This window comes from Massilia sp. Se16.2.3, from assembly GCF_014171595.1.
GTDB lineage: Bacteria > Pseudomonadota > Gammaproteobacteria > Burkholderiales > Burkholderiaceae_D > Telluria.
Genome location: NZ_CP050451.1, coordinates 1,533,193 through 1,647,625 on the forward strand (window position 1 = coordinate 1,533,193; position 114,433 = coordinate 1,647,625).

Annotated in this window: 94 protein-coding genes, 4 tRNA genes, 9 rRNA genes, 9 pseudogenes and 1 riboswitch (2 of these 117 running past the window's edge); of the genes and pseudogenes, 53 read left to right on the forward strand and 63 right to left on the reverse strand. The window is 63.2% G+C overall.

Annotated elements, in window-relative coordinates; all coding sequences use genetic code 11:
- From G4G31_RS07065 to G4G31_RS07085, 5 genes are all read right to left on the reverse strand, one after another.
- A protein-coding gene (locus tag G4G31_RS07065; protein ID WP_182990836.1) for a hypothetical protein crosses the window boundary here: on the reverse strand, positions 1-173 show its 5' end (the start). Its footprint begins 322 nt before the window's first position; the window shows 173 of its 495 coding nt (coding positions 1-173); the start codon lies at positions 171-173; its stop codon lies off the left edge, out of view.
- Between the two features lie 662 nt (positions 174-835).
- On the reverse strand, positions 836-1,657 hold the full coding sequence (locus G4G31_RS07070; RefSeq protein WP_182990837.1) for a hypothetical protein: 822 nt from the start codon (positions 1,655-1,657) through the stop codon (positions 836-838).
- 157 nt (positions 1,658-1,814) lie between these two features.
- The gene (locus G4G31_RS07075) at positions 1,815-2,153 is read right to left on the reverse strand and encodes a zinc ribbon domain-containing protein YjdM (RefSeq protein WP_182990838.1); all 339 of its coding nucleotides are present in this window, start codon (positions 2,151-2,153) and stop codon (positions 1,815-1,817) included.
- 68 nt (positions 2,154-2,221) lie between these two features.
- Positions 2,222-3,157 carry a bestrophin family protein gene (locus G4G31_RS07080; protein WP_182990839.1) on the reverse strand — a complete coding sequence of 312 codons (936 nt, stop codon included), beginning with the start codon at positions 3,155-3,157 and terminating at the stop codon, positions 2,222-2,224.
- Between the two features lie 128 nt (positions 3,158-3,285).
- Positions 3,286-3,792, reverse strand: coding sequence for a host attachment protein (locus G4G31_RS07085; protein WP_182990840.1), 507 nt, complete (start codon positions 3,790-3,792; stop codon positions 3,286-3,288).
- A gap of 298 nt (positions 3,793-4,090) precedes the next feature.
- On the opposite strand from G4G31_RS07085, the gene G4G31_RS07090 reads away from it, so the two are divergent.
- The 9 genes and pseudogenes from G4G31_RS07090 (at position 4,091) to G4G31_RS07115 (ending at position 11,632) form a co-directional block, all read left to right on the forward strand.
- Positions 4,091-4,330 carry a hypothetical protein gene (locus G4G31_RS07090; RefSeq protein ID WP_182990841.1) on the forward strand — a complete coding sequence of 80 codons (240 nt, stop codon included), beginning with the start codon at positions 4,091-4,093 and terminating at the stop codon, positions 4,328-4,330.
- The gene (locus G4G31_RS07095; protein ID WP_182990842.1) at positions 4,311-4,607 is read left to right on the forward strand and encodes a hypothetical protein; all 297 of its coding nucleotides are present in this window, start codon (positions 4,311-4,313) and stop codon (positions 4,605-4,607) included. The genes G4G31_RS07090 and G4G31_RS07095 overlap by 20 nt, the downstream gene beginning before the upstream one ends.
- A gap of 37 nt (positions 4,608-4,644) precedes the next feature.
- Positions 4,645-4,845, forward strand: coding sequence for a DUF2905 domain-containing protein (locus tag G4G31_RS07100; RefSeq protein ID WP_182990843.1), 201 nt, complete (start codon positions 4,645-4,647; stop codon positions 4,843-4,845).
- A gap of 276 nt (positions 4,846-5,121) precedes the next feature.
- Positions 5,122-7,776: a TonB-dependent receptor gene (locus G4G31_RS07105; RefSeq protein ID WP_182990844.1), complete on the forward strand. Its 2,655-nt coding sequence runs from the start codon at positions 5,122-5,124 to the stop codon at positions 7,774-7,776.
- A 98-nt stretch (positions 7,777-7,874) separates the two neighbouring features.
- Positions 7,875-8,738 carry a carbohydate-binding domain-containing protein gene (locus G4G31_RS25430; RefSeq protein WP_229425432.1) on the forward strand — a complete coding sequence of 288 codons (864 nt, stop codon included), beginning with the start codon at positions 7,875-7,877 and terminating at the stop codon, positions 8,736-8,738.
- Positions 8,738-9,304: pseudogene (locus G4G31_RS27475) on the forward strand (family 20 glycosylhydrolase); the annotation flags it as partial. The gene G4G31_RS25430 and the pseudogene G4G31_RS27475, both read left to right, overlap by 1 nt.
- Positions 9,305-9,383: 79 nt before the next feature.
- Positions 9,384-9,986 (forward strand): family 20 glycosylhydrolase, encoded by a 603-nt coding sequence (locus G4G31_RS27480; protein ID WP_267873661.1) that lies wholly within the window; start codon positions 9,384-9,386, stop codon positions 9,984-9,986.
- Positions 9,940-10,359 carry a chitobiase/beta-hexosaminidase C-terminal domain-containing protein gene (locus G4G31_RS25440; RefSeq protein WP_229425433.1) on the forward strand — a complete coding sequence of 140 codons (420 nt, stop codon included), beginning with the start codon at positions 9,940-9,942 and terminating at the stop codon, positions 10,357-10,359. Before G4G31_RS27480 ends, G4G31_RS25440 begins: the two co-directional genes overlap by 47 nt.
- Positions 10,352-11,632, forward strand: a complete 1,281-nt coding sequence (locus G4G31_RS07115) for an MFS transporter (RefSeq protein ID WP_182990845.1) — start codon at positions 10,352-10,354, stop codon at positions 11,630-11,632. The genes G4G31_RS25440 and G4G31_RS07115 overlap by 8 nt, the downstream gene beginning before the upstream one ends.
- Before the next feature lie 95 nt (positions 11,633-11,727).
- On the opposite strand, the gene G4G31_RS07120 is transcribed toward G4G31_RS07115, so the two are convergent.
- Positions 11,728-12,630, reverse strand: coding sequence for a helix-turn-helix domain-containing protein (locus tag G4G31_RS07120; RefSeq protein WP_182990846.1), 903 nt, complete (start codon positions 12,628-12,630; stop codon positions 11,728-11,730).
- A 258-nt stretch (positions 12,631-12,888) separates the two neighbouring features.
- Between G4G31_RS07120 and G4G31_RS07125 the strand changes: the two genes are divergently transcribed.
- Positions 12,889-14,946, forward strand: coding sequence for a M13 family metallopeptidase (locus tag G4G31_RS07125; RefSeq protein WP_182990847.1), 2,058 nt, complete (start codon positions 12,889-12,891; stop codon positions 14,944-14,946).
- A 91-nt stretch (positions 14,947-15,037) separates the two neighbouring features.
- On the opposite strand, the gene G4G31_RS07130 is transcribed toward G4G31_RS07125, so the two are convergent.
- Positions 15,038-15,880 carry a CAP domain-containing protein gene (locus tag G4G31_RS07130; RefSeq protein WP_182990848.1) on the reverse strand — a complete coding sequence of 281 codons (843 nt, stop codon included), beginning with the start codon at positions 15,878-15,880 and terminating at the stop codon, positions 15,038-15,040.
- Positions 15,881-16,043: 163 nt separating this feature from the next.
- Entirely contained in the window at positions 16,044-17,024 is a 981-nt protein-coding gene (locus tag G4G31_RS07135; RefSeq protein ID WP_182990849.1) for a LysR family transcriptional regulator, read from the reverse strand.
- Between the two features lie 165 nt (positions 17,025-17,189).
- Between G4G31_RS07135 and G4G31_RS07140 the strand changes: the two genes are divergently transcribed.
- Both G4G31_RS07140 and G4G31_RS07145 read left to right on the forward strand, forming a co-directional pair.
- Entirely contained in the window at positions 17,190-18,281 is a 1,092-nt protein-coding gene (locus G4G31_RS07140; RefSeq protein ID WP_182990850.1) for an alkene reductase, read from the forward strand.
- Positions 18,282-18,629: 348 nt separating this feature from the next.
- Positions 18,630-19,766 (forward strand): sensor histidine kinase KdpD, encoded by a 1,137-nt coding sequence (locus G4G31_RS07145; protein ID WP_182990851.1) that lies wholly within the window; start codon positions 18,630-18,632, stop codon positions 19,764-19,766.
- 73 nt (positions 19,767-19,839) lie between these two features.
- Here G4G31_RS07145 and G4G31_RS07150 read toward each other — a convergent pair whose 3' ends face one another.
- On the reverse strand, positions 19,840-20,868 hold the full coding sequence (locus tag G4G31_RS07150) for a chemotaxis protein CheB (protein WP_182990852.1): 1,029 nt from the start codon (positions 20,866-20,868) through the stop codon (positions 19,840-19,842).
- Positions 20,869-21,014: 146 nt separating this feature from the next.
- Here G4G31_RS07150 and G4G31_RS07155 point away from each other — a divergent pair, with 146 nt between their 5' ends.
- Together G4G31_RS07155 and G4G31_RS07160 are read left to right on the forward strand one after the other, a co-directional pair.
- Positions 21,015-22,172 (forward strand): branched-chain amino acid ABC transporter substrate-binding protein, encoded by a 1,158-nt coding sequence (locus tag G4G31_RS07155; protein ID WP_182990853.1) that lies wholly within the window; start codon positions 21,015-21,017, stop codon positions 22,170-22,172.
- A 224-nt stretch (positions 22,173-22,396) separates the two neighbouring features.
- Positions 22,397-22,912 carry a YgjV family protein gene (locus G4G31_RS07160; RefSeq protein WP_202033712.1) on the forward strand — a complete coding sequence of 172 codons (516 nt, stop codon included), beginning with the start codon at positions 22,397-22,399 and terminating at the stop codon, positions 22,910-22,912.
- A 31-nt stretch (positions 22,913-22,943) separates the two neighbouring features.
- On the opposite strand, the gene G4G31_RS07165 is transcribed toward G4G31_RS07160, so the two are convergent.
- Together G4G31_RS07165 and G4G31_RS07170 are read right to left on the reverse strand one after the other, a co-directional pair.
- Positions 22,944-23,315, reverse strand: coding sequence for a VOC family protein (locus G4G31_RS07165; RefSeq protein WP_182990854.1), 372 nt, complete (start codon positions 23,313-23,315; stop codon positions 22,944-22,946).
- A 138-nt stretch (positions 23,316-23,453) separates the two neighbouring features.
- On the reverse strand, positions 23,454-24,446 hold the full coding sequence (locus tag G4G31_RS07170) for a HEAT repeat domain-containing protein (protein ID WP_182990855.1): 993 nt from the start codon (positions 24,444-24,446) through the stop codon (positions 23,454-23,456).
- A 605-nt stretch (positions 24,447-25,051) separates the two neighbouring features.
- Here G4G31_RS07170 and G4G31_RS27485 point away from each other — a divergent pair.
- The 5 genes and pseudogenes from G4G31_RS27485 to G4G31_RS07195 form a co-directional block, all read left to right on the forward strand.
- Positions 25,052-25,372, forward strand: a pseudogene (locus tag G4G31_RS27485) (toxic anion resistance protein); the annotation flags it as partial.
- 20 nt (positions 25,373-25,392) lie between these two features.
- Positions 25,393-25,959 (forward strand): toxic anion resistance protein, encoded by a 567-nt coding sequence (locus G4G31_RS27490; protein ID WP_267873670.1) that lies wholly within the window; start codon positions 25,393-25,395, stop codon positions 25,957-25,959.
- A 73-nt stretch (positions 25,960-26,032) separates the two neighbouring features.
- Positions 26,033-26,621 (forward strand): annotated as a pseudogene (locus G4G31_RS07185) (TerD family protein).
- 68 nt (positions 26,622-26,689) lie between these two features.
- The gene (locus tag G4G31_RS07190) at positions 26,690-26,890 is read left to right on the forward strand and encodes a hypothetical protein (protein WP_182990857.1); all 201 of its coding nucleotides are present in this window, start codon (positions 26,690-26,692) and stop codon (positions 26,888-26,890) included.
- The gene (locus tag G4G31_RS07195) at positions 26,887-27,645 is read left to right on the forward strand and encodes a hypothetical protein (RefSeq protein WP_182990858.1); all 759 of its coding nucleotides are present in this window, start codon (positions 26,887-26,889) and stop codon (positions 27,643-27,645) included. The genes G4G31_RS07190 and G4G31_RS07195 overlap by 4 nt, the downstream gene beginning before the upstream one ends.
- Here the strand turns inward: G4G31_RS07195 and G4G31_RS07200 are convergent.
- Together G4G31_RS07200 and G4G31_RS07205 are read right to left on the reverse strand one after the other, a co-directional pair.
- Positions 27,584-27,745, reverse strand: coding sequence for a DUF2256 domain-containing protein (locus tag G4G31_RS07200; protein ID WP_202033714.1), 162 nt, complete (start codon positions 27,743-27,745; stop codon positions 27,584-27,586). The genes G4G31_RS07195 and G4G31_RS07200 overlap by 62 nt on opposite strands.
- Positions 27,746-27,799: 54 nt before the next feature.
- Positions 27,800-28,159 (reverse strand): MmcQ/YjbR family DNA-binding protein, encoded by a 360-nt coding sequence (locus G4G31_RS07205; RefSeq protein ID WP_182990859.1) that lies wholly within the window; start codon positions 28,157-28,159, stop codon positions 27,800-27,802.
- A gap of 231 nt (positions 28,160-28,390) precedes the next feature.
- Here G4G31_RS07205 and G4G31_RS07210 point away from each other — a divergent pair, with 231 nt between their 5' ends.
- A complete protein-coding gene (locus G4G31_RS07210) occupies positions 28,391-28,861 on the forward strand; it encodes a hypothetical protein (RefSeq protein ID WP_182990860.1) in 471 nt (156 codons plus the stop codon).
- Positions 28,862-29,032: 171 nt separating this feature from the next.
- Here G4G31_RS07210 and G4G31_RS07215 read toward each other — a convergent pair whose 3' ends face one another.
- The 4 genes from G4G31_RS07215 to G4G31_RS07230 all read right to left on the reverse strand — a co-directional run bounded on the left by G4G31_RS07215 (position 29,033) and on the right by G4G31_RS07230 (position 34,729).
- Positions 29,033-29,875, reverse strand: a complete 843-nt coding sequence (locus tag G4G31_RS07215; RefSeq protein ID WP_182990861.1) for a surface-adhesin E family protein — start codon at positions 29,873-29,875, stop codon at positions 29,033-29,035.
- A gap of 456 nt (positions 29,876-30,331) precedes the next feature.
- A complete protein-coding gene (locus tag G4G31_RS07220; RefSeq protein ID WP_182990862.1) occupies positions 30,332-33,286 on the reverse strand; it encodes a PAS domain-containing protein in 2,955 nt (984 codons plus the stop codon).
- Between the two features lie 277 nt (positions 33,287-33,563).
- Positions 33,564-33,639: transfer RNA gene (locus tag G4G31_RS07225), tRNA-Phe, on the reverse strand.
- Positions 33,640-33,712: 73 nt separating this feature from the next.
- A complete protein-coding gene (locus G4G31_RS07230; protein WP_182990863.1) occupies positions 33,713-34,729 on the reverse strand; it encodes an AraC family transcriptional regulator in 1,017 nt (338 codons plus the stop codon).
- A 103-nt stretch (positions 34,730-34,832) separates the two neighbouring features.
- On the opposite strand from G4G31_RS07230, the gene G4G31_RS07235 reads away from it, so the two are divergent.
- Complete coding sequence (locus tag G4G31_RS07235; RefSeq protein ID WP_182990864.1) at positions 34,833-35,702, forward strand: class I SAM-dependent methyltransferase; 870 nt, start codon at positions 34,833-34,835, stop codon at positions 35,700-35,702.
- Between the two features lie 69 nt (positions 35,703-35,771).
- On the opposite strand, the gene uvsE is transcribed toward G4G31_RS07235, so the two are convergent.
- Complete coding sequence (uvsE, locus tag G4G31_RS07240; RefSeq protein ID WP_182990865.1) at positions 35,772-36,668, reverse strand: UV DNA damage repair endonuclease UvsE; 897 nt, start codon at positions 36,666-36,668, stop codon at positions 35,772-35,774.
- A gap of 399 nt (positions 36,669-37,067) precedes the next feature.
- On the opposite strand from uvsE, the gene G4G31_RS07245 reads away from it, so the two are divergent.
- The 4 genes from G4G31_RS07245 to G4G31_RS07260 all read left to right on the forward strand — a co-directional run bounded on the left by G4G31_RS07245 (position 37,068) and on the right by G4G31_RS07260 (position 40,262).
- The gene (locus tag G4G31_RS07245; RefSeq protein ID WP_182990866.1) at positions 37,068-37,592 is read left to right on the forward strand and encodes a CPBP family intramembrane glutamic endopeptidase; all 525 of its coding nucleotides are present in this window, start codon (positions 37,068-37,070) and stop codon (positions 37,590-37,592) included.
- A 40-nt stretch (positions 37,593-37,632) separates the two neighbouring features.
- Entirely contained in the window at positions 37,633-39,048 is a 1,416-nt protein-coding gene (locus tag G4G31_RS07250) for a hypothetical protein (RefSeq protein ID WP_182990867.1), read from the forward strand.
- Between the two features lie 129 nt (positions 39,049-39,177).
- Positions 39,178-39,714 carry a DUF2058 domain-containing protein gene (locus G4G31_RS07255; protein ID WP_182990868.1) on the forward strand — a complete coding sequence of 179 codons (537 nt, stop codon included), beginning with the start codon at positions 39,178-39,180 and terminating at the stop codon, positions 39,712-39,714.
- Positions 39,715-40,052: 338 nt separating this feature from the next.
- A complete protein-coding gene (locus tag G4G31_RS07260) occupies positions 40,053-40,262 on the forward strand; it encodes a DUF2945 domain-containing protein (protein ID WP_182990869.1) in 210 nt (69 codons plus the stop codon).
- A 51-nt stretch (positions 40,263-40,313) separates the two neighbouring features.
- Here the strand turns inward: G4G31_RS07260 and G4G31_RS07265 are convergent, their stop codons facing one another.
- The 8 genes from G4G31_RS07265 to G4G31_RS07300 form a co-directional block, all read right to left on the reverse strand.
- Positions 40,314-40,634 (reverse strand): hypothetical protein, encoded by a 321-nt coding sequence (locus G4G31_RS07265; RefSeq protein WP_182990870.1) that lies wholly within the window; start codon positions 40,632-40,634, stop codon positions 40,314-40,316.
- Complete coding sequence (locus G4G31_RS07270) at positions 40,544-42,193, reverse strand: DUF4105 domain-containing protein (RefSeq protein WP_182990871.1); 1,650 nt, start codon at positions 42,191-42,193, stop codon at positions 40,544-40,546. The genes G4G31_RS07265 and G4G31_RS07270 overlap by 91 nt, the downstream gene beginning before the upstream one ends.
- Positions 42,114-42,419: a hypothetical protein gene (locus G4G31_RS07275; protein ID WP_182990872.1), complete on the reverse strand. Its 306-nt coding sequence runs from the start codon at positions 42,417-42,419 to the stop codon at positions 42,114-42,116. Before G4G31_RS07275 ends, G4G31_RS07270 begins: the two co-directional genes overlap by 80 nt.
- Before the next feature lie 158 nt (positions 42,420-42,577).
- Positions 42,578-42,982, reverse strand: a complete 405-nt coding sequence (locus G4G31_RS07280; RefSeq protein WP_182990873.1) for a PEGA domain-containing protein — start codon at positions 42,980-42,982, stop codon at positions 42,578-42,580.
- 147 nt (positions 42,983-43,129) lie between these two features.
- The gene (locus tag G4G31_RS07285; RefSeq protein WP_182990874.1) at positions 43,130-43,912 is read right to left on the reverse strand and encodes a LytTR family DNA-binding domain-containing protein; all 783 of its coding nucleotides are present in this window, start codon (positions 43,910-43,912) and stop codon (positions 43,130-43,132) included.
- Between the two features lies 1 nt (position 43,913).
- Positions 43,914-45,128: a sensor histidine kinase gene (locus G4G31_RS07290; protein WP_182990875.1), complete on the reverse strand. Its 1,215-nt coding sequence runs from the start codon at positions 45,126-45,128 to the stop codon at positions 43,914-43,916.
- Positions 45,129-45,149: 21 nt separating this feature from the next.
- On the reverse strand, positions 45,150-46,535 hold the full coding sequence (locus tag G4G31_RS07295; RefSeq protein WP_182990876.1) for a S9 family peptidase: 1,386 nt from the start codon (positions 46,533-46,535) through the stop codon (positions 45,150-45,152).
- 204 nt (positions 46,536-46,739) lie between these two features.
- Positions 46,740-47,432 (reverse strand): glycoside hydrolase family 19 protein, encoded by a 693-nt coding sequence (locus tag G4G31_RS07300; RefSeq protein WP_182990877.1) that lies wholly within the window; start codon positions 47,430-47,432, stop codon positions 46,740-46,742.
- 423 nt (positions 47,433-47,855) lie between these two features.
- On the opposite strand from G4G31_RS07300, the gene G4G31_RS07305 reads away from it, so the two are divergent.
- Positions 47,856-48,830 (forward strand): MerR family transcriptional regulator, encoded by a 975-nt coding sequence (locus tag G4G31_RS07305; protein ID WP_182990878.1) that lies wholly within the window; start codon positions 47,856-47,858, stop codon positions 48,828-48,830.
- A 126-nt stretch (positions 48,831-48,956) separates the two neighbouring features.
- Here the strand turns inward: G4G31_RS07305 and G4G31_RS07310 are convergent.
- A tRNA-Phe gene (locus tag G4G31_RS07310) sits at positions 48,957-49,032 on the reverse strand.
- Between the two features lie 132 nt (positions 49,033-49,164).
- On the opposite strand from G4G31_RS07310, the gene G4G31_RS07315 reads away from it, so the two are divergent.
- The 6 genes from G4G31_RS07315 to G4G31_RS07340 all read left to right on the forward strand — a co-directional run bounded on the left by G4G31_RS07315 (position 49,165) and on the right by G4G31_RS07340 (position 55,493).
- Positions 49,165-50,385 (forward strand): FAD-dependent monooxygenase, encoded by a 1,221-nt coding sequence (locus tag G4G31_RS07315; protein ID WP_182990879.1) that lies wholly within the window; start codon positions 49,165-49,167, stop codon positions 50,383-50,385.
- Positions 50,386-50,404: 19 nt separating this feature from the next.
- On the forward strand, positions 50,405-51,127 hold the full coding sequence (locus G4G31_RS07320; protein ID WP_182991703.1) for a DsbC family protein: 723 nt from the start codon (positions 50,405-50,407) through the stop codon (positions 51,125-51,127).
- A 26-nt stretch (positions 51,128-51,153) separates the two neighbouring features.
- Positions 51,154-51,612 carry a (2Fe-2S)-binding protein gene (locus tag G4G31_RS07325; RefSeq protein ID WP_182990880.1) on the forward strand — a complete coding sequence of 153 codons (459 nt, stop codon included), beginning with the start codon at positions 51,154-51,156 and terminating at the stop codon, positions 51,610-51,612.
- Between the two features lie 16 nt (positions 51,613-51,628).
- Positions 51,629-52,198: an NTP transferase domain-containing protein gene (locus G4G31_RS07330; RefSeq protein WP_182990881.1), complete on the forward strand. Its 570-nt coding sequence runs from the start codon at positions 51,629-51,631 to the stop codon at positions 52,196-52,198.
- A 96-nt stretch (positions 52,199-52,294) separates the two neighbouring features.
- Positions 52,295-54,115 carry a M61 family metallopeptidase gene (locus tag G4G31_RS07335; RefSeq protein ID WP_182990882.1) on the forward strand — a complete coding sequence of 607 codons (1,821 nt, stop codon included), beginning with the start codon at positions 52,295-52,297 and terminating at the stop codon, positions 54,113-54,115.
- 70 nt (positions 54,116-54,185) lie between these two features.
- Positions 54,186-55,493 (forward strand): amidohydrolase, encoded by a 1,308-nt coding sequence (locus G4G31_RS07340; RefSeq protein ID WP_374011280.1) that lies wholly within the window; start codon positions 54,186-54,188, stop codon positions 55,491-55,493.
- Positions 55,494-56,515: 1,022 nt separating this feature from the next.
- On the opposite strand, the gene G4G31_RS07345 is transcribed toward G4G31_RS07340, so the two are convergent.
- From G4G31_RS07345 to rpe, 8 genes are all read right to left on the reverse strand, one after another.
- Positions 56,516-57,007 carry an energy transducer TonB gene (locus G4G31_RS07345; protein ID WP_182990883.1) on the reverse strand — a complete coding sequence of 164 codons (492 nt, stop codon included), beginning with the start codon at positions 57,005-57,007 and terminating at the stop codon, positions 56,516-56,518.
- Between the two features lies 1 nt (position 57,008).
- A complete protein-coding gene (gene trpC / locus G4G31_RS07350) occupies positions 57,009-57,809 on the reverse strand; it encodes an indole-3-glycerol phosphate synthase TrpC (protein WP_182990884.1) in 801 nt (266 codons plus the stop codon).
- 15 nt (positions 57,810-57,824) lie between these two features.
- On the reverse strand, positions 57,825-58,304 hold the full coding sequence (locus tag G4G31_RS07355; RefSeq protein WP_229425434.1) for a LysE family translocator: 480 nt from the start codon (positions 58,302-58,304) through the stop codon (positions 57,825-57,827).
- Between the two features lie 164 nt (positions 58,305-58,468).
- Entirely contained in the window at positions 58,469-59,503 is a 1,035-nt protein-coding gene (gene trpD / locus G4G31_RS07360; protein WP_182990885.1) for an anthranilate phosphoribosyltransferase, read from the reverse strand.
- Between the two features lie 67 nt (positions 59,504-59,570).
- The gene (locus G4G31_RS07365; RefSeq protein ID WP_182990886.1) at positions 59,571-60,134 is read right to left on the reverse strand and encodes an aminodeoxychorismate/anthranilate synthase component II; all 564 of its coding nucleotides are present in this window, start codon (positions 60,132-60,134) and stop codon (positions 59,571-59,573) included.
- 1 nt (position 60,135) lies between these two features.
- Positions 60,136-61,632, reverse strand: coding sequence for an anthranilate synthase component I (gene trpE / locus G4G31_RS07370; RefSeq protein ID WP_182990887.1), 1,497 nt, complete (start codon positions 61,630-61,632; stop codon positions 60,136-60,138).
- A gap of 199 nt (positions 61,633-61,831) precedes the next feature.
- The gene (locus G4G31_RS07375) at positions 61,832-62,476 is read right to left on the reverse strand and encodes an HAD-IA family hydrolase (protein WP_229425571.1); all 645 of its coding nucleotides are present in this window, start codon (positions 62,474-62,476) and stop codon (positions 61,832-61,834) included.
- Positions 62,477-62,538: 62 nt separating this feature from the next.
- Positions 62,539-63,210 (reverse strand): ribulose-phosphate 3-epimerase, encoded by a 672-nt coding sequence (gene rpe / locus G4G31_RS07380; RefSeq protein WP_182990888.1) that lies wholly within the window; start codon positions 63,208-63,210, stop codon positions 62,539-62,541.
- Between the two features lie 160 nt (positions 63,211-63,370).
- Between rpe and apaG the strand changes: the two genes are divergently transcribed.
- Positions 63,371-63,745 carry a Co2+/Mg2+ efflux protein ApaG gene (apaG, locus tag G4G31_RS07385; RefSeq protein ID WP_182990889.1) on the forward strand — a complete coding sequence of 125 codons (375 nt, stop codon included), beginning with the start codon at positions 63,371-63,373 and terminating at the stop codon, positions 63,743-63,745.
- Here the strand turns inward: apaG and G4G31_RS07390 are convergent, their stop codons facing one another.
- Complete coding sequence (locus tag G4G31_RS07390; RefSeq protein ID WP_182990890.1) at positions 63,746-63,907, reverse strand: hypothetical protein; 162 nt, start codon at positions 63,905-63,907, stop codon at positions 63,746-63,748.
- A gap of 11 nt (positions 63,908-63,918) precedes the next feature.
- Here G4G31_RS07390 and G4G31_RS07395 point away from each other — a divergent pair.
- From G4G31_RS07395 to G4G31_RS07415, 5 genes and pseudogenes are all read left to right on the forward strand, one after another.
- A pseudogene (locus G4G31_RS07395) lies at positions 63,919-65,150 on the forward strand (murein transglycosylase A).
- A 181-nt stretch (positions 65,151-65,331) separates the two neighbouring features.
- Positions 65,332-65,775: a hypothetical protein gene (locus G4G31_RS07400; RefSeq protein WP_182990891.1), complete on the forward strand. Its 444-nt coding sequence runs from the start codon at positions 65,332-65,334 to the stop codon at positions 65,773-65,775.
- A gap of 168 nt (positions 65,776-65,943) precedes the next feature.
- Positions 65,944-66,756 (forward strand): DUF2145 domain-containing protein, encoded by an 813-nt coding sequence (locus tag G4G31_RS07405; RefSeq protein ID WP_182990892.1) that lies wholly within the window; start codon positions 65,944-65,946, stop codon positions 66,754-66,756.
- Positions 66,757-66,881: 125 nt separating this feature from the next.
- On the forward strand, positions 66,882-67,316 hold the full coding sequence (locus G4G31_RS07410; RefSeq protein ID WP_182990893.1) for a hypothetical protein: 435 nt from the start codon (positions 66,882-66,884) through the stop codon (positions 67,314-67,316).
- Positions 67,313-68,128, forward strand: coding sequence for a DUF2145 domain-containing protein (locus G4G31_RS07415; RefSeq protein ID WP_182990894.1), 816 nt, complete (start codon positions 67,313-67,315; stop codon positions 68,126-68,128). The genes G4G31_RS07410 and G4G31_RS07415 overlap by 4 nt, the downstream gene beginning before the upstream one ends.
- A 39-nt stretch (positions 68,129-68,167) precedes the next feature.
- Here G4G31_RS07415 and G4G31_RS07420 read toward each other — a convergent pair whose 3' ends face one another.
- Positions 68,168-69,466: an MFS transporter gene (locus G4G31_RS07420; protein ID WP_229425435.1), complete on the reverse strand. Its 1,299-nt coding sequence runs from the start codon at positions 69,464-69,466 to the stop codon at positions 68,168-68,170.
- A 70-nt stretch (positions 69,467-69,536) separates the two neighbouring features.
- Here G4G31_RS07420 and G4G31_RS07425 point away from each other — a divergent pair, with 70 nt between their 5' ends.
- The 4 genes from G4G31_RS07425 to rrf (G4G31_RS07440) all read left to right on the forward strand — a co-directional run bounded on the left by G4G31_RS07425 (position 69,537) and on the right by rrf (G4G31_RS07440) (position 75,742).
- A complete protein-coding gene (locus G4G31_RS07425; protein ID WP_182990895.1) occupies positions 69,537-70,313 on the forward strand; it encodes an enoyl-CoA hydratase in 777 nt (258 codons plus the stop codon).
- Between the two features lie 500 nt (positions 70,314-70,813).
- Positions 70,814-72,344: ribosomal RNA gene (locus tag G4G31_RS07430) — 16S ribosomal RNA — on the forward strand.
- Positions 72,345-72,629: 285 nt separating this feature from the next.
- Positions 72,630-75,505: ribosomal RNA gene (locus G4G31_RS07435) — 23S ribosomal RNA — on the forward strand.
- A 124-nt stretch (positions 75,506-75,629) separates the two neighbouring features.
- Positions 75,630-75,742 (forward strand): 5S ribosomal RNA (gene rrf, locus G4G31_RS07440).
- The 16S, 23S and 5S rRNA genes sit together here, the layout of an rRNA operon.
- A 461-nt stretch (positions 75,743-76,203) precedes the next feature.
- Here rrf (G4G31_RS07440) and G4G31_RS07445 read toward each other — a convergent pair.
- Entirely contained in the window at positions 76,204-76,638 is a 435-nt protein-coding gene (locus G4G31_RS07445; RefSeq protein WP_229425436.1) for a DUF6328 family protein, read from the reverse strand.
- 129 nt (positions 76,639-76,767) lie between these two features.
- A complete protein-coding gene (rtcR, locus tag G4G31_RS07450; RefSeq protein ID WP_182990897.1) occupies positions 76,768-78,372 on the reverse strand; it encodes an RNA repair transcriptional activator RtcR in 1,605 nt (534 codons plus the stop codon).
- 226 nt (positions 78,373-78,598) lie between these two features.
- On the opposite strand from rtcR, the gene G4G31_RS07455 reads away from it, so the two are divergent.
- From G4G31_RS07455 to rrf (G4G31_RS07485), 7 genes are all read left to right on the forward strand, one after another.
- Positions 78,599-79,834 (forward strand): RtcB family protein, encoded by a 1,236-nt coding sequence (locus G4G31_RS07455; RefSeq protein ID WP_182990898.1) that lies wholly within the window; start codon positions 78,599-78,601, stop codon positions 79,832-79,834.
- A gap of 37 nt (positions 79,835-79,871) precedes the next feature.
- Positions 79,872-80,903, forward strand: a complete 1,032-nt coding sequence (rtcA, locus tag G4G31_RS07460) for an RNA 3'-terminal phosphate cyclase (RefSeq protein WP_182990899.1) — start codon at positions 79,872-79,874, stop codon at positions 80,901-80,903.
- Positions 80,904-81,290: 387 nt separating this feature from the next.
- Positions 81,291-82,821: ribosomal RNA gene (locus G4G31_RS07465) — 16S ribosomal RNA — on the forward strand.
- 88 nt (positions 82,822-82,909) lie between these two features.
- A tRNA-Ile gene (locus G4G31_RS07470) sits at positions 82,910-82,986 on the forward strand.
- 22 nt (positions 82,987-83,008) lie between these two features.
- Positions 83,009-83,084 (forward strand) — tRNA-Ala (locus G4G31_RS07475).
- A gap of 249 nt (positions 83,085-83,333) precedes the next feature.
- Positions 83,334-86,209: ribosomal RNA gene (locus G4G31_RS07480) — 23S ribosomal RNA — on the forward strand.
- A gap of 124 nt (positions 86,210-86,333) precedes the next feature.
- A 5S ribosomal RNA gene (gene rrf, locus G4G31_RS07485) occupies positions 86,334-86,446 on the forward strand.
- A 145-nt stretch (positions 86,447-86,591) separates the two neighbouring features.
- Here the strand turns inward: rrf (G4G31_RS07485) and G4G31_RS07490 are convergent.
- From G4G31_RS07490 to cobT, 14 genes and pseudogenes are all read right to left on the reverse strand, one after another.
- The gene (locus tag G4G31_RS07490) at positions 86,592-87,008 is read right to left on the reverse strand and encodes a DUF2061 domain-containing protein (protein ID WP_182990900.1); all 417 of its coding nucleotides are present in this window, start codon (positions 87,006-87,008) and stop codon (positions 86,592-86,594) included.
- Between the two features lie 94 nt (positions 87,009-87,102).
- On the reverse strand, positions 87,103-88,557 hold the full coding sequence (locus G4G31_RS07495; RefSeq protein ID WP_229425437.1) for a cobyric acid synthase: 1,455 nt from the start codon (positions 88,555-88,557) through the stop codon (positions 87,103-87,105).
- Entirely contained in the window at positions 88,554-89,420 is an 867-nt protein-coding gene (locus G4G31_RS07500) for a cobalamin-binding protein (RefSeq protein ID WP_182990901.1), read from the reverse strand. The genes G4G31_RS07495 and G4G31_RS07500 overlap by 4 nt, the downstream gene beginning before the upstream one ends.
- Positions 89,417-90,396, reverse strand: a pseudogene (cobD, locus tag G4G31_RS07505) (threonine-phosphate decarboxylase CobD). Before cobD ends, G4G31_RS07500 begins: the two are co-directional and overlap by 4 nt.
- 11 nt (positions 90,397-90,407) lie before the next feature.
- Positions 90,408-91,341: pseudogene (cbiB, locus tag G4G31_RS07510) on the reverse strand (adenosylcobinamide-phosphate synthase CbiB); the annotation flags it as partial.
- Positions 91,335-91,880, reverse strand: a pseudogene (gene cobU / locus G4G31_RS07515) (bifunctional adenosylcobinamide kinase/adenosylcobinamide-phosphate guanylyltransferase). The pseudogenes cbiB and cobU, both read right to left, overlap by 7 nt.
- 9 nt (positions 91,881-91,889) lie before the next feature.
- A pseudogene (locus tag G4G31_RS07520) lies at positions 91,890-93,186 on the reverse strand (cobyrinate a,c-diamide synthase).
- Entirely contained in the window at positions 93,180-93,806 is a 627-nt protein-coding gene (gene cobO, locus G4G31_RS07525) for a cob(I)yrinic acid a,c-diamide adenosyltransferase (protein ID WP_182990902.1), read from the reverse strand. Before cobO ends, G4G31_RS07520 begins: the two are co-directional and overlap by 7 nt.
- Positions 93,807-93,837: 31 nt before the next feature.
- The gene (locus G4G31_RS07530) at positions 93,838-94,866 is read right to left on the reverse strand and encodes an iron ABC transporter permease (RefSeq protein WP_182990903.1); all 1,029 of its coding nucleotides are present in this window, start codon (positions 94,864-94,866) and stop codon (positions 93,838-93,840) included.
- An 11-nt stretch (positions 94,867-94,877) separates the two neighbouring features.
- A complete protein-coding gene (locus tag G4G31_RS07535) occupies positions 94,878-96,305 on the reverse strand; it encodes a TonB-dependent receptor (protein ID WP_229425572.1) in 1,428 nt (475 codons plus the stop codon).
- Positions 96,262-96,789, reverse strand: coding sequence for a TonB-dependent receptor (locus G4G31_RS25450; RefSeq protein WP_229425438.1), 528 nt, complete (start codon positions 96,787-96,789; stop codon positions 96,262-96,264). Before G4G31_RS25450 ends, G4G31_RS07535 begins: the two co-directional genes overlap by 44 nt.
- A 63-nt stretch (positions 96,790-96,852) precedes the next feature.
- Positions 96,853-97,074: riboswitch (cobalamin riboswitch) on the reverse strand.
- An 18-nt stretch (positions 97,075-97,092) separates the two neighbouring features.
- The gene (locus G4G31_RS07540) at positions 97,093-97,599 is read right to left on the reverse strand and encodes a histidine phosphatase family protein (RefSeq protein WP_374011281.1); all 507 of its coding nucleotides are present in this window, start codon (positions 97,597-97,599) and stop codon (positions 97,093-97,095) included.
- Positions 97,600-97,636: 37 nt separating this feature from the next.
- Positions 97,637-98,416, reverse strand: a complete 780-nt coding sequence (locus tag G4G31_RS07545; RefSeq protein WP_182990905.1) for an adenosylcobinamide-GDP ribazoletransferase — start codon at positions 98,414-98,416, stop codon at positions 97,637-97,639.
- Positions 98,417-98,419: 3 nt separating this feature from the next.
- Positions 98,420-99,466, reverse strand: a complete 1,047-nt coding sequence (gene cobT / locus G4G31_RS07550) for a nicotinate-nucleotide--dimethylbenzimidazole phosphoribosyltransferase (RefSeq protein WP_182990906.1) — start codon at positions 99,464-99,466, stop codon at positions 98,420-98,422.
- Between the two features lie 473 nt (positions 99,467-99,939).
- On the opposite strand from cobT, the gene G4G31_RS07555 reads away from it, so the two are divergent.
- The 3 genes from G4G31_RS07555 (at position 99,940) to rrf (G4G31_RS07565) (ending at position 104,869) form a co-directional block, all read left to right on the forward strand.
- Positions 99,940-101,472, forward strand: a 16S ribosomal RNA gene (locus G4G31_RS07555).
- A 278-nt stretch (positions 101,473-101,750) separates the two neighbouring features.
- Positions 101,751-104,632, forward strand: a 23S ribosomal RNA gene (locus G4G31_RS07560).
- A gap of 124 nt (positions 104,633-104,756) precedes the next feature.
- Positions 104,757-104,869 (forward strand): 5S ribosomal RNA (rrf, locus tag G4G31_RS07565).
- A 359-nt stretch (positions 104,870-105,228) separates the two neighbouring features.
- On the opposite strand, the gene G4G31_RS07570 is transcribed toward rrf (G4G31_RS07565), so the two are convergent.
- The 9 genes and pseudogenes from G4G31_RS07570 to G4G31_RS07595 form a co-directional block, all read right to left on the reverse strand.
- A complete protein-coding gene (locus tag G4G31_RS07570; RefSeq protein ID WP_182990907.1) occupies positions 105,229-105,570 on the reverse strand; it encodes a DUF1840 domain-containing protein in 342 nt (113 codons plus the stop codon).
- A gap of 179 nt (positions 105,571-105,749) precedes the next feature.
- Entirely contained in the window at positions 105,750-106,079 is a 330-nt protein-coding gene (locus G4G31_RS25455; protein ID WP_229425439.1) for a hypothetical protein, read from the reverse strand.
- Entirely contained in the window at positions 106,052-106,408 is a 357-nt protein-coding gene (locus G4G31_RS25460; RefSeq protein WP_229425440.1) for a hypothetical protein, read from the reverse strand. Before G4G31_RS25460 ends, G4G31_RS25455 begins: the two co-directional genes overlap by 28 nt.
- 110 nt (positions 106,409-106,518) lie before the next feature.
- Positions 106,519-106,743 (reverse strand): hypothetical protein, encoded by a 225-nt coding sequence (locus G4G31_RS25465; RefSeq protein ID WP_229425441.1) that lies wholly within the window; start codon positions 106,741-106,743, stop codon positions 106,519-106,521.
- Positions 106,740-107,315: a hypothetical protein gene (locus G4G31_RS25470; protein WP_229425442.1), complete on the reverse strand. Its 576-nt coding sequence runs from the start codon at positions 107,313-107,315 to the stop codon at positions 106,740-106,742. Before G4G31_RS25470 ends, G4G31_RS25465 begins: the two co-directional genes overlap by 4 nt.
- Positions 107,312-108,043: an ABC transporter ATP-binding protein gene (locus tag G4G31_RS07580; protein WP_182990908.1), complete on the reverse strand. Its 732-nt coding sequence runs from the start codon at positions 108,041-108,043 to the stop codon at positions 107,312-107,314. Before G4G31_RS07580 ends, G4G31_RS25470 begins: the two co-directional genes overlap by 4 nt.
- A 73-nt stretch (positions 108,044-108,116) precedes the next feature.
- On the reverse strand, positions 108,117-108,569 hold the full coding sequence (locus tag G4G31_RS07585; protein ID WP_229425443.1) for a hypothetical protein: 453 nt from the start codon (positions 108,567-108,569) through the stop codon (positions 108,117-108,119).
- A 52-nt stretch (positions 108,570-108,621) separates the two neighbouring features.
- A pseudogene (locus G4G31_RS07590) lies at positions 108,622-110,138 on the reverse strand (YifB family Mg chelatase-like AAA ATPase).
- A gap of 373 nt (positions 110,139-110,511) precedes the next feature.
- Entirely contained in the window at positions 110,512-111,207 is a 696-nt protein-coding gene (locus G4G31_RS07595) for an adenine phosphoribosyltransferase (RefSeq protein WP_182990909.1), read from the reverse strand.
- A 132-nt stretch (positions 111,208-111,339) separates the two neighbouring features.
- Between G4G31_RS07595 and G4G31_RS07600 the strand changes: the two genes are divergently transcribed.
- On the forward strand, positions 111,340-114,156 hold the full coding sequence (locus G4G31_RS07600; protein ID WP_182990910.1) for a pitrilysin family protein: 2,817 nt from the start codon (positions 111,340-111,342) through the stop codon (positions 114,154-114,156).
- A gap of 130 nt (positions 114,157-114,286) precedes the next feature.
- Here the strand turns inward: G4G31_RS07600 and G4G31_RS07605 are convergent, their stop codons facing one another.
- Positions 114,287-114,433 carry the 3' portion of a DUF2239 family protein gene (locus G4G31_RS07605; protein ID WP_182990911.1) on the reverse strand. It continues 450 nt past the right edge of the window, so the window shows 147 of its 597 coding nt (coding positions 451-597); the start codon falls outside the window, past its right edge; the stop codon is at positions 114,287-114,289.

The following is a 114,433-nucleotide window of genomic DNA, read 5'->3' on the forward strand; positions in this document are numbered from 1 at the left end:
AGTTGGCGTAGAACGATACTACGAAAAAGCTCGTTCTTTATTCTCGCAAATGAATCAGATATCGCCCAATCTTGATTTATCTGGAACTTGGCCATAAAGGCTCGATTCCATAAACCACGACTGCAGTCACGATATTCGTTTAACTGATCAAGAACCGACACTGTAGATTCCACTATTGACCTCCTCTCTACTTCCAATCTTTTCCATCAGGTAGCAGCGCTACGCTCGCACTGCAGTCCGGTTCCAGGAACGGCTCCCGTCTTCCGATATAAAGGGAAACAGGTTGCGTCTTCCTACGCAGGATCTGCGACGGCATTCGTCGAAAACAGAGAAGCAGCTACGAGGACAGGAACCGTAAGGTTCAGGACAGACGGACATAAACGAATGCGCACGATGACCTCATCAGCAAAGGAGATCGTAAATTATAGGCATACTTACCTTTCCTCGAAGATATTATTTTTATAATTTACCCAAGATGAATAAATAGCGTTTTTTCATGCAAGTAGCATTAAATTTATAATGAAATAATTGCCCAGTTGAAATATTGGATATAAAAAGTAATGAATCTTGGTGCAGGTTAATGGTTTTCTCGTTTCAAATGGGCACAGCTCTTTATTGATATGACACTTTAGCGAAGCAGACTGTTCAAATTCGACCGTTTTTGGACAGGTCCGCCCGGTGCGGGCCGGGCTGTTTCGCGCCCGTGACGATGCCGCTTTAACTTTCCAAAAGGCTACCGCGCGCTGCATTCATGTCGACCTCTCTACACTTGGTTTCCTCCAATGACCTGACATAGGTCGTTGAAATTGCTGAGTTTTTTTTGCCCCCATGATATTTAGGAGAAAGACATGAAAATGCATAAACTGTTGAAGGGTCTGCTGAGCGCGTCGGTTGCCGCGGCGATGGTTGCTTCCTTCGGTGCGCAGGCGCAGTCGAGCAGCACCTCGGGCTCGAGCGGCTCGGGTTCGCAGGCTAGCAGCCAGAGCGGCAGCTCGGATACCGGCACCACGTCTTCCACCAAGAAGAAGCAGAAACGCAGCAAGAAGCAAGGCAGCAGCTCGCAGAGCGGCAGCTCCCAGAGCGGCAGCTCGGGCTCGGGTAGCGGCGCGTCCAGCACCGGTTCGATGGGCACCAGCGGCAGCGGCAGCGCCAGCGGCACCTCGGGCAGCGGCAGCACCGGCGGTACGTCGGGCACCAGCGGTACCGGCGGCACCTCGGGTACCAGCGGTACCTCGGGCACTTCCGGCACCTCGGGCACCAGTGGCTCGATGGGCACCGGCACCTCCGGCTCGAGCGGCACCAGCGGTTCGATGGGCACCGGCACCTCCGGCTCGAGCGGGTCGATGGGCAGCGGCAGCTCTGGCTCCAGCGGCTCCAGCGGCTCGATGGGCAGCGGCGCGTCGGGTACCAGCGGCAGCAGCGGCGCCATGGGTACCAGCGGCTCCATGGGCACCAGTGGCGGCACCGGCACGATGGACAGCAGCGGCCGCGCCGGCACCACCGGCACTACCGGCACTACCGGCACGTCGGGCAGCTCGGGCAGCTCGGGCACCAGCGGCACCTCAGGCACGTCCGGCACCTCGGGCACCTCGGGCACCTCTGGCACGTCCGGCACCTCCGGCACCTCCGGCACGAGCACCGGTACCGGTGGCGGCACCGGCGGTCGCGGCTACTGATCCGGTTCCAGGCCGCCCACCCGCGGCCAAGGTCTGGACATGAAGAAAAAACACCAGTCCCAGGGCTGGTGTTTTTTCATGCGTGCGGGTTCGGAACCGGCGCTGGGCCTGGAGCACGCACAGGCCGGTGCACGGCGCTCACACCTTGCGCACGAACTCCGACTTCAGGCTCATCGCGCCGAAACCCTCGATCTTGCAGTCGATATCGTGGTCGCTGTCGACCAGGCGGATATTCTTGACCTTCGTGCCCTGCTTGATGACGCCGCCCGAGCCCTTCGGTTTCAGGTCCTTGATGACGGTGACGGTGTCGCCGTCCTGCAGCAGGTTGCCGGCGGCATCTCGGTACTCGCGCACGGTCTCGGCTGCGGCTGCGCCGGCCGCCGGCGACCACTCATGGCCGCACTCGGGGCAAGTCAGGTGAGCGCCATCCTCGTAGGCGTACGCGGATTGGCAGACGGGGCAGGGAGGCAGGGACATGGCGGTACCGGAAAGGAAAGCCGCCAGTATAGCGCCGGCGCACCGCGGCGCGGCGTGCGCGTGCCAGGTCAGCGCAGCCAGTAGTTCACAGGGCTCAACGGTGGCGGCAGGTCCGGGTCGCCCAGGGCGTCGCGCAGGTCGATCTCGATGACGCGGCAGAGGGCATCGAGGGGCAGGTCGTTCGGCGACAGGCCGAAAGGCTCCTCGATTTCGTCGCCCAGCGCGTCGAGGCCGTAGAAGGTATAGGCGACGATGCCGACCACCAGCGGCGTCATGTAGCCGATGGCATCGACCAGGCCGAAGGGCAGCAGGAAGCAATACAGGTAGGCGGTGCGGTGCAGCAGCAGCGTGTACGAGAACGGCACCGGCGTATTCTTGATGCGTTCGCATGCGGCGGCGGTGGCGACCATTCCCGACAGGGTGGTGTCGAGTGTTGCCGCGCTGACGCTGTCGAGCAGGCCGGCGCGGCGGCAGCGCGCGATATCGGCGCCCATCTCGAGCATCAGCGCCTGGTGCAGGTTGACGCGTCCGCACAGTGACTGCCATTCGCCAGGGTCGAGATGCGGTGCCACATCGGGGGCCGGGTCGCTGCGGCGCAGGCCATGGCGCAGCGCATGGGCGAATGCCACCGCGCGGCGCAGCATGCGGCTGCGCAGGACGCCTCCGGGCGCGGGGTCGCCGGCCCCGTCGTCCACCAGGCTCAGGCATTGACGCGCGAGATTGCGGCTGCGCGTGACCAGTTCGCCCCACAGCTTGCGTCCTTCCCAGTAGCGGTCATAGGCCGAGTTGTTCCGAAAGCCCAGGAAGATTGCCAGCGGCAAGCCCATCAGCGTGAACGGGATGGTGGTCACGCGGATTTTCTGGTGCCAGAGTTCACCGTGGGTCGCGGTGACGACCACGGCCAGCACGACAGTGAAGAGCAGGCTCTTCCAGATGCTCGGCATGACCGAGCCGCGCATGGTGATGAACAGGCGCAGGCCGGTCGGCCGGTCGCGCACGATCATGTCGCTTCTCCCTGGCGCAAGGCTTGCCTCATGACCCCGGTCGGGCAATAAGGTGCCTGACCGCCGCGCGGACGGGCAAAAAAAACGCCAACCCGCAGGTTGGCGTGACGGTCATGCCGGGCGTGGCCTTACTCCGACTTCGCCTGTTGAGCCTGCAGCTGCTCGCGCAGCTGGTGCGGGGCGACGTGGGTGTAGTCCTTGTTGAACTCCTGCTTGATCGCCGCCTTCACGTGCGGGTCGAGGTTCAGGCGCAGCGTGCCGAGGAATTGCGGCGAGGCCGACAGCACGATGTTGTTGTAGCGGCCTTCCTGCTGGGCTTTCAGCAGGAATTGCGAGATCTCCTTCGCGAAGAGTTCGGTCTCGTGTTCGACCGGCGTCTGGTTCGGCTCGTACTGCTTGTTCGGTGCGCCGGCGCCATGGCCGTTGTGCGACATCGCCACCGCGTTGGTACCGATATTGTGGCTGCTCTTGCCGGCCGAGGTCGGCCCGAGCCTGTCGGTTTCGCTTTCGGCGGTGCGCAGGCGCGCGCCGTTGTTCACCATGTCCTCGAGTTCCTGCAGCGGCTCTGCCGGGTCCTGTTCGGAAAAGAAGCGTGCCCGGCCTGCATTGGCCGTCATGATCCAGGTTGTTGGCATGTTACCCCCTGTGAATTTTAGTCGTGAATGATGTGCGCACCCGCTATCCGTGACAGGTGCGGGAACGAGCGTGTAAGCGAACAACCCGTACGCATACGGAGGGGCTGTGGCCGGCGCTGCGCGTCCTGCGCGGTGCAGCTTGCAGCCCATGCATGCCGGTTGTCGCGTCGAGGCCAGTGTAGCACTGGGGTTTCGATCCGCGACGCACCGCTGCCGCCGCCTGCTGCGCGCCGGTCCGGCCACGACTTCGGCACAATCATCCGGTACGTTTTACGTCGCACTGAACAGGAGATCGACTATGGCAAACGAGCAACGAGATACGCAACAGGGCGCCGGCAGCGCACCCGGGCAACAGGTGAGCAATGCCGATACGCTGGCCGAAGGCGGCGCACGGCCCGTGCAGGGCCAGCAGCGCCCGGTTGGGGCCGACATCGTCGGCGCCGCCGGCGGCACCGATGCGGCAGCCGGCGCGAAGATGGCCGGCAGCAGCGGCCCCGGCGGTGCCAAACCTGCGCCACATGGACGACACCGCCGGTAACCCCGGTACCCCTGGCGGCACCCTTGCCGGGGAAGCCATCAGCCCGGCAGCAGGGGCGGGCGCGGCGGGCGGTACTGGCCTGGGCGAAGCGTCGGCCGGCGACGACACGCGCGAGAACGGCAGCGCCGGCGGTCAGGCCAGCTCGATGGCAGCGGGCGGTGATCCGAGCGGCGGCAATACGCTGGCGGGCAACCGCGGCGGCGCCGGCGGCGGCAGCCGCGGCACGGGCAGCCGGGGCAGCGGCAGTGGTGGCGGCAGCCAGGGTGGCCAGCCTTGAGCGGGCCCGCTCCGCACGGACGGCAGCCTGCACCACCATGCAGCGCACCCTGATCGTCCCGGGCCTGGCGATCGCCGCCATCGGCGTCGCCTGGCCCCGGCTGCGCCGGCTCCCCTTCGGCCGCCTGCCGGGCGACATCCATGTCGTGCGCGAAGGCTTCAGCTTCAGTTTTCCGGTCGTGACCTGCATCGTTATTTCAATCGTGGTGTCGGTCATTCTCTGGCTATTCAAACGCTGAGCCGCTCCGCAACCTGCATCCACGCAGCCAAGACGCCACCTCCGGGTGGCGTTTTTTTTGCCCACGCTGCTAGCACACCCCCATGTCCAAAATGTGACACCCCTGTACGCTCAGCAAGATTTGACAAACATGGCCACAAAAATAACAACACAATGCCGTCCATACGAAGAGGAGAGGCGCACAGCGTCCGCCACATTCGAAACGGGTTGGTACTGCAACTGAACGGCTGCACCGGCGTCACGCCGTGCCGGCCACCATGAATGTTTTGGAGACGACATGAACGAGTTGAAGGCACGGCATCACACCAAACATACCGCGATCGCGGCCGCAGTCATGCTACTGGTGGCGGGGAGCGCCTTCGAGGCCCACGCCCAGGAACAGGCGCCGGGCACGGGCGAACCGGTGCAGCAGGTCGTTGTCACCGGCGTGCGCGCGGCGCTGGAACAGTCGCTGCGCCAGAAGCGCGGCGCCGACTCGGTGGTCGAAGTCGTCACCGCCGAGGACATCGGCAAGATGCCCGATAAAAACGTGGCCGATGCCATCCAGCGCCTGCCCGGCGTGAACACCCAGTCCTCGGCCGGCGGCGAGGGCGGCTTCGGCGAGAACGACCGCGTCAGCCTGCGCGGCACCAGCCCCAGCCTGCAGCAGACCCTGTTCAACGGCCACGCCATCAGCACCGGCGACTGGTTCCTGCTGAACCAGATCGGCGGCAACGTCGGCCGCTCAAGCAGTTTTTCGCTGCTGCCGTCGGAACTGGTCGGCTCCATCGTCGTCCAAAAAAGTCCTACCGCCGACCTGGTGGAGGGGGGCGTTTCCGGCGCCATCAACGTCATCACGCGCCGTCCGCTCGACTTCCGCCAGCCGCTCACCGTCGAGGGCTCGATCCAGGCGAACTACAACGACCTGTCCGGCAAGACCGAGCCGCACATCTCCGGCCTGGTGTCCTGGAAGAACGCCGCGAACACCGCCGGCTTCCTGCTGCAGGGCTTCTCCGAAAAAGCCGCCGTACGCCGCGACGGCCAGGAGATCCTCGGCTACACCCCGATCGACCCGACCAGCGCCGCGGCCGTCGCCAATCCATCGCTGGCCGGCGTGGTGATGCCGACCTTTATCGGCGCCAGCCTGTTCGAGCAGACCAAGAAGCGCAGCGGCGGCGCCTTCGACTTCGAGCTGCGCCCGATGCGTGGCCTCAGCCTCGACGTCAACGGCTTCTATTCCGAACTCAAGGCCCCGCACCTGAACACCAACTGGCTGGCCGCGCCGGCCAATTCAATCAACCGGGACGGCCTGATTCCGCAAAATCCTGTCGTGCGCAACAATACCCTGGTCGGTGCCGGCTTTACCGCCAACAGCGGCGAAGTCGACAACATCTACCGCCCGAATGCGGGCGGCGAATCCTGGTACCTCGACTTCAACGGCAAGTTCAAGGTCAACGACGATCTCACCGTGTCGGGCAAGCTGGGCAAAACCCACGGCGTGGGCTACGACCGCGACGATGTCTTCTACCAGAACAACGTCGACGGCGGCATGGTGTATGCCCTCAATGGCCTGTCGCCGGCTTCGGTCAGCTACCCCGGCGGGAACACCGCGGTGCCCGGCTCCACCGCCTGGGCCGGCGGCGGCGAGGCACAATCGGTCGACCAGGAAAAGTATGCGCAGGTCGATGCCGACTGGCGCGTGCGCGACTCCATCGTCACCATGCTGCGCTTTGGTGCGCGCTTCACCGACCACCATCGCACGGCCGAGCACCCGTTGGAAACCCGTCCGGGACCGAACGGATTCTCGAACCCGGGCCCGGCCTGGAACGGCCAGATGTACCCGTCCGATTTCGCCAGGGACCTCGGTGGCAACCTGTCGTCGAACTACTTCAAATACGACGGCGCCGCGCTCGGCGCCTGGGGTGCGGTGCCCGGCAACCGCCTGCTCGACTACACGCTGCGCCACAACTGGACCGACGAATTCCAGGTCGGCGAAAAGACCTCGGCCCTATACGGCATGGCTGAATTCGGCGGCGACCGCTGGAGCGGCAACGCCGGCCTGCGCGCGGTGGAAACGCGCCAGAACACGGTGGTGAACCTGCCGGGCGGCCCGAACCCGGTCACCGGTTCAGCCTTCGGTCCCTACACGCCGACCACCTTCAAGCGTACCTACCGCGACTACCTGCCGAGCGTGAACGTCAAGTTCGATGCACGCGAGGACCTGGTGCTGCGCGCGGCGCTGGCGAAGACCATCGCCCGGCCGGATTACTCGGCGCTCGGAGGTTCGGTGTCGCTCAACGACGACGCCCTGAGCGGCAGCGGCGGCAACGTCAACCTGGACCCGGTCCGCTCGACCAACTTCGACCTCTCGGCCGAATGGTATTTCGCACCGAAAGCGCTGCTCTCGGCAGGCTTCTTCTACATGGACCTGCGTTCGATCGTCGCCCAGGGCACCAGCACCGGCACCTACTACAACAACAAGAGGAGCGCCCCGGCCGAGTACCAGATCACCTCGCCCTTCAACACCACCGGCACCAACAAGGGCATCGAGTTGAGCTGGCAGCAGCCCTTGTGGAACAACTTCGGCTTCCTCGCCAACTACACTTACGCCGATGGCGAACTCGATGATGGCGGCGAGCTGCTGAACTCCTCGAAGCGCACCTGGAACCTGACCGGCTTCTTCGAGAACGAACGCTTCAGCGCGCGCCTGGCCTACAACTTCCGCTCGGCCTACAAGGCCGGCGTGGACCGCGGCGCCAGCCAGCACGTGGACGACATGCCTTCGCTGGCGGCGTCCGTCAACGTCAAGCTGACCGAGCAGCTCACGCTGACCTTCGATGCGCTCAATCTCACCAACGAGACCATCAAGATGTATGCCGAGAACAAGGACCGTCCGCGGGCCTTCTACTCCAACGGCCGCACCTTCTACGTCGGCATTCGCGGCAAGTTGTAAACCTCTGTCCTGCGGTGCATCCGCCGGTTCCGTAGCCGGCGGTGATTCGGGCAAGGCCGCCTGCGGTCTTGCCCTTTTTTCTGGAACAAGGGAAAACGATGCCGACAAGGTCTCCAGTGTCCATCGAGTGGGAATGCCTGGCCAACGGCGTGCGCGAGAATACTTTCGCGGCGCGGCTGGCGCTGCGCAACGAAGGCGAGGCGCCGATCGCGGCGGGCTGGCAGCTGTACTTCAATACCTGCCGCAAGGTGCTGGCGGACACCGTCAGCCCCGCTTTCCTCATCGAGCATGTGAACGGCGACCTGTTTCGCCTGACGCTGCGCGAACGCGCACCCTGGCAGGCGGGCGAGGAGTTCGACATCCGCTACGAAGCGCGCTTCTGGGCCATCAGCATCACCGATGCGCCGCTCGGCTTCTACCTCGTCACCGGCGAGGGCGAGGCAATCGACCTGGGCGATCCGCACATTGTCCCTTTCACACGTGCGGCGCAGCGTGCACGCCATAGCGAAGACCGCGTGCCGACGAACGATGCCGCGCGCCGCTTCGACGACAATGCCGGCTTGCGCCTGCTACCCATCGAGGAGGTCGGACGCATCACGCCACAGCCGCTGGCGAGCCGTTTCACGGACGCATCCTGCCGCATCGGCAGCGACAGTCCGTTGCTGCACGAGGCGGCGCTGGCCGGCGAAGCGGCTTTCCTGCGCACGCTGCTGGCCGGGCTGGCGCCCGGAGGCGCCGGGGTGCGCATCACGCTCGAGACGGGGCCGGTGGACGTGGGGCAGGGCGTGCCGGAAGAAGCCTACCGGCTCGATATCGCGCTCGATCAAATCCGCCTGCGCGGCGCTTCGGCGCACGGCGTCTTCAACGGCCTGCAGACGCTGCGCCAGCTGATCGAAGCTGACGGCAGCGTGCCGCTCGGGGGGAGGTCGTCGACGCACCGCGCTTTGGCTACCGCGGCATGATGCTGGACGTGGCGCGCCATTTCGCCGGTGTCGACACGGTACTGCGCCTGCTGGACTGCATGGCCCGCTACAAACTGAACCGCTTTCATTTTCACCTCACAGACGACGAAGGCTGGCGCCTCGCAATCGCCGCGCTGCCCGAACTGACCGAAGTCGGGGCCCGGCGCGGCGTGGCCGCTGCCGGCAAGGCCCGCCTGCCGCCATCCTTCGGCTCGGGCGCGCAGGTGGATGGCTCGGCCGGCAGCGGTTACTACAACGCGGACGAATTCATCGCCATCCTGCGCTACGCACATGCGCGCCATATCGAGGTCATCCCCGAGTTCAACATGCCGGGCCATGCGCGCGCCGCCGTGCAGGCGATGCGTGTGCGCCACGACCGCCTGCTGGCGCAGGGAGATGTGGCCGGCGCAATGGCCTATCGCCTCGACGATCCGGACGACACGTCCCGCTACGAATCGGTGCAGCTGTGGCACGACAACGTGATCTGCATCGCGCTGCCTGCGGTGGACCGCTTCATCGATACGGTGGTGGCTGAAGTACGCGCCCTCTACCGCGAGGCCGGAGTGCCGCTACGCGCCATCCACACCGGCGGCGACGAGGTGCCACTCGGTGCCTGGCTCGGCTCCCCCAATCTGCCGCGCGCGCATGGCGGAACAGGGCTGGCAGGACGTGGCCGAGCTGCGTGCCGACTTCGTGGCACGCTGCCGCGCCATCCTGGCAGTCCACGGCCTGGCCTTTGCCGGCTGGGACGACACCGCACTGCTGCACCCGACGCCCGGCGGCGCCGAGGCTTCAAACAATCCGGGCGCCGAGCCCGACCCGCGCTTTGCCGGACCCGGCTTCCAGGTGTATGTGTGGAACAATGCCTGGGGCTCGGGCCAGGAAGACTGCGCCTTCAAGCTGGCCAATGCCGGCTATGAGGTGGTGCTGGCGAACGCCGCCAACCTCTACTTCGACCTGGCCTATGCGAAAGACCCGCAGGAGCCCGGCTATTACTGGGCCGGCTTCGTCGACACGCGCCAGGCCTTCCTTTTCAGCCCGCTCGACCTGACGCTGCTGCCCGGTGCCGACCAGATGGGACGGCCGCTGTCCCCGATGCGCTGGGGCGGCTGGTACCGCTGGCGGCGCCGGAGCGCGTGCTCGGCCTGCAGGGCCAGCTGTGGGGCGAGAACGCGCACTCGCGCGCGCGCATCGAATACCGGTGGCGCCCCGGCTGCTGGCATTGGCCGAGCGCGCCTGGAGTCTTGACCCCGGCTGGCAGCGGATTGCGGATCCGGCCCGGCGCGCCGAGCGGATCGCGGCCGACTGGAACGCATTCGCCAACCGCCTCGGCCAGCGCGAACTGCCGCGCCTGGACCGCGATCCGCCCGGCTACGGCTATCGGCTGCCGCCACCCGGTGTCGTGCGACGCGACGGCGTCATCCGGGCGAACGTCGCGCTGCCCGGACTGAGCTTGCGCTATGCATTCGATAACGGCGAGCTTGACGGCGCCAGTCCCCGCTACACTGGACCGTTGACGCCGCCGCCGGGTGCCGGCACATTGCGGATTGCCAGTTTCGACACGCGCGGCCGCGCCAGCCGCGTTGTCACCCTCGACCTGAAGGATGCTCCCGATGCGTAATGCTCCTCCTCTTGCCGTGCCGGTAGCGGCGCCGCGCCACCCGCTGGCCTGGGTGCCGACCCTGTACCTGGCCCAGGGCCTGCCGTTCTATGCGGTAGCCCTGGTGGCGGGCCTGATGTTCAAGAGCATGGGCGTGCCCAACGAGCAGATCGCCCGCTGGACGGGTTTGCTCGGCCTGGCCTGGGTGTTCAAGGCCCTGTGGAGTCCCTTCCTCGAGCTGGCGCGCAGCAAGAAGCGGCTGGTGGTCGCCTTCCAGCTGCTCGGTGCCGCGGCGCTGGCGGCGCTCGCGCTGGGCTTGCAGCTGCCGGCCTGGTTCGCCCTCGCGATCGCGGCGCTGGCCGTGGTGTCGCTGGCGTCGAGCACCCATGACATCGCTGCCGACGGCCTGTACATCATCAGCCTGTCGGCACGCCAGCAGGCGATGTACGCGGGCTGGCAGGGCGCCTTTTTCAATACCGGCAAATTCCTGTCGCTGGGCGGGCTGGTGATCCTGGCCGGCTACCTGGAAGGACGCATCGGTGTCGCGCCGGCATGGACCGTGGTGTTTGCACTGATGGCGGCGGCCATGGCGGGACTGGGCCTGTATCACGGCTGGGCCTTGCCCGGCACCCTGACGGTGCCGCCGGCCGATGCGTCGCTGCGCGGCGTCGCGCGCACGCTGGTCGAGGTGGTCAAGGATTTCTTCGCCAAGGACGGGATCTGGATGTACATCGTCTTCATCGTCGCCTTCCGCCTGGCGGAGGGGCAGATCCAGACCATCGGCCCGCTGTTCCTGCGCGATGCGCGTGCGCTCGGCGGCCTGGGCTTGAGCACCGGGGAAGTCGGCATCGTGTATGGCACTGCCGGCACGGTTGCCTTCCTGGTGGGCAGTATCGGCGGCGGCTATTTCACGGCCTGGCTGGGCCTGCGCCGTGCGCTGCCCTTCCTGATCCTGGCGATGAATTTGCCGAACCTGGTGTTCTGCTACCTGAGCGCGGCGCAGCCGGCCTCGCTCACGCTGATCGCCGCGGCGCTGTCGATCGAGATGTTCGGCTACGGCTTCGGCTTCGTCGGCATCATCCTGTTCATCATGCAGGTGGTGGCGCGCGGGCGCTTCCAGACCGCGCACTATGCGCTCGGCACCGGTTTCATGCAGCTTGGCCTGGTACTGTCGAAGATGGTCAGCGGGGATATCCAGGCGGCGCTGGGTTACCGCTCGTTTTTCCTGTGGGTGCTGGTGTGTGCGTTGCCGGGGCTGGTGTTGACGCGCTTCCTGCGTTTTGACGACAAGTAAGGTGGGCGGGGCCGCCGAGGCACGCTGTGCCCACGCGGTATTGCCAACAATGACCATGATTCGGCGTGGGCACGGGGTGCCCACGCTACGGACGATCAGCGCTTCTTGACCGGCAGCGCCAGCCAGCCCTGCCAGCCATCGTCCTGCCCGCGCTCGACCTTCTGGATATGCGGGCGCGTGCTGTCGAGGCGCCAGACGCTCTGGCGGTCGAGCCAGTCTTCGTACATCGAGCGAAAGCGCGGCCACTCGCCGGAAAAATCGAGGCAGGCGTAGCTGCCGGCCGGGAGCACGCGCGTGCCCAGCGACGGGTCCGGCCTGTCGCTGCCGGCAAAGCCGAAGTCGTAGCAGTACTCGCGCTCGCCCGTGAAACCGGGGTCTTCGTCGAACACGCCGTACCGGGCGTGGTGCGCCCGACGTCGCCGCGGCGTTCGCGCTCGCAGATGAAATCGTTGCAGGCGATCGACAGCGCAGCGCCCGACTGGCCGAAGAAGCGCTGGTAGCGCAGGGCGATCGGCGCCAGCGCCTGCACCCGGATGCGCGCGGACCACGCTGCCCGGCGCCGGCGGAGAATAGGGCGCCAGGATCACGTCCAGGTTGCCCGGTTCGGCGACAAAGAAGCTGACGTCGCTCTCGCGTCCGACCTGCTGGTCCATGTAGGTGCGCCAGCCACCTTCGCGCCAGGCCTTGGCCGACATCGCGAACTGCTGCTTGAAGGCCTTGGCGAAGGCGGCGTTGGACGGAAAACCGCAGTCCTGGGCGATGCGCAGGATGGAGACGTCGGGCTCGTGGCGCAACAGGTGTGCGGCGCGGCGCAGGCGGCGTTTTCTCTGGTATTCCACGGCGGAAAAGCCGGTCAGCTCGCGGAAGATGCGGTCGAAGTGGAAGGAGGAATAGCTGGCCGAGGCGGCCAGGTTCTTCAGCGCCAGCGGGTCGCCCACCGAGTCGAGCATCAGGTCCATGACCTCGTACAGGCGCGAGACGCGCGAGGTGGGCTTCATGGACGCAGCTCTCTGGCGATGGATGGGCGGGAATGCGGCATTGGAACGATCGTTGGCAAAGTTCTATTCATTATGGCTGAAGTCCGCGGTGCTGGCGACCATTCCCGTCAATACACGCCCGCCGTTTTCGATAGCGCCCGTACGTACGGGCGCCCTGCCATGCCGGCATGCGCCGGCAATCGCCCCTGCTTCCCTTGGCAGGGCCAGCCATTTGCTTTAGCATCGGCCGGTTGACCATGATTCGAAAGCGGAGAGACCATGAAGCCTACCCTGTGCAGCACCCTGATCGCGGGGCTGTTTGCCGCCGCCAGCCACGCTGGCGCCCACGATGCGGTACCGGCACCGGCACCGGCCGCGGCCGCGGTGTCCGGCGTCGACGTCGCTGCGATTGATCGGAGCGTGCGTGCACAGGACGACTTCTTCCGCTACAGCCAGGGCACATGGCTGAAGGACGTCGAGATTCCGTCGGACCGCTCGAGCTGGGGCGCCTTCAACGTCGCCCAGGACAAGGTCGAGGGCCAGGTGCGCGACATCGTCGAGGGCGCGGCCGGCGACAAGGACGCCCGTCCTGGTTCCGACATCCGGAAGATGGGCGACTACTACGCCAGCTACGTCGACGAGACCCGCCGCAATGCGCTGGGCCTGGCGCCCCTGAAGCAGGAGCTGGCACGTGTCCAGGCCCTGAAGGACAAGCGCGGCATCGCGGCACTGGCGGCGCGCTTTTCCCGCCTGGATGCCGGTGCGCCGCTCGACATGGTCGTTCATCAGGACAACCGCGATTCGACGCGCTACATCGTCGACATCAACCAGTCCGGCCTGGGCATGCCGAACCGCGACTACTACCTGCAGGACGAGGCGCGCCTGAAGGACATCCGCGCCCGGTACCAGGCCCACGTCGAGAAGATGCTGGCGCTGGCCGGACACGCGGACGCCGCTGCCAAAGCCGCGCAGATCCTCGCGCTGGAAACGGAGATCGCGCGCGTGCAGTGGAGCGCCGTGGAAAACCGCGATCCGGTCAAGGGTTACAACAAGCTCTCGTTCGCCCAGCTGAAAACCCTGACCCCGCACTTCGACTGGCAGGCCTACGCGAAGGGCACCGGCATTGCCGGCAAGGTCGATTCGCTCATCGTCAGCCAGCCGAGCTACCTCGAGAAGCTGGATAAACTCATCGTCGCCACGCCGCTCGATACCTGGAAATCCTATTTCGCCTTCCGCCTGCTGAGCAGCTACGCCCCTTACCTGTCGCAGCCCTTCGTGGACGAGAACTTCGCCTTCCGCGGCACCGTGCTGTCGGGTGCGAAGGTGAACCGTCCTTTGGAGAAGCGCGCGATTGCCCAGGTCAACCGCGACCTGTCCGAGATCGTCGGCAAGGTCTATGTCGAGAAGCACTTCCCGGCCGAGCGCCGCGCGCAGGTGGAAGCGATGGTGAAGAACTTCGTCACGGCCTTCGGCGAAGGCATCGAGAAGCTGGACTGGATGACCGAGGAGACCAGGAAGCAGGCGCAGTTGAAGCTCTCGAAGATGAAGGCGAAGATCGGCTACCCGGACAAGTGGCGCGATTACTCCAGCCTGGCGATCGAACGCGGCGACCTGGTGGGCAACGTGATGCGTGCGCGCGAATTCGCGCACGCGTATGGCATCGGCAAGCTGGGGAAACCGGTGGACCGCAGCGCCTGGAGCATGTCGCCGCAGACCGTCAACGCCTACTACAGCCCCGAGCTGAACGAGGTCGTGTTCCCGGCCGCGCGCCTGCAGTATCCGCTGTACGACGCCAACGCCGAGCCGGCGGTCAACTACGGCGCGGTCGGCATCTCGATCGGCCACGAGATCAGTCACGCTTTCGACGACCAGGGTTCGCAGTTCGATGGCGACGGCAACCTGCGCAACTGGTGGACGAAAGAGGACGCCGACAAGTTCGCGGCACGCGGCAAGGTGCTCGTTGCCCAGTACGGCGCCTACAGCCCGCTGCCGGGCTACCACGTGAACGGCGAATTGACGCTGGGCGAGAACATCGCCGACAACGCCGGCGCCATCATGGCCAGCCGCGCTTATAAAATCTACCTGGCCGGCAAGCCGGCGCCGGTCATCGACGGCTTCACCGCCGAGCAGCGCCTGTTCATGGGCCTGGCCCAGGTCCGGCGCGGCAAGGCGCGCGATGCGGCGTTGATCTCGCAGGTGAAGTCCGATCCGCACTCGCCGTCGGAATTCCGCGTCAACGGCAGCCTGCGCAACCATCCTGGTTTCTACGAAGCCTACGACGTCAAGCCGGGCGACAAGATGTATCTGGCGCCGGAAGAACGCGTCATCTTCTGGTAGGGCGGGGCGGCGCATCCGGCGCGATGCCGGGTCGCCGCAAGTCTCCTGCGCGAGCGCTCGCGCTGCAATCAGCCCCGCGGCCGCGCCAACCCTACCGGGGCACCGCGAATACCTGGGTCCAGTACACGAAGCCTGGCATGCGTGCGCGGCTGATGTCGTAGCCGGCGCCCATCTCGACAAAGGAGGGGTTCATCAGGTTGGCGCAGTGGCCGGGGCTGTCCAGCCAGCCCTCGACCGCTTCTTTCGGCGTGGTCTGGCCGGCGGCGATGTTTTCGCCGACCTGGCGCCAGTTGTAGCCGGCACGGCTGGAGCGCAGGCCCACTTCGCTGCCGTCGCTGCCCCGGTGGGCGAAATGGCGGTGCGTGGCCATGTCGCGGCTGTGCACCAGCGCGGCGGCGGCCAGTGCATCGTTCCAGCGCACCGGTGCGGCCGGGCCGAAGGAGCGCTCGCCACACATGCGCGGGCTGGCGCGCGCCGCGTTCACCAGGCCGAGGATCTCGCGGCCTACCTCCTGCTGGCCAGGCAGCGTTACCGGCGGCAGCGGCCGCGCCAGCACGATCGTCCATTCCTCGCCGCGGCGGCTGGTGCCGACTTCCGTGAAGCTCGCATCCAGCAGGGCGCGGCAATAGGGTTTGCGAATCGCCTCCATTGCCGCCGCCGCGTCGGCTGCGCCACGTACGCCGATCACCTCCACGCTGGCGGCATGGTAGCCCGCCTGCTCCAGCACCGATTCCGGAAAGGCACCGGGGCCGAAACGCACGCGCGCCAGCGTCGCTTGGGCGCGCAAGGGCGGTGCGGGCCTGCCGGCGCAGGCGTCGGGATGGGCGCGGTAGTCGTTGATCAGGGCGACCAGGCCCGGGTCGCCCTGGGCATGAGCGGCACCCGTTGCCAGCAAGGCAGTGGCGAGCAGGGAGGTGGAAACGAAATGTTGCATGTCACTATCGGAAAGCGGTATCCGGAACAGGATGCCCATGCACTGCACATGGGGACGCTCCTGCGATTGGCAAGTCGGCGCGGCTTGTGACTGCAGTCCGGCTTGCCTTCGCGGCACGGGCATCGGGAATCGCGTCCGATCGGCGTTGCCAAGCGGTAAATGGTCAGTGCTGCCTGGCGTCCCTGCCGCCGTAGTCGCCCAGCGTCGCCAGCGCATCGTCCTTCCCGTCCCGCGCCAGCATCGGCGAAATATCCGGGTCGCGTGCGAATTCCTCGGCAAAGAAAGACACGAAATGGCTGATCTTGAGTGAGGGCCGGCGCGCCGGCTGGAACACGACGTTCAATGGCAGCGGCGGCAGCCGGTAGTTCGTCAGGATCGGTTTCACGCGGCCGGCGCGGATGTCGTCGCCGTACACCCACTGCGGCGTGTAGCAGATGCCGAGGCCCTCGACCACGGCCTGGCGGATCGCTTCGGAGCTGTTCGACTGCAGGTGGCCATTCACCCGCACCGTGTGGTGAGCGCCGTCCTCGTCCTGGAAGTTCCATTCGTTGAGGTTGGTGAGGCCCGTGTAGACGATGCACTGGTGGCGGGCCAGGTCCTCCGGGTGCTGCGGCTCGCCATGCCGCGCAAGATAAGCCGGGGAAGCGAGGGCGGCGCGGTGGGCGGTGCCGATGCGGCGCGCGATCAGGCGGCTGTCCTTGAGTTCACCGACGCGGAAGGCGACGTCGATGCCGCCAACGACCAGGTCGACGAAACTGTCGTCGAGCTGCAGGTCGATCTTCAGCTGCGGATAGCGCGCAAAGAAGGCCGCCAGGCGCGGTACGATGTGCAGGCGCCCGAAGGAGACCGGCGCGGCCACGCGCAGCACGCCGGTGATCTCGTTCTCGGTGCGCTGGACTTCGACGCGCGCTTCCTCCAGCGTGTCGAGTACCTGGCGGCAGCGCTCGTAGTAGCGCTTGCCTGCTTCGGTCAACGCGTGGCTGCGCGTGGAGCGCACCAGCAGCCTGGCGCCGAGCAGGGTTTCCAGCGCCTGCACCTGTTTGCTGATGGCCGACTGGGTACTGCGCTCCTCGCGCGCGACGGCCGAGAAGTTGCCGGTCTCGACGACGCGGACAAAGGTTTCCATCAGGCGCAAGCGGTCCATCTTGTCTCCATCCATTCCGGTCAGGAATAGATCATATCATTCGTGCGGCCTACCCAATGCTTATGGGAATACGCATACTGTTCATTGTCGTGGCCGCCGGCGACCGCCTCCCATGGCGTAGCGACCGGCGGCCCAATCATCCAACTTCTAGAAACGGAACGGACAATGACCCAGAAACTGTTTCAAGCTACCCGCATCGGCGACATCGACGTCGCCAACCGTGTCGTGATGGCCCCGCTGACCCGCAGCCGCGCCGACGAGGCCGCCGGCGACATCCCGGGCAGCCCGATGAACATCGAATACTATCGCCAGCGCAGCAACGCCGGCCTGATCATCAGCGAAGGCACCCAGGTCTCGCCGGTCGGCAAGGGCTACATGGCCACGCCGGGCATCTATTCGGATGCCCAGGTCGAAGGCTGGAAGCCGATCACCCAGGCCGTGCACGAAGCCGGCTCGAAGATCGTCGCCCAGATCTGGCATGTGGGCCGCGTGACGCACCCGATTCTCACCGGCGGCGTGCAGCCGATCGCCCCGTCGGCGGTGGCGCCGAAAGTGGTGGCCTACACCCACGCCGGCAAGGTCGACGCACCGGTGCCGCGTGAACTGGCCCTCGACGAGATCAAGCAGATCGTCGACGAGTACCGCCGCGGCGCCGCCAACGCGATCCGCGCCGGTTTCGACGGCATCGAACTGCATGGCGCCAACGGCTACCTGATCGACCAGTTCCTGCGCGATGGCGCAAATAAACGTACCGACGCCTACGGCGGTTCGATCGAGAACCGTGCCCGCTTCGCGCTGGAAGTCGTCGACGCCGTGGTGGCCGAGATCGGCGCCGGCCGCGTCGGCATCCGCCTCTCGCCCGTCACCCCGGCCAACGACCTGTCCGATACCAATCCACAAGCCGTGTTCGGTTACCTGGTCGAAGAGCTGGACAAGCGCGGCATCGCCTTCATCCACTTCGTCGAAGGCGCCACCGGCGGCCCGCGCGACATCCCCGGCTTCGATTTCGCCTGGGCGCGCAAGGCCTTCAAGGGTACCTATATCGCCAACAACGGCTATACCCGCGACATGGCGATCGAGGCGGTGGAATCGGGCCGCGCCGATGCGGTGGCTTTCGGCCGTGCGTATATCGCCAATCCGGACCTGGTGCAGCGCCTGAAACTGAACGCGCCGCTCAACACGCCGGACCCGAAGACTTTCTATGTGCCGGGCGAAGCCGGGTATATCGATTACCCGACGCTGGACCAGGCGGCCTGAGCGGCTGGGAAGTCGCCAGGACCAGTGAGAACGCCAACCTGAGGGTTGGCGTTTTTGTTCGCGCGATGCGCGCCCAGAGAAATCATGCAGTACAGAAATGTAGCCGTATAGGGAATATGCGCTTACACTGCCGTCACAGGTACTCACCCAGACTACATGTGTTTTTGGCTGCCGGAACCGGCGCGTTGCTGCCTTGGCGCGCCTGCAGTGCCCGCACTGCGGCGCACCGCATCCGGTTCTGTTTGCCTAATGCGCATCGAGTTCTGGCCGCGTACCTGGATCAGCTTATTCTCGACGGTCCGATTCCGTGGATCGCCACTCGCGCGACAGCACTAACCGGAGAGGTCGATGCACTCGAGCGACATCAGTGGCCAGATTGCGCCCACGAATGATGTTGTACCTTCGTTTGCCGCTTGCCGCGACGAGGTACTCGATCTTTGGAGAAAACGTGTCGCTGCCGAGGTGCCGGCGGCCGCGAAACTCGGCAGCCCGATACTGACGGATACACTCCCTATCCTGTACGAGAATATTGTCGAAGCGCTTTCCGTCAGCGATAGGCGTCACACCGCGACTGCAGGTACCAACCTGGGCAATGTTCATGGCCGCGAGCGCGCCAACATGACCGAGTATGGCCCGCAAGACTTGATTCACGAACTGCAGTTATTTCGCGAGGTCTTGTTCTCGGTCGCCAAAACGAAAGGGCTGCGTTTAAGCCAGGCCAATGCCGACGTGATCGGCCACGCGATCGAGCACGCGACACGCGAGTCCATCAGCGGTTACAGCGCCGTTAACAAGGAGGTCAACGAAGCCTTCATCATGAGCCTGTCGCACGACCTGAGGAATCCGCTCCACGTAGCGAACGCGTCTGCCCAGCTCATTTCGCTCAAGACATCCGATCCCGGCATCCTCCGCCTGGCCGGAAGCATCGTCCAGAAGATCCGGGAGACGGATGAAATGATCCAGACCTTGCTCGATGCGGCGCAGCTGAGGGGGCGAATGAAGCTCAAGCTCCACTTGACTGCGTTCGACATCATGCCCCTGGTGGAAGAGGTGTGCGCCGACATGCCGCTCGTCGGGCAGTCTGTCCAGGTTGCTGGAGAGAATCTGGTTGGGCAGTGGTGCCGCGTTTCCATGAAGCGTGTGCTGGAGAACCTGGCCTCGAATGCACATAAGTATGGCGATCCGTCCAAGCCGATCACGGTGACTGTGAGCAAAGCCGATGACAGGATGCTGCTGTCTGTTCATAACGAAGGCCGGCCCATTCCCGAGACCGACATCTCGCGTCTTTTCAACACGTTTCAACGTCTTGAAGATGTCGACATAAAGGGCTGGGGCCTCGGTCTGCCTTTCGTCCAGAACGTCATCGAAAGCCACGGCGGCAGTGTCGTCGTCGACAGTGCCGAGGGCAGAGGCACGACGTTTACGGTAAGCGTCCCCATCGACGCGCGCCCGTACGTCATGCCCCAGGACGTTCGAAGCGCGTGACAAATCGCCAGGGTTGTTTTGCGGCTTCTCGGCGTGCGGGGGAGCGTACGCGACGCCCGTTCTGAAGCGACGTTCAGGAGGCTTCCTCCACAGCGAGGAAATCCGCATCGAGAACCAGTTCGCGCAAGGGCGCGCATTTTTCCTCCGCTTCGGCTGCCTTGGCACGTAGCCGCGAGGCATCAGTCGTGCGTCCCGCCTCCTCAGCGATTTCTGCCAATTGCTTCAAAACCAGGATTCGCTCTTCGATTGCACGTACCGTCGACCACAAACTGGAATCGATGGCCTCGTTCACCTCGACAAGCAGCGACTTGAACGAATACGCATGACCCGTATGGCAGCGAAAGCGCACAAGCTTGCCTTCCTCGATCTGCACCAGGACACCATGGCATTCGGGACAGGTGTATTGCGAGACTTTTCCAAGGTTCATTACGCCAGCGTACATTCCCTTCCCCTCCAGTGCGACTGCATTCTCGACCTGCTGGGCATGACGTGGCTGGCCGACCTGTGGCAGTTCCGGCTCCCTGGTTGTTTCCTGCGCGATTTCCGCGCTCAGGCGCTCGATCGAACCGAGGCAGTCGACTTCGACGTGTTCGATCGCGCTATCCGGCATCGATCTGTGCGCGGCCTGGTCGGGTTCCTGTACGAAGACCAGGCCTTTGCGGTCCTTGATCTGCCACAGTCCGGCAGTCCCGTCATCGAGGCTCCCGGTCAGGATGACACCAATCACGCGTGGCCCGAAGGCCAGCGCGGCAGAGCGGAACAGGACGTCGACTGCCGGCCTGGAGCGGCATTCCCTGGGGCCGCGCGTCACGCGCACCTGGTCGCCTTCGATCATCAGGTGGCGATCCGGCGGCGCAATATAGACGGTGTTGGGCACGATCGGCTGCCGGTCGCGCGCGAAGGCCACGTGCATGGACGTAGTCTTTTGCAAGATGCGATCCAGTTGGCTTGGCGAATGCGGGCTCAGGTGCAGCACCACAAAAAAACTTGCGGATAAATCTGTGGGCAAACCGGCAAACAGCGTCCGTAGCGCCTCGACACCGCCTGCGGAGGCCCCGATGACAACAATGTTTCGTCTGTCGCAGTTCAGGCGTGCATCCATTCAAGCTCCTCAGCCATTAAAGTCCGATTGTAGTCCTCATCAGGAGCTCGGGCGCTTTCTTCATGATCCGGGCATCGCACGCTTGTTTTCAGGCGGGCTGCCGTAGCGCATTACAATCGACAGCACTGTCCTTTGGAAAGCCATCCATGCGCATCGCCCATTCCCTGATTACCTGCCTGCTGGGGCTGTCGGCCATCTCGTCCGCCCACGCCCAGCCCGCCGCGCCGATGTTGAAAGTGAAAATCGGCACGGCGTCTCCCTTGTCCGGCACCGGTGCCCACCAGGGCAAGGACATCGAGAACGGCGCGCGCATGGCGATCGACGAGCTCAACGCCGCAGGCATCGTGCTGGGCGGGAAAAAAGTGCAGTGGATCCTGCAGCCGGAAGACGACGCCGCCGATCCGAAAACCGGCACGGCGGTCGCGCAAAAGCTGGTCGATGCCAGGGTGGCGGCCGTGGTGGGCCACCTCAATTCGGGCACGACGGTGCCGGCGTCGAAAATCTATGCCAATGCCGGCATCCCGCAGATTTCGCCGGCCGCGACCACGCCGTTGTATACGAACCAGGGTTTCAGGACCGCGTTCCGGGTGGTCGCCAACGACAACCTGGTCGGGCGCACGCTGGCAACCTATGCCATCGGCACCCTGAAGGCGAAAAAGATTGCCGTGATTGACGACCGCACCGCCTTCGGCCAGGGCCTGGCCGACGAATTCGTCAAGGGCGTGCGCCGCGCCGGTCCGGCGGCCACCGTCGTCAGCCGCCAGTTCACCAACGACAAGGCGAGCGACTTCAATGCCATCCTGACCCAGATCCGCGCCAGGGATCCGGACGTGATTTTTTATGGCGGCATGGATGCGGTGGCCGGCCCCATGCTCAAGCAGATGAAGGCGCTTGGCCTGCGTGCGAAGCTGGTGTCGGGTGATGGCGTCTGCTCCGAAAAAATGCCGCTGCTCGCGGGCGACGCGCTGGTCGACGACAAGGTGTTCTGCGTGGTGGCGGGCGGGGTCAGCGGGGCGCAGGAAGCCGGCTTCAATGCGTTTACCGAGCGCTACCGCCAGCGCTACAGGATCCCGCTGCAAACCTATGCGCCCTATGCCTACGATGCAGTGATGGTGTTTGCCAGGGCGATGCAGACGGCGAACTCCGCCGAGCCGGCCAAATTCCTGCCGGCGCTGGCCGGCATCCGCTACGAAGGCGTCACCGGCAGCATCGCGTTCGACGCCAAGGGCGACCTGAACAATGCCGCGCTGACCCTGTACACCTACCGCAAGGGGCAGAAGACCAAACTGCAGGTATTGCGCTAAGTACTCACCCAAAAATAAATATGTTTTTGGCTTCCATAACCGGCGCGTTGCTGCGTTGGCTCGCGTCCGCTTGCGGGGCAGTGCTCGCACTGCGGCGCGCCGCCTTGGCGCGCTCGCCGCCTTGCACCGCATCCGAACCGGCACGTCCGGTTCTGTGTGCCAAAATTCACATTTATTTCTGGTCGAGTACTTACCGCAGCCTTGCTCCGACTCTTTTGTATTCGATGACGATAGACTGGTTTTCCCCGGCGCAGTACGTCGGCTATGTTGCATTCGTGCTCGGCGTCGCCTCCTTCATGCAGAAGGACGACCGCCGTTTCAAGCTGTTCATGGCAGCCGAATGCCTGGCCTACATCATCCATTTCACCTTGCTCGGCCGGCCCACCGCGGTCGCCAGTTCGACCATGTCGCTGCTGCGCTCGGTGCTGGCGCTCTACACCCGTTCCAGGTGGATTGCCTTCATCGTCATCGTTGCGAACCTGGCGCTTGGCATGGCGCTGGCGACGCGGGCCGCCGACTGGCTGCCGCTGGCCGCGTCCTGCATCGGCACGCTGGCACTGTTCCTGCTGGAAGGGATTCGCATGCGCCTGGCCATGCTGTGCGGGACCGCGCTGTGGATCGTCAACAATGTACTGGCCGGCTCGGTCGGCGGCACGGCGCTCGAGCTGGTGATTGCCGTGGTTAACCTGGTGACGATTCGGCGCATGGCGCGCGACGCAAGTACCGCGCAGGCCATCTAGCCCGGCCGTTTTGGGCGCGCATGCCGGCAGCTCAGCGCGGCGCCGCCTCGATCAGTTCGATGCGGTTGCCAAATGGATCTTCGATACCGGCGCGGCGCCGTCCGGCCACCTGCACTTCCTCGCGCACGTCGACGCCGCGTTCGCGCAGCAGCGCGCAGTAGTCGTCGAAGTCTTCGACGATAAAGGCTGGATGCGCCTTCTTTGCGGGCACGAAGCCGACCTGGCCGCCAATGTGCAACTGGGTGGCGCCGGTCATGAACCAGGCGCCGCCGGACGCGTTCAGCGGGGCCGGTTTCGGCGTTTCGGGCAGGCCCAGCACGCCGCCGTAGAAGGCGCGCGCGGCGTCGTCGCTGCCGGGCGGAATCGCAACCTGGACGTGGTCGATACCGGCGATATGGGGCATGGGCTTCTCCGCAGTGATTGGCAATGGTCCCGTCATTATCGCATCGCCACCCGCGCCGGTACTGTCCGCCAGCGTGCACGTCCGAAAACGACAATGCCACCGCGAGGGTGGCATCATCAGCTTAAGACGCGTGACCGATTACAGGTAGAGACCGATGATTTCCTTGGTCCACATCGCTTCCTTGTCGGTGCCCGCGCTGAATTTGGACAGCTGCTTTTCCAGGTAGGCGCGGCTTTCCGGGGTGTCCAGGTCGCCGATGGCCTTCAGGGCCATGGCACGGTCCTGCCAGATGCCGGCCGGCGCTTCGAAGCGGCCGATCAGGAAACCGAGCTGTCCCTGCGCTTTCAGGATGCCCAGCGAGGACAGGGCGGCCAGGCGCACGTACTCGCTCGAGTGCGAGCTCAGCCTCACGAGATGCGGGATCGCGGCCGGGTTGTTGCTGAAGCCCAGCTGGTAGACGTCGAGATAGGCATCGCCGCGGGTGGCCGCGTCGCGGTCGATCTTCGCGGCCAGGCTTTCCACCTGGTCGGTGCCGACCACCTGCTGGAAGAACTGCTGGTTCAGCTTTGCCGCCAGTTCCTTGGTCAGCAGCGACAGCGGCTCGTTGAAGGTCGGGTCGATGACTTCATTGAACGACCAGACCGGCACCTTGGCGCGTTTCACGTAGGCCGTCACGCGGCGCATGCCCTGCGGCGTTTCGACGTCGGCCCGTGCCGAGGTAAACGTGACGAAGGGAGAAAAGCCGCTGGCGCGATAGTTTTCGATGTGCACACGCTTCACCGACACCCTGGTCGCCTCGCTGCCGTCCTGCGCCAGCGTGACCGGCAGGCCGCGTGCCACCATTTCCCTGACCGTCTGCTCGGCAATCCAGTTGACGCTCTCGAGCGGCTTGTCCTTGTACATCGGGTTCATCGGAATGGTGCCGGTCATGAAGGCCGCCTTGTCCGCATCCGACTGGTCGTTCCTGAACGCCAGGTTCAAGGGCTTGAGCGCACTGCCCTTGGTGTAGGCGACGGTGGAGGCGGCGGGCTCGGTGATCGGCACCGGCATGTTGACCGCGCAACCGCTCAGTACCGCCAGCGCAAGGCTTGCTGCCGCCGCGCGCGTGAAAGACGTGTTCCAGCTCTTCATGACTTCCCCTTATGTAATTGTATTGATAGTGCTGCAATACATTATTGCATAGGGAAAATACTAGCGAAACAAGGATGTGTTGTTCGAATGGCAGTCCTGGCGAGGTGTGGACGTGGCGCGACAATGCGCTGGACGGCGACGGCCTTGCATGCAAAAAGAGGCGCGCGGCCAGGATGCGGGCGTATCCTCCCGCCAGGCACGATTGACGCTGTGCCGATTGGTTATACTGAATGAAGCCCTGCGGCACAGGAGCCTTCCATCTGCGCTACTCACGGCGATGCCGACGCCAGGACCTGCCGCAAGTGAAACGTACTCAGCAGGGTTGCTCGATGGTAAGCTATTCATATTGTCACTTCACACCTGAAGGAATGCTATGAAACCGCTGTTCTCCTCCGACGACGAAGCGAAAGCCGCACCCACGGCGCCGGCGACGCCCGCGCCGACGCTGGCGCCCCTGTTTGAGCCCCTGCGCACGTCCGACGCGCTGCCGGCGCTGCGTCCCGAGAACCAGCGTGGCGCCGCAAGTAGCGCCGCAGGTGCGTGTCGATATCTCCGGCATCGACGACAAGGCCATCGAGACCCCGGGCGGCTCGGCCGGCCCCGGCGTGGCCAAGGTATCGGCCAAGCTGCTCGGCACCGTGCGCGCCTCCGATGCGGATGTGTTCGGCACGCAGCTGAACGAACTGATTGCCACTTCGAAGGGACTGGACCCGGCCAAGCTGCGCTCGGGCGGCCTGCTGTCGCGCGTGACGAACATGTTCGGCTCGGTGAAGGAGAAGATGCTGTCGCAGTACCAGGTCGTCGAGTCGCGCATGGATACGCTGGTGGCCGAGATGACGCGCCATGCCAACCTGCACCGCTCGCGCATCCGGGACTTCGACGAGATGTACAAGGGCCCGGAAATCTACTACCGGGGCCTGGATGCCGACGTGAAGAAGGGCGAAGCCTGGGCCGAGCGGCTGCGCCAGGCGCTTGCGCAGCAGGGGGGGCGGCGGCGAACGCCTTCGAGGCGCAGCAGGCGACCGAACTCAAGCGTCGTCTCGAGCGCCCGGAAAAGCGCATCGACGACCTCAAGCGCGCCATGCTGATGGCCACGCAGATGGTGCCGCAGATCCGCCTGTCGCAGGACAATGCCCGTGCCCTGACCGACACCTTCACCGACATCGTCAACGTGTCGATCCCGGCCTGGCGCAACGTGTTCTCGCTCTATCTGCTGCAACTGGAAGCCAAGCAGAGCGCGGCCGTCGCCAACGCCGCCTACGACGCCACCGACGCCGCCTTCCGCGCCCAGGCCGACATGCTGCTGGAAAACACCGAGACTGTCGCCCGCGCCAAGCAGCGTTCCCCGGTCAGCCTGGAAACGGCCCAGCACGTGCAGACCCAGCTGATTACCGCTTTCGACAAGCTCGAGCAGATTTCGAACGAAGGCCAGCAGCGCCGCCGCGACGAACTGCCGAAGCTGCAGGCACTGGAACGCGAACTGATCGAACGGTTCTCGCCGTCGGGCACCTGATTCCCGGGGCCACCCATTGCCGAGGGTGGCCATTCGGGCGAAAAATAGTATTTTTACCATTCAAGGAAAGTCCATGGCGACGACGCTCGAAACCGGCCACCGCATCAACCTCGAAAAAAACCGCCCCGGGCTTGAAACGTGTTCGCATCGGCCTCGGCTGGAAGGTCAACGCAACCGCCGGCCAGGCCTTCGACCTCGATTCGTCGGTGTTCCTGTGCGGGAAAAACGCGAACGACGATCCGGTCATGCTCAGCAACGCCCATTTCGTCTACTACAACCACACGACCTCGCCCGATGGCGCCGTCGTGCACTCGGGCGACAACCGCACCGGCGACAAGGATGGCGACGACGAAGTCATCACGGTCGACCTGGCCAGGGTCGACCCGGCCGTGGTGGAAATGCCGATCGTGGTCACCATCCACGAGGCCGAGGCCCGCCGGCAGACCTTCGGCGCCGTCAACGACGCCTATATCAAGGTGTACAACGACGACACCGGTGAAGTAATCGCCGAGTACGACCTGGACGCGGACTATTCGGACAAGACCGCGCTGCAGTTCGGCTCGCTGTACCGCAGGGATGGCGAATGGCGCTTCCAGGCCGTCGGCGCCGGCTTCAAGCTCAATCTCGCTACCTTCATCCGCAAGCTCGGCGGCACCGTCTGAGGACCGTCGCGCGCCTGCCGCAGCCGCCGTTCGTCGAAGTGCGCATCAGTCCCGCCGCAGAGTAGCCGATGACCGAGCAGACGCCCAAGCCATTCGATTTCGGCGAGGAGGCGGCGCCACCGCCCGCTGCTCCCGCGCCGCCTCCGGCCGCACCGCGCGCATTCGACTTCGGCGACGAGGAGGGCAGCGCCGCGTCGTCCGCCGCCAGCAGCGCGCCCAGGCCGCTGTCCTTCGACGACCTTCCCCGGCGCCGGCATCCACAGGGATGACCGCGAAAGGCGCGGCCAGGGCGCTGTTCGACAGCGAAGACCATCCGGCCGTACGCGATGCGCTGGCAATGGCCAGCGTCGATTATCCGACCCTGTTCGCGCACGCGCAGGCGCGCCTGGCGGCGCTGTTTCGCCGCATCCTGCCCGTAAAACTGTCACTGGTGACGGACTGGGCGGAGGCACCCTTGATGGAGCAGGCCGCGCTGCTTCAGCCCATCACCGAGCAGGTCGTGACATTTTCGCAGATGGGCGTGCCGGCGCTGCTGGAGAGTGCGCTCGAGAGTACCCGGGCGCCAACGGGCATGTTCGACAAGCTGTTTCGCCGCGGCCAGTCGCCCTTTCAATACAAACCGGCGCTGAGCGCCAGCCGTGCGCAACTGCTGCAGCTGATGGCCGACAGCGAGGCCGCCATGCGCGCGCTGGAGGAATCGGCGCAGAACCTGAGCCTGCACGGGGCGGTGCTTGCCGTGGTGGCCAAACTGGCCGCCAGCGCGCCCGACCCGGTTCCTGCTCGACGCGTTCACGCAGCGCCGCACGCTGATCCAGCAGGCCGTGCGCCAGGCGGAACTGTCGATGCTGCAGATGGGGCAGATGCGCCAGCAGGCCGCCGACCTGATCGCGCAGATATCGGCTTTCCTGACGGTGACCTTGCCGGCACTGGAGATGGCGCAGGCGCAAGAGAATCGATAGCGGCTAGTCCCGCTCTTTCGCGGCCGCGGGCGCGGCACGGCGGCAGCGTTCCGAGCAATACTTGACCTGCTCCCAGTCGCGTTCCCACTTCTTGCGCCAGGTAAAAGGCAGCTGGCAGTGCGCGCAGAGTTTGGTGGGCAGGTCGGATTTTCGGCGCATCTTCATGCCGGCGATTGTACGCCGCGGCGTGAATCATCGAATGCAGCGAGGAGCTCGGTTTTACCGAGCGAGGATGGCATGCCGCTTGGCCTTGCTGAGCGAGTCGAGCGCTGTGCGATACGACCACTCCACCAATTCGGTCAAATATGCCGGCGGAAAGCGGTCGACGTGGACGATGGTCACCCAATGAAAGCGCCCCATGTACCGGGCCGGCTTTACGCCAGGAATACCGGTCAGCTCCACGAAGCGGTCGGGCGAGACTCTCGTGCTGAAACGCCACTTCTCCGGCTCACTCGTCTTGAAGTACGCGAACTTTTTGTCGCCGACGGAATAGACGAGCATGTTCGGTGGGGCCGCATAGCGTGTTTCAGTGACACCAGGGAATCCCTGGCAAAATAACTTCAGCTCTTCAACGTTCATGGCGGGCAGGTATTGGATGTGGTGGCATGCCGCCCGATTGTAGACGACGCTTCAACCTGAACAGCAACATGACTCGCCAGCCGATACGACGCCTGGAATCACGCACCCCACCCATGCAGTGCCTTGCCCGGCAGTGATGGGAAAGCGATGCCATCGGAGACTGCTGTTAGAATTTACGGCAGCCATCCGATGCCCACTTGCAGGAGTACGCAAATCCTACGTTATTTAGTCATGGCGGCGATAGGCAAGCCGAAGCTGGCGATCGCCCTTGTGTTGGTGTTGCTGGCAGCCCTGGCCAGCACGATGACCTATACCGGTTACCTTGTCATCGGCGAATTGGCCGCTCAGCTGGGCACGGGCCGGGCAACGGCAGGCTTGCTGCTTGGCGCGCTGTTCGCACGGTTCCCCTGGATCAGCAAGGGCAAGCTGCGCATCGTCGGGCTGTTACCCAAACCTGTGCGACGGCCACTCATCGTGAGCCTGCTCGCACTCTCTCTGCTGAGCTTCCTGTCGCGCAGCGACTACGTGCCCGCACTGTTCACCGGTTTCGCTACGCTGTTTCTGCTGACCTACCCCTGGATGAGAAAAGCGGTCTTCGCTCGCATGGTATCGTCCGGCGTCAAATTCGCAGCTGGCCGCAGTCCGCGCCAACGCACCGACGACACGGTGATTGAGGGTGAATTCAGGGAAAAGAAGGAATAAGGACTCGCACACAAAAAAGCCACCGGAAGGTGGCGTTTTCTATGCGCGCCGCCTGATGGCCCTGGGCGCAAGCAACGCATCGACACATGGACTGCCAAGTCGAACGCCTACCAGTGCTCGTCCGAAACCGGCTCTTGCATCAAAGCTCCGTTCAAGGTCAGGGTGAAGCGTTTATTTGCAAACGATCTTCTTTAAACCGTTGTCGTCGGAGGTCCAGGATTCCTTGCTCGATTCCGAAGGCGTGTTGTCAAAAACGTTGACCCGGTTTCCAGTTCCCATCTCTCCGCTGTACGATTCCGTCCCCTTGATGAAGACACTTTCTTCATCCTTGGCCTTGCAGGAAACCAGAAGCAGATAGATCTGTGAACGAAAACGGTAGGTCGCATAACCGGCACCCTGGTCGACAGGGTAGCTCATCATTTGTCGAACCATGACATTGTTACCATTTTTCACAGGGTGGGTATCGTAATAGGTCTTGCTTGCCGACGTCCACTTGTTACCGGCAAAAGAATTAAGCAATTTCCATTCGGGTTTTGGCAGACTGGACATGGCGATCCGCTTCACCACCGGCTTTGGAGCCTCCTCTGCTTGTGGCTTGCTACCCGGTTTGGGAATGCAGTTCACATTAGGGTATTCACTGGCATCCTGGCCAAGGGCGCCCGTTTGTGGGGTGCCGTCCATTCGCTGGCAATATGGGTTCGTGTACAACGCGGGCGCGGTCACCTGCCATTTCCCGGTCTGGCGATTCTGGTAGAAGCTGACGATGATCGAGAGTGGGTAGACGAAAATGCGCTGGGTAGACGACACCGGTTGCTCGCGATAGGGCCGTCCCATAATGGCAAGCACTTCGTCCACGGACATGTCCGTCTTCAAGGAATTCATTTTCCTCACGTACTCGCGCACTTCCGATTCCGAGTACTTCAAGGTTTTCACACCGCCGATCGTGACAGTTTCAGAGGCATTGGCGAGACTGGCGCAAAGCGCAAGAAGGGCAGGCAGGAGAAGGTTTTTCATCGAGGAGGCTGTTCGAAAAATGGGATGATGGATGAGGCGGGTATGGGGCATGGCGCATTCGGATTCCCAGGGAATATCTTGCCGCCATGTTCTTCGTCTTGTTGGGGAAAAGGACGTCGCCCGATACACAAGAATGCGCTGAAATGCCGTACGGCAACATATTACAGTAAGAAGTGTTTGCGCGCCGGGGTTCAAGGAGGGCCATCGCTGGATGTCGACACGCCGGAGTCCATGTGACCGCGTAGCACAGCGGGAAATAGAAAAAGGCCCCGATCCACGCCGCGGGTGTGTGGACGAGCCAGTTTGCAGGTGGCCAGTAGCGATTCGTGCCGGATAACGGAAACTTGGCCGAATAGCGGCTGCAAAAACAAAAACGCCACCCGGAGGTAGCGTTTTTGTTTTACTGCTGAATTCCTGGTGGTCCGGGGCGGAATCGAACCACCGATACCAGGATTTTCAATTCTCGTCCCTGGCAACCGTCAACGACGACCCACATGCTTCATCAAGCAAGGAAATGAGCCTCGCCGAATCCACCGGTTTGACCAAATAGTGGTCGAAACCAGCGTCGAGCGAGCTGCGCCGGTCCTGGTCGTGACCATAGCCGGTAGCGGCGATAAGCAGCATGTGCGCTGTCTCGGGTTGGCTGCGCAGGTGCCGCGCCAGCTCGTTGCCATTCATTTCCGGCAGGCCGATATCGAGGATCGCGACGGCCGGCCGGGTATGGAGCGCTTGCTCGAGCGCGGGGCCGGGCCGATGCTCGACGCTCACTGCGTAGCCGGACGCTTCCAGCACCAGCGATAGCATGTGCGCGGCGTCGACGTTGTCGTCGACAATCAGGATACGCGGGCGCTCGCGCACCGGCCGGGCCGCCGGGGCCGCCGTTACTCGCTCCGGGGCGCTCAGCGCCGGCACCGCCAAACGCGGCAGGCATACGGTAAAGCAGCTGCCTTGGCCCGGCCCCGTGCTCTCGCACCGGACGGTTCCGTCGTGCAGTTCTGCAAGGCTCTTAACCAAGGCCAAGCCAAGGCCGAGTCCGCCTTGCGCCCGGTCGGCAGTCCGTTCCGCCTGCGCAAACAAATCGAAGGCATGCTTCTGCAACTCCGCTGTCATGCCGACGCCATTGTCGAGCACGTGCACGAGCACGCGCTCGTCCTCCAACGCAATGCTTAGCCGGACGTGCCCGCCCGGCGGCGTGTACTTGGCCGCGTTGTTCAGCAGGTTGGTGAGAATCTGGACCAGCCGCTTATCGTCTCCGCAAACGTAGGCAGGGTCGAAAGGCAGGTCGACGGACAGGCGGTGCCGGTGCCCCTCGATCAGCGGACGGACCTGTTCGACCGCATTCGATACGACCTGCTTCATATCCTGTGGTGATTTATTGAGGGCTACCAGGCCGCGCGTAACACGCGACACGTCGAGCAGGTCGTCCACCAGTCCTGTCATGTGACCCACCTGGCGGCTGATGATCTCGCTGGTCTTGCGCAAGCGCGCTTCGTCCAGGCGCGCGATCGCCATCAGCTCGGCCGCCGCGCGGATCGGGGCCAGCGGATTGCGCAGCTCGTGCGCCAGCATGGCCAGGAATTCGTCCTTGCGCTGGTTGGCTTCGCGCAGCATTTCCTCGGCCTGCTTGCGCTCGGTAATATCACGGAAAAAGGCGGCAAGTCCACCGTCGAGGGTGGGATAGGCGCTGATTTCGGACCACATGACGTGGCCATTGGCAAACGTTTGCCGATACACGCGCGTGTCGGGGATGCCGGTTTCCTTCACGCGGCGGTACAGCTGGCCGCCCTCCGAGTCGATGGTCTCCGGCCATACTTCCCAGTGGTTGTGGCCGATCGCCTGTTCCGCAGTACGGTGGCAGATCCGCAATCCAGCGGCATTCATCTGCAATACGGTCCAGTCACGGTCGATCAGCACGAACCCTTCGGTCATGTTGTCGAAAATCGCCTTGTTACGCGCGTGCTCGGTCCGCAGTTGCGCGTGGATCCGGGCCTGCTCGACAGCCAGCCAGGTGCGCGCCGCCACATCGCTTGCCGCTTCGATGTCGGCGTCGCTCCAGTGCCGCGGCGTCGATTGGTGCAGCGTGAGCACGCTGAGGAGCCGGCCCTCGCCGACCACCGGAACGGCGAGATTGGCGTGCACCCCAATCTTTTCGTAGGCAAGGCCGTGCGGCGCGGTCCGTGGATCGAGCATGACATCCGGCACGGCGACCAGCTGGCCGGCGCGTAGCGCGGCGATGATTTCTGAACCGAAATCGTCCAGCCGCCTGGCGTCGCCGGCCAAGCTGGGCAGGCCTGGACTGGTCCAGTCGTTGCGGACAACAAACGTTCCCTTTGCGTCGTCCACTTCGCAAAACGCGACGCGCGACAGGTCGAGGTGACGGCCCAGTAGCGCGCAAGCCGTCTGGACGATATTTTCGGGGGCGACCAGTGTCCGCAAGCGGTCGGCCAATGCGAGCTGGAAAGACTGTAGCGCGGCGGTGCGCTGCAGTTCGGCTTCGATGCGCCGCTTTTCCGTGATGTCGGCGCCCTGTCCGCAAATGCCGGTCACGGTGCCGATCGCGTCCGTGATTGGCTGCAGGACAAGATCCACGTAGCGTACGGTCGTTGACCCGTCGGGTGCTGCCTGCAGCACGATGCGCTGCGCATGTGCGATGTAGGGCTGTCCGGTGCGCCAGACCTCGTCATGCAGTTCGTGGAATTTGCGTCCTGCCAGTTCGGGTAATGCGGCCGTGACGGCTTTGCCGATGACTTCCTTTTGGCCGATCAGTTCTTGATACGCATTGTTGGCCTGTTCGATGACATGGTCCTCGCCTTTGGTGAAATAGACAAAACCCGGGGCGTGCTCGAACAACATTTGCAAGCGGGTCCGCTCGGCCTGCAGGGCAGTGTTGACCTCGTGGACGCTTTTCGCACGCACGAACGTACTGGCCTCGAGGTGCGCCAGCTTGTCGGTGGCGATCTGGTGATCTTCGCGCAGGGCGACCATCTCGGTGACGTCCATCGTGCTGTGCGATATGCACTCCAGGCTGCCGTCATCGCCGAATATCGGCGTGCTGACGGCGCTCCAGTAGCGTTCCTCGAAACGGGTAATGCCATCGGCTCCGGTGACGCTGATCGGGTAGCGTTGCAGCGCAAGCGTATCCGGTTTACCGCTTGCGATGACCCGCATGAGGGATAGTCGCAGCGCTGCCACGCCGGTATCGGCCGGGTCGTCGGGGTTTTCCGGAAAGGCGACAAACAGGCTGGTGCCGACCAGCTCTTCCCGCGTGCGTGAAGACGCTTTGAGAAACGCGTCGTTGACCGCCAGGATGATCGCTTCCGGCGTGGGCGACAGCAGGTATTCGCCAACCGGCGAGGAGTTGAAAGCAGCCTGGTACACCGACGAGGGAAGTGTGGATCCGGTTGTGGCCATTGTGAGGTAACCCGAACCCGTGGGGCGGCGGTGCGTAGTCGATGGAATCATTACATCATACCGTGCATGGCCTGCCAGCCGCGCCACGCATGCCGGCGCCTCGCACGGCTGTCGTCGCTTGCAGGCGTGTGGGGCCAGAACGACTGGGTGACCGGGCGGTCTGGCAGTTCGTGTGGAAGAGTGAAAGGCGACCGGTAATGGACCGGACACGAGGACTTCTTGCGCAGGAAAAGAAAACGCCGATCTGCGTGGATCGGCGTTTCGTCAAGGATGTTCTTGGTGGCCCGGGGCGGAATCGAACCACCGACACAAGGATTTTCAATCCTCTGCTCTACCAACTGAGCTACCAGGCCAAGGCGGCGCATTTTAGCACGAAGTGGCGCCGCGTCCAGCATTTCTTGCGTTGGCGCCAACACCCGCAGGTCCTCAAGCGCTGTGCTGCGCGTGCTGCATCCGCCGCCAGCGCGCGGGCGAGGTGCCGATTTCGCGCTTGAAGGCGCGGGCGAAAGCGGCTTCCGATTCGTAGCCGACGTCGAGCGCGACCGAGGCCACTGGCGCGCGGCTGCCGCGCAGCAGGCCGGCGGCCGCTTCCATGCGCCAGCGCGCCAGGTACTGCATCGGCGGCTGGCCCAGCAGGCGCAGAAAACGGGCGCAGAACACCGAGCGCGACAGGCCGGCGGCGCGCGCCAGGTCGTCGATCGTCCATGGCCGCGCCGGGGTGCGATGGATCAGCGCCAGTGCGCGTCCCAGTTGCGGGTCGCGCAGGCCGGCCAGCCAGCCCGTGCTGCCCGCCGGCAGGCATTCGAGGTAGCGCCGCAGGGCATCGATGAACATGGTTTCGCTGGCGCGCTCGAGCAGCGCGGCCGCGCCCGGCTGGCCACGGTCGGCGCGCAGCGCCAGTTGTCCGAGGCTCATTGGCGAGCGGGGATCGGTCGCGGCAGCCGTGCCGGCCGGCAGGTGCAGCAGGCGCGGCAGGGCGTCGAGCAGCGGATTGAAGGGGTGGCGGTCGCAGCTGAGAAAGCCACAGACGACTTCGTTGTCCGCCGGCGTCGCGTGTTCGCCCGGGGAAAATTCGTACTGCGAATGGAACACCACCGGGATCGGTTTCGGGGCATCGCGCGTGGCGGCGACCCAGGCCGGGTCGATGCGGGTCGGCAGCAAGGACTGGTCGCTCGAGAGCACGTGGGCGTCGCCGTGGGGAACGATGACGACATCGCCCTCGCGTAGCCGTACCGGCGCCAGTCCTGCCATCGTGGCCCAGCCGCTGCCCTTGGCCAGCACGTGGTATTCCATGACGTGCTCGGCGTCGGGAAACAGCAGGCGGCCGAGCTCGCTCATCGGCGGCGCTTCCACTGCCCAGACCGCGGGGAAGCCGATCTGGTAGAAGACCGCGCCGCGCAAGCGCACCGAACGCAGCACATCGGACAGGGTATCGGTCTGCATGGCGTCAGGACGCGCGGGCAAACCGGCGCGACGCCCGGACAAGCGGCCGGCGCCCGCACCCGCGATACTGAAAATTTTAATGTCGAAAAGGGAGCATGACATCATGGACCACACAACGCAATCGTCCCCGGCTGCGGGGCAGGGGATGCAGGCGGCGGCGCCGGATTTCGCCGCCATCAAACAACGCCAGCAGGCCACCTGGGCCAGCGGTGACTTCGCCGTTGTCGGCGTGACCTTGCAGATCGTCGGCGAATCGCTGGCGGAAATGGCCGACATCCGCGCCGGCGAGAACGTGCTCGACGTGGCAGCGGGCAACGGCAACGCGACTTTGGCCGCGGCGCGCCGCTTTGCACGCGTCACCTCGACCGACTACGTGCCGGCGCTGCTCGAGAAAGGCCGCCAGCGGGCCGCGGCCGAAGGGCTCGATGTCCAGTTCCAGGTGGCCGATGCCGAGAACCTGCCGTTCGCCGACGACAGCTTCGATGCCGTGCTGTCGACGTTTGGCGTCATGTTTGCGCCCGACCAGATGCGCTGTGCCAGTGAACTGATGCGCGTGGTGCGGCCGGGCGGACGTGTCGCCGTCGCGAACTGGACGCCGGACAGCACCATCGGCCAGCTCTTCAAGATCATCGGCAAGATGGTGCCGCCGCCGGCGGGCCTGATGTCGCCCTTGCTGTGGGGCACGGAGGCCTACCTGGGCGAGCTGTTCGGCGATGCGGCAGCGGACATCCGTAGCGCGCGCCGCCACTTCAACATGCGCTATGCCTCGCCGGCGCACTGGCTGCAGGTCTTCCGCGATTTCTATGGTCCGGTAAACAAAGCCTTCGGCGCCCTCGACGCCTTTGGCCAGGCTGCGCTGGAACGCGACATCCTGGCGCTGCTCGAGCGCGAAAATATCGCAGGCAGCTCGTCGCTGGTGGTGCCGGTCGAGTATTTGGAGGCGGTGATCTCGAAACGCATGACGACGCACTGACAGCGCGCCGCAGCGAAGAGGCTGGGCAGTTTGCGCTGCCAGCCTGTTTCGGTGCGCCCCTGCGCCGGCTCAGCCGACCGTCGCGCCCACTGAGCTCAACCAGGATTGCAGGCCGCCGATCGCATCTTCCTTCATCTTCGCCTCGATCTCGATCCAGGGCGCAGTGGCATACGAGGCGGGCATGGTATCGATCAGGTCGGCATGCTGGCGATCGTTGAAACCGCTGCGCCCGTTCGAGATATGCACCAGCTGGTGGGCGGGGTCGGCCCAGGTCGCGCGCGCCTTGAGCAGCATTTCCTCCACGCTCGGATGATCGTAGCTGGGCAGGTCTTCATGCACGATGTGGTGGTGGGCATCGAACACCATCGGCACGCCGCTGCGCATGCAGATCTCGTAGATTTCCTGCGCGCTATATGAGTACTCGTCATTCTCCAATCCGAGCCGGCAGCGGATCGCGTCCGGCAGCGCGGCGATGGCGGAGACCAGGGCATCGCTGCGGTTCGATTTACCGCCATGGATTTCCAGCAGGGCCCAGGACGAACGGGGTTGCTCCAGCAAATCCATGATGTCGGCGTGCATCTGCAGGATCGTGATGCTGTTCTTTACCACGTCGGGCGAATCGGAACTGAGCACGACAAACTGATCCGGATGCATCACCAGGCGAATGCCCGCTTCCCGCGCCCGCTTGCCCGAGCGGGCCAGGGCAGGGCTGAGCGACCGCAGCAGGTCCAGGCCCTCGGGCGTGTCGGCGAAGGGGAAGATCGAGGACGGCAGGCGGTACAGGCGGATGCCGTTCGCGGCGCAGTAGCGCATGGCGGCGTCGAGGGTCTGCAGGTTGTCGCGGTAAATATCTTCCAGAATCTTGCGCTGTCCATCGGGTGACTGCTCCAGCAGGCGCTTGCGCGTGACGGTACGGTAGCGGATGTCTTTCGAGGCGGTAATGCAGACAAGGCCAAGGTTCGGCATGGGAATCTCTCGCAGTAGGCTTGTCCCCAGTATATGTCTTCCCTTGGAGGGCCAGAGCGCGCTAGCGGCCGCTGATGTTGGGCGCTCCGACGGGGCGGCATGCAACGCGCGCTACCGGCACAGGACGGGGCATGGGATTCGCAGCGCGAAATACTTGCCAAGACACATTGCTTGCCACCTCAGCAACAAGCCTCGTACACTCATCCTTACCGAGTCGAATCCCTTACCGTCCTATCTTGCGAGTGCCGATTGGCTGCTGCTTCAGATCACCCTCCTTTCAGCGAAGCTGCCCTGCTCATTGCGATCAGTTTCGGCTGGTTCATCTTCGGGTCCATTCTTTCCGTCATCTACGAATTTCCCTCCTCCGGGTCGTTCTCCGATGTAGCCTTGATGGAAACGATGATGCTGGAACTCGTGCTCGGCGCACTGGCCCTGGCTTTCCTGCGGGCCCGCGGCTACCGGATCAGCGATACCCTGCCATCGCCAAGCTGGCGCGGTTTACAGGAAGGCTTGCTGCTCTACGCCGCTGCGGCGGCGGCATGCTTTGTCGTGGGCTGGCTGGTCCCCTCCAGGTCCGACCTGGTGCAACCGATTGCCCAGATGCTGACGAACGCCAAGCCATCGCTTGTCGTCGTGCTGCTGGTCTCGATGCTGAACGGCCTGTATGAGGAGACCTTCCTGCTCGGCTACCTGACGCGCCGCTTCGCCACGCTGGGCGCCTCGTTGGCGGTCGGGCTGAGCGTGCTGGTACGCTTGCTCTACCACCTGTACCAGGGACCGTCCGGCGCCGTATCCGTTGTCGTTTTTGGCATCGTCCTCGGGGCCGTGTACTGGCGTACCCGTCGTCTCTGGCCGGCTGTCGTCGCGCACTCCGTGGCCGACCTGGTCGGCCTGGCCTTCTGGACCGGGGCTCAGGGCGCATAGCGGCACGCTCGGGCTACAAACACCGGTTTATGATGCTTCCATGAATATCATTCGGCAGTTTTTTTTGTTCCTGACGAAATCGTCACCTGCTCGGGTGGCGGTGCCTGCGCTTGCGCCTGATTCCAGGTTTGCGTGGCGGCAGCGTGAGCTGGCGGGGCTTTACGAAGCTGGCAGCGTCGAGCGCTTGCGCCACTATACGCATCACCCCGATGGCTTCGTACGTCAGGCCGCCGTCGAGCGAGCGGCGGGCATGGCATTGCCGGGACTGCCGGCCCTGCTCGTCGAACGCCTGAACGACTGGGTGCCGAAGGTGCGCCTGGCTGCTCGCTACGCGTTGAGTCAGGCACTGCCGCTTGCCGACGCGGCCGATATCATCGCGGCGCTGCCCGCTGTTCAGCGACTGGACCAGGCACGCCGCGAGCAACACGCGGCATGGATCGCCGAATTCGAAGCGAGTGTGTTCGCCATGGTCGGCACCGATGCACTGTTGCAGGCAGTGCGCGTGGCGCCGGTCCAGGTAGCGCGTGCCGCGTTTCGGCTGCTCGCCAGGGTCGACACGATCGACCCGGCATTGTTGTATCGCGCGATTGTGCCCGCAAGCCGCGACGTGGTGCTGGCGACCTGGGCGTTTGATCATCTGGCCGCCCGCGGGGAGCCCGACGAGGAAATGCTGGTGCGGGCTTTCCGGTCGCGCGTGGCACCTAATCGGGCCAAGGCCTTGCGCGCGTTGATCGCTCGAGGTGCAACAGTATATGCCGATGAAGCTCTGTTCGCACGCCAGAGCCAGTTGCGTTCGATCGCGGCATCGTTCCTCGCGCAACAGGGAACCGACGTCGGTGCCTTGTATGCGCAGGCCTTGCGCGAGCCTGTGCAACAGGAGAGGCGCATCGTCATCTGCCTGGTGGAACTGGGCAGGCTGAAGCGCCGCGACGCGCTCGACGATGTGCGCACCTGGCTCGGCGATGCCAGCCCGTCGATCCGGGTGGCGGCCGCGCAATGCTGGCTCCAGTTGGCGCCTCAGGCGAAAGACGAGGTCGCGGCATATCTGCTGGCTGACCCGGTCCGACGCGTGCGGGCGGTCGCAATGACCCTGATCCGCAGGTACGGTGCTTATGTGCCGTTCAAGCAGGCACGTGCCCTTCTGGACGCGCATGGGGATACGGAACAACTGCTGACTTTGGCCGCACTCGATCCCTGGAACTGGCTCGAGACAATTGCACGCCTTGCCACCGAGCAAGCAACCGATCGGCAGCGCATGCTGCGCTTGCAGGAGGAGTTGTGCCGCTGGCTCGCACGAAGCTCGAACGCTTGGGCCCGGCTCGGCAGTGAGCAGCGTGAACGACTGGCGCTGCTGTTGCAGGGCCGTGCATTGCAGCCCCTGACAGCCAGCGCCAGTCAGTCTTGGCGCGAGCAGTGGCGGCATGTGCTGGCACAAGCCGGCCTATCGGACGTCTGAGGCACGGCTGGATTGCCGCGCGGGCCGGCAACAATAAGCTGCGCGCAAGGATGCGTGTCCCGCGGTTTGCTATGCTAGCGAAAGATTTACACCGGCAGGGGCCGGAACGTCACCGATGGAGCGCCGAACATGGCATCGTTGCAGGATCAGTTTTTGAAAGCGGGCTTGGTCAACAAGAACAAGGCCAAGCAGGTTCAACAGGAAAAAAGCAAGCAGCACAAGATCGAGCTGCGTACCGGCACTCAAAGCGTCGACGAGGCCAAGCTGGCGGCGGCCGAATTGCAGCGCAAGAATGCGGAGCGCGCGCGCGAACTGAATGCCCAGCGCGATGCGCAGGCGCAGCAGAAGGCCATCATGGCCCAGATCGTCCAGATGGTGCAGAAGAATCGCCAGAGCAAGGGCAATGGCGACGTCCCCTACAACTTCACGCACGGCACCAGGATCGAGCGCATTCACGTCTCGCAGGCTGTACAGGAACACCTGATGGCCGGCCGCCTGGTCATCGTGCGCCTGGGCGATAGCACCGAACTGGTGCCGCGTGTCATTGCCGACAAGATCGCCGAACGCGATGCCTCGCTCGTGGTGCGGGTCAAGAAGGTCGAGACCGCTGTCGAGGAGGACGACCCTTACGCCGCCTTCCAGATCCCCGACGACCTGATGTGGTAAGCGGCTGGCGCGTCGCCGCCAACCCTGGCCAGGAAGAACGCCACCGCAAGGTGGCGTTTTCACAGCAAGCCTGCGCTTGCCTCAATGGTGCATGGGCGCGGATGCGGCTTGCGCCTGTCCGGCCTGGTCCGGGCGGAAGGCCCGTTCGCCCGCGGCGGTGTCGTTGTAGCTCTCGAAGCGCGCCACTTTGCCCTCACGCACCGTGAACAGTCGGCCGCATGACCATCGCTGGCTTCCCGCTCGCCCACCGCCCAAGCGTGCATGCCGCGCGGCGCCGCTGTGTTCCAATACCGTCAGCGGCCGGCGTGCGCCGCTGTCACTCATTGGGAGACCCGAGCATGACCGACGCATTCAAGGCAGGCGACAAGGTGCAGTGGCATTCGCCGCAAGGCACGGTGCACGGCACCGTCAAGAAAAAGCTCACCGCGCACACGAGCATCAAGGGGCACGAGGTCGCGGCCTCGCCCGAGAATCCCGAATACCTGGTCGTCAGCGACAAGACCGGCGCCGAGGCTGCCCATAAAGCCTCGGCGCTGAAGAAGGCCTAGCGCCCCGACACGCACCACGAACCGGTCTGTCCTGGCACGCCGGAGAAGGTCCTATTTCTGCCAGGGACGGACCAGGCTGGGCTGGCGCCACTTCAGGCCGACGAATGCTTCCTGCTCGCGCCGCGGTGCCTGGCGCGTGGCAGCGCCAATCGCGACGGACAGGTTGCGCGACACGCGGAATTCGGCAGTGGCGCGCAGGCTCTCGCGGCGCAGCGAAGCACCCGCAAAGTAGCGCTCGGTCACGGCTTCCAGCTGGGCGGACCAATGCGCTCCTTGCCGTGTCAGCGTGGTGCGCAGCGCACCGAGCAGGGCGGCGTCGTGCGGCAGGCCGCTGCCGGCTTCAAGCCCCAGGCCGGGCAGCAGCGCCAGCACGGTATCCCCGGAAGCAGCCAGGCGCGGCCCGTGTGATAGGCCAGGCGCGTGGCCATGTGGTCGCGCCCGGCAAAAGGCGTAGCACGGGTGGTGAGTTCGACCCGCCAGGCGCGCGGTGCAAACAGCGTCGACGAGGGGATCGTCGATTGCGCCACGAGCCAGTCGATGCGGCGCAAGCGCACGCGATCTGCGCCGATCTCGATTTCCGGGTTGAGCACGGTGATCTCGGCATGCGGTTCGTAGCCGGGCAGGGGATCGGTCAGGCTGTGCTGGAAGGCCGCGTAGTCGAGTGCCGGGGCATGCCTGCCGCCGCGTTGGCGCAGGCTGGCCGCCAGCAGGCCGCCATCGTGGCCATCTTCCGGACCGTTCGGTGTACTGCGGCTTGCCAGCACCTCCGGCTGCGCCAGCGCCAGGCGGGCCTTGGTGATGGCGCCCGGGATCTCCTTGCGCCGCACGCGGTCGCCTTCGTCGCGGTCGATCAGGACGGCGCCATATTCATAGGCCAGCTGCAGCGTGCCGGCTTGCCGCGCCGGGGACAGGGTGCGCACTTGTGCGGGTGTGGCCAGGCCGAGCGCAAGCTGCCGCGCCAGCGCGCCGTCCTCGCCATCGACTTGCGTCTCCAGGTCGCGTACCCGTTTCGGGAGCGACGGCCACAGACGCTGCGCGCCGAGCATGCCGGCCGCACGCAGGGCACGCACGGTGTCGACGGGTACCGTGACGGCGCCGAAGCGATCGAGCAGCCCGGTGCCCGGGCGCGCCGCGTCGAGCAGGGCCAGCGTGCGGTAGGCGCAGTTCTCGTGGATGAAGTAATAGTCGAAGACGCCGTCCTTGATCTCCCAGGTATGCAGCAGCAGCCGGCGCACCTCGGCGGGCGTCAGTGAGAGTTCGTACTCATGGATGTCGCGCCCTTCGATCTCGGTATAGGTGCGCAGGCGCCGGTAGAAAGGCAGCGTGTCGGCCACGCCGGGAAAGCCGCCGAACAGGCCTTTCGTGACGAAGGCGAGATCGCCCTCGCGCGCGTCGGTACGGGCCGCGTAGTTGATCGTCGGACTGAGCAGTTCGTCGCTTGACTCGCGATAGATGCGCAGGAAGGTGTGGCCGAAGGTGGACGACGGATTTTCCAGGTAGCTCGACGCAAAGTCGATGCTGACGCGGCGGCCCGGGAAGGCCGCGAGCCATTCAGCCAGGGCGGCGCATTGGCTTGTTAGCGCCTCCGCGCCTTCGCGTCCCAGGCGCGCGCTCAGCCACTCAAAGCGGGCGGGAAAGCGGCAGGCGAAGTCCTGTGCGGCGGCGGCGTCGTGCAGCGCGGCCACCGCGGCCAGCAGCTCGGCGCGCGGCGAATGGCGGGCGCCATCGGCCAGGAAGAAGCGCGGCTGGTCGGCCTGGCTTTCGATGCCGCTGCCATCGGGACGGTAGTGCAGCAGGGCCAGCCAGGCGGGGTCGCGCTCGAGGCGTTCGGCCTCGACCCGCTGCAGGTCCTCATGCAGCCCGGCCAGGGCAGGCTGGACGGCGCACAACAGCAGGCAGGCGCCGGCCAGGAAGCTGCGGAGAAAATTCATTGTGCCGGGGAGGGCAGGCGCGGGCCTGTTCGTAGGCGTGCGCGATGCGTTCGGCGAACTGGCTGGTGTCGCTCGTTGCGGCAAGGGCGCGGCGCAGCCAGGCGCGCTTGAGCGTCTCGTCCGGGCAGGACGACAGATAGGTCGACACGGTGTCGAGGTGGGGCCCTTGCTGGCGGATCAGGTCGGCCCCGATGCGGCGGTGGGCGAACAGGACGAAGTCGCGCAAGGTCCGCGCTTCGGGCGAGAGGGCGGCGGGGGCGGGAACGCTCTGTTCGGCATCGGGCGCGAATGGCGCGCAGCCGCAGGGGGCGCGGCCATGGCTGTCGCCTGCAGCCCCGCCAGGGCGAGGGCGGCAAGCTGGCTCGCGCCGAACAGGGACATGACTTACTTGGCGACCGGCTGCAGGTCGACCATGAATTCACCCGGGTCGTATTCGCGCGCGGCGCCGGTCGAGGTGTCGATCGAGGTGCTCAGCGGGCTGGTCAGCAGGATATCGCCCCACACCCACGGATTCATCCTGGTGGTCAGCTGCACTTCGGTGGCGACAAAACCCTCTTTTTCGACGAACAGGGCGCCGTGCTTGCGCGACAGGGTCACGGTCAGCGGGGTGACGCCGACGGCGACCTTGTTCGAGACCACGCCATCCTTCTTGATGGCCGTGTAGACGGTCGCGCCCGCCGGGTTACTGGACACTTTCACTTGCTGCGTGGTGCCGGAGTGCATGCTGGCGCAGCCGGTCAGGGCGAGCGCGGTGGCGGCGATGGCAATCGTCGAGGAAAAACGGTTCATGGAGGCTTTCGGTATCGTTATCGGAAAAAAATTGAGGAAGACCTCAGGCAATGTTCACCATTGCCAATTAGTCTTTCCTAAAGGATACCATGCGCATTTGAGTTGTCCAAAGGCAAACATTCAGGCCGTTGGTGAAATGGAACAGCTCTAGCGGGAAGCCGCGCCCTCCCGGCGCACCAGGCCGTCGCCCCGGAAGCGCCAGGCATAGGTCTGGCTGACCTTCAGCTGTTCCGGATGGCCGCGCAGCTCCACGGTCAGCGTGCCCAGCTCGTCGCGGCGAACGCGCGCGATTGCCCGCACCGCCACCACGGTGCCGCGGTGGATTTGCCAGAACATGTCCGGATCCAGCCCCGCCTGCAGTTCCTTCAGGGGCGTGCGGATCAGGCCCTCGTCCTGCGCGCTGACCACGCGCGTATAGCCGGAATCGGATTCGAAGAACAGCACCTCGTCAACCGCGAACAGCTTGATGGTGCTGCCGGCCGTGGTGCTGATCCAGCGGATGCGTTCCGCCACAGGCGCGCGCAGGCGCCGGTCGAGTTCGGCCATGGCGTCGAGCAGGGCGGCGCTGCCCTGGCCGACCTGGCTGCGCAGGCGCGCCACGGTCTGGACCAGCCGCTCCTGCGTGACCGGTTTGAGCAGGTAGTCGATGGCGCCCAGGCCGAAGGCTTCGATGGCGTGGCTGTCGTAGGCGGTGGTGAAGACGACGCGGCAGCTGCCGCCGCTCGCACCCGCGACTTCCAGGCCGCTCGCGCCCGGCATGCGGATATCGAGGAAGGCGATGTCCGGGCGCAGGCGCGCAATCGCTTCGAGGGCATCGGCCCCGTCTTCGCAGAGGGCGACGATCTCCAGCTCGGGCCAGGCCAGGGCCAGCATGCGGCGCAGGTCGCCCCGTTGCAGGTCTTCGTCGTCGGCGATGATGGCGGTGGGCATGTCAGTTCTTTCTTGTGGAGAGCGTGCGCAGGGGCAGGACCAGGCTCGCCACCACGCCGCCGGCATCGCCCGCACGCAGCGACAGCGCCGCTTCGCCGCCGTACAGGTGCTTCAGGCGTTCGCGGATATTCGCCAGGCCGATGCCGCTGCCGCTGGTGGCCGTGCCGAAGCCGATGCCGTCGTCCGCCACCGCGACTTCCAGCAGATCGCCGCGCTCGCCCTGGCGCCGGGTGGCGCTGATCTCGATCCGTCCCGGCCCCTTTTTGAGCTCGATACCATGCTTGACCGCATTCTCGACGAGCGAGATCAGCATCAGCGGCGGAATGGCGGCGTCGCGCAGTTCAAGCGGACAGGCGATGCGCGAGCGCAGGCGCGGCATGCGCGCCTCGATGATGCCGAGGTAGGCCTGGGCCGCGTCGAGCTGGGCGCCAAGCGCAACATACGGCTGGGCGCCGTCGGCACGCAGTTGCGGAATGGTCGCACGCAGGTAGTCGACCAGGTGGTCGATCATCGCGATACCGCGCGCCGGGTCGGACAGCATGGCGGCGCGCACGCCCGAGAGTGTATTGAACAGGAAGTGCGGTTCGACCTGGCTGGCCAGCACGGCCAGCTGCATCGCCACTTCGTTGCGTTCGTCCTTGTAGCGCTCGACCTGGCCGAGCAGCTCGCTCTCGCGCAGCAGGCGCCGCTGGCGGAAATACGCCACCAGGTCGGTGGTGCCCCCCAGCCAGGCCAGTGCCAGCGACCAGATGACGAGATTGACCACTTCTCCCTCGCGTTCGAGCTGCAGTTGCCGCGGCGTCAGTGGGCGCTTCCCGGGCGCTTCGGCAATGCGGGTATAGGGCGTGAGCGGGAGCAGGACCAGCATGCCGAAGGCCAGCGCGCAGACGACGCCCACCGCTTCGCGCTGTGCCGGCCACCCGCGCGTGCGCACCAGCACCGCCAGTGCGCGGCCCAGCGACAGGGCAAGCGCCACGATGCACCAGATCGCCGTCAGGGTGAGCAGCATGCCGGGTACCTGCCTGGCGAAGAAGCCGATCAGCCCCAGCATCAGCGCCAGCAGCAGCAAGGGCAGCAGGAAAGAACGCATCCGGTAGCGGAACCAGGTCCGGCCGAAGATCGGATACTGGCGCGCGATGCTTGCCGCGCCCGCCAGCCGGGTGCTCATGCTGTGCGGTAGCGGCTGGTCCTGGCGGGAAGCGGTGCTGTTGTCCATGGATGGATTTTACGCTGTCAATTATTTATTGGTGGCAATAACACTGCCGATCCAGTTGCCGATCGTCGCGAGGGCCTGCGGCGCCATCGTCTGCTCGATGTCGACGTACTCGTTCACTGCCCCGGTGCGGGCCTCCTGGAACAGGTGGTTCATGCCCGCCATTTCCTTGACCACGGCACGCGGATTGCCTTGCAGTGCCGTGCGCACGGCGGGCAGGTCCATGCTGGCCAGGACTTGCTGGTCGCGCTCGCCGTTCAGGGCCAGCACTGGCTGGCGCACCGCCTGCAGGACCGGCGCCGGTTCATAGCGCAGCAGGGCATGGAACCAGGCCGTGCCGAAGCGATCGACCAGGGACTTGGCCGTCCCGGCCGGCAATTCACCCCGGCCCTCGGCTTCCCCAAGGATGCGGCTGGCCTGGCTGCGGGCGCCGTCCAGGGTCGGTTCCGCCACCATCGCCGCGAAGAGCTGCCCGTTCAGGGCGCGCTCGCGGGCGATGCGCGCTTCCGACGCACCGCGCGCTTTCGACGCCAGCGCCATCTGTTCCACCAGGATGCGGTCGCCGCGCACGCCGGGGGCGGCCAGCATCACGACAAAGCCGAGCGCTGGATCGCGCGAGGCGATCAGCGGGGCGATCAAGCCGCCTTCCGAGTGGCCGACGACGCCGATCCGCGCGCTGTCGACCTCGGGACGCGTGCGCAGGAAGCGCACGGCCGCCCCGGCGTCGTCCGCCAGGTCGAGCGTGGTGGACTCGCGCAGCGTGCCCGTCGACTTGCCGATACCGCGTTTGTCGTAGCGCAGCACCGCGATGCCCTGGCGGCTCAGGTGGTCGGCCAGTACCAGGAAGAGCTTGTGGCCGAAGACCTCGCTGTCGCGGTCGAGCGGGCCGGAACCGTGCACCAGCACCACCGCCGGGAAGGGGCCTTTTCCTTGCGGGACGGTGAAGGTGCCGGCCAGCTTGACCTTGGCCGCGACGTTGTCGAAGCCGACCTCGCTGCTGGTGTAGGTGGCAGGGCTGGCGGCGATCGCTGCTTCCTGGGGACGCTTCGGCTTGACTGCTTCGGCACTGGTACGCTTCAGGTCCAGCGGCGTGGCCTGGCCCTGCTTCCAGGTGCCTTTCCACAGCCCGTCCTGCGCGTTCCAGGTCGCGGAGTAAGTGGCTTTCAGCCTCGGCAGCGCGAAGCTGACCTGTTCGGGCGTGACGACCACGTTTTCCACCGGCGCACTGAAGTTCTGGGCGGGGACGGTGATGCTGGCCTGCCAGGGGCCGTCCGCCGGCTTGGTGAACTGCACGATCACGCGCAGGGAATTGGCGATGGTGCCGCTCCAGACGCCCTGGGCGTCTTCGGCCTGCGCGGGAGCGATGGACATGGCAAGCATGGCTGCCAGGGTGGTGAAGATAGTCTTCATGGCGATAAGGTGGTCGTTGGAAAGGACTCGACTGTAGCCCGATCCGCTGCGGCTGCCCCCGGCGAAGGGACGAAGGGGGTGGTTTTTGCCATGAACCCCGGCACCAGGGTCATGAATGCCAGTAGGAGAGGGCACGCAGAAACAATGACGCCACCCGAAGGTGGCGTTCTCGTGTGCGGGAAGTCCAGTGCTTTTTACTGCCGACTACTGAAGGCAAGCGTAAAACGCTTTACCGTGCGCCGCAGTGATTTCAGCGCGGGATGAATAAGGATTCACGATTTTTCTGGCTGTAATCCAGTCTTCTCTATGCTCGTTGAAATCGTCTTTCAATGCGCGTTTGGTGAACAGTCCGCGCGTCATGCCCTCGACCAGGATCGCAACCGATCTTTCCGGATCGAGCACCAGACCCGGATTCCCCACCAGCTCATCTTTCCACCCCATGGTTTTCGACATTGTCTGGTAATTTTCCTTAAGGCTCAGCTGCACGTAGCCCCTGCCAAAATACGAGCGTCCGTGTTCGTCCGGCAGCGCGTAATTCGCCATGAGTTTTTTCTTCTTGATGTTTCTCTCGACGTTTCTCTTGTTGACCAGCTGCGTGACTGCACGGATCGAACACGCGTCACTCTTGCATAATCCCTCGCGCACCGGCTGCATCATTCCCGCGGTTTCACGGTAGGCGGTGCCCAATATGTAAGCAAGCCAGCGCGGGTCGGTATGTTCGGTCTTTTCCCAATAGCCGAAGATATGTTCAAAGCCCTCCCGCGATTTGCCGCTGAAAACATGCTTCGGGAATGCCGGCTTGCACCGCTCGTAAAACTTGTCCTTGTCGACAGCACCAGCACGAACATCAGGTACGAACGCTGCAAAAACGACCCAGAGAAGGAGGCATGTTTTCATCTGTTTACCTTTGCGGATTGAATTCACCATGCAGGCACTGGCCCGTGGATAAACGCCGTGGTCATGTGCGTTACTCGAGGGAGTTATCTGGATTTGACTTCTGGTTTTATTCTACCGCTGTTCGTTCGGGCGGTATCGCCTTTTTTTCGAATACGGTATCGCCGATCGCGACAACCGTCGTGGCCAAGCGGGGAAGTAGGCAATCGCTCGGCTGCCATCGGCGTCGATGCGGCAGGGTGGAGCGTTGCACCGATCGCAAAAGCCAGCGGGAGGGCGAACAAGACTTTTTTCATGAAAGGCGCCTGTCAGTAGTGGCAGTCCGTCGTGAATTGACATGCGCACGATTTGGTTCGTCGCGGCCGCTTTGTCTAAGATTTGTCGCAGTATAATCAGAATTAAATGGGACAATATCGGGACACTACTATGACTACCTCCACTGCAATGGAACAAGATCGCATCACCTACCGTAGTGGCGCCGCAGCCCGGCTGGCTGGCTTGCCAGTCGAAACGCTGCGCATCTGGGAGCGTCGCTACGACCTGTCCAATGCCCAACGTTCCGAGCGTGGACAGCGCCTGTATTCGGCCGAGCAGGTGGCGCGTCTTGGACTGCTGAAGCAGCTGGTCGACCAGGGACATGCGATTGGCGTGCTTGCAGCCCTGTCGCGCGAGCAGTTGCAGGCGATGCTCGCGTCAGCGGGAGCAGGCGTACAAGCGGGCAGCGCCAGGGTGCCGGTCCTGCTGGTCGGGACCGGGCTGGCGCGACGCGTGGCGGCCGAGCGTGAAGGGTTCGGCCTCGACGTTCGGGCCAGCTATGCCAGTCTGGAGCAGGTTGCCGAGGGCGAAGAGGGAAGTGGCGCGCAGGTGCTCGTCGTCGAACGATCCGAGATCGACGAAACGATCCTGCCCCTGCTTGCCGCGGCGCGCGCGTTTTCCGGCGTGGCAGCAGTTGTCGTGTTGTACCGGTTCTGCGGCAGCGCCACGATTCGTGCGTTGCGCGCACAGGGTTGCCTCGTGGTGCGCGTTCCGGGCGACCTCGGCGAGCTGGCGCTGCTGTGCCGTTCGGCATTGACTGGACAACGGCTGCCCCAGCCGGAGGCGGCCCTGGAATCGGCAGCGGAGACGGTCGCGCCCCCTCGTTTCGACGAGGAAGCGCTGGCGGCAATGTCGGCCGCGAGCAAGCGCCTGATGTGCGAATGCCCTCGCCACCTGTCGGACTTGCTGATGATGCTGTTCAGTTTTGAGCGCTACAGTGCCAGCTGCGCCAACCGCAACCCCGACGATGCGCGCCTGCATGCGCAATTGGGGCAGGCGGCGGGGCAGGCCCGCATGGTGCTGGAACAGGCCATGGAGAAACTCGCCATCGCCGAAGGGCTGCCCTTGCCCTGGGAGCGCAAGTGAGGCTTGGGAGCGCCTGCCTGGCGATGCGCATGCACACTGCGCTCGTCACTGGAACTGGCTGAGTGGAAAACAAAAACGCCACCCGAAGGTGGCGTCTTGTTTGCATCGTGACCGATGCTGAATTCTTGGTGGCCCGGGGCGGAATCGAACCACCGACACAAGGATTTTCAATCCTCTGCTCTACCAACTGAGCTACCAGGCCAAGAGAGGCATGATTATAGCCAGCCGTAGCGCGCCGTGCAAGTCCCCGCTGCAACTTTCTTCGGAGTCCAGGCGGCCGAAGACTGGCGCGGCCGCTGCGCTACCGGTTTTGACATGCCGCTATAATGCTCGGATGACGACACCTACCTTTACCGCACACCAGATCAGCGATGTCTGCATCGTCGGCAATGGTGCCATCGCCAAGACGGCGGCCCTCGGTTTCGCCCAGGCCGGGCACAGCGTCACGCTGCTGGTGCCGCCCAGGCCGCCGGGTGAGGGTGCTGCCTCCAGCGGGAGTGAAAAGCCCTGGGACGTGCGCGTCTATGCGCTCAACCACACGGCCCAGGCGCTGCTGGACTCGCTGAAGGTCTGGGGCGCGCTGGACGGGGCGCGCGTGGCGCCGGTCGATGCGATGGCGGTGAACGGCGACGGCAAGAACGGCGGCAGCCTCGGTTTCGATGCCTTTGGCGCCCATACCGGCGCGCTGGCCTGGATCGTCGAGGACAGCAACCTGAACGACGCGCTCGACGCCGCCCTGAAGTTTGCCCACAAGGTGCAGGTCGTCAGCGGTGTCGCCAGCTGCCTGACCTGCGGTCCAGAAGGCGCGCAGGTCGCGCTCGAGGATGGCCGCAAGCTCGATGCCAGCCTGGTCGTTGGCGCCGACGGCCGCGATTCCTGGGTGCGCGGGCAATGCGACATCGGCATCGACTACCGCTCGTATCACCAGCGCGCCATCGTCACCAATTTCTCCTGCGAAAAGCCGCACCACGGCGTGGCCCACCAGTGGTTCACCTGCAGCGACGGCATCATCGCCCTGCTGCCGCTGCCGGGAAACCGCGTATCGCTGGTGTGGTCGGCACCGGAAACCCTGGCTGCCACCCTCATGGACGAATCGATGGGGGAACTGGCGGTGCGCCTGTGCGAATACGCCGACGCCCCGCTTGGTACCTTGAAACCGCTGCAGCCGGAAGCGGTGAAATCCGTGCCGCTGGCGCTGGTGCGTCCGCACGCGCTGGTCGCGCCCCATGTCGCCCTGATCGGCGACGCCGCGCACGCGGTCCATCCGCTCGCCGGCCACGGCATGAACCTCGGTTTCGGCGACATCAAGGACTTGCTGCGCGTGGTGGCCGGGCGCGAGGAGCACCGCTCGGTTGGCGACGAACGGGTGCTGGCGCGCTATGCACGGGCACGCAAGGAAGACGTGCTTCTCATGCAACTGGCGACCGACGGCCTCGAGCGCCTGTTCGGCGCCAACCTCGAGCCGCTGCGCGTCGCGCGCAATTTGGGTTTAAACTTGCTCGATAAATTGCCCTTCGTTAAGCGCCAACTGATGGCGCACGCCCTCGGCAAATAAACTTTAAGGATCCATCGTGATGGTAAAAACGAAGATCGCCGCGCTGCTGGCGCTGGGGATGATGGCATCGTGCGTCGGTGCCGAAAACAGCGCGGAAGCGAACATTCGCAAGAACATCGAGCCACGCCTGGGCGGCGCCAAGATCCAGTCGATCCGCCAGACCCCGTACAGCGGCCTGTACGAACTGCGCGTCGGCGGCGACATCCTGTACGCCGACAAGAAGGGGCAGTACCTGTTCATCGGCCATGTGTACGACGCCAAGTCGTCGCAGAACCTGACGCGCACGCGCATGGAGCAGCTGAGCAAGGTCAAGTTCTCCGACCTGCCGCTGGACCTGGCACTGAAGCAGGTGAAGGGCGACGGCAAGCGCACCATCGCCGTGTTCGAGGATCCGAACTGCGGCTACTGCAAGCGCCTGCGCCAGACCACCCTGAAGGAACTGGATAACGTCACCATCTACACCTTCATGTACAACATCCTGAACGAGGATTCGATCGCGAAGTCGCGCAACATCTGGTGCGCACCGGACAAGATGCAGGCCTGGGACGACTGGATGATCGATAACAAGCTGCCGCCGGCGGCAGCGGAAGATTGCAAGGCGCCGCACGAACAGGTCCTGGAACTGGGCCAGAAGCTCAATATCCAGGGCACGCCGGCGATCTTCTTCACCGACGGCACCCGCATCCCGGGCGCGGTCGACCTGCCTGCGCTGGAAGCGAAGCTGAAGTCGATCAAGAAGTAACGCAAGCACGTCTACAGGTAGCCGATATGGTCCAGCTCGAAATCAATGGGCGCGCAACGCAGGTCGACGCCGATCCGGCCACGCCCATCCTGTGGGCGCTGCGCGACAACCTGAACCTGACCGGCACCAAGTTCGGTTGCGGCGCCGCCCTGTGCGGTGCCTGCACCGTGCACCTGGACGGCCAGCCGGTACGCGCCTGCGTCACGCCGATCGGTTCGGCCGTCGGCCACCGCATCACGACCATCGAGGCAATGCACCAGGATCCGGTCGGCAAGGCGGTGCAGGCCGCCTGGATCCGGCACGACGTGCCGCAGTGCGGCTACTGCCAGAGCGGCCAGGTCATGAGCGCCACCGCGCTGCTGCGCACAAATAAAACGCCAACCGACGCCGACATCGACGCCGCCATGAGCGGCAACATCTGCCGCTGCGGCACCTACCAGCGCATCCGCGCGGCCATCAGGATGCCGCCACCACCCCTGGCCTGAACCCCGCGACGACTCGATGAACCCGGTCGGCATCCTGCTCGCGGCCGGCCGCGGGCGCCGCTTCGATCCGCTCGGCCGCCAGAACAAACTGCTGCAAGCGCTGCCCGGCGGCGACGCCGTGGTGGTGGCCAGTGCACGCCACCTGCTTGCCGTTCTTCCGCGCGTGGTCGCGGTCGTGCCGCCCGAGGATGGCGGCGTGGGCGAGGCCTTGCGCGCGCTGGGCGTCGAGGTCACCGTGTGCCCTGACGCCGACAGCGGCATGGCCGCGTCGCTCGTCCACGCCATCCGCCATTCGCTGCCGCAGGCGGACGCCTGGCTGGTGGCCCTCGGCGACATGCCGCACGTGGCGCCGGCCACCCTGCGTGCCCTGCTCGAAGCGCTGGCCGCGGGCGCGCAGATTGCCGCGCCTACCTACCGCGGGCAGCGCGGCAACCCGGTCGCATTCGGTCAAGGACACCTGCCTGCGCTGCTGGCGCTGGAAGGCGACGCCGGCGCGCGCGGCCTGCTCAGGTCCTGCCCGGTGCGCGAGGTAGCGGTCTGCGACCCTGGCATCCTGCGCGACATCGATACCCCCGCCGACCTGTAGGCCCCGCTTCCTTGCTGTTGTGGGTGCCCTGGCGCATGTTGCCGAGCGTGTTGAATCCGTTACACTAGACGAATCGGCACGACTTCTTTCGTCATCATGAAAAAAACAACCCAGAAAAAGCAGCCTGCGATCCACTACACCATCGTCCCGAAAGACCTGGCGGGACACCTGTTCAATGTGAGCGTCACGGTCGCGACGCCAAGCGCCGATGGCCAGGTGTTCGCGCTGCCGGCATGGATCCCGGGCAGCTACATGATCCGCGAATTCGCGCGCAACATCGTGCGCATCCGCGCCGAAGCGAACGGCATTCCCGTCGCCCTCGCCAAGCTCGACAAGCACTCCTGGCAGGCCGCACCGGCCGAAGGCCCGCTCACGCTGCACTACGAGGTCTATGCCTGGGACCTGTCGGTGCGCGCCGCCCACCTCGACCAGACCCACGGCTTCTTCAACGGCACCAGCGTGTTCCTGCGCGTGCTTGGCCAGGAGGCGGTTGCGCATACGGTCGACATCCAGCGGCCAGCCGACCCGGCGGCCAAGCAATGGCGTGTCGCGACCGCGATGAAGGAAGCCGGCGCCAAGCGCTACGGCTTCGGCACTTACATCGCCGCCGACTACGACGAGCTGATCGACCATCCGGTGGAAATGGGCGACTTCGCCCTAAGCACGTTCAAAGCCCACGGGATCCCGCACGACATCGTCATCACCGGGCGCGTGCCGAACCTCGACATGGCGCGGTTGCAGGCTGACCTGAAAGCGATCTGCGAAGCGCAAATCGCCTTCTTCGAGCCGAGCACGAAACGCGCGCCGATGGACCGCTACGTCTTCATGACGATGGCAGTGGGCGACGGCTACGGCGGCCTGGAGCACCGCGCCTCGACGGCCCTGATCTGCGCGCGTGGCGACTTGCCGGGCAGCGCGACGGTGCAGGCCGGGGAGCCAAACGAGGGCTACCTGAAATTCCTCGGCCTGTGCAGCCACGAGTACTTCCACACCTGGAACGTCAAGCGCATCAAGCCGGCCGCGTTCGCGCCCTACGACCTGCAGGCGGAAAACTACACGCCGCTCCTGTGGCTGTTCGAGGGTTTCACCAGCTATTACGACGACCTGATGCTGGTGCGCGCCGGGATCATTGGCGAGCCGACCTATTTCAAGCTGCTCGGTAAAACGGTCGGCAGCGTGCTGCGCGGGAGCGGGCGCACCAAGCAGAGCGTGGCCGATTCCAGCTTCGATGCCTGGAGCAAGTACTACCGCCAGGACGAGAATTCGCCGAATGCGATCATCAGCTACTACACCAAGGGTTCCCTGATCGCGCTGGCTTTCGACCTGACGATTCGTGCGAAGACGAATGGTGCGAAGTCGCTCGACGACGTCATGCGCGCGCTGTGGGAACGCTACGGGCGCGACTTCTACGAAGGCGCCGGCCGCGGCGTCACCGAACAGGAGGTGGAAGCCCTGTTCGACGAGGTCAGCGGCCTGAAGCTGCGCGCCATGTTCGACAAATACGTGCGCGGCACGGAGGACCTGCCGCTGGCCAAGCTGTTTGCGCCGCTGGGCGTGAAGCTGGTCGACGAGCGCAAGAAGGGCAAGCCTTCGCTGGACGCCAGCATCGGCCGCGACCCGCTGGGCGCGAAGCTGACGCAGGTGCACGAGGGCGGGGCGGCGCACCAGGCCGGCCTGTCGGCGCTGGACGTCATCATCGCCATCGACGGCCTGCGCGTGAGCGGCAACCCGCCGAATGTCGACGCGCTGCTGGCACGCTACCGCGTGGGCGACAAGGTCGTCGTGCATGCCTTCCGCCGCGACGAATTGATGGCCTTCGACCTGACCCTGCAGGGCGAGCGCGTGCCGGGGATTACCCTGTCGCAGGCGGTGCCGGGCAAGAAATCTTCACCGATCACGCGCCCGAGCGCGGTGTAATCCTGCTGTCGGGAGCCCGCGCCGCGCGCTCTCGCCTTTCCTGCATCCCCGCCCATCGAAGAGGCTATCCGTGAAAAAAACCGTCGCCGCCACCGTCCTGGCTTCCCTTGCACTTCCGGTACTGGCCCAGTCCCCCGCACCCTTGAAGAACGAGGTGGCGGCCAGGGTCAATGCCATGTATCCGTGGCTCGACACGGTCTACAAGGACTTGCACGCGCACCCGGAAATCGCCTTCCAGGAAGTGCGCACGGCGGGCAAGCTGGCCGGCGAAATGCGTAAACTCGGCTTCACGGTGACGGAAAAGGTCGGCAAGACGGGCATTGTGGCCGTCTACAAGAACGGCGCCGGCCCGACGGTGCTGGTGCGCACCGAACTCGATGGCTTGCCGATGGAAGAGAAGACCGGTTTGCCCTACGCCAGCCGCGCCAGGGCGCTTGGCGACGGGCGCGAGAGTTTCGTGGCGCATAGCTGCGGTCACGACGTCCACATGTCGGCCTGGCTGGGCGCGGCGCGCACGCTGACCGAACTGAAGAACACCTGGAAGGGCACCCTGGTCTTCATCGGCCAGCCGGCCGAGGAAACCGTCTCGGGCGCGAAAGCGATGCTGGCCGACGGCCTCTTCACGCGCTTTCCGAAGCCCGACTATGCGTTTGCGCTGCATTCCTGGCCGCTGGCCCACGGCACGGTCGGCTACAACGTCGGCGCCGTGTCGTCGAACTCGGACGCGATCGAGATCGTGTTCAAGGGCCGCGGCGGCCACGGCTCGGCGCCCGATAAGTCCATCGACCCGATCGCGATCGCCGCGCGCTTCGTGGTCGACGTACAGACCGTGGTCAGCCGCGAGAAGGATCCGAAGGAATTCGGCGTGGTCACCATCGGTGCGATCCAGGGCGGCACGGTCGGCAACATCATTCCCGACAGCGTGCAGGTGCGCGGTACCATCCGCTCGTACAGCCCGGCGACCCGCGCCAGGCTGCTCGACGGCGTGCGCCGCGTGGCGACCGCCTCGGCCGCGATGGCGGGTGCTCCGGCACCCGACGTGCAGCTGATCGCAGGCGGCGCGGCCATTGTCAACAGCGAAGCCCTCGTGACCAGGACCGAAGCCGTGTTCAAGGATGCGTTTGGGGACGCCAAGGCCCAGCGCATGCCGGCCATGACGGCCAGCGAAGACTTTTCCATGTACGTCAACGAAGGCGTGCCGTCGATGTTCTTCTTCACCGGGGTGTACGACCCGAAGGCGGTGGCGGACGCCGAGCGCGAAGGCGGCAAGCCGATCGCCTTCAACCATTCGCCGTTTTACGCGCCGGTGCCGGAGCCGTCGATCAAGACGGCGGCACAGGCGATGAGTCTGGCGGTGTTGAATGTGATGGGGCGGTGAACATGCGTTGCCGAAACGCGTAGGGTAGGCGGCTCCATCGTGCTTGTGAAATCGACGCGGCCTATGCCCCGCCTACGCGTTCAACGCACGCGTGCATTGCGCGAACGCCCATGGGCTGGTTGAACGCGTAGGCGGCGTTGAGGGAACGTATGCCCGACCTGCGCGATATAGCCGCCTACCCTACTGGGCTCGGCCAGGCTGCGTTTTCGTAGGGTGGGCACTCGTGCCCACGCGGAACGTGGCACCGTGGCGGCCGTTTTACATTCGTTCCCCTTGCATGGTGGAGACGTATCCGGGTGAACCGCGATAGCGCGTCCGGTTTGATGGTGTTATCGCCGCGTTCGCCCGCCAACTTAACGCAAATATTCGCGTGGGCACGGAGTGCCCACCCTACTGGGGGCCGGCCAGTGCATTGCGCGAACGCGCATGGGCTGGTTGAACGCGTAGGCGGCGTTGAGGGAACGTATGCTCGACGCGCCCGATATAGCCGCCTACCCTACTGGGCTCGGCCAGGCTGCGTTTTCGTAGGGTGGGCACTCGTGCCCACGCGGAACGTGGCACCGTGGCGGCCGTTTTACATTCGTTCCCCTTGCATGGTGGAGACGTATCCGGGTGAACCGCGATAGCGCGTCCGGTTTGATGGTGTTATCGCCGCGTTCGCCCGCCAACTTAACGCAAATATTCGCGTGGGCACGGAGTGCCCACCCTACTGGGGGCCGGCCAGTGCATTGCGCGAACGCGCATGGGCTGGTTGAACGCGTAGGCGGCGTTGAGGGAACGTATGCCCGACCTACGCGATATAGCCGCCTACCCTACTGGGCTCGGCCAGGCTGCGTTGGCGTAGGGTGGGCACTCGTGCCCACGCGGAACGTGGCACCGTGGCGGCCGTTTTACATTCGTTCCCCCTGCATGGCGGAGACGTATCCGGGTGAACCGCGATAACGCGTCCGGTTTGATGGTGTTATCGCCGCGCTCGTCCGCCAACACAGCGCAAGTGTTCGCGTGGGCACGGAGTGCCCACTCTACTGGGGGCCGGCCAGGCTGCGCAGCTGGAAGCGATACTGGTCGTCGAACAGGAAGGTCTCGGAAAACGTCAGTGCCCGCGCATGCGTGGCCAGCAAATTGGTCGGACGGGGCAGGGGACCGCTGCGCCGCATCGATGCCAGCGCTACCCGCGACGCGCCGTCGTCGCGCGAACGCTGCACGGCCACGTCCTGCAATTCGCCATCTTCCCCTACCGTGATGTTCACCACCACGATCGCCGGCAGCATCGGCGGCAGCTTTCCGCTGAACGTGCGTTCGCTGTTGCGGCGCATGACGTGCTGCGCCACCTCGGCCTTGTAGGCATCGAGCGCATGCCAGGGCTGGGGAACGGGTGCTTCGATCCTCGGGGCGGGGAGTATGGCCGCCGCGATACGCTTCGCCGTGGAAGCGAGGGGCTGGACCGTGCTACATCCGCCCAGGGCTGCCAGTAGAAGAAGGAGAGCGGCCCGGGTGCGGATGGAGGTGGTCATGTCAGTCGAATAATCGTCGCAGTTGGGCGCCCGGGTTGGAAGCGCGCATGAACGCTTCGCCCACCAAAAACGCATGCACGTTCGCCGCGCGCATGCGCGCTACATCGCCTGGCACCATGATTCCCGACTCGGTGACGACCAGGCGTTCGGCCGGAATGTTCGGCAGCAAGCCCAGGGTGGTATCGAGCGTGACCTCGAAGGTGCGCAGGTTGCGGTTGTTGATGCCGAGCAGCGGCGTTTTCAGGCGCAGCGCCGCGGTCAGCTCATCACCGTCATGTACTTCGACCAGCACATCCATGCCGAGTTCCTGGGCACAGGCTTCGAGTTCCGCCATCAGGCCGTGATCGAGCGCGGAGACGATCAGCAGGATGGCATCGGCTCCCATCGCCCGCGCTTCGTAGACCTGGTACATGTCGACGATAAAATCCTTGCGGATGACCGGCAGGTCACAGGCGGCGCGCGCCTGGCGCAGGTAGTCGGCATGACCCTGGAAGAAGTTCACGTCCGTTAGCACCGAGAGGCAGGACGCGCCGCCCTCGGCATAGCTTTCGGCAATCTCGGCCGGACGGAAATCCGCGCGCAGCACGCCTTTCGAGGGCGAGGCCTTCTTGATTTCGGCAATCACCCCGGCGCGGCCGGCGCCGATGTTCTTGCGCAGGCTGGCCCCGAAACCGCGGAGGCCGGTGCGCAGTTCGGTATCGGTTTCGACCTCGCGGCGCAGGCTGGCCAGGTCGCGGTGCTTGCGCGCACTGGCGACTTCGTCGGCTTTGACAGCCAGGATCTTGTTCAGGATATCGGACATGCTTGCTAAAACCTTTTAGTGTTGCTCGGACAGCGCCAGCTTGACGCCAAGCCAGACGAACAGGCCGCCGGTGACCCGCTTCAGCCAGAGCGAGACCGCCGGATTGATTTTCAGGCGCTCGCTCGCCCTGGCGGTGGTCAGCGCCAGCGCGCCGCACCAGAGCATGCCGTTGACGTTGAAAATGCAGCCCAGGACGATGAAGGCGAGTGCCGTGCTCGGCGCGTGGGCGTCGATGAATTGCGGCACGAAGGCAAGGAAGAACAGTGCGACCTTCGGGTTCAGCACATTGGTCAGGAAACCCTGCGAGAAGATGCGGCGGTAGGGCAGGGCGGGCAGCACCGGGGCGGCCGTGGTGCCGTCGGCCTTCCTGCTGCGCAGCAGACCGACGGCCATGGTCAGGATATAAGCCGCGCCAACCAGTTTCACCACCAGGAAGGCGGCGCTTGAGGTCGCCAGGATCGCCGACAAACCCAGGGCCGCGGCGAAGATGTGCACCGGGGTGCCGGCGCCGATGCCCAGCGCCGCGGGCAGCCGGCGCGCCAGCCCCGGTGGCGCTGCGGGTCATGATCAGGAGCGAATCGGGGCCCGGCATGATGTTGAGCAGCAGGCCGGAAATCACGAACAGGGGAAGGTCATGGATACCGAACATGCTGCTCCCTTCAATGGGCGCCGAGCTGGCGCGTGACGTTGACGAACTGATCGAGCTTGGCCAGTGCCGCGCCGGACGCGATGGTGGCGCGCGCCTTGGCCAGGCCTTCCTCGATCGAGGAGGCGACGCCCGCGGCGTACAGGGCGGTACCGGCGTTGAGCGCCACGATGTCGGTTGCCGCGCCCGGCTCGCCGCGCAGCGCTTCCATCACGCGCAGCTTCGACTCTTCCTTGTTCGCCACCTTCAGGTTGCGGCTGGCGATCATCGACAGGCCGAAGTCTTCCGGATGGATTTCGTATTCGCGGATTTCGCCGTGCACCAGTTCGCCGACCAGGGTGCCGGCGCCGAGCGAGACTTCGTCCATGTTGTCGCGGCCCCAGACCACCAGCGCGTGCTGGGCGCCGAGGCGCTGCAGCACGCGCACCTGGATGCCGACGAGATCCGGGTGGAACACGCCCATCAGGATGTTCGGGGCGCCGGCCGGATTGGTGAGCGGCCCCAGGATGTTGAAGATGCTGCGCACGCCCAGCTCGCGCCGCACCGGCGCCACGTGCTTCATCGCCGCATGGTGGTTCGGGGCGAACATGAAGCCGATGCCGGTCTGGGCGATCGACTGGGCGATCTGCTCGGGCGTCAGGTCGATGTCGGCGCCGAGCGCTTCGATCAGGTCGGCGCTGCCGGACGAGGACGAGACGCTGCGCCCGCCATGCTTGGCCACGCGGGCACCGGCGGCGGCCGCGACGAACATCGCCGCGCTCGAGATGTTGAAGGTGTGGGCGCCGTCGCCGCCGGTGCCGACGATGTCGAGCAGCTTGCGGGTGTCGGCCATCGGCACCTTGGTGGAAAATTCGCGCATGACTTGCGCGGCGGCGGTGATTTCGCCGATGGTTTCCTTTTTCACGCGCAGGCCCATGGTGAGGGCCGCGACCATGGTCGGCGACATCTCGCCCGACATGATCTGGCGGAACAGGTGCAGCATCTCGTCGTGGAAGATCTCGCGGTGTTCGATACAGCGCAGCAGCGCTTCTTGCGGGGTGATCGGCATGGGCGTTCCAGTAGCAATAGGTGAAGGACCGCAGCTTCGCGCAGCGCCGGGGGCGCCGCGAAGGTGCTCAGCCCTCGAGGAAGTTCTTCAGCAGCGCGTGGCCGTGCTCGGACAGGATCGACTCGGGGTGGAACTGCACGCCCTGGATGTCGTATTCCTTGTGGCGCACGCCCATGATTTCGCCGTCGTCGGTCCAGGCGGTCACTTCCAGGCAGGCGGGCAGGGAGGCGCGCTCGATCGCCAGCGAGTGGTAGCGGATCACGGTGAAGGGGCTGGGCAAGCCCTTGAAGACGCCGACGCCGGTGTGCGCGATGAGCGAGGTCTTGCCGTGCATGACTTCCTTGGCACGCACGATCTTGCCGCCAAAGGCTTCGCCGATGGCCTGGTGGCCCAGGCAGACGCCGAGGATCGGCAGCTTGCCCTTGAACTCGCGGATAGCGTCGACCGAGACACCGGCGTCAACCGGGGCTTTCGGTCCCGGCGAAATGCAGATGCGGTCCGGCTTCATTTCCGCGATCGCCTCGATCGTGATCTCGTCGTTGCGCACGGTGCGCACTTCTTCGCCCAGCTCGCCGAAATACTGGACGATGTTGTAGGTGAAGGAATCGTAGTTGTCGATCATGAGCAGCATGTCAGAACTCCCCATCCAGTCCGTCTTGCACTTGTTCGGCCGCGCGCAGCACGGCGCGCGCCTTGTTTTCCGTCTCCTGCCATTCCATCTCGGGGATCGAGTCGGCGACGATGCCGGCCGCGGCCTGCACATACAGGTTGCCGTCCTTGATCACGCCGGTGCGAATGGCAATCGCAACGTCCATCTCGCCACCGAAGGAGAGATAGCCGCAGGCGCCGCCATAGATGCCGCGCTTCACAGGCTCCAGCTCATCGATGACTTCCATCGCACGCACTTTCGGCGCACCCGTGAGCGTACCGGCCGGGAAGGTCGCGCGCAGCACGTCCAGGTTGGACAGGCCTTCCTTCAGCGTACCCTCGACGTTCGAGACGATGTGCTGCACGTGCGAGTATTTTTCGATGACCATGCGGTCCGTTACCTTGACGCTGCCGGTGTCGGCGATGCGGCCGACATCGTTGCGCGCCAGGTCGATCAGCATCACGTGTTCGGCGATCTCCTTCGGGTCGGCCAGCAGCTCGGCCGCGAGTGCCGTATCGCGTTCCGGCGTGGCGCCGCGCGGACGGGTGCCGGCGATCGGGCGCAGCGTGACCTTGCGTCCACCGGCGGGCAGGGTCTCGTTGCGCACCAGGATTTCCGGCGAGGCGCCGACGATCTGCATGTCTCCGAAATTGTAGTAATACATGTACGGACTCGGATTCAGCGAGCGCAACGAGCGGTACAGCGACAGCGGCGAGTCGACGTACGGCTTCCTGATGCGCTGGCCGATCTGCACCTGCATCAGGTCGCCGGCCATCACGTATTCATGGGCCCTGGCCACTGCTGCCAGGTAGTCTTCCTTGGAAAACTCGCGCACGGCTTCGGTGCGCACCGAGGCCGTGGTGACAGGCGCATCGACGCTCCGGCGCAGCATGATGCGCAGGTCTTTCAGGCGCTGGCGCGCGCGGCTGTAGGCTTCCGGCTGGGACGGGTCGGCATAGACGATCAGGTAGAGCTTGCCGGAGAGGTTGTCGATCACGGCCAGTTCTTCCGTCACCATCAGCTGGATCTCGGGCAGGCCGAGGTCGTCCTGCGGGGCCTTGCCGGCCAGCTTGCGTTCGATGTGGCGCACCGTGTCGTAGCCGAAGTAGCCGGCCAGGCCGCCGCAGAAGCGCGGCATGCCCGGGCGCAGCGCGACCTTGAAGCGCGACTGGAATGCTTCGATGAAGGCGAGCGGGTTGCCCTCGTGGGTTTCGACGACGCGGCCGTTGGTGACGACTTCGGTGAGCTCGCCGCTGCTGCGCAGCAGGGTCTTCGCCGGCAGGCCGATGAAGGAATAGCGGCCGAAACGCTCGCCGCCAACGACCGATTCGAGGAGGAAGGTGTGCTTGCCGGTGTTTTGCGACTGGGCCAGCTTCAGGTACAGGGTAAGCGGCGTTTCGAGATCGGCGAAGGCTTCGGCGATCAGCGGAATGCGGTTATAGCCTTGGCTCGCCAGCGATTTGAATTCGAGTTCGGTCATGTTCTTCTCCAGGCCGCCAGTATGTGAACAGGAGGAGGGCGGCGGTGTTGTGCAAAAAACCTGCCGGATGCGCGTATGCAGCCGGCAGCAATCAGTACGGGTTAGTTAGCCCAGGATTGCCAGCGTCGCCACAGCCAGGCCTCGAGGGCGCCGGTTGCGTTGACAGTGTGTTTTTTGGTGAAGAACATGTATAGATAAGTTAGTTTGTGGTGCCGTTGTGTGCAGATATCCACTTCGCCGCTTGGAGCAGCGAATCAACTATACCATCGGAATTGATAGTTTGAACAGGCATTCCGTGGTTATAACCATATGGCACTGTGAGCACATAGCAACGCGCGGCACGTGCGGCTTCGGCGTCGTTCGAGGAGTCGCCAATCGCCACCACCTCGCTTGGCGCCAGGTCGAAATCCTGGCAGACCTGCAGCAGCGGCAGGGGATCGGGCTTCTTTTTCGGCAACGAATCGCCGCCGTAGACCAGATCGAACCAGGGCGCCAGGCCTTTCTGCGCCAGCAGCGGCGTGGCAAAGGCGATCGGCTTGTTGGTCACGCAGGCCAGGCGCAGGCCCATGCGCTTCATCTCCTGCAGGCCCTCGATCACGTCCGGGTACAGGACGCTCTTCTGGCCATTGATGGCGAGGTAGTGGCGCTGGTAGGTCGCCATCGCCTCCTCAAAAACGGCGTCGATGCGCGCCGCGTCGTAGTCGAGCGCCAGTACGTCGCGGATCAGCTTTTCGGAACCCTTGCCGACCATCGGCGTGATGACCGCCTGCGTGATCGGCGCCAGCCCGAATTCGGCGCGCATGGCGTTCAGGGCCAGCTCGAAGTCGGGCACGGTGTCGAGCATCGTGCCGTCGAGGTCGATGATGGCGGCACGAATGGCCTTGTTCAGGGCAGCGCCTTGCACCCTTATTTCCCGACCGTGGCCAGTTCGGCGCGCATGGCGTCGATCACGGCCTTGTAGTCGGGCTTGCCGAAGATGGCCGAGCCGGCGACAAAGGTGTCGGCACCGGCCGCGGCGGCGGCGGCGATGTTGTCGGCCTTGATGCCGCCATCGACTTCCAGCAGGATGTCGCGGCCCGATTCGTCGATCAGCCGGCGCGCGATCGCGATTTTTTTCAGCGCTTCGGGGATGAAGGATTGGCCGCCGAAACCCGGATTCACCGACATGATGAGGATCATGTCGATCTTGTCCATCACGTGCTCGAGGTAGTGCATTGGCGTGCCCGGGTTGAACACCAGGCCGGCCTTGCAGCCGTTATCGCGGATCAGCTGCAGGGTGCGGTCGATGTGCTCCGACGCTTCCGGATGAAAGGTGATGATGTTGGCGCCGGCCTTGGCGAAGTCGGGGATGATGCGGTCGACCGGTTTGACCATCAGGTGCACGTCGATCGGCACCTGCACGTGCGGGCGGATCGCCTGGCAGACCAGCGGGCCGATGGTGAGATTCGGCACGTAATGGTTGTCCATCACGTCGAAGTGGATGATGTCGGCGCCTGCCTCGACGACGTTGCGGACTTCCTCGCCCAGGCGGGCGAAATCGGCGGACAGGATGCTGGGAGCGATGCGGTAAGTGGTCATTGCGGTGGCCGTGCGGTTAGGGATAGCCGCTATTTTACGCCGACGTGCCCCGCAGTCGCGCGCAGCCCGGTTTTGGCACACGGAGTATCATGTTCCTTTACGCGCGGTGGCATGCCTTGGCCTGTCCGCGTTCCTGCTAATAACGAGAAGAGGGAAGCCGATGGCTGCCTACGATTTCACCGTCAACGTCCGTACCCAATACCTGCCCGAACAGTCCAAGCCTGACCGCGACCTGTACGTGTTCTCCTATACGATCACGATCCGCAACAGCGGCGAAGTGCCGGCCCAGCTGATCGCGCGCCACTGGGTGATCACCGATACCAATAACCGTGTGCAGGAGGTCAAGGGCCTGGGCGTGGTCGGGCACCAGCCGCTGCTCAAACCCGGCGAGCAGTTCGAATACTCGAGCGGCACCCAGCTGGCCACGCCACAGGGCTCGATGCACGGCGAGTACTTCTGCGTGGCCGAGGATGGCCACCGTTTCGAAGTCAGGATTCCCGAGTTCGTGCTGACGCAGCCGAGCATGCTGCACTGATCATGGTTCGCGTGGCGGCTCGCCCTGTTCCGCGGGGCGCGTCGGCAGTTCTTCGCGCAGCGGCCGTTTGCGCTCGTCAGGGCGGCCCGAGAACATCGTCCACCACACGATAAACACGAGCAGGAAGAATGCCACGCCTGCTTCCACCATCAAGATCCACATAGACTGTCCTTATGCAATCGATACGCCGCAGAATAGTGCGCAGTGTACCTGCCTCCCTGGCCGCCGTGGCCCTTTTGCTGGCCGCTTGCGGTACGCCACCCCAGCAGCCGCCGGCACCGGTGCCCCCGAAACAGCCGGATGTGGTGATGCCGCCGCCGGTGGGGCCGGTCGGCATTCCCGTTCCCACGCCTGCACCTGTTCCCGTGCCGCCGATGACGCCGGTGTCCTTCGACACGCTGCCGGGCTGGCAGCAGGACGACCTGCGCCAGGCCTGGCCGGCCTTTCTCGCCTCCTGCCGCGTGCTGGCGAAAAAGCCCGACTGGAGCGCGGCCTGCGCGGCGACAGGCGGCGTGGATGCCGGCGACAGCGACGCCATCCGCCGCTATTTCGAAACGTATTTCGTGCCGAACCAGATGCGCATGCCCGACGGCGCGGACTACGGTCTCATTACCGGCTATTACGAGCCGATGCTGCGTGGTGCGCGCAAGCGCGGCGGCGCGTTCCAGACGCCGCTGTACCGGGTGCCGGACGACCTCATCACGGTTGATCTGGGATCCGTCTACCCGAGCCTGAAGAACATGCGCCTGCGTGGCCGCCTGGTCGGCAAGACGGTGGTGCCCTACAGCACCCGCGCCGAGATCGACCGCGCCCCCATCGCAGGCAAGGAACTGGTGTGGGTGGACGATCCGGTCGAGGCTTTCTTCCTCGAGGTGCAGGGTTCGGGCCGGGTGCGCATCGAGGAAACCGGCGAGACGGTGCGCCTGGCCTTCGCCGACCAGAACGGCCACCCGTATAAAGTGATCGGGCGCTGGCTGGTGGAGCAGGGGCAGTTGCCGGCCGACGGCGTGTCGGCGCAGAGCATCAAGGCCTGGATAGCGGCCAATCCGCAGCGCCGCCAGGAACTCTTCAACGTCAACCCGAGCTATATCTTCTTCCGCGAGGAGCGCCTGCCCGACCCGGGCGTAGGACCCAAGGGCGCGCTCGGCGTGCCGCTCACACCCGAGCGCTCGGTGGCGGTCGACCCCTCGCAGGTGCCGCTGGGGCGCCGCTCTTCCTGTCCACCACGCACCCGACCAACGAGGCGCCGCTGCAGCGCCTGATGATGGCGCAGGACACCGGCGGGGCAATCCGCGGCGCGGTGCGGGCGGACTTCTTCTTTGGTTTCGGCGGCAATGCGGCCGAGTACGCGGGGCGGATGAAGCAGCGCGGGGCGATCTGGGTGCTGTTGCCCAAGGGTCCCTGACGAATCGGCTCCCTGCGATCTTTCCGCCAGGGGCTGGTATCGGAATCCGCACCGTGGCGGCGTGCCAGGCAATACCAGATGGAGGCAAATTGCGTGCGATAGCGGCTTCGAATAGGGTGGCGCAGTCTTGAACGACATGACACGGCCACCCGGCCGGGTCGTCCACCCCGAAGGAGTTCGCATGCGCCACGCACTGTTTGCCTTGCCACTTGCCGCCCTCTTGCTGACGTCCAGCGCAAGCGCCGGTCAAACCTATTCCCTGTCCGAAGCCAGCGTTGGCGCATCGGCCATCGTCGTCCTGGTGCCGCTCAGTGTGGTCGTGGTCGGCTCGCAAGCCATCGCGAACACGGTGGACGAGCTCAGTTCCCGCAAGCGCTGGCACGTCACCGAGATCGAACCGCAAGGCCGGAACACGACCGTGCGGATGTGCAGCGACGACGACAAGGTCACGCTGGACATGAACGTGCCGGCCGCAACCGCCCGCACCCACGCCCTGCAGGCTGGCGACGCCCTCGAGATGGAGCGCGTCGGCAAGGCCGGCTTCGCGGTCAGGAAGGGGCAGGCCACGGTGGGCGTGCTGTCCGACCCGGGCGCGGGCATGGTCCATTCGAAGGCCCGCAGCTAAGTACTCGACCGAAAATAAATGGGAATTTTGGCAAACAGAACTGGATGCGGTGCAAGACGGCGAGAGCGCCGCAGTGCGAGCACTGCCCCGCAAGCGGACGCGAGCCGACGCAGCAACGCGCCGGTTCTGGAAGCCAAAAACACATTTATTTTTGGGTGAGTACTTAGCATGCGCCGCTTTCTGCTGACGCTGGTCCTGGCGCTGGCGGCCGGCACGTCGATGGCCGGCACGCCCTGTGAAGGAACACCCGCCACGCCCGCACAGGTGCGCATGAGCCTGCAGATGGCGGACGCGACCCGCGCCGCACTCGAGTCGATCGACGACGAAGTGGTGCTGATTGCCCGCGTCGGCCAGGACCTGGGCAAGTACGGCCTGACCTATTCGCACATGGGATTTGCCGTGCGCGAGCATCCGGCAGGGGCCTGGTCGATCGTCCACAAGCTCAACGGCTGCGGCACGGCCACGTCCGGCCTGTATGACGAAGGCCTGGTCAACTTTTTTTCGGACTCGCCGTTTCGCTACCAGGCCGGCATCTGGCGCCTGGCTCCCGGCGCGCAGGCACGGCTGAAGAAAGCCTTGCTCGGCAAGAAGGCCAAGGATTATTTCGAACCGAACTACAGCCTGGTCGCCTATCCATTCAGCACGCGCTACCAGAATTCGAATGGCTGGGTGCTGGAAATGCTGGCCTTTGCCGTCGCGCCGGAAGACGAGGCGAACACCCGTCTGAGTGCCCAAGCCTGGCTGAAGGGAAGCGGCTACCGGCCGACCCAGCTCGAACTGGGCACCATGACCCGCCTGGGCGCACGCATGACCAAGGCGAACGTCGCCTTCGACGACCATCCGCCCGAGCTGCGCTGGAGCGGCCATATCCAGACCGTCACGGTCGACTCCATCGTCACCTGGCTGCGTACGCTGCCGGATGGCTGCCAGGCGATGGGGTGTCCGGAAGCGCGCGTGGTGTTGCCGGGGGCTGCGAGGTAAGCCCGAACAAGGCGTGGCGTTGCACTGCTGTTCAATATCGGCTAAGCTTGCATGTTTCCGAAAATGCAACTTTGGCGGAATCTGCCATGCGAATGTTCCGCTGCCAAGACCTGATTGGACAGACCATGCGCGCCGCATCCCTCATTGCCCTCCTGCTTTCCGCCAGCATCGCGACACCGGCATCCGCCGACGAGCAGATACCGCCATGGGCCTTGTCTCTTGCCCTGTCGATCGCACCTTTCTATATGTCTTCCCAGGCCGCTGGAGACTTGTCCAAGTCGACGTCGGGCGACCCGGCCAAGAACAAGCAGTGGCAGGTCGCGGCAATGCGCACCGAGGGCGACAGGACGGCACTCGAACTGCGCAGTGAGGATGGGGCGACGCGGGTCGACACGATGGTGAGCAGCGCCATCGCACGCGCGCACGCTGTGAAGCTGCATGACACCCTGGAGATCGAAGCGATCGGCCAGACCGGCTTCGCAGTCAAGAAAGCGGGGGCCACCCTGGTCGTGATGGTGCGTCCCGACACCGGTCTGCTGCATTCGAAGGCCCGCACGTGATCCTGCGCCGCCTCGTGCTGGCAGCCGTTCTCGCCACCGCGGCGGAAATGGCGCTGGCGGGGCGGCAGTGCGTAAGCCAGGAGGTAGCGCCTGAGCTGTCGCGCCTGAGCATGCACATCGGCGATGCGACGCGCGCCGCGCTCGGCGCGATCGATGACGAGGTCGTACTCATCGCACGCGTCGGGCAGGATTTGTCGAAATACGGGCTGACCTATTCGCACATGGCGTTTGCGGTGCGCGAGCACCCGGATGGGGCCTGGTCGGTCGTGCACGAGCTGAATCGTTGCGGCACCGGCGAATCGGCGCTGTACGACGAAGGGCTGGTCAACTTTTTCGCCGATGCGCCATTTCGCTACCAGGCCGGCATCTGGCGCCTGGCGCCGCACGCGCAGCGCCGCCTGAAAACCGCTTTGCTTGGCACGCAGGCCAAGGACTACCATGAGCGGCACTACAGCGCGGTGGCCTATCCCTTCAGCGCGCGCTACCAGAATTCGAACGGCTGGGTGCTGGAGATGCTGGCCTTCGCGTTTGCCGAGGAAGGCGAGGTAACTGACCGGGCGGGTGCCCAGGCCTGGCTGAAAACGCACGCGTATGTGCCGAGCCAGGTCGAAGTCGGCACGCTGCTCCGGTTCGGTGCGCGCGTCATCAAGGCGAATATCGCTTTCGACGACCATCCATCCGCGTTGCGCCGGGAGGGACACATCCGGCTTGTCACGGTCGATTCCATCGTTACCTGGCTGCGTACGCTGCCGGATGCGTGCCAGGCGACGGGGTGTCCGGAGATGCGGGTGGTGTTGCCTGGGGCCCGGTAACGCTGCGCATCCGGTAATCGACCTCCTATATAGACAGCGTCACTCGTTCACATGCCGCAGGCGCGTACCGCTCACGGCGCTTATCGCCAGCACGACCGCGCCGGCGGCGACGAGGACCAGCGCGGTGCGCACGCTGGTGCGCTCGGCCAGCATGCCCGCTGTCATGGCGCCGAGCGGGGCGCTGGCCACCGTCAGCGAACGCATCGTCGCCACCATCCGGCCCAGCACGGCGTCGGGCGTGACACGCTGGCGCAAGGCGACGTAGGGCACGAAGAACAGCGTTGCGCCGCAATCGAGCAGGAAGACAACGATGCCGTAGGCGATCGCGGTCGCCGCGCCGCTGCCGAACAGGCCGGCCGGAATGGCGGGCATCAGGGCGAAGCCCAGGGTGCAGACGCACAGGCCGACCAGGATTGCGCGGCCGGTGCCATAGCGTGCCGATAGCGGCTTGACGAGGATCGAGCCGGCCAGGATGCCGAGGCCGCCCAGCATTTGCGCCGTTCCCATCACGCCCGGCGCCATGCCGAGCACGCGCGTGGCGAACAGGACGTGCAGCGCGAGGTAGCCATAGAACAGCAGGTGCCAGAAGCCCGCCGTCCAGGCGAGCGTGCGCAGCAGCCGGTGATTCCAGACAAAGACCAGGCCCTCGCGGATTTCGTGCATGGGATGGGTGTTGGTGGGCGGGGGCTGCGGCTCGCGGGCACGAATCCGGCGCAAATTCCCTAACGAGGCAATGAAAGCGCCGACCGTGCACAGCAGCGCGACCGGCGCGCCGAGCAGCTGCACCAGCACGCCCGCCATGCCCGGGCCGACCAGGCGCGCTGCCGATTCGGTGGCGGCGAGCTTTGAGTGGGCATCGACCAGTCCGTTGCGGCCGACGATAAAGGTGAGGAACACCTGTTCCGCACTGCCGCCGACGACCAGGCCGCTGCCGATCACGAAGCCGACCGCATACAGCCAATGGATGCTCAGCAGACCCAGCCACCAGGCTAGCGGCACACTCGCGAGGGCGGTGGCGACCATGATGTCGCTGCACATCATGATCGGCAGGCGCCGCCGGCGGTCGAGGAGCACGCCGGAAGGCAGCCCGAACAGCAGGAAGGGGAGCGATTCGAGTGCGGCGAGCGTGCCCATCTGGCTTGGCGTCGCATGCATCAGCAGGACGGCACAGATCGGCAGGGCCAGCAGGGTGATCTGGGACCCGAAATTCATCAGCGTGCTGCTGAGCCAGAGGCGACGGAAGTCGCTGTTTTGCAGCAGGCGGTCGCTGGCCAGGGCACTGAGGGCCTTGCGGAGGGAGACGATGATGAGCTCGCGTCGAAATTGCTGAAACAGCAATGATACCCGCCTTGTTCGCGGGAGGAGGCGCTACAATCGCAGGGTGTTCAATCTACTTGAAGGGTGCCCCATGGAATATAGTGACCTGCTGATCGAAAACCACGGCAAGGTGGTCGTCATTCGCCTGAACCGTCCGAAGGCGATGAATGCGCTGAACGACAACATGATGAACGAGCTCGGCCATGCGCTCTACCAGTACGATGCCGACCCGGCCGTCAACGTCATCGTCCTGACCGGCAGCGAAAAGGTTTTTGCAGCAGGCGCCGATATCGCCGCCATGGCCAACTACACCTATGCCGACACTTATCCAGGTAACTATATTGGCCGCAACTGGGAACATATCCTCAATGTGCGCAAACCCGTGATCGGCGTCGTCGCCGGTTATGCCCTGGGCGGCGGCTGCGAGCTGGCCATGATGTGCGACTTCCTGATTGCCTCCGACGCCGCCAAGTTCGGTCAGCCGGAAATCAAGGTCGGCGTCACCCCGGGTGCGGGTGGTACCCAGCGCCTGCCGCGTGCGATCGGCAAGTCGAAAGCCATGGACATGCTGTTGACGGCGCGCATGATCGACGCGGCCGAGGCCGAGCGCACCGGGCTGGTGTCGCGCGTCTTCCCAGCCGACAGCCTGATGGAAGAGGCGCTCAAGGTGGCCAATACCATCGCCGAGATGCCGGTGTCGGTGGCGATGGCGATCAAGGATTCCGTCAACCGTGCCTACGAGACCACCCTCACCGAGGGCGTGCGTTACGAGCGGCGCTTTTTCCACGCCGCATTCGGTACGCCGGCGCAAAAAGAGGGAATGGCGGCGTTCCTGGAGAAACGCAAAGCGAATTTCGAGGGGATGTAGATTCCCGTCGGCCAATCAGGCAGCCGAGTCTGCCTGGTAATATCTTGCTGGAAATTGCAGAAAAAAAAGTGCGCAACAAGGTCTTGCGCACCCTTCGCGAACTTTGTTATGATTCGCCTCCGCTTCGGGGCTCAGTGCAAAACGTTAACGAAATCAAGTAGTTAAGTATGCAACAGGCGAAGAAGAGGAAAAAAAGAAGTTGACGACGCAAACGAAACACTGCATAATCTCACTTCTCTGCTGCTGACGAACAAAACGATTCGCGACAAAGCAGCAAGGCAGTACCGCCCTCGGCGGGAGCCAAAGTTCTTTAACAATTAACAGTCGATAAGTGTGGGCGTTTGATGAGGGTGCCGGCTGACTAGTTCAGCTGATTACTTAAATTATCAAATGTTCACAAAAGTATTAACGTTGCTTAGCAATGAGCGATGGTCAGTATCTTGAGTGGGCGACTCCGCTAGTAATAGCGGATGACACGAAAGTGTCAACAAACAGAGATTGAACTGAAGAGTTTGATCCTGGCTCAGATTGAACGCTGGCGGCATGCTTTACACATGCAAGTCGAACGGCAGCACGGGCTTCGGCCTGGTGGCGAGTGGCGAACGGGTGAGTAATATATCGGAACGTACCCAAGAGTGGGGGATAACGTAGCGAAAGTTACGCTAATACCGCATACGATCCAAGGATGAAAGCAGGGGACCGCAAGGCCTTGTGCTCCTGGAGCGGCCGATATCTGATTAGCTAGTTGGTAGGGTAAAGGCCTACCAAGGCGACGATCAGTAGCTGGTCTGAGAGGACGACCAGCCACACTGGAACTGAGACACGGTCCAGACTCCTACGGGAGGCAGCAGTGGGGAATTTTGGACAATGGGCGCAAGCCTGATCCAGCAATGCCGCGTGAGTGAAGAAGGCCTTCGGGTTGTAAAGCTCTTTTGTCAGGGAAGAAACGGTAGAGGCTAATATCCTCTGCTAATGACGGTACCTGAAGAATAAGCACCGGCTAACTACGTGCCAGCAGCCGCGGTAATACGTAGGGTGCAAGCGTTAATCGGAATTACTGGGCGTAAAGCGTGCGCAGGCGGTTTTGTAAGTCTGTCGTGAAAGCCCCGGGCTCAACCTGGGAATTGCGATGGAGACTGCAAGGCTTGAATCTGGCAGAGGGGGGTAGAATTCCACGTGTAGCAGTGAAATGCGTAGAGATGTGGAGGAACACCGATGGCGAAGGCAGCCCCCTGGGTCAAGATTGACGCTCATGCACGAAAGCGTGGGGAGCAAACAGGATTAGATACCCTGGTAGTCCACGCCCTAAACGATGTCTACTAGTTGTCGGGTTTTAATTAACTTGGTAACGCAGCTAACGCGTGAAGTAGACCGCCTGGGGAGTACGGTCGCAAGATTAAAACTCAAAGGAATTGACGGGGACCCGCACAAGCGGTGGATGATGTGGATTAATTCGATGCAACGCGAAAAACCTTACCTACCCTTGACATGTCAGGAATCCTTGAGAGATCAGGGAGTGCCCGAAAGGGAACCTGAACACAGGTGCTGCATGGCTGTCGTCAGCTCGTGTCGTGAGATGTTGGGTTAAGTCCCGCAACGAGCGCAACCCTTGTCATTAGTTGCTACGCAAGAGCACTCTAATGAGACTGCCGGTGACAAACCGGAGGAAGGTGGGGATGACGTCAAGTCCTCATGGCCCTTATGGGTAGGGCTTCACACGTCATACAATGGTACATACAGAGGGCCGCCAACCCGCGAGGGGGAGCTAATCCCAGAAAGTGTATCGTAGTCCGGATCGCAGTCTGCAACTCGACTGCGTGAAGTTGGAATCGCTAGTAATCGCGGATCAGCATGCCGCGGTGAATACGTTCCCGGGTCTTGTACACACCGCCCGTCACACCATGGGAGCGGGTTTTACCAGAAGTAGGTAGCTTAACCGCAAGGGGGGCGCTTACCACGGTAGGATTCGTGACTGGGGTGAAGTCGTAACAAGGTAGCCGTATCGGAAGGTGCGGCTGGATCACCTCCTTTCTAGAGTAGCACCGGAGTCAGCCTCAAAACTGAACTCATCATCAAGCGTTCACACTTATCGACTGTCAATAAGAACTGTATTTAGCTGAAGCGGAAAGCTTGAGCTAAGTGTAGTTTTTGTTCTTTAACAATCTGGAAGAAGTAAAGTTTTTTTAAGCGTGCAAACGCATCAGCAATGATGGGTGAGCACACTTAGGGTAGTAGTAAAGTATCAACAAACATGCAACAAGCTGTACTCCTTGAACTATGACGCTCCCTGGTGCGAACCAGGGGCTAACGTTATAGGGACAAGCGAATAAGTGCACATGGTGGATGCCTTGGCGATTACAGGCGATGAAGGACGTAGTAGCTTGCGATAAGCTGCGGGGAGTGAGCAAACACACTTTGATCCGCAGATTTCCGAATGGGGAAACCCGGCCTTTTAGGTCATTGCATGCTGAATACATAGGTATGCAAAGCGAACGCGGCGAACTGAAACATCTAAGTAGCTGCAGGAAAAGAAATCAACCGAGATTCCCAAAGTAGTGGCGAGCGAAATGGGAAGAGCCTGTACGTGATAGTCGGACTGATAGTGGAAGCTTCTGGAAATAGGCGCCGTAGACGGTGATAGCCCCGTACACGAAATCAGACCGGTGGTACTAAGCGTACGACAAGTAGGGCGGGACACGAGAAATCCTGTCTGAACATGGGGGGACCATCCTCCAAGGCTAAATACTCGTAATCGACCGATAGTGAACCAGTACCGTGAGGGAAAGGCGAAAAGAACCCCGGGAGGGGAGTGAAATAGATCCTGAAACCGTGTGCATACAAACAGTCGGAGCGGACTTGTTCCGTGACGGCGTACCTTTTGTATAATGGGTCAGCGACTTACATTCAGTGGCGAGGTTAACCGAATAGGGGAGCCGTAGAGAAATCGAGTCCGAACAGGGCGACAGTCGCTGGGTGTAGACCCGAAACCAAGTGATCTACCCATGGCCAGGATGAAGGTGCGGTAACACGCCCTGGAGGTCCGAACCCACTAATGTTGAAAAATTAGGGGATGAGCTGTGGGTAGGGGTGAAAGGCTAAACAAACTTGGAAATAGCTGGTTCTCTCCGAAAACTATTTAGGTAGTGCCTCAAGTATCACCATCGGGGGTAGAGCACTGTTATGGCTAGGGGGTCATTGCGACTTACCAAACCATTGCAAACTCCGAATACCGATGAGTGCGAGCTTGGGAGACAGACGTCGGGTGCTAACGTCCGGCGTCAAGAGGGAAACAACCCAGACCGCCAGCTAAGGTCCCAAAGATTGGCTAAGTGGAAAACGAAGTGGGAAGGCTAAAACAGTCAGGATGTTGGCTTAGAAGCAGCCATCATTTAAAGAAAGCGTAATAGCTCACTGATCGAGTCGTCCTGCGCGGAAGATGTAACGGGGCTAAGCCAGTCACCGAAGCTGCGGATATCCTTTATTGGATATGGTAGGAGAGCGTTCTGTAAGCCTGCGAAGGTGTCTTGTAAAGGATGCTGGAGGTATCAGAAGTGCGAATGCTGACATGAGTAGCGATAATGCGGGTGAAAAGCCCGCACGCCGTAAGCCCAAGGTTTCCTGTTCAACGTTCATCGGAGCAGGGTGAGTCGGCCCCTAAGGCGAGGCAGAGATGCGTAGCTGATGGGAAGCAGGTTAATATTCCTGCACCGTCGTATGATGCGATGGGGGGACGGATCGCGGAAGGTTGTCTGACTGTTGGAATAGTCAGTTTCTGCTTCATAGAAGGCACTTAGGCAAATCCGGGTGCGTAATTCAAGGGAGTGGGACGAGCGGCCTTGTGCTGCGAAGCAATCGGAAGTGGTTCCAAGAAAAGCCTCTAAGCTTCAGTCATACGAGACCGTACCGCAAACCGACACAGGTGGGCGAGATGAGTATTCTAAGGCGCTTGAGAGAACTCGGGAGAAGGAACTCGGCAAATTGGTACCGTAACTTCGGGAAAAGGTACGCCCCGGTAGCTTGACCACTTTACTGTGGAAGGGCGAAAGGGTTGCAATAAACTGGTGGCTGCGACTGTTTAATAAAAACACAGCACTCTGCAAACACGAAAGTGGACGTATAGGGTGTGACGCCTGCCCGGTGCTGGAAGATTAAATGATGGGGTGCAAGCTCTTGATTGAAGTCCCAGTAAACGGCGGCCGTAACTATAACGGTCCTAAGGTAGCGAAATTCCTTGTCGGGTAAGTTCCGACCTGCACGAATGGCGTAACGATGGCCACACTGTCTCCTCCCGAGACTCAGCGAAGTTGAAATGTTTGTGATGATGCAATCTACCCGCGGCTAGACGGAAAGACCCCATGAACCTTTACTGTAGCTTTGCATTGGACTTTGAACCAATCTGTGTAGGATAGGTGGGAGGCTTTGAAGCGGGGACGCCAGTTCTCGTGGAGCCATCCTTGAAATACCACCCTGGTTTGTTTGAGGTTCTAACCTTGGTCCGTTATCCGGATCGGGGACAGTGCATGGTAGGCAGTTTGACTGGGGCGGTCTCCTCCTAAAGTGTAACGGAGGAGTTCGAAGGTACGCTAGGTACGGTCGGACATCGTGCTAATAGTGCAATGGCATAAGCGTGCTTAACTGCGAGACCGACAAGTCGAGCAGGTACGAAAGTAGGACATAGTGATCCGGTGGTTCTGTATGGAAGGGCCATCGCTCAACGGATAAAAGGTACTCTGGGGATAACAGGCTGATTCCTCCCAAGAGTTCATATCGACGGGGGAGTTTGGCACCTCGATGTCGGCTCATCACATCCTGGGGCTGTAGCCGGTCCCAAGGGTATGGCTGTTCGCCATTTAAAGTGGTACGTGAGCTGGGTTTAAAACGTCGTGAGACAGTTTGGTCCCTATCTGCCGTGGGCGTTGGAAATTTGAAGGGGGCTGCTCCTAGTACGAGAGGACCGGAGTGGACGAACCTCTGGTGTACCGGTTGTCACGCCAGTGGCATTGCCGGGTAGCTAAGTTCGGAAGAGATAACCGCTGAAAGCATCTAAGCGGGAAACTTGCCTTGAGATGAGATTTCCCGGAGCCTTGAGCTCCTTGAAGGGTCGTTCGAGACCAGGACGTTGATAGGCTGGGTGTGGAAGTGCAGTAATGCATTAAGCTAACCAGTACTAATTGCCCGTACGGCTTGTCCCTATAACCTTAGCAGGATGTAGATTCAAGAATACAGCGCTGTTTGTTGATACAGCTGCTACCACTTACTTCTTCCAGATTCAGAGCAGCGTTACCCACAAGGGAAACGATGCTCGTACAAGTCATGCCTGATGACCATAGCAAGTCGGTCCCACCCCTTCCCATCCCGAACAGGACCGTGAAACGACTTTGCGCCGATGATAGTGCTGCAACCAGTGTGAAAGTAGGTTATCGTCAGGCTAGTTATAAGAGAAAAACCCGCTGATTGCGATCAGCGGGTTTTTTTTCGTCTTGAAAACCCCGCCGGGTCAGGTCCGCACTGTGGAGCCTCACCTCCGCGGGGTTTTTGCGTTCGGGCGGCTGTTTTTGCGTAAGGTTCGCAACCCGTCCTCGCGGCCGCTGGTCTCGATACGCCAACGCGGAGGTAGTCTATGCATTGCTCCAGCAGCGGACTTGTGAACACGCGATCCACCCCTGCAAGCGCACGCGGAGACCGAGTCATCACTCATCCGTCGCTTCAACACAGGCTGGGCAGACACTTGTCACCGTCGCATCCCCCCCGATTATCAGGACCTCGGGTAAACAAGTGCCGCCCAGTTCTGGTATGTCTGTACCCAACTAAAAAAACAGCTGGCTTATGTACGACATTCCGATAACCCGGCGGTTCCATTCCCTCATCGATTTCTCTGCAAGCCTGCAGATCAAGGCGTGCGGCCTCGAGCCAGAACGTGCCGACGTGCATGAGTAGGCAGCACGAACCACAGTGCGATCAACAGTGCAAAGGTGCCAGCCCCCGACAAAAGGCTGAGCGGCAGCCATTCTGTGACCGCATGAACGACCGTGAACATGTCGAGGGCCAGGCCGCCGGCCAGGGGCAGGAGGGCGCCGCGGATCAGCCAGGCAGAGAGCCGGGCCATTCGCCGGTTGGCCTGGCCATGGCAGGTGCGGTAATACACCGCCGGGGTCATTACCATGGCAATCGCGGTCACCACCGTCGCCAGCCCGAGCACATGGCAAGCCTTGGCATAGTTCGCCAGTTCCGCGAACCGTTCGCTGAATACGGCGATCGTCTGGAAGCCGAATAATGCCTGGACACCAGGAAGGATGACCCGCGCTTCCTCGATGATATGACGCATTTCCGCGTCGCTGTCCTGTTCTACTGTCGCACTTTCCATAGGTGGACAGTACCTGCAAACAGGCGATTTCCGCGCACGGTTGAGCTAGATAGCGCCCACCAATGCGCCCGCGCTCGGCCCCCACACGGATCAGGCTGCCGGCGCGACAACCTGATCCCAACTCAGCGCAAAGCGCAGCAGGTATTTCTTGAGGCGGTCCGCATCGTTCGGCCTGGCTTTTGCCTCGCGTGAAACGCTGTAGAGCTTGCGTCCAGCATCGGACAGGCTTTTCGACTGGCGGCATATGGCGATCACGCTGGAGAGCTGCAGCGCATCGAACAGGTCGAGACCATCGGCCGCTTCCTGCCCGACCAGGTCCGCCAGCGCGACCGGCCCCTCGATCGCGCGCGCCGTGCGAGGACGCCATAGCCGCTGCAGGCGGGCGATTTCGTCGTCGGCAATGGCTTGCGTGACGCGCCCGGATTCGGCGAGGGTCGCCATGCGGGTGACCGACGCCCACAGGTCACGGAAATTCCCGCTCCAGGCAGCATCGGGCGACATCGCAAAGCGCATGTAACGCTCGCGCGCTTCGCGGTTCAGGCGCACCATCTGCCCGTTTTCCTCGCCGAACCGCGCGAGCAGATATTCCAGGTTCGGTTCGATGTCTTCCGCGCGCTCGCGCAGTCCCGGCAAGGCATAGGTCCACAAATTGATGCGCGCGTACAGGTCTTCGCGAAACCGTCCCGCCAGCACCTCCTGTGCCAGGTCGCGATTGGTGCCAGCAATGAGTAGGAAATCGCTGCGCACTTCGTTGTCGCTGCCGACCGGCAGGAAACGCTTCTCTTCGATGGCAGTGAGCAGCATCGCCTGCTCGTCCAGTCCCAGTTCTCCTATCTCGTCAAGGAACAACAGGCCCTTGTCGGCACTACGCAGCAGGCCGGGGCGATCGGCGGCGGCCCCGGTGAAGGCGCCTCGGGTGTGTCCGAACAGGGTGGAGGCGGCGCCGTCGCCATGCAGCGTTGCACAGTTCACTTCGACGAAACGGCCATCGATCTGGTGGCGCGCTTTTTTCAACTCGTACACCCGGCGTGCCAGGAAGGACTTGCCGGCACCGGTCGGTCCCATCAGCAGCATCGGCGCGCGCGAGCGGATGGCGACCCGCTCGATCTCGTCGATCATGGCATTGAAGCGCGGGTTGCGCGTGGCGATCCCCGACTTCAGGAAGGCGACGCCTTCGGCCTGTTCGCGCGAGTAGCGCTGGGCAATCTGGTCGTAACGCGACAAGTCCAGGTCGATCAGGGCATAGGTTCCAGGCGCTACTTGTCCCGCGCGCGGGGGTGAAGTCTGTACCAGGCGGCCCGGGAAGAAACGTGCCTCGGTCATCAGGAACATGCAGATCTGCGCAACGTGGGTGCCGGTCGTGATATGGATCCAGTAATCCTCGTTTTCCGGATCGAAGGGATAGCCTTTGGCGAAGTCGAACAGCGCGCCGTACACCTCCTCGAAATCCCAGGCGTCGCGTATTGCCAGCTGATGCGGTACTACCCGCGTCTCGGGCGATACCGAGCCGATATCAGCCGTGACCTGATCGATCAGGTTACCGATACGGCCGCTATAGAGCAGCTCGAAACGGTCGACCAGCACGTCTTCATGCTGGGTCAGCGCGACGGTCGGGCGCCAGCGCTCCCAGCGTTTTGGATCCTTGCCGCTATCGAGATTGGTGCCAACGAAGCCGAGTACCACCGTTTTCTTCATGCGTATCCGTATAAATTCTTATCTATCCGGATAATTTACCATTTGGAAACGAATTAGCAAAATAGTGTGTCGTTTACCTCTTTGCAGTAAAAACGCAGCAATAACAAGCACTTATATGAAGAGGGTGGGGCTCTGGCAAGGTGCTGGCACAGTGTTTGCAATAGAAGAGGTACAACACGAAAACGACAACCTGGGCGCAGTCCCTTCAATAAGACGAGAACGCAGAATGAAAAATCAAGACTACGATGTGATGGATGTTCCCGATGGCCGCCACCTGAAGATGTGGACCCGCGGCGTGCCGGTCGAAGAGGCGGCAAAGCAGCAGCTGACGAACACCGCGAAGATGCCCTTCGTGTACAAGCACATCGCCGTGATGCCCGATGTCCACCTCGGTAAAGGGTCGACCATCGGTTCCGTTGTGCCAACGCTGGGCGCGATCATTCCCGCGGCCGTGGGCGTGGATATCGGGTGCGGCATGATGGCGGCGAAGACCACCCTGACGGCGAACGATCTGCCGGACAGTTTGAACCCCTTGCGTACTGCAATCGAGCGCGCGATCCCGCACGGCATGTCGCCGAAGACCCGTGGATTCCGTGGCCGCGACCAGGGTTCATGGAACACGCCGCCGCAGGCCGTCGACGCTGCTTGGGCCCAATTGGCTGAAGAATTCGATACGATCTGCCTCAAAACGCCGCGGCTGCGCAATACGAATAACCATCGTCACCTGGGTACGCTCGGCGGAGGTAATCACTTCGTCGAAGTCTGCCTGGACGAGGTGGGGTTTGTCTGGTTCATGCTCCACTCGGGGTCGCGCGGCGTGGGTAACGCGATCGGCACCTATTTCATCGAATTGGCCAAACAGGACATGCGCCGCCATTTCATCAACCTGCCCGACGAGGACCTGGCGTATCTGGCGGAAGGCACGCAGCACTATGACGATTACGTCGACGCGGTAAGCTGGGCGCAGAAATTCGCGCGCACGAATCGCGAGGTCATGATGCGGAACCTGATCGCAGCCGTGCGCACGGTGATCACCAAGCCCTTCGAGACGCAAGTGGAAGCAGTGAACTGCCACCACAATTATGTGCAGAAGGAAGAGCACTTCGGGCGCGAGGTGCTAGTCACCCGCAAAGGCGCGGTGTCGGCACGTGCGGGCGAACTGGGCATCATTCCGGGCTCGATGGGCGCGAAGAGTTTTATCGTACGCGGCAAAGGGAATCCGGACAGTTTTAATAGCTGCAGCCATGGGGCCGGGCGTACCATGAGCCGCAACGAGGCGAAGCGCCGTTTTACGCTCGATGACCAGGTACGGGCGACGGAAGGTGTCGAATGTCGCAAGGATGCCGATGTCATCGACGAAATTCCGATGGCTTACAAGGATATCGACGCGGTGATGCATGCCCAGCGCGACCTGGTCGAGGTGGTGCATACGCTCAAGCAGGTGGTGTGCGTCAAAGGTTGACGTTCGCCCTATAACAATAAGAAATGGGATGTAAAAAATGATAGAACTCGATGGCGCCACCGGCGAAGGCGGCGGCCAGATACTGCGCACGGCCTTGACCCTGTCCATGATTACCGGGCAGCCTTTCCATATCGCGAATATCAGGGCGAACCGGCCCAAACCCGGATTGATGCGTCAGCACCTGGTGGCGGTCCAGGCGGCGGCCGAGGTAAGCGGCGCGACTGTCACCCATGCGCAGGTTGGCTCGACCGAGCTGACCTTTACGCCTGGGCGGATACGCGCGGGCGATTACCAGTTCGCGATCGGCACGGCCGGCAGCTGCACGCTGGTCTTGCAAACCCTGATGCTCGCCTTGCTGCATGCAGACGGTCCATCGACCATTCGCATCAGTGGCGGCACACATAACGCCATGGCGCCCCCGGTACAGTTCCTGCAGCTGGCTTACTGCCCATTGTTGGCATCCATGGGTGCGGAGGTAGAGATCGAACTTCTGCGTTACGGCTTTTATCCGGCCGGCGGAGGCAGTGTCGCAGCAAGCATCAAGCCATGCGCGAGACTAGGCCGGATTGAGCTGATGGCGCCAGGGCGCCTGGTGAGCGGGCAGGCGCAGGCATATTTTGCCGGCATTCCAGCAAGTGTCGGCACGCGAGAGCTGGACACGGTTGCAAAAATCCTGAAGTGGGAAGAGGCGCAGTTGCACATGCGCCAACTGCCGCGCGAGCAGGGGCCGGGCAACGCTTTGCTCATCACCGTCGAACATGAGGCGGTCACCGAAGTGTTTGCCGGCTTTGGCGCCAAAGGCGTCAGCGCCGAGACCGTGGCGCGCCATGCGGCATCCGAAGCGCGTGCCTACCTGGCCTCGGGCGCGGCCGTGGGCGAACACCTGGCCGACCAGTTGATGTTGCCGATGGCGTTGGCCGGAGGTGGCCGGTTCACGACATCCACCGTTTCCGGTCACGCCAGCACGAACGCGGCCGTGATCGAGCGTTTCCTTCCGGTGTCGGTATCGTTCGCAGCCGGGGAGCGGGGGTATACCTGTGCAATCGAAAGCACTTGCCAAGCCGGGTGAGCGTTTGCTATAGTTCGCCTCCGCTTCGGCGCTGATGCAAAACGTTAACGAAATCAACTAGTTAAGTATGCAACAGGCGACGAAGAGGAAAAAAGAAGTTGACGACGCAAACGAAACACTGCATAATCTCACTTCTCTGCTGCTGACGAACAAAACGATTCGCGACAAAGCAGCAAGGCAGTACCGAATAAAGTTCTTTAACAATTAACAGTCGATAAGTGTGGGCGTTTGATGAAGGTGCCAGCTGACTAGTTCAGCTGATTACTTAAATTATCAAATGTTCACAAAAGTATTAACGTTGCTCAGCAATGAGCGACGGTCAGTATCTTGAGTGGGCGACTCCGCTAGCAATAGCGGATGACACGAAAGTGTCAACAAACAGAGATTGAACTGAAGAGTTTGATCCTGGCTCAGATTGAACGCTGGCGGCATGCTTTACACATGCAAGTCGAACGGCAGCGCGGGGGCAACCCTGGCGGCGAGTGGCGAACGGGTGAGTAATATATCGGAACGTACCCAAGAGTGGGGGATAACGTAGCGAAAGTTACGCTAATACCGCATACGATCTAAGGATGAAAGCAGGGGACCGCAAGGCCTTGTGCTCCTGGAGCGGCCGATATCTGATTAGCTAGTTGGTAGGGTAAAGGCCTACCAAGGCGACGATCAGTAGCTGGTCTGAGAGGACGACCAGCCACACTGGAACTGAGACACGGTCCAGACTCCTACGGGAGGCAGCAGTGGGGAATTTTGGACAATGGGCGCAAGCCTGATCCAGCAATGCCGCGTGAGTGAAGAAGGCCTTCGGGTTGTAAAGCTCTTTTGTCAGGGAAGAAACGGTAGAGGCTAATATCCTCTGCTAATGACGGTACCTGAAGAATAAGCACCGGCTAACTACGTGCCAGCAGCCGCGGTAATACGTAGGGTGCAAGCGTTAATCGGAATTACTGGGCGTAAAGCGTGCGCAGGCGGTTTTGTAAGTCTGTCGTGAAAGCCCCGGGCTCAACCTGGGAATTGCGATGGAGACTGCAAGGCTTGAATCTGGCAGAGGGGGGTAGAATTCCACGTGTAGCAGTGAAATGCGTAGAGATGTGGAGGAACACCGATGGCGAAGGCAGCCCCCTGGGTCAAGATTGACGCTCATGCACGAAAGCGTGGGGAGCAAACAGGATTAGATACCCTGGTAGTCCACGCCCTAAACGATGTCTACTAGTTGTCGGGTTTTAATTAACTTGGTAACGCAGCTAACGCGTGAAGTAGACCGCCTGGGGAGTACGGTCGCAAGATTAAAACTCAAAGGAATTGACGGGGACCCGCACAAGCGGTGGATGATGTGGATTAATTCGATGCAACGCGAAAAACCTTACCTACCCTTGACATGTCAGGAATCCTTGAGAGATCAGGGAGTGCCCGAAAGGGAACCTGAACACAGGTGCTGCATGGCTGTCGTCAGCTCGTGTCGTGAGATGTTGGGTTAAGTCCCGCAACGAGCGCAACCCTTGTCATTAGTTGCTACGCAAGAGCACTCTAATGAGACTGCCGGTGACAAACCGGAGGAAGGTGGGGATGACGTCAAGTCCTCATGGCCCTTATGGGTAGGGCTTCACACGTCATACAATGGTACATACAGAGGGCCGCCAACCCGCGAGGGGGAGCTAATCCCAGAAAGTGTATCGTAGTCCGGATCGCAGTCTGCAACTCGACTGCGTGAAGTTGGAATCGCTAGTAATCGCGGATCAGCATGCCGCGGTGAATACGTTCCCGGGTCTTGTACACACCGCCCGTCACACCATGGGAGCGGGTTTTACCAGAAGTAGGTAGCTTAACCGCAAGGGGGGCGCTTACCACGGTAGGATTCGTGACTGGGGTGAAGTCGTAACAAGGTAGCCGTATCGGAAGGTGCGGCTGGATCACCTCCTTTCTAGAGTAGCACCGGAGTCAGCCTCAAAACTGAACTCATCATCAAGCGTCCGCACTTATCGACTGTTGAACAAGAAGAACACAGTTTCGGGGCTGTAGCTCAGCTGGTTAGAGCACCGTGTTGATAACGCGGGGGTCGTTGGTTCGAGTCCAACCAGCCCTACCAAGTTATTGGAAGTATCCGATAAGGGGGATTAGCTCAGCTGGGAGAGCACCTGCTTTGCAAGCAGGGGGTCGTCGGTTCGATCCCGTCATCCTCCACCACCACTTGGTAGTATCGAAGAGCCTGAAAGTACAAACGTAAGCAAGTCGTTGAAGACTGCCGCTTAGGTTTGGTCTTTTAGAGATCACTGTTGTTCTGTTCTTTAACAATCTGGAAGAAGTAAAGTTTTTTTAAGCGTGCATGTAAAAATGCACACTTAGGGTAGTAGTAAAAGTATCAACAAACATGCAACAAGCTGTACTCCTTGAACTATGACGCTCCCTGGTGCGAACCAGGGGCTAACGTTATAGGGACAAGCGAATAAGTGCACATGGTGGATGCCTTGGCGATTACAGGCGATGAAGGACGTAGTAGCTTGCGATAAGCTGCGGGGAGTGAGCAAACACACTTTGATCCGCAGATTTCCGAATGGGGAAACCCGGCCTTTTAGGTCATTGCATGCTGAATACATAGGCATGCAAAGCGAACGCGGCGAACTGAAACATCTAAGTAGCTGCAGGAAAAGAAATCAACCGAGATTCCCAAAGTAGTGGCGAGCGAAATGGGAAGAGCCTGTACGTGATAGTCGACTGGATAGTGGAACGGATTGGAAACTCCGGCCATAGAGGGTGATAGCCCCTTACACGAAATTCAGACGGTGGTACTAAGCGTACGACAAGTAGGGCGGGACACGAGAAATCCTGTCTGAACATGGGGGGACCATCCTCCAAGGCTAAATACTCGTAATCGACCGATAGTGAACCAGTACCGTGAGGGAAAGGCGAAAAGAACCCCGGGAGGGGAGTGAAATAGATCCTGAAACCGTGTGCATACAAACAGTCGGAGCGGACTTGTTCCGTGACGGCGTACCTTTTGTATAATGGGTCAGCGACTTACATTCAGTGGCGAGGTTAACCGAATAGGGGAGCCGTAGAGAAATCGAGTCCGAACAGGGCGACAGTCGCTGGGTGTAGACCCGAAACCAAGTGATCTACCCATGGCCAGGATGAAGGTGCGGTAACACGCCCTGGAGGTCCGAACCCACTAATGTTGAAAAATTAGGGGATGAGCTGTGGGTAGGGGTGAAAGGCTAAACAAACTTGGAAATAGCTGGTTCTCTCCGAAAACTATTTAGGTAGTGCCTCAAGTATCACCATCGGGGGTAGAGCACTGTTATGGCTAGGGGGTCATTGCGACTTACCAAACCATTGCAAACTCCGAATACCGATGAGTGCGAGCTTGGGAGACAGACGTCGGGTGCTAACGTCCGGCGTCAAGAGGGAAACAACCCAGACCGCCAGCTAAGGTCCCAAAGATTGGCTAAGTGGAAAACGAAGTGGGAAGGCTAAAACAGTCAGGATGTTGGCTTAGAAGCAGCCATCATTTAAAGAAAGCGTAATAGCTCACTGATCGAGTCGTCCTGCGCGGAAGATGTAACGGGGCTAAGCCAGTCACCGAAGCTGCGGATATCCTTTATTGGATATGGTAGGAGAGCGTTCTGTAAGCCTGCGAAGGTGTCTTGTAAAGGATGCTGGAGGTATCAGAAGTGCGAATGCTGACATGAGTAGCGATAATGCGGGTGAAAAGCCCGCACGCCGTAAGCCCAAGGTTTCCTGTTCAACGTTCATCGGAGCAGGGTGAGTCGGCCCCTAAGGCGAGGCAGAGATGCGTAGCTGATGGGAAGCAGGTTAATATTCCTGCACCGTCGTATGATGCGATGGGGGGACGGATCGCGGAAGGTTGTCTGACTGTTGGAATAGTCAGTTTCTGCTTCATAGAAGGCACTTAGGCAAATCCGGGTGCGTAATTCAAGGGAGTGGGACGAGCGGCCTTGTGCTGCGAAGCAATCGGAAGTGGTTCCAAGAAAAGCCTCTAAGCTTCAGTCATACGAGACCGTACCGCAAACCGACACAGGTGGGCGAGATGAGTATTCTAAGGCGCTTGAGAGAACTCGGGAGAAGGAACTCGGCAAATTGGTACCGTAACTTCGGGAAAAGGTACGCCCCGGTAGCTTGACCACTTTACTGTGGAAGGGCGAAAGGGTTGCAATAAACTGGTGGCTGCGACTGTTTAATAAAAACACAGCACTCTGCAAACACGAAAGTGGACGTATAGGGTGTGACGCCTGCCCGGTGCTGGAAGATTAAATGATGGGGTGCAAGCTCTTGATTGAAGTCCCAGTAAACGGCGGCCGTAACTATAACGGTCCTAAGGTAGCGAAATTCCTTGTCGGGTAAGTTCCGACCTGCACGAATGGCGTAACGATGGCCACACTGTCTCCTCCCGAGACTCAGCGAAGTTGAAATGTTTGTGATGATGCAATCTACCCGCGGCTAGACGGAAAGACCCCATGAACCTTTACTGTAGCTTTGCATTGGACTTTGAACCAATCTGTGTAGGATAGGTGGGAGGCTTTGAAGCGGGGACGCCAGTTCTCGTGGAGCCATCCTTGAAATACCACCCTGGTTTGTTTGAGGTTCTAACCTTGGTCCGTTATCCGGATCGGGGACAGTGCATGGTAGGCAGTTTGACTGGGGCGGTCTCCTCCTAAAGTGTAACGGAGGAGTTCGAAGGTACGCTAGGTACGGTCGGACATCGTGCTAATAGTGCAATGGCATAAGCGTGCTTAACTGCGAGACCGACAAGTCGAGCAGGTACGAAAGTAGGACATAGTGATCCGGTGGTTCTGTATGGAAGGGCCATCGCTCAACGGATAAAAGGTACTCTGGGGATAACAGGCTGATTCCTCCCAAGAGTTCATATCGACGGGGGAGTTTGGCACCTCGATGTCGGCTCATCACATCCTGGGGCTGTAGCCGGTCCCAAGGGTATGGCTGTTCGCCATTTAAAGTGGTACGTGAGCTGGGTTTAAAACGTCGTGAGACAGTTTGGTCCCTATCTGCCGTGGGCGTTGGAAATTTGAAGGGGGCTGCTCCTAGTACGAGAGGACCGGAGTGGACGAACCTCTGGTGTACCGGTTGTCACGCCAGTGGCATTGCCGGGTAGCTAAGTTCGGAAGAGATAACCGCTGAAAGCATCTAAGCGGGAAACTTGCCTTGAGATGAGATTTCCCGGAGCCTTGAGCTCCTTGAAGGGTCGTTCGAGACCAGGACGTTGATAGGCTGGGTGTGGAAGTGCAGTAATGCATTAAGCTAACCAGTACTAATTGCCCGTACGGCTTGTCCCTATAACCTTAGCAGGATGTAGATTCAAGAATACAGCGCTGTTTGTTGATACAGCTGCTACCACTTACTTCTTCCAGATTCAGAGCAGCGTTACCGATTGCGGAAACGATGCTCGTACAAGTCATGCCTGATGACCATAGCAAGTCGGTCCCACCCCTTCCCATCCCGAACAGGACCGTGAAACGACTTTGCGCCGATGATAGTGCTGCAACCAGTGTGAAAGTAGGTTATCGTCAGGCTAGTTATAAGAGAAAAACCCGCTGATTGCGATCAGCGGGTTTTTTTTCGTCTTGAAAACCCCGCCGGGTCAGGTCCATACTGCGGACCCTCACCTCCGCGGGGTCTCTTGCGTTTGGGGCGGCCGTATTTGCAATGACAGGTGCGTCAGCCTCCCTGCAAGCGGCCATTGTCCAGGATCGCACGTTCGAAATGAAGCCAGAGGCGGTCGTGCAGTGGAAGGATGAGCACATTACATATTGGCTCGACTACCGCGGCAATGCCACCCATCGCAAACGAACCGGTGGCAATGAACATCACCCCAAAGGCAATCGCTGCGTGAAATGCCGTCTGGCTGAGCTTTTCGGCTGCTACCGCGGCAACCTGTGCGCCCGCGGCGCCGGCCAGGCGACGCCATTTCGCCCATGCCGCTTCATGCCAGGGCAGCAGCATGACGTTGACGGCTGGCTCGATCAGCATCGCCAGGCCACCGACGATCGGCGAACCCGTCATGGCGTACGCGAGCGCATAGCCGATACCCATGTGCGCCGCCACCTGGCTGAGTCGTTTTGCCGCGGTCATCATTGTGCTGCTCCATTCCTGACAAACAGGAGCAAATGATAGCCATTCTCACATAGAAGATAAAATAAATTAACGCGAAGAAGTCGATAGTCTAGTGCTATTTTCTGAGTATTTCTCGCAAGCGTTTCATCAGCGGCTCCACCGTATCGGCAAGGCGGTCCAGGCTCGCCTCGCGCAATCGGCGCGGGTCGACGCGTTCATGCGTGCGTGCGCCAGCCCAGCGTAGCAGTGCAGCGCCCGCATCAGGATGGTCGAACAAACCATGCAGGTAGCTGCCGAGGATCTGGCCGTCCGCCGATAACGCACCCTCGGCGCGACCGGCGATGAGGAAAGCAGGCCTGGCGAGGGCATTCCCGCTCGACACACCCATGTGGATTTCATAGCCCTCGACGCGCGCCGTTTCTTCAAAGGCACAGACACCGCTGACCTGCTGTAAACGCTTGTCGCTTTCCATGACGGTTTCAAGTTCCAGCAGTCCAAGCCCTGGAGAGCTCCCGCCAGCACCTTCCACTCCATGCGGATCGCGAATCTGCGTGCCGAGCATCTGGAAGCCACCGCAAATGCCGATCAGCTTTCCCCCATAGCGCAGGTGCCGCGCGATCGCCCCGTGCCATCCTTGCGCCCGCAGCCAGGCGAGGTCGCCCCGCGTGTTCTTGCTACCGGGGAGGATGATGAGGTCAGCGGGCGGGATCGCTTCGCCCTCGCGTACGAAGCGCAGGTCGACGTCGGGATGCACGCGCAGCGCATCGAAATCGGTATGGTTGCTCATGCGGGGCAGGCTCGGCAGGATCACCCTGAAGGCGCCGCGCCCGGCCTGCATCGGCTGCACAGCGTCTTCGGCGTCCAGGTACAACCCATGCAGGTAGGGCAGTACCGCCAGCACCGGCTTGCCGGTCTGCCGTTCCAGCCAGTCCAGCCCAGGCTCGAGGAGGGCGATATCGCCGCGAAAACGGTTGATGACAAAACCCACGATGCGGGCGCGTTCGCTCTCCGACAGACAGGACAGCGTCCCGACGAGGTGGGCAAACACGCCGCCGCGGTCGATGTCCGCCACCAGGATCACCGGGCAATCCACCGCTTCGGCAAAGCCCATGTTGGCGATGTCGCGCTCGCGCAAGTTGATCTCGGCCGGACTGCCGGCCCCTTCGACGATCACGCATTCATACTGCGCACACAGGCGCGCATGCGATTCCAGCACCGCCGCCATGGCCACGGTTTTGTACTGGTGGTAGTCGCGTGCATCCATCTGCGCCCGCGCACGGCCGTGGATGATGACCTGGGCGCCGGTATCGCTCGAGGGTTTCAGAAGTACCGGATTCATGTCGGTATGCGGTGCCAGCCCGGCAGCAATCGCCTGCAGCGCCTGGGCGCGGCCGATCTCGCCGCCATCCTCCGTCACCGCGCTGTTGAGCGCCATGTTCTGCGGCTTGAATGGCACCACGCGCACGCCTTCGCGGTACAGTGCCCGGCACAGGGCCGCGACGACCGTGCTCTTGCCGGCGTCCGACGTCGTACCCTGCACCATCAGGGTCTGCACAGGGAGGCGCCTCATTTGCGGTGCTGCCGTGCCAGGTCCAGCTTTTCGCACATGGCGGCGGCGCCGGCTATCATGCGCGGTCCCGCGCGGTTGAGCAGGTTGCCGTCGACGGTGAACAGGTTCGCATTGCGCACCGCCGTCATGGTCGGGTACTGGCGCCACAGGTTCACGCCGCCGTAGTCCTTTTCGGCGGTACCGAAAATGGCTTCCGGATCGGCCTGCAGCACGCTTTCGACCGTGACAACCGGTGCGGTGATGGGCAGCTTGTCGAAGATGTTCGCGCCGCCGCACAGGCGCAGCGCGTCGGTGACGATATGCCTGCCGTTGAGCGTATAGAGTGGCTTGTCCCACACCTGATAGAAGGCGCGCACAGTGGGACGGCCTGCATATCGGGCCCGTAGCGCCGCCAGTTGCTGACGCAGCGCGGCCGCCGCCGGACGCGCCTTGTCCTCGGTCCCCATCAGCTGGCCAAGGCGCGCCACCGCTTCAGGTATGCCCTCGAGCGACTGCGGGTCGCTGTGGTACACAGGGATGCCGAGCTGACGCACCATGTCGATCTGGCGCTCCGAGCTGCCGTGCATCCAGGCCACGATCAGGTCGGGTTTCAGGGCCATGACCCGCTCGATGTCGACCTCGCGGTTCGAGCCGATGCGCGGGATGCGCTTGGCCGCTTCCGGGTAATCGCTGTAGTCGACGGCGCCAACGATGCGCTCGCCGCCGCCGGCCGCGAACAGCAGTTCGGTCACGTGGGGCGCCATCGAGATCACGCGCAGCGCCGGCTTGTTGAGGGTAACGGCATTGCCCGCGTCGTCGCGCACCGTTACCGCCGCTGCGGCAGTGCTGATCGCCAGGCTGGCCAGCAAAATACATCGCTTCATGGGTAGCTCCATTCATCCAGGGCGCGCGCCAGGCGCAGCCATTCGTCTTCGTTCGCCGGCAGACCGAGCCGGATACCGCGCGCGGCGTCCCGGAACAGGCGGCACCAGATGCCGCGCTCCGCCAGGTGCGCGTGGAAGGCTTCCGGCCGTGCTTCCGGCCAGTAGTAAAAAAGGTCCGTGCCCGCTGCTTCGATTCCGTGCGACCGCAGCAGCTCGCGCATCAATCCGCCCGCTGTCGCCAGTCGTGCACGCATGGTCGCCTGCCATGCCTCGTCATCCAGCGCCTGCAGGGCAATCGACTGGGCCGGGCCGCTGACGGCCCGGGGACCGAGCAGGTCGGCCAGCTCGCCCAACAGCGCGCGCTCGGCCGCCACGAAACCGAGGCGCAGCCCGGCCAGGCCGAAGAATTTGCCGATCGAGCGCAGCACGATCAACCCCGGCTGGTAAGCCAGTGCGGCGACGCTCCCTTCCGGCTGCGTGTCGCCAAAGGCCTCGTCGACGACAAGCCAGCCGCCGCGCCGCTGCAGCCGAGCCGCCCATTCGCGCAGCTGCTCCGGCGCGACCGTCTCGCCGGTCGGGTTGTTGGGATTGCAGACGACAAGTACGTCGCTGCTGTCGACGGCTTCGCCAAGGTGCGCGTAATTCACCGGCGCAGCGTGTGTCCGTGCCGGGACCAGTGATGCGCATGCTCGGCATACGAGGGCGCCGACACCGTTACGCGCGAATGCACGCGCAGGCGCGGCAGCGCCTGAATGGCCGCCTGCGTGCCCGCGACCGGCAGCATGTCGACAGCGCCGTAATAGCGGCAGGCCGCCCGCACCAGCGCAGGATCGGCTTCCGGCAAACGGTGCCAGGCAGATGGTGAAGGCGGGGCCACCGGATATCCCCGTGGATTGATACCGGTGGAGAGGTCGATCCAGTCGCTGCGTGGGTGAAGCCGCATCGCCTCGCGCAGGTTGCCGCCGTGTTCAAGCATGCATCCCCCCAAACCAGCAGGGCCAGGCAGGCAAATGCGGCCAGCCACAGGACGACGCCGCGCAGCACCAGCTGCCAGGCGCGCAGGATATCTGCAGGTGCCGCCGCGGGACCGATTCCCAGCGGCGGGCGATCTTCCAATACGCCGCCATACCGGGCGGCGCCGCCGAGCGCGATGCCGAGGGCTCCCGCGCCGCTGGCCATTACCGGCCCGGCGTTCGGACTGCTCCATGCGGGCGCCCGGGTGCGCCAGCAATGCCAGGCGCGCAGCTGGCCGCCGGCGGGCGCCAGCAGCAGATAGGTGAGGGCGGTCAGGCGTGCCGGCACGAAGTTGAGTGCATCGTCCACGCGTGCAGCCATCCTGCCGAACAGGTTGTAGCGTTCATTGCGGTAGCCCCACATGGCGTCGAGCGTATTCGCCAGGCGGAATAGCAGTGCACCGGGCCCGCCGGCCAGCAGGAACCAGAACAGGGTGCCGAAGACGGCGTCGTTGCCGTTTTCAAGCAGCGACTCGGCCCCGGCGCGCGCCAGGTTGGAGGCGTCTTCGTGCGCCGTATCGCGGCTGACGATACGCCCGGTCAGCATGCGTGCTTTTGGCAAGTCGCCGCCGCACAGCGCCGCGTGGATCGGCAAGGTATGCTCGCGCAGGCTGCGCAGGCCCAGGCAAAAGTACAGCAGCAGCGCATGCCCGAGCAGGCTGATATCCGATGGCAGCCGGGACAGGATGGCCCCTGCCAGCGCGGTCGCCGGCAGCACGGCCAGCGACCAGCCCGGGCGCCGCGTCCGATGCGCAACGCGCCGCGATTTAACCTGTCCTCGAGCAGACCCGCGACCTTGCCGAAGCCGACCAGCGGATGCCAGCGCCGCGCTTCCCCAGCAGCAGGTCGAGGAGCACGCCCAGCATCAGCAGCCAGGCGAGGTTCGCGAGGGACAGTCCGCTCAGCATGGCGCGCCCTTGAGCACCAGTGGCAACCCGGCAGCCACCGGGATGACCCGGTCCGCCCGCGCGGCCACCGCCTGGTTCAGCCAGCCGGCTTCGTCGGCGAAGCGGCGCGCGAGCGCCCCCATCGGCACGATCCCCATGCCGACCTCGTTCGATACCAGCAGCAGCTCGCCGGGCAGGCCCGCGTCGAGGGCGTCGAGCAAGGCGGTACGCTCGGTATCGAAACGCGGCGGCAGCTTGAAAGCGCCGACCTCCGGCACCGCCTCGCCGCCAGCCAGCATCAGGTTGGTCAGCCATAGCGTCAGGCAGTCGACAATCACCAGGCCATCGTCCGCGCAGGCCGTACGCAGCGCGCCGGCCAGTCCCAGCGTTTCTTCGACCGTGCGCCAGTGGCCGGGCGCCGCGCGCGGTGCAGGGCGACGCGGGCCCGCATCTCGCCGTCACCTGCTTGTGCGGTAGCGATATAGCTCACCGGCCGCCCGGCCTCGTGCGCGATGCGTTCGGCCAGCGCGTTTGCCGGAACGGGCGCCGCCCAGGATCAGGGGTGCAGCTCATGCCGTGGCCCGCGTGAACAGGCTGGCCACGGCCTGCGGGTTCGAGGCGAAGTAGCCGTGGAAATAGGGAGGCGGTGAGCGAGCCGACCCGGTACACGGCTTCGCCCTCGGTGCCGGACGGATTGCGCCGCGTGTGCCCGCTTGGCGCCAGCGCCGTCTCCATGCGCGAATAGTGAAAAGTATGGCCGCGCAGCTCGCCGGCCTCGGTCGCCAGCGCCTGGGCACCCAGGCCAGCCAGGCGCTGTTGCATCTGGACGCTGCCAGCCAGCAGGCCTGCCATCGGCCAGCGCGCGCCGTCGGCGTCGACCAGCTCGTCGGCCAGGGCCATCATGCCGCCGCATTCGGCCAGGATCGGCATGCCGGCATCCAGTGCCGCACGGATCGAGGCACGCCAGCGCATTGCGTTCGACAGCGTGGCCGCATGCAGTTCCGGATATCCGCCGGGCAGGTAGACGGCATCGGCTGCCGCGGGAACCGCATCGTCCGCCAGCGGCGAGAAGAAGACCAGTTCGGCACCGAGCGCGCGCAAGGTATCGAGGTTGGCCGGATACAGGAAGGCGAAAGCCGCGTCGCGCGCGATGGCGATGGTGCGGCCCGCCAGCAGGGGCGCGATCGGCTCGGGTGCATCGGCCTGCGGCAGCAGCCGCGGTAGCGCCTCCCACGCCAGCGCGTCCAGTTGCAGCGCATCGGCCAGCTCGTCGAGCAGGGCGTCGAGCTGCGGTAGTTCGTTCGGCAGCACCAGGCCGAGATGGCGTTCGGGCAGCGGCGTCGGCTGGCGCCCCAGCGCGCCGAGCAGCGCAATGTCGCGCAGCGATTGCGCGACCATCTGCGCGTGCCCGCTACTGGCGATGCGGTTCGCGATCACGCCGGCCAGCTGCACCGGGCCATAGTCGCGCAGGCCGCGCGCCACCGCGCCCGCCGTTTGCGCCATCGCCGAAGCGTCGATGACGGCCAGCACCGGCATGTCGAATGCGCGCGCCAGGTCCGCCGCCGACGGGTTGCCGTCGTACAGGCCCATCACACCCTCCACCAGCACGGCGTCGGCCTCGCGCGCGGCCTCGGCCAGGCGGCGCCGGCATTCCTCCAGGCCGACCATCCACAGGTCGAGCGTGTGGACTGGCGCGCCGCAGGCACGTTCGAGCAGCATCGGGTCGATGAAATCCGGGCCGCACTTGAACACGCGCACGCGCTGGCCGGACCGTACCAGGCTGCGTGCCGGGGCGGCCGTGACCGTGGTCTTGCCCCGGCCTGAGGCCATGGCCGCCACCAGCACCATGCGCGCGCCGCTTACCATTCGGTACCCGCCTGGGCGACGATGCCGGCCGCGAAAGCGTGCTTCACCACGTTCATCTCGGTGACGGTATCGGCCACCGCCACCAGTTCCGGCGGCGCGCCGCGGCCGGTGATGACGACGTGCTGCAGCGGCGGGCGCTCGAGCAGGTCGCCGATGACGGTATCGAGGTCGAGGTAGCGGTACTTCAGGGCGATGTTCAATTCGTCGAGCACGACCAGCTTGACCGCGGGGTCGGCAAGGAAGCGTTTCGCCTGCGCCCAGGCCTCTGCAGCCTTGGCCATGTCGCGTTCGCGGTTCTGGGTTTCCCAGGTATAGCCTTCGCCCATGGCGTGGAAGCTCACCTCCTCGGGGAAGCGGCGCAGGAACAGTTCCTCGCCGGTCGACATCGCGCCCTTGATGAACTGGACCACCCCCACGCGCATGCCATGGCCGAGCGCGCGCGCCACCATCCCGAAGGCGCTCGAGCTCTTGCCCTTGCCGTTGCCGGTGTTGACGATGATGAGGCCGATCTCCTTGTCGGCCGCGGCGATGCGCGCGTCGATGATGGCCTTCTTGCGCTCCATGCGCACGCGGTGGCGTTCGTTCAGGGCGGCCGTCTGTTCGGGTGTCATGTCGTTCATGCTGGGGCTCCGTTGGGTGTCTGTGCCGGCGCTAGCCGCGGCGCAGGCGATGCAATTGGTAGAGAAAGATGGGGGCGCCGATGATGGCGGTGACGGCGCCGACCGGCAGCTGCTGGGGCGCGACGACGGTGCGTGCGAGCGTGTCGCACAGGACCAGGAAACTGCCGCCGGCAAGCGCGGCAGCGGGAACCAGCACCCGGTGATCGGGACCGAAGGCGAAGCGGCAGGCGTGCGGCACGATCAGGCCGACGAAGCCGATCGATCCGGCGCTGGTGACGGCGCTGGCGGTCAGGATCCCGGAAACGAGAAAGAGCGAGCGCCGCAGGCTGCCGACCTGCACGCCCAGCGTCACCGCGCTTTCCGCATGCAGGGCCATCACGTTCATGCCGCGCGCATTGCGCAGGGCGAACAGCAGCGCGCCCGCCAGCACGATCCAGGGCAGCGCGCGCACTGGTGCGCCGGCGACGTCGCCGATCATCCAGAACACCATGCTGCGCAGCCGGCTTTCGGGCGCAATCGACAGCATCAGCGTGATCAGGGCCACGCACAGCGAGGAAATGATGACGCCCGTGAGCAGCAGCGTCGACGTGCCGCCAGCCGCGCCGGCGCCGCCGCGCAGGTCGTGCCGCGCCAGCGCATACAGCAGCATCGACACGGCGATGGCGCCGCCGACCGCCGCCATCTCCACCGTCGCCATCGCGCACATCAACAGCATCGCGGCCAGCGCGCCCACGGAGGCGCCCGCCGAGATGCCGAGGATGTAGGGGTCGGCCAGGGGATTGCGCAGCAAGGCCTGCATCAGCACCCCGGCCGGAACCAGCGCACTGCCGGTGGCAAAGGCAACCAGTGCGCGCCCGGCACGCAGCTCGAGCAGCGAGGCGGCCAGCGACTGCGGCCGGCCCTCGAACAGCTGGCCCAGCGCCGCCGGTACCTCGGCCACCGCCACCGCGATGGAACCGGTCATGCCCGCATACAGCAGGGCGGCAAGGGCGACCAGCAGCAGCGAACCGGTGACTAGAAAGGCGCGTCGTTGCGGCGGCAGGCTGAGGGGCGTGCTCACAGGCGCCAACCTTAACGGATACCGTAGCGCAGGCCGGCGAACCAGCTGCGGCCACCGCTGCCATAGTTGCGCGCCAGCTCGTATGACTTGTCGGCGGCGTTGTTGACGCGTGCCAGCAGCGAGAAGTCGGCATTGATGCGCCAGGTCGCGTACAGGTTGAGCAGGCCATAGCCGCCGAGACGGCGCAGGTTGGCCGCGTCGTCGAAGCGCTCGCCGGACAGCACCCATTCGGCACCAAGGTCCAGGCTGCCGGCGCGATACGCGGCGCTGAAGTTGGCATGCTTGCCGGCGCGGCGCGCCAGGCGCTTGCCGGTGCCCTCATCCTGCGGATCCTGCCAGTCGAGACTAGCACGCAGGTTCAGCGCGCCGATGCGGGTGCCGCCCGCCAGCGTGACGCCTTCGAGCGTGGCCGACGCCACGTTGTAGGCGCAGCTCCCGGTGCGGCCGTCCCTCTGGTCAGGGCAGGGCGTAGCGGTCACGATCATGTCGGTCAGGCGGTTACGGAACCAGGTGGCGTCCAACTGGACAAGGGAGCTGTCGTAGCGCAGGCCCAGTTCGGCGTTGCGGCCGCGTTCCGGCTGGTTCGATTCGACCCCATAGCCCGGGTAGTACAGCTCATTGAAGGTCGGGGCGCGGAAACTGGTACCGACGCTGGCGCTGGCGCGCAATCCACCGCCGAAGTCGTAGCCGTAACCGGCGGCACCCGTGTTCCTGGCACCGTAGTCCGAGCGGTCCTGGCGCGCGCTGACATCGAACAGGTGGCGCGCGCGGCGCAGCGCATAGGCCGCGGCATAGGAATTCGTGATGCGTTCGCGCCCCAAGGCGCGGGTGGCGCTCGCTTCCACCGCTTCCTTGCGATGGGCGGCCAGCAGCTGCAGGCGGTCGGTGCCGAGCGTGATCGTGTTTTGCCAGGTCAGTTCGTCCTGGCGGGTGTCGATCTGGCTGGTGCCGCTGGCCGTCGCGTTGGCAAAGCTGCCCAGCTTGTCCTCGGAGCGCGCCAGCTGCACGGTGCTCTGCCAGTTCGGCAGGAAGCGGTTGCTCATGTGGAGCGAGGCGCTGTTCAGGTCCTGGCGATTGTTCGTGTCGAAGCTGCCGGCACCGCTGTCGTACTGGGCGCGCAGGCGGCTGTGCAGGAACTGGACGCCGGCTTCGTGGCCAGGCGCGAGCAGGACCCCTACGCGGCCATGCACGCTGCTGCGGCGGTAGCCGTCGTCGTCCGGGTTGTAGCCAAAGGCACCCGGTTTGGTGGCGGAGAAGCCTTCGGATTCTTCGTGGCCGGCCCCGAGCGCGTAGCTGACGGCATGCTCGCCACCACTGGCGCCGGCAATGCTGGCGCTGGCCTGGCGTGTGGCATCGCTGCCGGCGCCGAGCGCGGCGGTGGCCGCCAGGCCGGCTTCACCCCTTGCGCGTGAAGATCTGGATGACGCCGCCGATCGCATCGGCACCGTACAGGGTGCTCAGCGGCCCGTAGACGACTTCGATGCGCTCGATCGCTTCCAGCGGAATCGCATTCCAGCTGGCGACGCCGCTGGTGGACGAGCCGATGCGCACGCCGTCGAGCAGGACGACGACCTGGTTGCTGTTGGCCCCGCGCAGGTAGACGCTGGTGCTGGCGCCGGCACTGCCGTTGCGGGTGATTTCGATGCCGGGCTGGCGCTGCAGCACATCGGCGACCGAGCCAGCCCCAAGGCGCGCGATTTCCTCAGCCTCGATGACGGTCGTCTGGGCGATGACGTCGGCCGCGCGTTGCGGCGTGCGTGTCGCGGTGACGACGACGGTATCGATGGTGGCGTCCGATACGGCGTCCGTTACGGCGTCCGTTACGGCATCGGCGGAAGGGTGGGCGGAGGCCTGCGCGAAAGGCGCAAGCATGGCGAAGACAAGCGACGAGGCGGCCGCTTGCCGGGTACGGTGAAAGTGCATGACGAAGTATGGGTTGGACAACCAGCCCACGTCCCCGTAGGCCAGATTGAACAGAAGCGCGCACGCGCGCCTCCACCTTTTGGCCGGTATCCGGGCTGGCAAGTGGGGCCGTCCGACCTTCCCATGCAAACGCACAGTGGTCTGGGTAGACGGTTTGCCGCGTGAACGCGGCACTTGCTTACCGTTGCGGGGGCAGCACACGTTGGCTTGCAAAGCAGGCTTCGTGTTTCCCGTTTAACTGCACCTGTGGACACAGGCGCGAGCACCAAAACAGGACGATTATACGGTGTCGTCCCGGCGTTGTCAGTCTTTCAGCAAGATGACTTCGCCATAACCGACCTGGTGTGGGGTACTCGCCGCCTGCAGCGCGGCCATCTCGAGTGACTGGCCGCCCTGCAGGGCGGACAACAGGCGAATGGTGCCGGCGTGGCAGAGCACCAGCGCTTGCGCGTGGCCGCGCGCACGCAGGTCGCGCCGGAATGCCGCCACCCGCTCTGCCACCTGCAGCACGCTTTCGCCGCCGCCGGGACGGTAGCGCAGCAGGTCGGCGGCCCAGGCGTCGACTTCGGCGCGAGGAATTGCGTCCCAGCTGCGCATCTCCCAGCTGCCGAAGTCCATCTCGGACAGGCGTGCATCGAACACGGGCGCCGGGCCCAGTCGGCGCGCCAGCTCGGCGCAGCGGCGCAGCGGGCTGGCATATACAGGCATGCTGCCGGGCAGGCCTTGGGCGCGCAGTGCAGCGTGAACCTGCATGGCCTGCGCTTCGTCTGCCTCCACATCGCTGCTGCCGTAGCACAGGCCGGGGAGCATATCCGGCCGTGGATGGCGTACCAGGAACAGCCGCATACTAAGCCAGTGCGCCGTGCTTGAAGCTCGCGAGCACCGCCAGGTACACGGCCACCTCGGCCAGCTGCTGTACGGCCCCGAGGCAGTCACCCGTATAGCCTCCAATGCGCGCCTGGAAGATACGTGCCAGCCAGAAGGCGGCGCAGGCTGCGGCGACGAGGGCGCCGCCGATCGCCCAGGGCGTGAACACGCCGTACGCCACCATCGCGGCGGCGGGAAGCAGCGCGGTCGCCGAGGCGATGCCGAATTCGCCGCCGCTTATTTCCTGCGCGAGCGGCTTGGACTTGCCTTCGCCGCGGGCGTAGGTCATGCGCCAGATCAGGCTCGTTGCGGCCAGGCGCGAGATCGGGTGCGCCAGCAGCAGCGCGGCGATGGCGCCGGCGGGCGGCAGCATCGCCAGCGCCGTGCATTTCAGCCCGAGCATGCAGGCGATGCCGATCGCACCGTAGGCGCCGACCCGCGAATCCTTCATGATCTCGAGCACGCGCTCGCGCGTCAGGCCGCCACCGAAACCGTCGCAGGTATCGGCGAAGCCATCTTCGTGGAAGGCGCCGGTGAGGTAGATCGACGCCGCGGTCGATAGCACCGCCGCTACTGGCGCGGGCAGCACGAGCGCGGCGAGCGCGTACACGGCAGCCGCGATAGCGCCCACTACCCAGCCGACCAGGGGGAAGTAGCGCGACGCATGGTGCAGCCACTCGGGCTGGAAGCCGACCCAGCGCGGGATCGGCAGCCGCGTGAAGAACTGCAGGGCGATGAAGAACAGGCGCAGCTGCTGCATGGCTTATGCCGCGCCGGTGCCGGCCTGGGTACTGACTTCGGCCGATGCAAAGGTCGCCATCTCGTTCAGGAAGTTCACAGCCGCGTGCAGCAGGGGCAAGGCGAGGGCGCTGCCGGTGCCTTCGCCCAGGCGCAAGCCCAGTTGCAGCAAGGGCTGGGCGCCCAGGTGCTCCAGCATCAAGCGGTGTCCATGTTCGCTGGAACAGTGCGCAAACACGCAGTAGTCGAGGATGGCGGGCTGCAGGCGCGCCGCAACGAGCAGGGCACTCGTGACGATGAAGCCGTCGATCAGCAGCACCTTGCGCAGGTGCGCCGCCTGCAGCATGGCGCCGGCCATCGTCGCGATTTCGAAGCCGCCGAAGGTGGCCAGCACGTCGAGCGGTGCGGAGACGTCGCGATGCAACTCGATAGCCGCTTGCAGCACCTTCTGTTTATGCAGGACGCCACTTGGCGCCAGGCCGGTGCCCGCACCGACGCAGCTGGCGAGCGGGATGCCGCTCAGCTTGTGCATCAGCGCCGCGGCGGAGCTGGTGTTCCCGATGCCCATCTCGCCAAAACCCACCACGTTCCCCGGCAAGTCGCGCACGAGTGCCATGCCGCCTTCCATCGCCTGCGCACACTCGTCAGGCGACATGGCCGCTTCCCTGGCGAAATTGCGGGTACCGGCCGCCACCTTGCGGTTGAGTAGTCCGGCGCGTTGGCCGAATACGTGGTTTACGCCTGCATCGATGACCTGGATGGTCCAGCCGTTCTGGCGTGCGAACACATTGATGGCCGCACCGCCGGCGAGGAAGTTCTCGACCATCTGCCAGGTTACTTCCTGCGGATAGGCGGAAACACCCTCGGCAACAATGCCGTGGTCGCCGGCGAACACGAGCATGGCAGGGGTATCGATATGCGGCTGGGCCGATTCCTGGATCAGGCCAACCTGTATTGCCAGTGCTTCCAGGCGCCCCAGGCTTCCGAGCGGTTTGGTCTTATTGTCGACGGCAAGGGCAAGCGACTTGGACAGTTTGGGATTCTCGATAGGAAACACAGCGGGAATAAACATTGTTGTCGTTTTATATAGTGAACGGGCCGCGCAAAGATAGCACAGGCGAGGGGCTTGCAAGCTGCCTGCGGCTTTGTTATGATTCGCCTCCGCTTCGGCGCTCAGTGCAAAACGTTAACGAAATCAAGTAGTTAAGTATGCAACAGGCGAAGAAGAGGAAAAAAAGAAGTTGACGACGCAAACGAAACACTGCATAATCTCACTTCTCTGCTGCTGACGAACAAAACGATTCGCGACAAAGCAGCAAGGCAGTACCGCCCTCGGCGGGAGCCAAAGTTCTTTAACAATTAACAGTCGATAAGTGTGGGCGTTTGATGAAGGTGCCAGCTGACTAGTTCAGCTGATTACTTAAATTATCAAATGTTCACAAAAGTATTAAGCGTTGTCTCAGCAATGAGATAACGGTCAGTATCTTGAGTGAGCGACTCCGCTAGCAATAGCGGATGACACGAAAGTGTCAACAAACAGAGATTGAACTGAAGAGTTTGATCCTGGCTCAGATTGAACGCTGGCGGCATGCTTTACACATGCAAGTCGAACGGCAGCACGGGCTTCGGCCTGGTGGCGAGTGGCGAACGGGTGAGTAATATATCGGAACGTACCCAAGAGTGGGGGATAACGTAGCGAAAGTTACGCTAATACCGCATACGATCTATGGATGAAAGCAGGGGACCGCAAGGCCTTGTGTGCCCTGGAGCGGCCGATATCTGATTAGCTAGTTGGTAGGGTAAAGGCCTACCAAGGCGACGATCAGTAGCTGGTCTGAGAGGACGACCAGCCACACTGGAACTGAGACACGGTCCAGACTCCTACGGGAGGCAGCAGTGGGGAATTTTTGGACAATGGGCGCAAGCCTGATCCAGCAATGCCGCGTGAGTGAAGAAGGCCTTCGGGTTGTAAAGCTCTTTTGTCAGGGAAGAAACGGTGGGGGCTAATATCCTCTGCTAATGACGGTACCTGAAGAATAAGCACCGGCTAACTACGTGCCAGCAGCCGCGGTAATACGTAGGGTGCAAGCGTTAATCGGAATTACTGGGCGTAAAGCGTGCGCAGGCGGTTTTGTAAGTCTGTCGTGAAAGCCCCGGGCTCAACCACGGGAATTGCGATGGAGACTGCAAGGCTTGAATCTGGCAGAGGGGGGTAGAATTCCACGTGTAGCAGTGAAATGCGTAGAGATGTGGAGGAACACCGATGGCGAAGGCAGCCCCCCGGGTCAAGATTGACGCTCATGCACGAAAGCGTGGGGAGCAAACAGGATTAGATACCCCGGTAGTCCACGCCCTAAACGATGTCTACTAGTTGTCGGGTTTTAATTAACTTGGTAACGCAGCTAACGCGTGAAGTAGACCGCTGGGGGAGTACGGTCGCAAGATTAAAACTCAAAGGAATTGACGGGGACCCGCACAAGCGGTGGATGATGTGGATTAATTCGATGCAACGCGAAAAACCTTACCTACCCTTGACATGTCAGGAATCCTTGAGAGATCAGGGAGTGCCCGAAAGGGAACCTGAACACAGGTGCTGCATGGCTGTCGTCAGCTCGTGTCGTGAGATGTTGGGTTAAGTCCCGCAACGAGCGCAACCCTTGTCATTAGTTGCTACGCAAGAGCACTCTAATGAGACTGCCGGTGACAAACCGGAGGAAGGTGGGGATGACGTCAAGTCCTCATGGTCTTATGGGTAGGGCTTCACACGTCATACAATGGTACATACAGAGGGCCGCCAACCCGCGAGGGGGAGCTAATCCCAGAAAGTGTATCGTAGTCCGGATCGCAGTCTGCAACTCGACTGCGTGAAGTTGGAATCGCTAGTAATCGCGGATCAGCATGCCGCGGTGAATACGTTCCCGGGTCTTGTACACACCGCCCGTCACACCATGGGAGCGGGTTTTACCAGAAGTAGGTAGCTTAACCGCAAGGGGGGCGCTTACCACGGTAGGATTCGTGACTGGGGTGAAGTCGTAACAAGGTAGCCGTATCGGAAGGTGCGGCTGGATCACCTCCTTTCTAGAGTAGCACCGGGAGCTAACGCTCCATCATCAAGCGTTCACACTTATCGACTGTCAATAAGAACTGTATTTAGCTGAAGCGGAAAGCTTGAGCTAAGTGTAGTTATTGTTCTTTAACAATCTGGAAGAAGTAAAGTTTTTTTTAAGCGTGCAAACGCATCAGCAATGATGAGTGAGCACACTTAGGGTAGTAGTAAAAGTATCAACAAACATGCAACAAGCTGTACTCCTTGAACTATGACGCTCCCCGGTGCGAACCAGGGGCTAACGTTATAGGGACAAGCGAATAAGTGCACATGGTGGATGCCTTGGCGATTACAGGCGATGAAGGACGTAGTAGCTTGCGATAAGCTGCGGGGAGTGAGCAAACACACTTTGATCCGCAGATTTCCGAATGGGGAAACCCGGTTCTTTTAGGTCATTGCATGCTGAATACATAGGCATGCAAAGCGAACGCGGCGAACTGAAACATCTAAGTAGCTGCAGGAAAAGAAATCAACCGAGATTCCCAAAGTAGTGGCGAGCGAAATGGGAAGAGCCTGTACGTGATAGTCGACTGGATAGTGGAACGGATTGGAAACTCCGGCCATAGAGGGTGATAGCCCCTTACACGAAATTCAGACGGTGGTACTAAGCGTACGACAAGTAGGGCGGGACACGAGAAATCCTGTCTGAACATGGGGGACCATCCTCCAAGGCTAAATACTCGTAATCGACCGATAGTGAACCAGTACCGTGAGGGAAAGGCGAAAAGAACCCCGGGAGGGGAGTGAAATAGATCCTGAAACCGTGTGCATACAAACAGTCGGAGCGGACTTGTTCCGTGACGGCGTACCTTTGTATAATGGGTCAGCGACTTACATTCAGTGGCGAGGTTAACCGAATAGGGGAGCCGTAGAGAAATCGAGTCCGAACAGGGCGACAGTCGCTGGGTGTAGACCCGAAACCAAGTGATCTACCCATGACCGGGATGAAGGTGCGGTAACACGCCCCGGAGGTCCGAACCCACTAATGTTGAAAAATTAGGGGATGAGCTGTGGGTAGGGGGGGTGAAAGGCTAAACAAACTTGGAAATAGCTGGTTCTCTCCGAAAACTATTTAGGTAGTGCCTCAAGTATCACCATCGGGGGTAGAGCACTGTTATGGCTAGGGGGTCATTGCGACTTACCAAACCATTGCAAACTCCGAATACCGATGAGTGCGAGCTTGGGAGACAGACGTCGGGTGCTAACGTCCGGCGTCAAGAGGGAAACAACCCAGACCGCCAGCTAAGGTCCCAAAGATTGGCTAAGTGGAAAACGAAGTGGGAAGGCTAAAACAGTCAGGATGTTGGCTTAGAAGCAGCCATCATTTAAAGAAAGCGTAATAGCTCACTGATCGAGTCGTCCTGCGCGGAAGATGTAACGGGGCTAAGCCAGTCACCGAAGCTGCGGATATGCATTTATGCATATGGTAGGAGAGCGTTCTGTAAGCCTGCGAAGGTGTCTTGTAAAGGATGCTGGAGGTATCAGAAGTGCGAATGCTGACATGAGTAGCGATAATGCGGGTGAAAAGCCCGCACGCCGTAAGCCCAAGGTTTCCTGTTCAACGTTCATCGGAGCAGGGTGAGTCGGCCCCTAAGGCGAGGCAGAGATGCGTAGCTGATGGGAAGCAGGTTAATATTCCTGCACCGTCGTATGATGCGATGGGGGGACGGATCGCGGAAGGTTGTCTGACTGTTGGAATAGTCAGTTTCTGCTTCATAGAAGGCACTTAGGCAAATCCGGGTGCGTAATTCAAGGGAGTGGGACGAGCGGCCTTGTGCTGCGAAGCAATCGGAAGTGGTTCCAAGAAAAGCCTCTAAGCTTCAGTCATACGAGACCGTACCGCAAACCGACACAGGTGGGCGAGATGAGTATTCTAAGGCGCTTGAGAGAACTCGGGAGAAGGAACTCGGCAAATTGGTACCGTAACTTCGGGAAAAGGTACGCCCCGGTAGCTTGACCACTTTACTGTGGAAGGGTGAAAGGGTTGCAATAAACTGGTGGCTGCGACTGTTTAATAAAAACACAGCACTCTGCAAACACGAAAGTGGACGTATAGGGTGTGACGCCTGCCCGGTGCTGGAAGATTAAATGATGGGGTGCAAGCTCTTGATTGAAGTCCCAGTAAACGGCGGCCGTAACTATAACGGTCCTAAGGTAGCGAAATTCCTTGTCGGGTAAGTTCCGACCTGCACGAATGGCGTAACGATGGCCACACTGTCTCCTCCCGAGACTCAGCGAAGTTGAAATGTTTGTGATGATGCAATCTACCCGCGGCTAGACGGAAAGACCCCATGAACCTTTACTGTAGCTTTGCATTGGACTTTGAACCAATCTGTGTAGGATAGGTGGGAGGCTTTGAAGCGGGGGGACGCCAGTTCTCGTGGAGCCATCCTTGAAATACCACCCTGGGTTTGTTTGAGGTTCTAACCTTGGTCCGTTATCCGGATCGGGGACAGTGCATGGTAGGCAGTTTGACTGGGGCGGTCTCCTCCTAAAGTGTAACGGAGGAGTTCGAAGGTACGCTAGGTACGGTCGGACATCGTGCTAATAGTGCAATGGCATAAGCGTGCTTAACTGCGAGACCGACAAGTCGAGCAGGTACGAAAGTAGGACATAGTGATCCGGTGGTTCTGTATGGAAGGACCATCGCTCAACGGATAAAAAGGTACTCTGGGGATAACAGGCTGATTCCTCCCAAGAGTTCATATCGACGGGGAGTTTGGCACCTCGATGTCGGCTCATCACATCCCGGGGCTGTAGCCGGTCCCAAGGGTATGGCTGTTCGCCATTTAAAGTGGTACGTGAGCTGGGTTTAAAACGTCGTGAGACAGTTTGGTCCCCTATCTGCCGTGGGCGTTGGAAATTTGAAGGGGCTGCTCCCTAGTACGAGAGGACCGGAGTGGACGAACCTCTGGTGTACCGGTTGTCACGCCAGTGGCATTGCCGGGTAGCTAAGTTCGGAAGAGATAACCGCTGAAAGCATCTAAGCGGGAAACTTGCCTTGAGATGAGATTTCCCGGAGCCTTGAGCTCCTTGAAGGGTCGTTCGAGACCGGGACGTTGATAGGCTGGGTGTGGAAGTGCAGTAATGCATTAAGCTAACCAGTACTAATTGCCCGTACGGCTTGTCCCTATAACCTTAGCAGGATATGGATTCAAGAATACAGCGCTGTTTGTTGATACAGCTGCTACCACTTACTTCTTCCAGATTCAGAGTAGCGTTACCCACAAGGGAAACGATGCTCGTACAAGTCATGCCTGATGACCATAGCAAGTCGGTCCCACCCCTTCCCATCCCGAACAGGACCGTGAAACGACTTTGCGCCGATGATAGTGCTGCAACCAGTGTGAAAGTAGGTTATCGTCAGGCTAGTTATAAGAGAAAAACCCGCTGATTGCGATCAGCGGGTTTTTTTTCGTCTTGAAAAAACGCCGCCGGTTCATGTCCATACTGTGGATCCTCACCTCTGCGGGGTTTTCTCGCGTTCGGGCGGCTGTTTTTGGATCCCTGATTGGTCTCGATGGCCGAGCTGCGTCGCCCATGCAGGGATTGGCTACGTCAAGACTGCGCCGACAGCCGCCTTCTCCGGAACTGCCGCGCTTCAATTCTCGGCAAATGCACGCTCGAAGAAAAAGCCCCGCCAATGTGGCAGGGCTTCCCTCGTCTCAAAGGCAAGACATGGTCAGTCGGAACACGCCGCTTCAAGACACAGCGCATTCGTCACCTGATCAAACACCCCACAGAATGTCAGCCTTGTGATCCCGCGCCGATCGCAGCATTTCCAGCATCGGGTAAGCGCGGGTCGAGAAGCTCACGACCTGGGCCTGCTCATGATCCGTGTCATCATCATCGCCCGTATGCGCTTTAACGTCCTGCTCGACCTCGTCGCTCGACGGGTGCTTGCGGCTCTCTTCGATCTCGTTTTCCAGCAACTGGGCCGCACGGCCAGCTTCTTCCGAAGTGATGACACCGATCTCCGGTTCCTTGCCCAGCAGGTCCAGGATCCGTTTGGCATGATCCTGATACATCATCACGTCAGGATAGGCCTTGCATTTAAAAGTGATTAACATAATGCGTTCTCGTCGTGTTTTTGTCGTAACTAAACGATAACACGACTACCCGAGACGGTCACGGCCCGCACACAGTTAGAGCGCCTAACAAAACCGCCATAGCCGCGTTGCGGCTCCTAGCCGTACAAATGTACTGTCGTCGTCGCCGCGCCTTGCTCTGACGGTTTTGTTAGACGCTCTTAGTCGCGCGAGCCCCGGCCGACGCGATGGCGCAGCAGGAAAGCCAGCGGCGCCATCCCGAGCGCGATCCCGGCTGCGGCACCGGTGCCGGCAACCGCACCAAGGTTCACCTCGGCACCGCTTGCCGCGTTCAACAGCAACATCGCCAGCGCAGCCCAGGCCAGCAGGCTGCACAATTCAAGCAAGGTGGTGACGACATTGCGTTTGCCCCGCTTCTGGAACTCGCCTCGCGCGATCGGCCGTCCCGTCCACAGGTTGATGAGTGCGGCGTTGACGGCCGCGCCGCTGACCGTGGCCGCGGTCAGCGCACCGGCTGCGGGCGCACGCACCGTGAGCCAGAGCAGGGGAGGGCGACCAGCGCCAACACCGGCATCACCGCCGCTGCCAGTTTCGCAAAGCGCACGGCAGCGGCGTTGGCCGGCGCGGTGTGCAAGAGGTCGGGCGCCTCCTCGGCCAGCAGGATGATCGACGCCAGCGCAGCGCTCAGCGAACCGCAGAGCATCGTCAGTCCCGCCCCCGTACCCGGCAGTTGCAGGCTGCCCTCGCGAAAAACGACAAGGCACAGCGGCAGCAGATACAGAAGCTGCAGCAGCACCTGCGAAATCAGATGCGGGTCACGCGCAATCAAACGCCATTCCTTGACGACGACGATGGCCATCAGGGGCCGGCCGAAGCGGTAGCGGGCAGCGCGGGTACGGCTGGCAGCTTGTCCGCTGCCCGCGGCAAGCTGCAGGCCGCGTGCGAAGAAGCCGTGTGTCATGCGTACCGTCAGCCAGGCTGCCGCCGGGCAAGTGCCGCCATCAGGACCACCGCGCCCGGGTTCCCCAGCGCTGCACGCGCCGGCAACCAGAGCGGATGGCCTTCCCCGAGCGTGGCGACGGCGGCCATCGCCCGCTCGGCGGTGGTCTTGCGCGCGGTGCCATCGCCCTGCGACATCATGCTTCCCGCCTGCGACAACAGGAACAGCAGGGCGCCGGCGAGTGCGCCGATCACCGGGCGATCACCCGGGTGCGGCGCGCACCGAACATGCGCACCAGCGCCAGGGTCAGCAGCATCGCACCGGAGGTGGCCAACGCCGCCATCGACAGCAACAGCGGATAGATGGCCAGCAGGTCGAACTGGCCGAGGAACAGTCCAACATGGGCGAAAGGCGCCAGGAAAAACAGGTAGAGTGCCGCAACGCCCAGTACCATGCCAGCCAGTTTGACGGCAAAGACACTGCGCGTGGAGAGCGGCGAAGACAGCAGCAAGTCCATGTCGCAGCGGTCGAACAGGGTTTCGACACTGTTTTTCAGCGCAGTCGAGACCATGAAAAGCGCCGTCGCCAGCAGGATCACGCTGACCGCCGCCAGCAGGGTGGCCGGCCGGTTGCCTGCCCCGGCAGCGGTCGTGCGCAGCAGCGCCAGCGCACCCAGGTGCAGCAGTGTCCACAATACCAGCGCACCCACGATCACGCGCCAACGCGTGCGCCGCGTACCGGCGTGGCTGCTGCCCAGCGTCGCGTACCAGAACAGCCGCATTTCATGGCGCAGCAGCCATCCGGTACTGCCGGGCCGCAGCTTCATGCGCCGCCCGTCAGTTGCAGGAACATGTCTTCCAGGGTCGCGCCCGGCGCCAGTTCGCGCAACTGCTCGAGCGTGCCTTCGGCGATCAGGCGGCCATGCTGGATGATGCCGATGCGCTGTGCCAGGCGCTCGGCGACCTCGAGGATATGGGTGGTCAGGATGACCGTGCCGCCCTTCTCGACATGCGAGAGCAGCAGGTCCTTCACCTGGCGCGCGGCGCCGGCATCCAGCCCGGTCAGCGGTTCGTCCAGGATCAGCAGCTCCGGTTCGTGGATCAGCGCACCCGCCAGCGCCAGCTTCTGCTTCATGCCGCGCGAAAAACCCTCGGTCAGCTCGTGCGCATGCTTTTCCAGGTCGAGCCAGGCCAGCAGCGCCCGCGCCCGCGGCTCGGCCACTTCCGCGTCGACACCCCACAGGCCGGCGACGAATTCGAGGTACTCGGTCGGCTTGAGCTTCCCGTACAACATCGGGTCGTCCGGCAGATAGGCCATGCGCCGCTTGGCGGCAGCCGGGTCGCGCGCGAGGTCGATACCGAAGACGGCGACGTGTCCAGCATCCGGCGCCACCAGGCCCGTCACCATGCGCAGGGTCGTGGTCTTGCCGGCGCCATTCGGTCCCAGCAGGGCATACAGCTCGCCGCGCCGCACCGTCAGGTCCAGGCCATCGACTGCCGGGCGTCCGTAGGCCTTCCGCAGTCCGGCCAGCACGAGTGCGGGTGCGTCCGCCATCAGAGCAGCTTGAACGAGGAGATGAACTGGTCGGCCTGCTCGGCGCCGTCCGCCTTCTCGCGGCCGAGCACGATCACTGGTAAAAACGCTTGCCGCGCGCTTCGAAGTGGCCGCGCAGCCTCGTCGGCTGGCCGTGCGCATTGCCGAGGGCCTCGATGTCGATGCTGGTACGCGCTTCCTCGCCGCTACCGCTGGCCGCGCGCGCATCTTCGCGTTGTACCGTCGCGCCGATATTGCGCACCATTGCCGTCTTCATGGCGGCCACCGCGGCCTGGGCCCGGGCCGTATCCGGTGCCATGCCGGTACCGACCGCAAAGGTCACACCCTCGACCTCGGCCGCCGTCATCGTCATCTCCACCCGCATGCCGTCCAGGTTGACGCTACGCGTGTGGGTCGAGGGCTTGGCCGGGAACATGACCCGGAAAGGTGCTTCCGGACTGCTGTAGTCGCGCCAGTTATAGGTAGGGTTGCAGCCCAGCAGCAGGGCGCCCGCCAGCGCGAGCGCGAGAAATGGTCGTTTTTGCATGCCCCGATGGTAGCAGGGCGGGTGGCCGGGCGCCACCACGGACGGCGCCGCCTCAGCGCTCGTTCAGCCCCCGGCGGTACTGCACGGCCTCGGCCATGTGGCTGGCGTCGATTGCCGTCGCCCCAGCCAGGTCGGCAATCGTACGTGCCACCTTCAACACGCGGTGATAGGCGCGCGCCGACCAGTTCATCAGCGACATGGCCGAGCGCAGCGTCCGCGCCGCACCCGCATCGAGCGCGCAATGGCGCTCGATCTCGTGCGTGCCCAGACGCTGGTTCGGCTTGCCCTGGCGTGCCAGCTGCAGCGCATGCGCCTCGACCACACGTTGCGCAATATGTTCCGTGCTTTCGCCATCGGGACGCGCCCCCATCGCATCGGGCGACATTGCATTGACTTCGATCTGCATGTCGATGCGATCGAGCAGGGGGCCGGAAATACGGTCGCGATAGCGTTGCGCGCTCTCGTTGGTGCAGTGGCATTTGCCGGACGGGTGGCCTTGCCAGCCACAGGGGCAGGGATTCATCGCCGCGATCAGCTGGAAGCGCGCCGGGAACTCGGCCTGGTGCGCCGCGCGCGAAATCGTGATCCGGCCGGACTCGAGCGGCTGGCGCAGCACCTCGAGTACCTTGCGGTCGAACTCGGGCAGCTCGTCGAGAAACAGCACGCCGCAATGCGCCAGCGACACCTCGCCCGGCCGCGGCACATTGCCGCCTCCCACCGGGCCACGCCCGAACTGGTGTGATGCGGACTGCGAAACGGCCGGGCACGCCAGCGCTCGGCCGAGAAACTGCCGGTGAGCGATTGCACGGCCGCGGCTTCCAGCGCTTCCTCGTCCGTCATCGGCGGCAGCAAACCAGGAAAACGCGAGGCCAGCATGCTCTTGCCGGCGCCTGGCGGGCCCATCAATAACAGCGAATGGTTGCCCGCCGCGGCAATCTCGAGGGCGCGCTTGGCATGCTGTTGCCCCTTCACTTCGGAAAAGTCGGGATAGCTGGGCGGCACCGGCGGCAGGACGTGGCGATAACGCGGCAGCCGCGCCCCGTCTTCGCTGGCGGCGAAGTGGGCGCACACCTGCAGCAGTGTGTCGGCCGGATGGATCTCGGCGTCGGCAACCAGCGCGGCCTCGTCGGCATTCGCCCGGGGCAGGATGAAGCGGCGCCGGCTGCCGGCGCTGCTGCGTCCGATTGCAAACGTCATCGCTAGCGCGCCGCGCACCGGCCGCAGCTGTCCCGACAAGGACAGTTCGCCGGCAAACTCATAGCGGTCGATCTCGTCAGCCGGAATCTGGTTCGACGCGGCCAGGATGCCGAGGGCGATCGGCAGGTCGAAGCGGCCGGACTCCTTCGGCAGGTCGGCCGGCGCCAGGTTGACCGTAATGCGTTTTGCCGGAATCTCGAAACCGACGTTCTGCAGCGCCGCCCGTACACGGTCCTTGGCTTCGCGCACCTCGGCGTCGGGCAGGCCGACGATCGTAAAACTGGGCAGCCCGTTCGCCAGATGCACCTCGACGCTGACGGGCAAGGCTTCCATGCCGGCGAGGGCGCGGCTTCTCAACACGGCGAGACTCATCGGTTTCCTTCATGGGGCTGGGCAAAGTCGCCACATCTTAAGAAGTATTGAGGAGGGACGTTTGCGAGCGAGCAGAGGTGCGCGTGTTGATGCGATACTCGGTACTACTGGGAAAGTTTGCGATACGCTTACCATCCCCAAAACGCGATTTCCGATCAAAAAGAGGACTCGATTGAGCTGCATTCTCCGCATCGCAGGGGTGATCTCCCACTACGCGTGCAGTGAGGACGATGTGTAGATGTTGAACCGGCAAGATGGGGGGGGGCCGACGCCTTATCAAACGCTCCAACCGCGCGTTGTGGCCCGGTTTCGCTTGCCCTCGTAGCGCGCACCCAGGCCCGTGTCGCGCCGGCTCAGGGGGCGGAAGGAAGCGTCACACGTCGCGCAAGCTCACGACGGGCATCGTCAGCACGCGCTTGTCCTTGAAGAACGCGATATCGAACAGGGCCGCCGCGCCGACGACCTCCTTGCCAAGCTGGCGCAGCAGGGATGCCGCCGCTTCGATGGTGCCGCCGGTGGCCAGCACGTCGTCGACGATCAGGACGCGCTGGCCCTTGATCCGCTCCGGCTGGATCTCGATGGTCGCGCTTCCGTACTCGCGCCTGTAATCGATGCTGATGGCCTTGCCGGGCAATTTGCCAGCCTTGCGCGCCATCGCGAAGCCGACCTTGCGCTCATAGGCAAGCGCGCCGGCGATCATGAATCCGCGCGCATCCATGGCAAGGAGGAAGTCGAAGTGCAATGCCTCGGTCTTCGCGTGCAGGGTGTCGATGGCGAGGCGCCAATGCTCAGGACTATCGAAAATGCAGCCGACGTCGATGAAATTGACGCCCGGCTCCGGGTAGTCCTGAAAAAATTCCAGCGGAACGCTGTCGAAATCGTTCATGAGAGTGCAGTCGTGGTGCCGGTGGGGCAAATGGCTCGTATTATCGCCGGTTTGCAGGAAGGCGGCGCCGCTGACGCTGACGCCATGGGGATCCAGCCAGCACGACCTTGTCCATTTTGTATCCAACATGTTTCCAAAGGCTTTTTGGTATTGACTTCCAGTAACTGAGACTTCATTGTTCAAATTCCAATGAGGGATGCGGGAAGCGGCGTTTGCGCGATCGGTGTATCGAGGGGCGCAGCTTTTTGCTTGATGGCGAAACGAAGGATGCTCATCCTCGTTTTTTCGCTCAATAAATAAAATCGGGATAAATACGTGAAAGTACTCGTTGCGTTGATGGTCAGTGCCGGCATCCTGTCGCCGGTTTTCGCCGCAGGTGCCACCGCGGCCGTGCCTGTCCAGGCCAGGTCCGCCGTTTCAAACAAGCCGCTCAAGGTCACGTCGGTCGAGGGCATCACCGAATACCGCCTGGCCAATGGCATGCGCGTGCTGCTGTTCCCGGATGCGTCCAAGCCGACGCTGACGACGAACATGGTCTACATGGTCGGTTCGCGCCACGAGAACTACGGCGAAACCGGCATGGCCCACCTGCTGGAGCACCTGCTGTTCAAGCCGACCGCCAACTTCGGCGTCAAGAAGGGCACCAGCAGCCCGGTCGAGGTACTCAAGGCCCTCGGCGCCGATTTCAACGGCACCACCTGGTACGACCGCACCAACTATTACGCCACCTTCCCGGCGAATGACGACAACCTGCGTACGATGCTGGCGCTGGAAGCCGACCGCATGGTGAACGCCCCGATCTCCCAGGACGACCTGTGGAACACCAAGACCAACAAGGGCGAGATGACGGTCGTGCGCAACGAGTTCGAGATTGGCGAGAGCAATCCGATCGGCGTCACCACCGACCGTCTGCAGGCCGTGGCCTACGACTGGCATAACTACGGCAAGTCGACGATCGGCGCGCGTTCGGACATCGAGCAGGTCAACATTCCCCGCCTGCGCGCCTTCTACAAGCAGTACTACCAGCCGGACAATGCCGTGCTGATCGTCGCCGGCCGCTTCGACGAAGCGAAAACCCTCGCGCAGATCAATGCCCTGTTCGGCAAGATCGCGAAACCGTCGCGCGTCATCCAGCCGACCTATACGGCAGAGCCGGTGCAGGACGGCGAACGTTCCGTCACCGTGCGCCGCGCCGGCGGTACCCAGTTCGTCGGCGCCGGCTACCACGTTGCGCCGAGCGGACACCCGGACGCCGCCGCGCTGCAGCTCCTGGCCCACGTGCTGACCAACGCGCCTTCCGGCCGCCTGCACAAGGCGCTGGTGGAAACCAGACTTGCGACCAGCCTCGACTACAGCGGCGTCAGCAATCTCGAGCCCGGCTACCGCATCTTCGGCGCGGTGGTGCCGACGGGGCAGCCGCTGGCACCAACCCAGGAAGCCCTGCTCAAGGTGCTGGAAGACCTGAAGTCCAATCCCGTGACCGAGGAAGAGGTGGCACGCGCACGCCAGGCGGTGGCGAAGAACATCGAACTGGCCCTGAACGACAGTGCCAGCCTGACCATCGCCCTGACCGAGTCGATGGCGGCGGGCGACTGGCGCCTGTTCTTCCTCAACCGCGACCAGGTCGAGAAGACCGACGTCAAGGCCGTGCAGGCGGCGGCCGAGAAGTACCTCAAGGCGTCGAACCGCACCCTGGGCGTGTTCATTCCCACCGATGCCCCGGATCGCGCCGCCGTGCCTGGCGTGACCGATGTCGCGGCCATGGTCAAGGACTACAAGGGCCGCGCCGTGGTGGCGCAGGGCGAAGCCTTCGACCCGAGCCCGGCCAACATCGAAGCACGTACTCAGCGCTTCCAGCTCGCCAACGGCTTGAAGGGCGCGCTGCTGCCGAAGAAGACCAAGGGCAGCGTGGTCACCGCGACCATCAAACTGCGCTTCGGTTCGGAAGAAGCGCTGCGCAACACGGCAACGGCCGGCAGCTTCGCCGCGGGCTTGCTGAGCTACGGCACCCAGGAGAAATCGCGCCAGCAGCTGAAGGACGCGTTCGACAAGCTCAAGGCCCGAATTCAGGTGTTCGGGAGTGCGGAAAATCTCAACGCGACGGTCACGACCACGCGCGAAAACCTGCCGGCCGTGATGGACCTGCTGGCCGAAATGCTGCAGAAGCCGGCCTTCGCGCCGGCCGGATTCGGCGAGTTCCAGCGTGCGAACGTCAACGCCACGGAGCAGGCCATTCCGGAACCGAATCCGCAAGCGAGCACCGCGCTCGGCCGCCTGCTCGACCCGACACCGGAAGGCCACGTCAAGCATGTGCGCACGCTGCAGGAAACCCTGGCCGCGCAGAAGGGCGTTACCGTGGAAGAGGTCAAGGCCTTCCACGCCGCCTTCTACGGCGCGGACAATGCTACCTTCGCCGCGGTAGGCGACTTCGATGCCGCGGCGCTGCAGGCGCAGGTCGAGCGCCTGTACGGTAACTGGCACGCGCAGCAGAAGTATGTGCGGGTGCCGTCGGCCATGAAAGCCGTGGCGGGCCAGAAGCTGACGCTGGCGACCCCGGACAAGGCCAGCAGCCTGCTGCTCGCCGTGGTGCCGGTACCCCTGAAGGACGATGCCAAGGCCTATCCCGCGCTGCTGATGGCGGACTACATGCTGGGCGGCGGCGCACTGCGTTCGCGCCTGGCCGACCGCATCCGCCAGAAGGAAGGGCTGTCGTATGGCGTCGGTTCGCAGCTGAACGTACCTCGCCGCGACCCGGCAGGCATGTGGATGGCCTATGCGATGAGCGCACCCCAGAACACGGCCAAGGTGGAAGCGGTGCTGCGCGAGGAACTGCAGCGCGCCGTGAGCGAAGGCTTTACCGAAGCCGAACTGCAGGAAGCGAAGAAGGGCTGGCTGCAGGGCGAGGAAGTATCGCGCACCTCCGATGAGGCGCTGGCCGGCGCCCTGTCCGAGTACCTGTCGCTGGACCGGACGATGCAGTTCGATGCGGCCGTCGAAGACCAGGTGCGCAAGCTGACGCTCGCGCAGGTGAACGAGGCAATGCGCCAGTTCATCAAGCCGGACGCCATCTCGATCGTGGCGGCGGGCGACTTCGCGAAGGCGGAGCCGCAGGCGGTGGGCGGCGCCAAGTAAGGGCGCCTGTTCCGATAAAAACGCCCGGTCAGGTACCGGGCGTTTTTCATGGCGGGAACGGTCTCCCGGGCTTGAAAGTACGCACCTGCGTGTCGGGTGTGCCGAGGTTGGTCACGCCTGAGCGGCGCTGCTACTTCGAAGAGCGTGCGGCACCGCCGGCGCCGGCTCGGCCAGCGGCGACAAAGGAAGGTTCGGCCAGTTCCAGCAGGTGGGCGCGCACCGCTTGCGGCCAGGCTGCCACCAGCGCACGAAACCGTTCGCCATCGCCTGCGAACAG

Bases quoted from the DNA above. Each gene is read 5' to 3' on its own strand.
- G4G31_RS07200 (WP_202033714.1), bottom strand. From the start codon at position 27,745: ATGAAGATGCGCCGAAAATCCGACCTGCCCACCAAACTCTGCGCGCAC.
- cobO (WP_182990902.1), bottom strand. From the start codon at position 93,806: ATGAACGACATGACACCCGAACAGACGGCCGCCCTGAACGAACGCCAC.
- G4G31_RS07295 (WP_182990876.1), bottom strand. From the start codon at position 46,535: ATGAAGACTATCTTCACCACCCTGGCAGCCATGCTTGCCATGTCCATC.
- G4G31_RS07235 (WP_182990864.1), top strand. From the start codon at position 34,833: ATGGACCACACAACGCAATCGTCCCCGGCTGCGGGGCAGGGGATGCAG.
- G4G31_RS07375 (WP_229425571.1), bottom strand. From the start codon at position 62,476: ATGCTCGACACCGTGCCCGACTTCGAGCTGGCCCTGAACGCCATGCGC.
- G4G31_RS07345 (WP_182990883.1), bottom strand. From the start codon at position 57,007: ATGACCACCTCCATCCGCACCCGGGCCGCTCTCCTTCTTCTACTGGCA.
- G4G31_RS07150 (WP_182990852.1), bottom strand. From the start codon at position 20,868: ATGGATGCACGCCTGAACTGCGACAGACGAAACATTGTTGTCATCGGG.
- trpE (WP_182990887.1), bottom strand. From the start codon at position 61,632: ATGACCGAACTCGAATTCAAATCGCTGGCGAGCCAAGGCTATAACCGC.
- G4G31_RS07210 (WP_182990860.1), top strand. From the start codon at position 28,391: ATGGCGGCGATAGGCAAGCCGAAGCTGGCGATCGCCCTTGTGTTGGTG.
- G4G31_RS07335 (WP_182990882.1), top strand. From the start codon at position 52,295: ATGAAAAAAACAACCCAGAAAAAGCAGCCTGCGATCCACTACACCATC.
- G4G31_RS07135 (WP_182990849.1), bottom strand. From the start codon at position 17,024: ATGGACCGCTTGCGCCTGATGGAAACCTTTGTCCGCGTCGTCGAGACC.
- G4G31_RS07300 (WP_182990877.1), bottom strand. From the start codon at position 47,432: ATGAAAACATGCCTCCTTCTCTGGGTCGTTTTTGCAGCGTTCGTACCT.
- G4G31_RS07105 (WP_182990844.1), top strand. From the start codon at position 5,122: ATGAACGAGTTGAAGGCACGGCATCACACCAAACATACCGCGATCGCG.
- G4G31_RS07585 (WP_229425443.1), bottom strand. From the start codon at position 108,569: ATGCAAAAACGACCATTTCTCGCGCTCGCGCTGGCGGGCGCCCTGCTG.
- G4G31_RS07390 (WP_182990890.1), bottom strand. From the start codon at position 63,907: ATGTGGATCTTGATGGTGGAAGCAGGCGTGGCATTCTTCCTGCTCGTG.
- G4G31_RS27480 (WP_267873661.1), top strand. From the start codon at position 9,384: ATGGCGGAACAGGGCTGGCAGGACGTGGCCGAGCTGCGTGCCGACTTC.
- G4G31_RS07305 (WP_182990878.1), top strand. From the start codon at position 47,856: ATGACTACCTCCACTGCAATGGAACAAGATCGCATCACCTACCGTAGT.
- G4G31_RS25450 (WP_229425438.1), bottom strand. From the start codon at position 96,789: ATGCACTTTCACCGTACCCGGCAAGCGGCCGCCTCGTCGCTTGTCTTC.
- G4G31_RS07535 (WP_229425572.1), bottom strand. From the start codon at position 96,305: ATGCGATCGGCGGCGTCATCCAGATCTTCACGCGCAAGGGGTGAAGCC.
- G4G31_RS07315 (WP_182990879.1), top strand. From the start codon at position 49,165: ATGACGACACCTACCTTTACCGCACACCAGATCAGCGATGTCTGCATC.
- G4G31_RS07495 (WP_229425437.1), bottom strand. From the start codon at position 88,557: ATGAGGCGCCTCCCTGTGCAGACCCTGATGGTGCAGGGTACGACGTCG.
- G4G31_RS07080 (WP_182990839.1), bottom strand. From the start codon at position 3,157: ATGATCGTGCGCGACCGGCCGACCGGCCTGCGCCTGTTCATCACCATG.
- G4G31_RS07100 (WP_182990843.1), top strand. From the start codon at position 4,645: ATGCAGCGCACCCTGATCGTCCCGGGCCTGGCGATCGCCGCCATCGGC.
- apaG (WP_182990889.1), top strand. From the start codon at position 63,371: ATGGCTGCCTACGATTTCACCGTCAACGTCCGTACCCAATACCTGCCC.
- G4G31_RS25470 (WP_229425442.1), bottom strand. From the start codon at position 107,315: ATGAAGCTGCGGCCCGGCAGTACCGGATGGCTGCTGCGCCATGAAATG.
- G4G31_RS07270 (WP_182990871.1), bottom strand. From the start codon at position 42,193: ATGAATTTTCTCCGCAGCTTCCTGGCCGGCGCCTGCCTGCTGTTGTGC.
- G4G31_RS07365 (WP_182990886.1), bottom strand. From the start codon at position 60,134: ATGCTGCTCATGATCGACAACTACGATTCCTTCACCTACAACATCGTC.
- G4G31_RS07280 (WP_182990873.1), bottom strand. From the start codon at position 42,982: ATGAACCGTTTTTCCTCGACGATTGCCATCGCCGCCACCGCGCTCGCC.
- G4G31_RS07130 (WP_182990848.1), bottom strand. From the start codon at position 15,880: ATGCAACATTTCGTTTCCACCTCCCTGCTCGCCACTGCCTTGCTGGCA.
- G4G31_RS07170 (WP_182990855.1), bottom strand. From the start codon at position 24,446: ATGAAGAGCTGGAACACGTCTTTCACGCGCGCGGCGGCAGCAAGCCTT.
- G4G31_RS07140 (WP_182990850.1), top strand. From the start codon at position 17,190: ATGACCCAGAAACTGTTTCAAGCTACCCGCATCGGCGACATCGACGTC.
- G4G31_RS07230 (WP_182990863.1), bottom strand. From the start codon at position 34,729: ATGCAGACCGATACCCTGTCCGATGTGCTGCGTTCGGTGCGCTTGCGC.
- G4G31_RS07160 (WP_202033712.1), top strand. From the start codon at position 22,397: ATGACGATAGACTGGTTTTCCCCGGCGCAGTACGTCGGCTATGTTGCA.
- G4G31_RS07205 (WP_182990859.1), bottom strand. From the start codon at position 28,159: ATGAACGTTGAAGAGCTGAAGTTATTTTGCCAGGGATTCCCTGGTGTC.
- G4G31_RS07165 (WP_182990854.1), bottom strand. From the start codon at position 23,315: ATGCCCCATATCGCCGGTATCGACCACGTCCAGGTTGCGATTCCGCCC.
- G4G31_RS07320 (WP_182991703.1), top strand. From the start codon at position 50,405: ATGGTAAAAACGAAGATCGCCGCGCTGCTGGCGCTGGGGATGATGGCA.
- G4G31_RS07400 (WP_182990891.1), top strand. From the start codon at position 65,332: ATGCGCCACGCACTGTTTGCCTTGCCACTTGCCGCCCTCTTGCTGACG.
- G4G31_RS07155 (WP_182990853.1), top strand. From the start codon at position 21,015: ATGCGCATCGCCCATTCCCTGATTACCTGCCTGCTGGGGCTGTCGGCC.
- G4G31_RS07075 (WP_182990838.1), bottom strand. From the start codon at position 2,153: ATGTCCCTGCCTCCCTGCCCCGTCTGCCAATCCGCGTACGCCTACGAG.
- G4G31_RS07540 (WP_374011281.1), bottom strand. From the start codon at position 97,599: ATGCTCCCCGGCCTGTGCTACGGCAGCAGCGATGTGGAGGCAGACGAA.
- G4G31_RS25460 (WP_229425440.1), bottom strand. From the start codon at position 106,408: ATGGCCATCGTCGTCGTCAAGGAATGGCGTTTGATTGCGCGTGACCCG.
- G4G31_RS07090 (WP_182990841.1), top strand. From the start codon at position 4,091: ATGGCAAACGAGCAACGAGATACGCAACAGGGCGCCGGCAGCGCACCC.
- G4G31_RS07115 (WP_182990845.1), top strand. From the start codon at position 10,352: ATGCGTAATGCTCCTCCTCTTGCCGTGCCGGTAGCGGCGCCGCGCCAC.
- G4G31_RS07190 (WP_182990857.1), top strand. From the start codon at position 26,690: ATGACCGAGCAGACGCCCAAGCCATTCGATTTCGGCGAGGAGGCGGCG.
- rtcA (WP_182990899.1), top strand. From the start codon at position 79,872: ATGATAGAACTCGATGGCGCCACCGGCGAAGGCGGCGGCCAGATACTG.
- G4G31_RS07125 (WP_182990847.1), top strand. From the start codon at position 12,889: ATGAAGCCTACCCTGTGCAGCACCCTGATCGCGGGGCTGTTTGCCGCC.
- G4G31_RS07405 (WP_182990892.1), top strand. From the start codon at position 65,944: ATGCGCCGCTTTCTGCTGACGCTGGTCCTGGCGCTGGCGGCCGGCACG.
- G4G31_RS07245 (WP_182990866.1), top strand. From the start codon at position 37,068: ATGATGCTGGAACTCGTGCTCGGCGCACTGGCCCTGGCTTTCCTGCGG.
- G4G31_RS07580 (WP_182990908.1), bottom strand. From the start codon at position 108,043: ATGGCGGACGCACCCGCACTCGTGCTGGCCGGACTGCGGAAGGCCTAC.
- G4G31_RS07195 (WP_182990858.1), top strand. From the start codon at position 26,887: ATGACCGCGAAAGGCGCGGCCAGGGCGCTGTTCGACAGCGAAGACCAT.
- G4G31_RS07330 (WP_182990881.1), top strand. From the start codon at position 51,629: ATGAACCCGGTCGGCATCCTGCTCGCGGCCGGCCGCGGGCGCCGCTTC.
- rpe (WP_182990888.1), bottom strand. From the start codon at position 63,210: ATGACCACTTACCGCATCGCTCCCAGCATCCTGTCCGCCGATTTCGCC.
- G4G31_RS07500 (WP_182990901.1), bottom strand. From the start codon at position 89,420: ATGAAGCGATGTATTTTGCTGGCCAGCCTGGCGATCAGCACTGCCGCA.
- G4G31_RS07455 (WP_182990898.1), top strand. From the start codon at position 78,599: ATGAAAAATCAAGACTACGATGTGATGGATGTTCCCGATGGCCGCCAC.
- rtcR (WP_182990897.1), bottom strand. From the start codon at position 78,372: ATGAAGAAAACGGTGGTACTCGGCTTCGTTGGCACCAATCTCGATAGC.
- trpC (WP_182990884.1), bottom strand. From the start codon at position 57,809: ATGTCCGATATCCTGAACAAGATCCTGGCTGTCAAAGCCGACGAAGTC.
- G4G31_RS07215 (WP_182990861.1), bottom strand. From the start codon at position 29,875: ATGAAAAACCTTCTCCTGCCTGCCCTTCTTGCGCTTTGCGCCAGTCTC.
- G4G31_RS07425 (WP_182990895.1), top strand. From the start codon at position 69,537: ATGGAATATAGTGACCTGCTGATCGAAAACCACGGCAAGGTGGTCGTC.
- trpD (WP_182990885.1), bottom strand. From the start codon at position 59,503: ATGCCGATCACCCCGCAAGAAGCGCTGCTGCGCTGTATCGAACACCGC.
- G4G31_RS07120 (WP_182990846.1), bottom strand. From the start codon at position 12,630: ATGAAGCCCACCTCGCGCGTCTCGCGCCTGTACGAGGTCATGGACCTG.
- G4G31_RS25430 (WP_229425432.1), top strand. From the start codon at position 7,875: ATGCCGACAAGGTCTCCAGTGTCCATCGAGTGGGAATGCCTGGCCAAC.
- uvsE (WP_182990865.1), bottom strand. From the start codon at position 36,668: ATGCCGAACCTTGGCCTTGTCTGCATTACCGCCTCGAAAGACATCCGC.
- G4G31_RS07325 (WP_182990880.1), top strand. From the start codon at position 51,154: ATGGTCCAGCTCGAAATCAATGGGCGCGCAACGCAGGTCGACGCCGAT.
- G4G31_RS07085 (WP_182990840.1), bottom strand. From the start codon at position 3,792: ATGCCAACAACCTGGATCATGACGGCCAATGCAGGCCGGGCACGCTTC.
- G4G31_RS07570 (WP_182990907.1), bottom strand. From the start codon at position 105,570: ATGTTAATCACTTTTAAATGCAAGGCCTATCCTGACGTGATGATGTAT.
- G4G31_RS07545 (WP_182990905.1), bottom strand. From the start codon at position 98,416: ATGCAGCAGCTGCGCCTGTTCTTCATCGCCCTGCAGTTCTTCACGCGG.
- G4G31_RS07220 (WP_182990862.1), bottom strand. From the start codon at position 33,286: ATGGCCACAACCGGATCCACACTTCCCTCGTCGGTGTACCAGGCTGCT.
- G4G31_RS07445 (WP_229425436.1), bottom strand. From the start codon at position 76,638: ATGCGTCATATCATCGAGGAAGCGCGGGTCATCCTTCCTGGTGTCCAG.
- G4G31_RS07410 (WP_182990893.1), top strand. From the start codon at position 66,882: ATGCGCGCCGCATCCCTCATTGCCCTCCTGCTTTCCGCCAGCATCGCG.
- G4G31_RS07260 (WP_182990869.1), top strand. From the start codon at position 40,053: ATGACCGACGCATTCAAGGCAGGCGACAAGGTGCAGTGGCATTCGCCG.
- G4G31_RS07145 (WP_182990851.1), top strand. From the start codon at position 18,630: ATGCACTCGAGCGACATCAGTGGCCAGATTGCGCCCACGAATGATGTT.
- G4G31_RS07095 (WP_182990842.1), top strand. From the start codon at position 4,311: ATGGACGACACCGCCGGTAACCCCGGTACCCCTGGCGGCACCCTTGCC.
- G4G31_RS07290 (WP_182990875.1), bottom strand. From the start codon at position 45,128: ATGGACAACAGCACCGCTTCCCGCCAGGACCAGCCGCTACCGCACAGC.
- G4G31_RS07490 (WP_182990900.1), bottom strand. From the start codon at position 87,008: ATGATGACCGCGGCAAAACGACTCAGCCAGGTGGCGGCGCACATGGGT.
- G4G31_RS07285 (WP_182990874.1), bottom strand. From the start codon at position 43,912: ATGCCCACCGCCATCATCGCCGACGACGAAGACCTGCAACGGGGCGAC.
- cobT (WP_182990906.1), bottom strand. From the start codon at position 99,466: ATGTTTATTCCCGCTGTGTTTCCTATCGAGAATCCCAAACTGTCCAAG.
- G4G31_RS07250 (WP_182990867.1), top strand. From the start codon at position 37,633: ATGAATATCATTCGGCAGTTTTTTTTGTTCCTGACGAAATCGTCACCT.
- G4G31_RS07255 (WP_182990868.1), top strand. From the start codon at position 39,178: ATGGCATCGTTGCAGGATCAGTTTTTGAAAGCGGGCTTGGTCAACAAG.